This window comes from Kitasatospora sp. NPDC015121, assembly GCF_055562955.1.
Genome location: NZ_JBVHEH010000022.1, coordinates 14,923 through 125,635, shown reverse-complemented (window position 1 = coordinate 125,635; position 110,713 = coordinate 14,923). Strand labels below are relative to the sequence as shown.

The window sequence follows — 110,713 nt, the reverse complement described above, 5'->3', positions numbered from 1 at the left end:
GCGACGGCCTGCCGGCCCAGGCCGGCGACCATGCAGCGCAGCACCTCCTCCTCGCGCGGGGTGAGCGCGGCGACCAGCCGCTCGCTCTCCGAGCGGTCCCGGCGGGCGGAGGTCAGCTCCCGGATCACGCCGGTGAGCAGCGCGGGCGGCAGGTGGGTCTCGTCGCGGCGCACGCCGCGCACCACCGCCATCAGCGCGCCCAGCGAACTCTCCCGCGCCACCCAGCCGTTGGCCCCGGCCTGGAGGGCGCGGGCGGCGCGCTGCGGGTCGTCCGCGGCGGCCAGCAGGACGGCCCGGACGTCGGGGTGGGAGCGCCGGATCCGGGCGACCAGGGCGATCCCGTCGGTCAGCGGCCGGACCTCCTCGGGCCGGCCGACGGCCGACGGCCCGGCGGAGGCGGTCCCGGCGGAGGCGGTCCCGGCGGAAGCGGCGGCTGCGGCGGCGTGCGGGGGCGGGGCGCCGCGCCGGGGCGCCGGTAACGCCGCCTGGGCGCGGAGCGGCGGCGCGGCGCCCAGGTCGACGTCGACCAGCACCACGTCGTACGGGCGGTGTTCGGCCACCGCCCGTTCCAGCGCGCGTTCGGCCGCCGCCGCGCTGCCCGCCGCCCCGACGTCCACGTCGGGTTCGGCGGCCAGTGCCGTGGCGAGCGCCTCGGCGAAGATCCGGTGGCCGTCGACCACCAGGACGCGCGTACGCCCCATCGTCCTGCCCCCCTGCTCGTGGCCCGACCCCCACCGGTGCCGCTCTCAGCCTACGGGCGGGCGCCGCCGCGGCGTGGGGGTTTGGTGAAGTTCCTGTACACAGGGTCTTCGGGGCCCCCGACCAGGCCGGGGGCGGGCCGGGACCGGGCCGGAGCCCGGCCGGGGAGCCGCCAGGTCAGGCCTGGTGGGCGGGGGTCCGGGCCGCCCGGGCCGGGGCCCGGGCGGGGAGGTCCGGGCGGGGGTTCAGGCGCGGTGGGCGAGGGTGAACTCCCAGGCGTCGGCGACGATCCGGTCCAGGTCGGGGTGCTCGGGCGTCCAGCCGAGGGCCTCGCGGGCGCGGTCGGCGGCGGCGACCAGCACGGCCGGGTCGCCGGGGCGGCGCCCGGCCATCCGGACCGGGATCTCGCGGCCGGTGACGCGCTTGACCGACTCGATCACCTCGCGCACCGAGAAGCCGGTGCCGTTGCCCAGGTTGCAGACCAGGTGCTCGCCCGGCTTCGCCGCGGTCAGCGCCAGCAGGTGCGCCCGCGCCAGGTCGGCGATGTGGATGTAGTCGCGGATGCAGGTGCCGTCCGGGGTCGGGTAGTCCTCGCCGAACACCGCGATGTCGGGGCGCTGGCCGAGCGCCGCCTGGAACACCAGCGGGATCAGGTGGGTCTCCGGCTCGTGCCGCTCGCCGAAGCGCCCGTAGGCGCCCGCCACGTTGAAGTAGCGCAGGCTGACCGCGGCCAGGCCGTGCGCGGTCGCCTCCGAGGTGATCAGGTGGTCGACCGCGAGCTTGGTGGCGCCGTAGGTGTTGGTCGGCGAGGTGCGGGCGGTCTCCTTGATCGGCACCTCCTCCGGCTCCCCGTACACCGCGGCGGTGGAGGAGAACACCAGCGTCCCGACGCCCGCCTTGCGCATCGCCGTCACCAGTTCGAGCGAACCGGCCACGTTGTTGCGCCAGTACTTCTCCGGGTCCGCCACCGACTCGCCGACCTGCGAGGACGCCGCGAAGTGCAGCACCCCGTCGAAGGAGGAGTCCAGCACCCCGGCCGCGTCCTGGATCCGGCCGCGGACGAACTCGGCGCCCTCCGGCACGCCCACGGCGAACCCGGTCGACAGGTCGTCCAGCACCGTCACCGCGTGCCCCGCCTCCAGCAGGTGCGCCGCCACCACGCTCCCCACGTAGCCGGCTCCGCCCGTGACCAGGTACTTGCCCATGCCTCTTCGACCTCCGCACAACTCTCGGGTGTTCCTCGTCCGGAGCATAGGGCACCCGTCCGGAGGCCCCGTCCGGGCGGTCAGGCCAGTTGGTCGAGCAGCCCGGTCCGGGCCGCCAGCGCGGCGGCCTCCAGCCGGGAGCGCGCGCCCAGTTTGGTCAGCACCCGCTGGACGTGCGTGCGGGCGGTGGACGGCGCGATCCGCATCGCGGCGGCGATCGCCGCGGTGTCCTCGCCGTCCGCGATCCGGGCCAGCACCTGGACCTCCCGCCGGGTCAGCAGCCGCAGCAGCCGCAGCGCCTCGTCGTCCGGCTCCGCCACCGGCCACAGCAGGTGCTCGAACGCGGCCCGCAGCACGTCCACCGCGACCGCCACCTCGCCCGCCCGGACCCGGGCGATCGCCCGGTCGACCACCTCGATCCGCTCGTCGCTGCGCACGTACCCGGCCGCCCCCGCCGCGAACGCCGCCGCGACCCGCCCCGGCGCCCCCAGCGGCCCCAGCACCACCACCGCGATCTCCGGCCGCTCCCGGCGCAGCCGCCGCAGCGGCTCGAACGGGTCGTCCGGCCCGCCCGCCGTCCCCAGCAGGCACACCTCCGGCCGCCGTCCCGCCACCAGTTCCGACACCGCCGCGCACGGCGACCCGATCCCCAGCACCCGGTGCCCGCGCTGCTGCAGGGCCGACCCCAGGGCCTCGGCCATCAACCGGTGGTCGTCCGCCACCACGAGCCGCGCGCTCATCCGTCCTTCGCCTCCCGGCTCGACAGACGCACCATCAGAGCGCACAATCGCCCGGCCCGCCAGAGGACCTCCGGAACCGGAACCCGGGAAACGCGAAAGGCCCCGCCTCACGGCGGGGCCTTCGAACCGGAGCCCCCATGCGGAATCGAACCGCAGACCTTCTCCTTACCATGGAGACGCTCTACCGACTGAGCTATAGGGGCTTGTTGCTCCGGGTCCCTCTCGGTCCCCCTCGCGACGAGGAAGACATTACATGCTCCGCCGACCACATGGGAAATCGGCTTCGGCCAGGTCGGAGGGCTAAACTGCCCGAGAAGACCCGATCTGCCGTGCAATGTCGCCCAGCAGCCGCGAACTCCCGTGCAGCGAAGGCGCGTGATCCTGTGCCAGCCCCCGGCCGCGGCCGTGCTCCCGGCGACCCCTCCGCGTGGTGGGCGCTGGCCCTGCGGCCGACCCGGCCGGTGGTGCCCTGGGCGCTGATGGTGCGGGCCGCGCTGGGGATGGCGGTGCCGCTGGGGCTGGGGCTGGTCTGCGACCGGCTGGCGCTGGGGGTGTTCGCGGCGCTGGGCGCGATGCACGCGACCATGAACGACCGGGTGGAGCCGCTGCGGCTGCGGGCGCCGCGGATCGGGCTGGCCCTGCTGGCCTCGACGACCGGGATGCTGATCGGCGCGGAGCTGCAGTACCGGGGCGCCGGCGGCCTGGAGATCGGGCTCGCGCTGACCGCGGTGGGCTTCGCCGGCGGGGCGCTGTCGGCGACCGGGCCGCGCGGCTCGGCGGCCGGGATGCTGCTGCTGGTGTCGGCCTCGCTGGGCGGCGGGATGGCGCTGCCGCACCCGTGGTGGGCGGCGCCCGCGATGATGCCGTGCGGGGCGGCGCTGGTGCTGCTGCTGGGGCTGCGCTACCGCACCGACGTCCGCTCGGACCCGCGGGCCCGGGCGCTGGCCGAGGTGTACCTGGCGCTCGGCGGCCTGCTCGCCGCCCTCGGCACCCCGGACGGCGCGGCGGCCCGCCGCCTGCTCACCGGCCGGCTCAACCAGCTGCAGGACCTGCTGCCGCCGCCCCGCCCCGGCCGCCGCGAGTCGCCCCGGCTGCACTGGCTGCGCCGCTCGTACGAGGCGGCGCTGGGCGCCACCGAGGCGGCGGCCGGCCTGCTGTGGGCGTGGCGGCCGGTGCCGCCGGAGGTCGCCGAACTGCCCGTCCGGCTGGCCGCGCAGATCACCGGCGGCCCGGAGCCCGCGTACCCCGCGTGGCGGCCGGACACGCCGTCCCGGACGGCGTTCGACACCGCGCTGCGGGCCGCCGCCGACACCGTCGCGGGCCGCTGGGCGCCGCTGGACACCGCCGCCCCGCCGCCGCCGGACCCGTGGCGGCTGCGGGTGCGGCTGCTGTCCCGGGGCTCGGTGCGCTACGGGCTGCGGGTGGCGCTGTGCGTGGCGGTCGCCGAGGCGGCGGTGAACGGGCTGACGCTGAGCCGCAGTTACTGGGTGCCGATGACGGTGGCGTTCGTCCTCAAGCCGGACCTGGGCTCGGTGTTCCAGCGGGCGGTCAGCCGGGCGCTCGGGACGGTGCTGGGGATCGCGGTCACGGCGGCGCTGCTGGCGGTGACCACCGACTCCTGGGCGCTGAGCCTGGCGGTGTCGCTGTGCGTGGCGCTGCTGCCGTACTCGACGGCCGTGCACTACGGGGTGAACACCATCGTGATGACGCCGGTGGCGCTGCTGCTGGTGCAGCTCGGCGGGGAGAGCGGGGCCGCCGAGTTCTGGCCCCGGGTGCTGGACACCGCGCTGGGCAGCGGCATCGTGCTGCTCTTCGGCTACCTGCTGTGGCCCGAGCGGCCGCCGCACCGGATCGAGCCGGGCATCGTCACCGCCGCGGCCGCCGTCCGGGCGTACCTGGCGGCGGTGGCCCGAGTCGAGCCGGTCGCCGAGGTGTGGCTGCGCCGCACCGCGTACCGGGCGCTGGCCGACGCCCGGCAGCAGGTCAACCTGGGGCTGGCCGAGCCCCCGCCGGCCGGGCGGCTCGCCGAGCAGTGGGTGCCCGCCACGGCGGCGCTGGAACGCCTGTCGGGGGCGGTCGCCGCGTACGCCGCGCAGTTGCGCTACGGCGGGCGGGAGCCCGAGCCGGAGGTGATCGAGCGGGTGCTGCGCTCGCTGGACCGGCTCACCGACGCCGCCCGCGCCCACCGCCCGCCGGCCGGCCTCGCCGCCCGGCCGACCGGCCCGCACGACCCGGAGCGCAGCGCGCTGGCCCGGGCCGCGGACGAGCTGGACGTGCTGCTGGGCTGAGCGGCCGCCCTCCGGCTCAGACCTGCTCGGCCAGCTCCAGCCAGGACAGCTCCAGCTCCTCCTTGTCCTCGCGGACCTTGCGCAGCTGCGCGTCCAGCTCGGCGACCTTGGAGAAGTCGGCGGCGTGCTCGGCGAGTTGCGCGTGCAGCTTGGACTCCTGCTCGTCCAGCTTGGCGATCTGCCGCTCCAGCTTCTGCAGCTCCTTCTTCGCGGCCCGCAGGTCGCCCGCCGACAGCCCGGAGGGCTCCGGGGCGGCCGGCAACCGGGCGGCGGCGCTCGCGGCGGCGGCCTCGGCCATCGCGGTGCGCCGCTCCAGGTACTCGTCGACGCCGCCCGGGAGCATCCGCATCCGGCGGTCGCCGAGCAGCGCGTACGCGGTGTCGGTGGTGCGCTCGATGAAGAACCGGTCGTGGCTGATCACGACCATCGAGCCGGGCCAGCCGTCGAGCACGTCCTCCAGCTGGTTGAGGGTCTCGATGTCGAGGTCGTTGGTGGGCTCGTCGAGGAACAGCACGTTCGGCTCGTCCATCAGCAGCCGCAGCAGCTGCAGCCGGCGCCGCTCGCCGCCGGAGAGGTCGCCGACCGGCGTCCACTGCTTGTCCTTGCCGAAGCCGAACTGCTCGCACAGCTGCCCGGCGCTCATCTCCCGGCCCTTGCCGAGGTCGACCCGGCCGCGGACCTGCTCGACGGCCTGCAGCACCCGGGTGGCCGGGTCCAGCTCGGCGACCTCCTGGGAGAGGTACGCGAGCCGGACGGTCTTGCCGACCTTGATCACGCCGCCGGCCGGCTGCACGTCGCCCTCGGTCGCGTACGCGGCCTGCATCGCCCGCAGCAGCGAGGTCTTGCCGGCGCCGTTGACGCCGAGCAGGCCGATCCGGTCGCCCGGGCCGAGCTGCCAGGTCAGCCGCTCCAGGAGCAGCTTCTCGCCGGCCTTGACGGTCACGTCCTCCAGGTCGAAGACGGTGCGGCCGAGGCGGGCGTTGGCGAACTTCATCAGCTCGGACTTGTCGCGCGGCTCCGGCACGTCCGCGATCAGCGCGTTCGCGGCCTCGATCCGGTAGCGCGGCTTCGAGGTGCGGGCGGGGGCGCCCCGGCGCAGCCAGGCCAGCTCCTTGCGGGCCAGGTTCTGCCGCTTCTGCTCCTCGGTGGCCTCGATCCGGGAGCGCTCGGCGCGGGCGAACACGTAGTCCGAGTAGCCGCCCTCGTACTCGCGGACCTCGCCGCGCTGGACGTCCCACATCCGGGTGCAGACCTGGTCCAGGAACCAGCGGTCGTGGGTGACGCAGACCAGCGCGGAGCGGCGGTTCTGCAGGTGCTTGGCGAGCCAGGCGATGCCCTCGACGTCGAGGTGGTTGGTGGGCTCGTCCAGCACGACCAGGTCGGGCTCGCCGAGCAGCAGCTTGGCGAGCGCGATCCGGCGGCGCTCGCCGCCGGAGAGCGGCCCGATCACGGTGTCCAGGCCGTCGGCGAACCCGGGCAGGTCGAGGCCGCCGAACAGGCCCTGGACGATGTCGCGGATCCGGGCGTCGCCGAGCCACTCGTGGTCGGCCCGGTCCGCGATCACCTCGTGCCGGATGGTGGCCTTCGGGTCCAGCGAGTCGTGCTGGGTCAGCACGGCCAGCTGGAGCCCGCCGGAGTGGGTGATCCGTCCGCTGTCGGGCTCCTCCAGCTTGGCGAGCATCCGGATCAGCGTCGTCTTGCCGTCACCGTTGCGGCCCACCACACCGATCCGGTCGCCCTCGCTGACGCCGAGGCTGACCCCGTCCAGCAGGGCCCTGGTGCCGTACACCTTGGTGACGGACTCGATGGTGGCGAGGTTGACGGCCACGAAGCTGCACTCCTGAGGAAGGGGCTGGGGTCTCCAGCCTAGTGCCGCCCCCGCCCCCGTCCCGTCCCTACCGGGCCTGGTCCAGCGACGCCCGCTGCTCGGCGGTCAGTTCCAGGTCCAGCGCGGCCAGGCTCTCGTCCAGCTGCGCCACCGAGGACGCGCCGACCAGCGGGATCGCCGGCAGTTCGCCGCCGAGCAGCCAGGCCAGCACGACCTGGTTGCGGGTGGCGCCGGTCTGCCGGGCCACCGCGTCGAGCGCGGCGAGCCGGGTGGGGGTGCCGGCATGGTCGAAGGACGGGCCGAGCGGCTTGTCGGAGCGGACGTAGCCGCCGCCGAGCAGCGGGGAGTAGGCGACCAGGGTGAGCTCGGGGCTCTCCTTGAGGTAGGTGATCAGGTCGCCCTGGACGGCGGCCTGGTCGCCGTCCGCGCAGGTCAGGCCGGGCAGGTCGCCGCGGCGGCGCAGGTAGGTGTGGCCGTACTGGAGCACCTCGTAGCCGGGCAGGCCGGCCCGCGCGGCGAGGTTGCGGGCCCGCTCGACCCGCCAGGACCAGTGGTTGGAGACGCCGAGCAGCCCGACCGTCCCCTCCTCGACCAGTGCGCCGAACGCCCGCACGGTCTCCTCCAGCGGCACCGTCCGGTCCTCGACGTGCGCGTACAGCAGGTCGAGCTTCTCCACGCCCAGCCGCTTGCGGCTGGCCTCCGAGGAGGCCCGGACCACCTCGGCGGACAGGCCCTCGCCGTTCTCGATGAACCCGGTGCCGGGCGCCTTCGGCCGGGCCCCGAGCTTGGTCGCGATCACCACCTCGTCGGTGATCCCCCGGCTGGCCCGCCACCGCCCGAGCAGCTCCTCGCTGGCGCCGCCCTGGCTGTCGTCCTGCCAGTACGCGTAGTTGTTGGAGGTGTCGATGAAGGTGCCGCCCGCCTCGACGTACCGGTCCAGCACGGCGAAGGAGGTGGCCTCGTCGGTGAGCGTGCCGAACAGCATCGCCCCGAGGCTCAGCACGCTGACCTCGCGACGGGTGCGCGGATCGGTTCCGATGGTGCGCTTGCGCATCCGGGTGTCCCCTCGTCATCGCGGTCCGCCCGGTGCGGGCCGCGGTGACGAGTCTGGAACCCGGAGCGCGCTCCAGGTCAAGCAGAGGTGTGGACCACCTGGGCACCCGGGACCGGGCCGTGGGTGGCGTGGGCGGTCCGGCAGGTGCCGGAGGCGCGCAGGGCGGCGGCGACGTGGGCGGCGGAGTCGGCGTCCTTGGCGAGGAAGGCGCAGGTCGGGCCGGAGCCGGAGACCAGGGCGGCCAGGGCGCCGGCCTCGGTGCCGGCGTGCAGGGTGTCGGCGAGGGCGGGGCGCAGCGAGACGGCGGCGGCCTGCAGGTCGTTGCCGAGGGCGGCGGCCAGCGCGACGGGGTCGCCGTCGGCGAGGGCGGCGAGCAGCGCGGGGTCGGGGTCGGGGGTGGGGACGTCGGCGGTCGAGGAGCCGAGGCCGGACTCCTCGCGCAGCCGGTCGCACTCGCGGAAGACGGCCGGGGTGGAGAGTCCGCCGTCGGCGACCGCGAACACCCAGTGGAACGTCCCGGAGACCGGCAGCGGCTCCAGCAGCTCGCCCCGGCCACGGCCCAGCGCGACGCCGCCGAGCAGCGCGAACGGGACGTCGGAGCCGAGTTCGGCGGCCAGTTCCAGCAGGGTCTCCAGCGGGGTGTGCAGGCCCCACAGCGCGTCGCAGGCGAGCAGCGCGGCGGCGCCGTCCGCGCTGCCGCCGGCCATGCCGCCGGCGACCGGGATGGCCTTGTCGATGTGCAGGTGCACGCCGGGTTCGGCGAGGCCGTGGCGGGCGGCGAGCAGCCGGGCGGCGCGGGCGGCCAGGTTGCCGTCGTCGAGCGGGACGGCGGCGGCGTCGGGGCCGTCGCAGCTGAGCGTGACGCCCTCGCCGGGGGTGGCGGTGACCTGGTCGCCGAGGGCGACGGCGAAGAAGACGTTCGCCAGGTCGTGGTAGCCGTCGGGGCGGACCCCGCCGACGCCGAGCTGCACGTTGACCTTGGCGGGGACCCGGACCGTGACCATGTTCAGTGTTCCTCCGCTGCCTTCGGCTTGTGCTCGGCGATCGCGGCGAACTGCTCGACGGTGAGCATCTCGCCGCGCAGCGTGTGGTCGATCCCGGCGCCGCGCAGCGCCTCCTCGGCGGCGGCGGGCGAGCCGGCCCAGCCGGCCAGGGCGGCCCGCAGGGTCTTGCGGCGCTGGGCGAACGCGGCGTCGACGACGGCGAACACCTCGCGGCGGGTGGCGGTGGTGGCCGGCGGGTCGCGGCGGACCAGCGAGACCAGGCCGGAGTCGACGTTCGGCGCGGGCCAGAACACGTTCCGCCCGATCGCCCCGGCGCGCTTCACGTCCGCGTACCAGTTGGCCTTCACCGAGGGCACGCCGTACACCTTGCTGCCGGGCTTGGCGGCGAGCCGGTCGGCGACCTCGCTCTGCACCATCACCAGGGTGCGCTCGATGCTGGGGAAGTGCTCCAGCATGTGCAGCAGCACCGGCACCGCGACGTTGTACGGCAGGTTCGCCACCAGCGCGGTCGGCGCGGGGCCGGGCAGCTCGGTGACCTCCATCGCGTCGCTGAGCACCAGGTCGAAGGCGTCGGCCTTCGCGGGCATCCGCCCCTGCACGGTGTCCGGCAGGTGCCGCGCCAGCACCGGGTCGATCTCCACCGCCGTGACGTGCCGCGCCACCTCCAGCAGCGCCAGCGTCAACGACCCGAGCCCCGGCCCGACCTCGACGACCGCGTCCTCACCGGTCACCTCCGCCGCCCGGACGATCCGCCGCACGGTGTTCCCGTCGATGACGAAGTTCTGCCCGCGCTGCTTGGTCGGCTTCACGCCGAACGCCTCGGCCAGCGCGCGGATGTCGGCGGCGCCCAGCAGGTGGCCGTCGGAGGTGGGTTCGGTGGTGCTCACCCGCCAAGGATACGGGTCAGAGCTCGACCAGCCGCTTGAGATCGATCTCGACGGGGAACGGCAGGTCGGTGCGGAGCAGCCCCTCGTGTACCGCGTACGGGAGATAGACGGCCTGCGCTTCGTCGAGCCGGAACTCGTGCACGAGGGGGAGGTCGTTCTCTCCGCGTTCGACACGCCAGTAGGACGGAACCCCCGTCTCGGCGTAGAGACCGGGCTTGGTGAAGCGGTCGGCCGCCCGCGACCCGGGGGAGACGACCTCCACGTTCAGGGCCACCGAATCGATGGGGGTGCACTCCAGCTCGAACACGTTCAGACCGGTCTTGTCGAACACCACCACGTCGGGCAGCAGCACGTTGCGCTCGTTGAGCAGGACGCAGCGTTCGACGTTCACCGCGTAGGGCGCGGTCCTCGCCGCACGCAGTTCCGCAAAGAGCTGGTCCCGCACCTGGTCGTGCCACAGCAGAGTCTGTCCTCGGACCACGATCGCTCCGTCCACCAGTTCCCACTTGAACGGCAGATCGAGCTCATTGACCTGGTCGAACGTCCAGCCGCTGGCCGGCGGGCGCACCCAGTCGATCGGTTCGGCGGTCATCTCAGCCTCCTCGCTGCCTCCATGCTAACGAGGGGGCCCGTCGCCGGGGTGCGGTCGGTAGCCGAAGGCGCGGGCGGTGTTGGCGGCGATCGCGGTGGCGAGTTCGTCCTCGCCGAGCGCCAGGTGGTCGGCCATCGCGCGCAGGGTGACCGGGATCAGGTACGGGGCGTTGGGGCGGCCGCGGTAGGGGTGGGGGGTGAGGAAGGGGGCGTCGGTCTCGATCAGGACGCGGTCGAGGGGGGTGGCGGTGAGGGCTTCGCGCAGGGGGTGGTTGGCCTTGTAGGTGACGGGGCCGGCGAAGGAGAGGTACCAGCCGTGCTCGGCGCAGGTGCGGGCCATCGCGGCGTCGCCGGAGTAGCAGTGGAAGACGGTGCGCTCGGGGGCGCCCTCGTCGAGGAGGAGGGCGATGACGTCGTCGTGGGCGTCGCGGTCGTGGATGACCAGGGCCTTGCCGTGGCGCTTGGCGATCTCGATGTGCCGGCGGAAGGACTCCTTCTGCAGGTCGACGCCCTCGGGGCCGGTGCGGAAGTAGTCGAGGCCGGTCTCCCCGACGGCGAGGACGTGCGGGAGGGCGGCCAGGCGGTCGATCTCGGCGAGGGCCTCGTCGAGGGCGTCCTGCCCGCCGGCCGCGCGCCGCTGCCCGGACCAGCCGTCGGGGTCGCCGAGGAAGATCCGGGGGGCCTCGTTGGGGTGCAGGGCGACGGCGGCGTGCACCTGCTCGAACTGCGCGGCGAGGTCGGCGGCCCACCGCGAGCCGGGGACGTCGCAGCCGACCTGGACGACGGTGGTGACGCCGACCGAGGCGGCCCGGGCCAGGCCCTCGGCGGGGGTGCCGGCCTGCATGTCGAGGTGGGTGTGCGAGTCGGCGACCGGGACGGCCAGCGGTTCGGGCAGCGGCGGCGGGGTGCGGTCCTGCTCCTTCTTGCCGGCCATCAGAGCGCGGCCTTCTCGTCGAGGCGGGGGAAGAGGATCTCGCCCTTGGTGACGGTCACCCCGGCGGGCAGCCGGCCCCAGTCGGCGACGGTGGCGATCCGCTGCCCGTCGAGCGCGCCCAGCGCGGCCTCGGCGCCGAGCGACGCCCAGAGCTTGGCGGCGGAGTCCGGCATCAGCGGGTTGAGCAGGACGGCGGTGGCCCGCAGCGCCTCGGCGGCGGTGTACAGGACGGTGGCGAGCCGGTCCTGTCCGTCGGGGGACTTGGCGACCTTCCAGGGCTCCTGCTCGGTGAGGTAGCCGTTGACCAGCTTGACGAACTCGAAGACGGCCGCGATGCCGCCCGCGAAGTCGAGCTCCTCGCCGATCCTCCGGTCGGCCTCGGCGGCGGCCTTCACCAGCGCGTCGGCGACGGCCCGTTCGGCGGGGCCGGACGCGGTGGCGGCGGGCAGCGCGCCGTCGAAGTACTTGCCGACCATCGCGGCGACCCGGGAGGCCAGGTTGCCGAAGTCGTTGGCGAGTTCGGAGGTGTAGCGGGCGGTGAAGTCCTCCCAGGAGAAGGACCCGTCGGTGCCGAACGGGATGGCCCGCAGGAAGTAGTAGCGGTACGCGTCGACGCCGAAGTGCGAGGTCAGGTCGGTGGGCGCGATGCCGGTGAGGTTGGACTTGCTCATCTTCTCGCCGCCGACCATCAGCCAGCCGTTGGCGACGACCCGGCGCGGCAGCGGCAGCCCGGCGGCCATCAGCATGGCGGGCCAGATGACGGCGTGGAAGCGCAGGATGTCCTTGCCGACCAGGTGCACGGAGGCGGGCCACAACCGGGCGAAGCGCTCGGGGTCGCTGCCGTAGCCGGCGGCGGTGATGTAGTTCTGCAGGGCGTCGACCCACACGTACAGGACGTGCTTGTCGTCCCAGGGCAGCGGGACGCCCCAGTCGAAGGTGGAGCGGGAGATCGACAGGTCCTTGAGGTCCTGCTCGACGAAGCGCAGCACCTCGTTGCGGGCGGAGGCGGGCTGGATGAAGTCCGGGTTGGCGGCGTAGAACTCCAGCAGCTTCGGGCCGTACGCGGAGAGCCGGAAGAAGTAGTTCTCCTCCTCCAGCCACTCGACCGGGCGCTTGTGGACGGGGCAGAGCCTCTCGTCGTCCGTCGCGCCGGGCAGCAGTTCGCCGGGGAGCTTGTACTCCTCGCAGCCGACGCAGTACGGGCCGGTGTAACTGCCCTGGTAGATCTCGCCCTTGTCGTACAGGTCCTGGACGAACTCCTGCACGCGGTCGGTGTGCCGGGCCTGGGTGGTGCGGATGAAGTCGTCGTTGGCGATCCGCAGGTGCTCCCAGAGCGGCTTCCAGGCCTCCTCGACCAGCTTGTCGCACCACTCCTGCGGGGTGACGCCGTTGGCCTCGGCGGTGCGCAGGATCTTCTGGCCGTGCTCGTCGGTGCCGGTGAGGTACCAGACGTCCTCGCCGCGCTGACGGTGCCACCGGGTCAGCACGTCGCCCGCGACCGTCGTGTACGCGTGGCCCAGGTGCGGCCGGTCGTTCACGTAGTAGATCGGGGTGGTGACGTAGTACGCGTCGCTGCTGGTGTGCTCTTCCAAGGCCGCCATACCCGGAAATCCTAGTGGCCCGGCGCCACCGCCCCGGACCGCCCCGGTGGGGCGGTCCGGCGGGTGGGCGGTCGGCCGGCGCGGTCAGCCGGTGCGGCGCAGCCAGGCGCGCCAGCGGCGCCTGGCCCGCAGCCGGGCGGGCACCGGCGGGCCTTCGGGCTCGGCCGTGGGGGGCCAGCCGGGGGCCATCACGGCGGCCATGTCGGCGACCCGGCCGGCCCGCATGATCCGGACCCGTTCGCCGCCGCAGCCGGGGCAGGCCAGTTCGCGCAGCGGCGAGGGGACCCGGACCCCGTTCGCCGTGTACTCGACCACGGTGTGGCCGTCCTTGGCCGTGTGGTGCTCGATGTCGTACGCCTGCTCCCAGCCGTAGCCGCAGTTGAGGCAGGCGAAGGAGTAGGCCTCGTGGACCGTCTGCACGGGCGCGGGACGGCTGGTCGTGCCGAGTCCGCTGGGTGCTCCGCCGTTCCGGGGGCCGTCGATCGTGTCGCTCATGCGCGCCACCTCGCTTCGCTCGGAGCCCGTCGCCCGGTCCTGGCGGCCGGGTGCGGGGTGTTGCATCCCAGGGAATGCCCGGGAGGCTCGGTCCGATGCCCGGCTTGCCAAGTCTTGGCCCCGAATTGGCCCACCGCTGGGGTGCTCATTCCAACGTACGCGCGATTTCGGCCATTGCCATACAAGCTGACCGGTCAGCCCGTCGGGAGCCCCGTTCCGGGCGCGTGCTTGGCCGCCACCACCGCGTCGAACACGATCGACTTGCGCAGGCCCAGCTCGGCCGCGACCGCCGCGATCGCCTCCTTGCGGCGCTCCCCGGCCTCCTCCCGGGCGGCCACCAGCCGGGCCAGCTCGGCCGGGCCGACCTCCTCGGGCGCGGCGGGCGGGGCACCGGCCACCACCACGGTGATCTCGCCGCGGACGCCGTCGGCGGCCCAGGCGGCGAGCTCGGCCAGCGGGCCGCGCTTGACCTCCTCGTACGTCTTGGTCAGCTCCCGGCAGACCGCGGCGGGGCGGTCGGCGCCGAACGCCACGGCCATCGCGGCGAGCGTCTCGGCGATCCGGTGCGGGGCCTCGAAGAACACCATGGTGCGCGGCTCGGCGGCGACCTGGGCGAGCTGCCGGGCCCGGTCGCCGGCCTTGCGCGGCAGGAAGCCCTCGAAGGCGAAGCGGTCGACCGGCAGCGCGGAGAGCGCCAGCGCGGTCAGCACCGCGGACGGGCCGGGCACCGCGGTGACCTTGATCCCGGCCGTGACGGCCGCGTCCACCAGCCGGTAGCCGGGGTCGGAGACCGAGGGCATGCCGGCGTCGGTGACCAGCAGCACCCGGGAGCCGTCCTGCAGCGCGGCCACCAGCTCGGGCGTGCGGGCCACCTCGTTGCCCTCGAAGTACGACACCACCCGGCCGGCCGGGACCACGCCGAGCGCCTGGGTCAGCCGGCGCAGCCGCCGGGTGTCCTCGGCCGCGATGACGTCGGCCCCGGCGAGTTCGGCGCGCAGTCGGGGCGGCGCGTCCTCGACGTCGCCGATGGGGGTACCTGCCAGTACGAGAACACCAGTCACGGGCACCATCCTCCCCTACCGAGGGGCCCCTCGTGGCTGGTGGAAGGGGGGCGGGTCGCAAGCGAGGGCCGGGGACCCCTTGTGACTTCCGTCATTGCCCCTACGATGTGGCCCGTGAACGGCGACATGGAGAGTGGTATGGACCACCCCGAGCGGGGCGGCGTGACCGTGCTTGAACCGGCCGACCCGGCCGCCGTTCCGGCGCCGCGCGCGGAGCCCGAACCGGCCTCCCGGTGGGCCCGGGCGCTGTCCGGCGCGGGCTACCGGGCGCTGCGGCGCACGCCCCTGGACGAGCAGCTGGTGCCGCCGATGCCGGACGGCCCGGGCGTCACGCCCGCGACCGTCCCGCCGTCGCCGCTGCTGGTGCGGCTGGGCGTCCGGCTGCCCGACCCGGTGTGGTCCTGGCTGTGCCGGTGGGCCGGCTGGCTCGGGCCGCTCGCGGTGGCGCTCTTCGCCGGCGTGCTGCGCTTCGCGAACCTGGGCAGTCCGCACGCGCTGATCTTCGACGAGACGTACTACGCCAAGGACGCGTACGCGCTCTGGCAGCGGGGCTACGAGGCGAACTGGCCCAGCGAGGCCAACAGCCTGATCACCGCGCCCGACCCGGTGGTGTCGCCGAGCGACACCGCGGCGTTCGTGGTCCACCCGCCGGTCGGCAAGTGGATCATCGGCCTGGGCGAGCAGCTCTTCGGGATGACCCCGTTCGGCTGGCGCTTCATGGTGGCCGTGCTCGGCACCCTCTCGGTGCTGATGCTGGCCCGGATCGCCCGCCGGATGTTCCGCTCCACCCTGCTGGGCTGCGTGGCCGGCCTGCTGCTCTCGGTCGACGGCCTGCACTTCGTGCTCAGCCGCAGCGCGATCCTCGACCTGGTGGTGATGTTCTGGTTCCTGGCCGCGTTCGGGCTGCTGCTGGTCGACCGGGACAAGAGCCGCGCCAAGCTCGCCGAGCGGCTGGAGCAGGGCCTGGGCGCCGACTGGTGGCACCTCGGCTGGCGCCCGTACCGGCTGGCCTCGGCGGTCTGCCTGGGCCTGATGACCGGCACCAAGTGGAGCGGCGCCCCGGCGGTCCTCGCCCTGGTGCTGCTGGCCGGCTTCTGGGACTCCTCGGCCCGCCGGCTGGCCGGCGGCCGGGTCGGCCTGCGCGACCTGTGGGACTTCACCTGGTCCGCGGTGTCGGTCGGCCTGACCGCCGCCGTCACCTACCTGCTGACCTGGACCGGCTGGATCCTCTCCTCCGCCGAGGCCGGCAAGGGCGGCTACCTGCGCGACTGGGCCAGGCTGAACCCCAGCGACACCTGGGGCTGGATGCCGGACTGGGCCCGCAGCCTGTGGCACTACCACCACGAGATCTGGCACTTCAACGTCAACCTGCACGACCCGCACACCTACCAGTCCAACCCGTGGAGCTGGCTGCTGGTCGGCCGCCCGGTCTCGTTCTTCTACGAGTCGCCGAAGAACGGCCAGGCCGGCTGCACCACCGCCGAGTGCGCCCGCGAGGTGCTCGCGATCGGCACCCCGTTCCTGTGGTGGGCGGGCGTCGCCGGGCTGCTCTACTGCCTGTACCGCTGGCTGATGCGCCGCGACTGGCGGGCCGGGGCGATCCTGTGCGCGCTGGCCGCCGGCTACCTGCCCTGGTTCAACTACCAGGCCCGGACGATCTTCCTGTTCTACGCGGTGTGCTTCGTCCCGTTCCTGGTGCTCGCGGTGACCATGATGATCGGCGGCATGCTCGGCCGCTCCGACGCCTCGCCCGACCGCAGGCTGGCCGGGGGCACCGGCGCCGGACTGCTGGTCGTCGCGATCATGTGGAACTTCCTGTACTTCTACCCGATCTTCACCGGCCAGACGATCCCGATGGACGACTGGCGGGCCCGGATGTGGCTCGACACCTGGATCTGACCCGGCTCCGCCCGCCGATCGCCCGGGGCGGCCGCCACACCCGCTCGCGTGTACCGGAACTGTCACAAACCGCCCGGGTGTCGTGAGTGCACGGATGATGTCTGTCTATGGTGTCGTGGCCGTCGGACTCGGTCGGCCACCACACACCATGGGGGACTACACGTGAACAAGGGCGCGAAGATCGGCGTCTCCGTCGTTGCCGCCGCCGTGCTCGTCGGCGGCGGGTACGGGGCCTACGCCCTGGTCTCCGGCGGCGGCTCCGGCGGGGACGGGGCGAAGAAGCCGCGCACCGTGGTCGCCGAGCCCCCCAGCCAGGAGCTCGCCGCGTCCGGGGCCAGGGCGTTCCTGGACGCCTGGGCCAAGGGCGACCTGTTCGCGGCCGCCAAGCTCACCGACGACCCGGACAAGGCGCAGGCCGCCCTGCAGGCCTTCCAGGACAAGGTGAAGCCCAGCGCCGTCCACCTCACCGTCGGCGGCCCCACCACGGCCCCCAGCCCCACCGCCGCCAAGTCCGCGAGCGCGCCCGCCTCCGGCGCGGCCTCCGCCGCCGCGAGCGCCCCGGCGGCCCCGACCGGCGTGCTGGAGGGCTTCAAGGCCTCGGTGGAGTTCGCCGAGACCGGCGCCCCGTGGAACTACGACGGCGTCCTCGGCGTGGTCAAGATGAGCGACGGCACCGCCGCCGTGCACTGGGCCCCCAGCGTCATCCACCCCAAGCTGGACGCGAACGAGACCATCACGGTCAAGCCGCTGTACGCCGCCCCCTCCACCGTCACCGACCGCAAGGGCAGGCCGCTGGCCGGCTACCCCTCGCTCACCGGCCTGCTCAACCAGCTGCGCTCCGCGACCCCGCAGGGCGGCGACCCGGCGGACGCCGGCAGCGGCGTGGTCATCACCTCGGCGGGAGCGGCCGGCACCGGCGCCTCACCCAGCCCGAGCGGCTCCCCGGCGGCCGGCGGCGGCGCCAAGACCGCCGACGAGAAGCTGTTCACCATCAAGGAGCCCAAGGCCGTCCCCAACCTGAAGCTCACCCTGGACGCCGACCTGCAGGCCGCCGCCGAGCAGGCCGTCGGCGCGCAGGGCGGCAAGCCCGCCTCGCTGGTGGCCGTCGAGCCCAGCAGCGGCGGCATCCTGGCCTACGCGTTCTCCCCGTCGAACGGCCAGAACCGCGCCTTCTCCGGCGCGACCGCGCCCGGCTCGACGATGAAGGTGGTCACCGCCGCGGCGCTGCTCGAAGCGGGCGTCACGCCCAGCACCCCGATGCCCTGCCCCGAGACCACCATGGTGACCGGCAAGTCCATCTCCAACGACGAGCCCGGCGCGCACCCGGACTACACGCTGACCGACGCGTTCGTGAACTCCTGCAACACCTCCTTCATCGAGAAGGGCAAGGACGTCCTCAAGCCGAACAGCCTCCCGTCGGTCGCCAAGGACGTCTTCGGCCTCGGCCTGGTCTGGCAGACCGGCCTGTCCAACTTCGACACCGACATCCCGGTCGAGGGCAACATGGCGGGCGCGGCCAGCGAGTTCATCGGCCAGGGCCGGGTCCGCGCCAACCCGCTGGGCATGGCCTCGGTGGCCGCGACCGTCCAGTCCGGGGTGTTCCGCCAGCCGATCCTGGTGCCCGGCATGGAGCAGAAGAAGGCCGCCCGCGTCCTCTCCCCCCAGGTCGCCGACAGCCTCCGGTCGCTGATGGTCCAGACCGTCCGGTCCGGCACCGCCGCCGTGGTGAAGCCCGCCCTGCCGGCCGGCTCCGGCGCGAAGACCGGCACCGCCGAGGTCGACTCCAGCCCCGACGCGAACTCCTGGTTCACCGCCTACTCCGGCAACCTCGCCGTCGCCGCCGAGGTCCAGGGCGGCGGCCACGGCTCCGCGGCCGCCGGCCCGGCGGTCTCCAAGGTCCTGCACGTCGGCAACAAGTAGCCGGCGGCCGCTCCGGCGCCCGGGGGCCCTCAGGGCTTCCGGGCCAGCCGGGAGTGCTTGGCGCTGTAGCCGAAGTAGAGCACGGCCGCGCAGGCCAGCACGACCGCGAAGGCGACGAAGGTGTCGGTGTGCAGCCTGGTGATCAGGTAGACGCAGAAGGCGGCGCTGAGCACCGGGGTCACGGGGTAGAACGGGACCTTGAAGCCGCGCGGGAGGTCGGGGCGGGTGCGGCGCAGCACGACGATCCCCACCGAGACCGCGGTGAAGGCGACCAGGGTGCCCATCGAGGTCATGTCGGCGAGCAGTTTCAGCGGGAAGACCGCGGCGAGGACGGCCACCGCGGTGCCGACCACCAGGGTGTTCCAGACCGGGGTGCCGGTGCGGGCGGAGACCCGGGTGAAGGGCGGCGGGAGGAGTCCGTCGCGGCCCATCGCGTAGAGGATCCGGGTCTGGCCGTAGATCACCACCAGGGTGATCGAGAAGATCGAGACGATCGCGCCGGCCGCGAAGACCAGCGCGGGCCAGGTCTGGCCGGTGACGTTCTGCAGGATCTGGGCGAGGCCGGCCTCCTGGCCGTCGAACCGCTGCCAGGGCTGGGCGCCGATCGCGGTGACGGCGACGGCGATGTACAGCACGGTGACGACGACCAGCGAGATCAGGATGGCCAGCGGCAGGGTGCGGCGCGGCTCGCGGACCTCCTCGCCGGCGGTGGAGACCGCGTCCAGGCCGATGAACGAGAAGAAGATGGTGGAGGCGGCGGTCTGCACGCCGTCCCAGCCGTTGGGCGCGAACGGGGTGAAGTTGCCGGCGGTGAAGCCGGTCAGGCCGACGGCGACGAAGAGCAGCAGGATCGCCAGCTTGATCGCCACCATGGCGGCGTTGACCTTCGCGGACTCGCCGACGCCGCGGATCAGCAGGACGGTGACCAGCACCACCAGCACCACCGCGGGCAGGTTGAAGACGCCGCCGTCGCCGGGCGGCGCGGTGAGCGCGGCGGGCAGGTGGACGCCGAAGGCCAGGTCGGAGAACTGGTCGAGGTACTGGCCCCAGGTGACGGCGATCGCGGAGGCGGAGACGCCGTACTCCATCAGCAGGCAGACGCCGACCCCGAAGGCGACGAGCTCGCCCATGGTGGCGTACGCGTACGAGTAGGAGGACCCGGCGACCGGGATCGCGGAGGCGAGTTCGGCGTAGCAGAGCGCGGTGAGCCCGGCGGTGACCGCGGCGATCACGAAGGAGAGCACGACCGCGGGGCCGGCCTCGGGGACGGAGGTGGTGAGGACGAAGAAGATGCCGGTGCCGACGGTGGCGCCGATGCCGATCGCGGAGAGCTGCCAGAGTCCGATGGAGCGGCGCAGGTGTCCCGCTCCGGTGCCTCCTGCCTCGGCGATCAGGGTGTCCACGGGCTTGCGCCGCAGCAGGGGGGTGGTGCTCATCGGTGTCCTTCTGGTGGGGAATCAGACCGGGACAGTAGCAAATCGCCGCATTCCTTCCGCTTGCGACCGGTCTCCGGCCGGGCCCGGTCACCTGTCGAGCACGGCCTGCAGGACGGACTTCGCGATCGGCGCGGCGAGTCCGCCGCCGGTGACGTCGGTGGCCTGGCTGTCGGCGATGACGACCGCGACGGCGACGGGCGGGACGGCGGCCGAGCCGGCCGGGCGGGCCCAGGCGATGAACCAGGCGTACGGGGTGCCGGAGTTGTCGACGCCGTGCTGGGCGGTGCCGGTCTTGCCGCCGACCTCGGCGCCGGGGATCCGGGCGTTGCGGCCGGTGCCGTTCTCGACCACGTCGACCATCAGCTGCCGCAGCTGCCGGGCGACCCCGGCGCCGAAGGCCTGGCGGTAGAGGGCGGGGTGCATCAGCTGGACCTGGCTGCCGTCGGCCTTGGTGAGCCTGTCGACGAGCTGCGGGTGCATCACCTGGCCGTCGTTGGCGGCCCCGGCGGCGACCATGGCCATCACCAGCGGGGTGGCGGCGGTGTCGTACTGGCCGATCGAGGAGAGCGCCAGCTGGGACTCGTTCATGTCGGTGTCGAAGTTGGAGCGGGCGGCCCGGACGGGGGTGTCGAGCCTGGCGTCGTTGAAGCCGAAGTTCCCGGCCATCGCGGTCATCCGGTCGAGGCCGGTCCGCACGCCGAGGTAGCCCATGACGCTGTTGCAGGAGAGCGTCATCGCCTCGTCGAGCGAGAGCCCGGCCCGGTCGCAGGCGGTGGTGTCGTTGGTGAGCGGGGTGGTGGTGCCGGGCATGACGTAGGGGTGGGGGGCGTCGGTGGGGGCGTCGATGTCGGTGACCACGCCGTTGGCCAGTGCGGCGGCGGCGGTGACCACCTTGAAGGTGGAGCCGGGCGGGTAGATCTGCCGCAGTGCCCGGTTGAGCATCGGCTGGTCGGGGTCGTCCTGCAGCTTCTTCCAGGCCTCCTGGTCGGCGCCCGAGGTGCCGGCGAAGCTGCCGGGGTCGTAGCTGGGGGTGGAGGCGAGGGCCAGGATCCGGCCGGTGGCGGGTTCGATCGCGGCGACGGCGCCCTTCTGGCCGCCGAGGCCCTGCAGGGCGGCGCGCTGGGCGGCCGGGTCGATGGTGGTGACGACGTCGCCGCCGGGCTGCCGCTGCCGGGTGACGGCGTCCCAGACGGCCCAGCCGGCCAGCCGGGGGTCGGTGCCGGAGAGCAGGTCGTCGTGGACGCCCTCCAGTTGGGTGTTGCCGTAGGTCTGGGACGAGTAGCCGGTGACCGCGGCGTACAGCGCGCCGTCGGTGTAGGTGCGCTTGTAGGCGTACCGGCCGCCGGTCGCCGCGGAGCCGGTGACCGGCTGCCCGCCGACCAGCAGGTTGCCCCGGGGCTCGGCGTAGCGCTGGATGGTGGCGCGCTGGTTGGCGGCGTTGTGGTCGAGCTCCTTCTTCTGGAAGACCTGGACCCGGGTGGCCTGGAGGGCGAGGGCGACGATCAGCAGCATGCAGAAGGTGCCGGCCCGGCGGCCGGTGGTGGAGATGCCGGGCAGCCCCTGCGGTCCGCCGTTGGTGCCCTCGGGGCGGGTCGGCCTCACGCGTCCTCCTCGGGGGCGGGCCGCCGGGCGAGGTCGCTCATCCGCACCAGCAGCGCCACGATGATCCAGTTGGTGACCACGGACGAACCGCCCTGGGCGATGAACGGCAGCGTCATGCCGGTCAGCGGGATCAGGTCGAGGACGCCGCCGGCCACCACGAACACCTGGATGGCGACCAGCGCGGCCAGGCCGACGGCGAGCAGCCGCCCGAACGGGTCGCGCAGCGCGATGCCGGTCCGGAAGCCGCGGGAGACCAGCAGGGCGTACAGCAGGAGGACCGCGAACAGGCCGGTCAGGCCGAGTTCCTCGCCGACGGTGGCCAGGATGAAGTCGGACTTGGTGGCGAAGCCGATCAGCGCGGAGTGGCCCAGGCCCAGGCCGGTGCCGAGCTGGCCGCCCCAGGCGAAGGCGAACAGCGACTGGGCGATCTGGTTGGCGCCCTGCCCGGCCTCGATCGAGGCGAGCGGGTGCAGCCACTCGGTGACCCGGCCGTGCACGTGCGGGGAGAGCCAGCCGACGCCGACGGCGGCCAGCGCGGACAGCAGCAGGCCGATCACGATCCAGCCGGTGCGGGCGGTGGCGACGTACAGCATCACCACGAACAGGCCGAAGAACAGCAGCGAGGTGCCGAGGTCGGTCTCCAGCACCAGGACGCCGACGAACGCGGCCCAGATCAGCAGCACCGGGCCGAGCACCCGGCCGAGCGGCAGCCGGAACCAGAGCACCTTGCGGCCGGTCAGCGCCAGCGCGTCGCGGTGCGCGGCCAGGTAGGCGGCGAAGAAGACCGCCAGCAGGATCTTGGCGAACTCGCCGGGCTGGAAGGACAGCGGTCCCAGCGTGATCCAGATCCGCGAGCCGTACACCGGCGGGAAGAACACCGGCAGCACCAGCAGGACGAGGGCGACGAACGCGCCGACGTACGCGTAGCGCTGGAGGCGGCGGTGGTCGCGGAGCAGGAGCAGCACGGCGATGAACAGGCCGACGCCGAGGGTGGACCAGAGCAGCTGGGTGGGGGCGGCGGCGCTGCCGGGGTTGCGGTCGAGCCGGTAGATGACGACCAGGCCGATGCCGTTGAGCAGTACGGCGATCGGCAGCAGCAGCGGGTCGGCCCACCTGGCGCGCCAGCGCACCGCGGCGTGCGCGAACAGGGCGAGCACGCCGAGCGCGGCGCCGTACTGGAGGGCGTCCGGCGGGGCGGCGCCGTCGATGTTGACGCCGACCTCGACGTAGCCGAACACCGCGAGGCCCACCGCGGCCAGTACCAGCACCAGTTCGGTCCAGCGCCCGGTCCCGGCCGGGCGCGCGCGGGGCGCCCGGGCCGCCCGGGTCGCGGAGTCAGTCGCCACCACCAGCCGTCCTCGGCAGCTCGAAGGGGCACGGACGGCGGGGTGCCGGGCGGCGCGCGCCCGGCACCCCGCCGGCGGGGGTCGTGAGGTGGCGTCAGAGCGTGGACGCGGGGTAGGCCGCCTTGGCGATCTCCCGCAGGTGCTCCTCCTCGTCGTGGCTGAGCGAGGTCTGGATCAGCTCGCCGCCGAACCGGGCGACCGCCGGGATCACCTTGTCCTGGGTCGCCGAGCGGACCAGCGCGAACACCGCGGCCTTGCCGGGGTCGAGCTTCTCGCCGACCTGGCGCATGAAGTTGTCGTCGACGCCGGTGTCGGTGGAGGCGCCGACCGCCGCGCCGGTCGCGCCGCCGACCGCCGCACCGAGGAACGGCATGAAGAACAGCAGGCCGATCACCCCGCCCCAGAGCGCGCCGGAGGCCGCGCCCACGCCGGTGTTGGACACCGCCTGGTGCAGCTTGATCCTGCCGTCCTCGCGGCGCTCGACCACGACGACGTCCTCCAGGTCGACCAGCTTCTGCTTCTGCAGGCCGACCAGTTCGTCACGGACCTTCTGCGCGGTGGCGACATCCGGGTAGGCGATCGCGAACAGGTTGCTCACGGCGGGCTTCCTTCCGACAGGCGTGGGGCACGTCTCCCAGCACCCTAGCCAGGATTTGCCGTATTTAATCCCATCCGGTCCGGTGTGTCCGTTTCTCACGGCCCGCCGCGGTTCAGCCGCCCCGGCGGACCGCCGCGCCGACCGCCGCCCAGCCGCAGCCGGCCGCGAGCAGCGCCGCCACCGGCAGCGTCCACCACGGCACGTCCGGCGCGTGCTGCCGTGCGCCCAGCACCAGCGCCCGCACCACTGCGTTCGCCGGCGACCCCGGCACCAGCAGCACCGCCACCACCCCGGCCAGCCCCAGCGGCACCGCGTACGCCCCCACCACCACCGGGCGGTTGCACACCGCGCCCACCGCCGCCCCCGACAGCACGCACACCAGCGTCGCCAGCACGCCCCCCGCGACCGTCGCGCCCGATCCCCCGCTGCCCACCAGCAGCACCGCGGCCAGCCCGAGCGCCCCCAGCCCCAGCCCGGCGAGCGCGGCCGCGAGCAGCGCCGCCAGGTGCACCCGGGGCCAGCCCGCCGCCGCCACCAGGCAGGCCCGCGACTGCGCGGGCTCCGCCCCCACCGCGCCCCGCACCAGCCACCCGGTCACCGGCACCAGCAGCCCCGCCGAGAACGCCGCCGCGGACGTCGCGTCGTCCCCGCTCGACACCCCGAGGCCCATCAGCACGACGTACGCCAGCCCGGGCGCCAGCCAGCGCTGCGAGCGCACCAGCAGCTCCAGGTGGTACCGCGTCAGCACGCGCAGCGTCATCGGGGGGTTCCTTCCGTCGTTCCCGGCCCGACCGAGTGGACGTGCACCGCGGGCGTCGCGTGCAGCAGCCCGCGCAGCAGCGTGTCGGAGTGCGCCGCCGCCACCTCCAGCCGGACGGTGCCGTCGGCGAGGGGGGTGCGCGCGGGGCGGCCGGGGAGGTGCTCGGGGAGCCGCTCGGCGCGGACCACGACCGAGGTGCGGGGGCCGTCCGCGGCGGGGTCGAGCAGCGGGACGCCGTGCAGGGTGCCGTCCTCGACGAGGTGTCCGGCGGTGGTGAGGCCGGCCAGCCGGCCGGGGTCGTGGTCGACGAAGACCACCAGGCCGCCGGTGGCGGCGCGTTCGGTGACGGCGGCGTCGAGTTCGCCGCGGGCGGCCTGGTCGAGTCCGGTCCAGGCCTCGTCCAGCAGCAGCAGGTCGGCTTCGGCGAGCAGGGCCTGGGCGACCGCGACCTTCTGGCAGGTGCCCTTGGAGAGGCGGCCGATCGGGGTGCCGGCGTAGCGGGCGATGCCGAAGCGTTCCAGCCAGTGGTCGGCGCGGCGCAGGCTCTCCGCGGTGGTGAGGCCGCGGACCCGGCCGAGGTGGCGCAGGTAGTCGCGGGCGTCGAACGGCAGCGCGGGCGGGAAGCGTTCGGGCACGTAGGCGCGGCTGCCGGGGGCGTCGACGGTGCCGCGTTCGGCGCGTTCGATGCCGGCCAGCACCTTCAACAGGGTCGACTTGCCACTGCCGTTGGCGCCTTCGACCCGGACGACGCCGCCCGCGTCGAGGCGCAGGTCGACGTCGCGCAGGATCCACGGGCCGCCGCGCCCGTAGCGCTTGCCGACTCCGGCCAGACGCACCGTCACGTTCTCTCCTCGCCCGCCGTGCCCGTCCGTTCAGGGTAGGCGCCGCCCACCACCCGCGTTGGGTGATTCGAACTGACGGTCCCTAGGATCGGCGGGTGATCACCACCACCACACCACGAAGGACGGCCCGCGCGGCCGCCCTGCTCGGGGCCCTGACGATAGTCGCGGGCGCCGTGCTGGGCACCCTCCCCGCGCACGCCGACGAGCCCGGGGCCCCGCCCGCCGCGACCGAGGCGCCCAAGGTCGACCTGGTCCTGGACGGGTCGGGGTCGATGCAGACCGCCGACATCCAGGGCAAGAGCCGGATGGCGGTCGCCCAGCAGTCGATCAACGAGGTCATCGACGCGCTGCCGGACGAGACCGAGTTCGGCATCCGCACCCTGGGCGCGACCTACCCGGGCAAGGACCAGAAGGAGGGCTGCAAGGACACCCAGCAGCTCTACCCGGTCGGGAAGACGAACAAGGTGCAGGCCAAGACGGCCGTCGCCACCGTCCGTCCGACCGGCTGGACCCCGATCGGGATCGCGCTGCGCGCCGCCGCGCAGGACCTGGGCACCGGCCCGACCACCCGCCGGATCGTGCTGATCACCGACGGCGAGGACACCTGCGCCCCGCCGGACCCGTGCGACGTGGCGCGCGAACTGGCCAGCCAGGGCATCCACCTGGTGGTGGACACGCTGGGCCTGGCGCACGACGACAAGACCCGGCAGCAGCTGCTCTGCATCGCCAACGCGACCGGCGGCACCTTCACCGACGTGCGCACCCAGGAGCAGCTGACCAAGCGCGTCAAGCAGCTGGTCACCCGCGCCCAGGACACCCACGCGGTCGCCCCGGCGAAGGTCACCGGCGCCGACAGGTGCGCGGACGCGCCGGTCCTGACGCCCGGTGTGTACACCGACCGGGAGAAGTTCTCCGAGCACCGGGTCTACCGGGTGCCGGTGAAGGCGGGCGAGGAGCTGCGCGCCTCGGTCAGCGTCACCCCGGACCGGGCGGTCGCCCGGGACTACGGCGTGCTGCTGCGGGCCACCGACAGCGGCGGCCAGGAGCTGGTGCGCGGCAGCGACGCCGGTTCGGGCCGGACCGACGTGGCCTCCACCGGCCTGCGCTGGTCGGCGGCCGAGGAGGACGGGGACGACTCCGCGTCGGCCTCCCCGTCGACCGGTTCGCAGGGCGCGAAGGGCACGTCGTCCGACGGGCAGGCGGGCATCCGGACGGTCTGCCTGATCGTCAGCAACTCGTTCGCCGCGCAGGCGGGCGTGCAGGCCGATCCGGGCCTGCCGCTGGAGCTGACGGTGGACGTCGCCGCCGCCTCGCCGGCCCCGGACGGGCCCGCGATGGGCCTGGGCCGCGGCTGGATCCTGCTCGGTGTCCTGACCCTGGCCGGCCTGCTGGCCGGTCTGATCTTCGGCTGGCTGGCACGCTGGCGGATCGCCGTCTGGCGGGAGAACTGACGATGCGCACGCTCCGCACCGCCGCGGCCCCGGCCGCCGCGCTCACCGGCCTGCTCCTGCTGGCCCCGACGCCGGCCTCGGCCGCGTCCCCGTCCGCCTCCCCGTCCGCGTCGCCGTCCACCTCGGCCTCCGGTTCCGCCAAGCCGGTGGTGAACTCGGTCGGCACCAGCTTCCTGACCGCGACCACCCTGGCGGCCGGCCAGGACGCGGACGTCCCGGTCTCCACCGGTGACTACCTGTACTGGGCGTTCCCGGCCTCGGAGGGCCAGACGCCGACCGTGCAGGTCACGGTCACCCTGCCGGAGGCCTCCGACCGGCACGGCGCGCAGACCTGGTCGGTCGAGCTGTTCGACGGCCTGCGCCGCCGGCAGTCCTGCACGGCGGGGCCGCAGGACGGCACCGCCGAGCAGAGCGCGGCCTCGCTGGGCCTGAGCTGCACGCTGCGGCAGATCCGGTCCTGGGCCGAGCCGTGGTCCGGCGACCCGCTGCCCGGCACGTACTACGTCCGGCTGTCCACCTCGGACATCCCGCAGACCGACCTCGGTCTGGCCGCCACCGTCCACGTGCACGTCGCCACCGAGGGCGGCGCGGACGACGCCCAGCCCGAGGGCGGTTCGCTGAAGGACCCGCTGGTGCCGCCGGTGAACGCCGGGGCGACGGCCGCGGGCCCGGCGGCCACCCCGGCGCCGGGTGCGGGCACGGCGCACGCGGCCGCGCCGGTCGCGGAGGAGAGCCACTGGTACGCGGACCTCTTCTCCGGCTGGAACACCCGCTGGTGGTGGACGGCCGCCGGCGGCGTGCTGGCCGCGCTTGCCGGTGTGCTCGGCTACACCCTGACCCGCCACCCGCGCGGGCACCGCCACCGCCCCCCGCACCAGCCCGCCCCGGTCCCGCACCAGGCGGGGCCGGCGCAGCAGCAGTCGAACAACTGGCAGTAGCGGTCGGCGGACCGGGGCGCGCCGGGCCTGGTCGGGCCCGGCGCGCCCTTCGTCGTCCGCCCGCGCGCGCCTACCGGCCGAGGGTCTGCAGGATCCGCACCGCGGACATCCCCAGCTCGGGCGTGACGGCGGTCCTCGGGGCGAAGTGCCGGCGCAGCACGTCCTCCGTGTAACGGTCGCACTGCTGGTGCCAGTTGAGGACGGCGGCCATCCAGTCCTCCAGCTCGCGGACGTACCCGTCGAGGGCCCGGGCGGCCTCGCCTTCGAGGGCGAGGTCCTGCTTGAGCAGCGGGAGTTCACCGGCGACCACGTGCCGGAACTGGCTGAGCCGGGAGGCCATCAGGTCGGCCACGATGTCGGCGGCGACCGGGTGGTCGCAGGAGAAGAAGTTCTCCACCACCCGGACCAGGTTGTGGAACTCGCCCTCGTACTCGACCTCCTTCTGGTACGAGTGCAGGTCGTTGACCAGGCAGCCGTAGTCGGCGGCGGAGTTCTCGATCGCCCGCAGGGTGCCGCTGGCGTACACCTCGGCGGGGACGGCGTCGCCCCGGCCGAGCCGGGCCAGGCCCATCGTCAGGTCGGAGCCGAAGGTGGCGCGGCGCATCTCGATGTAGTCGACCGGGTCGGGGATCCGGTTCTGCGCGGTGTTGGCGAGCTCCCACAGCCAGCTGTCGAGCATGTCGCCGACGGCCTGGCGGAACTTCGCCCGGCCGTCCTGGTCGAACGGGGCGACGGTGCGCCGCCAGAGGTCGGCGAGGCCGGTCTCCAGGGCGTTGCGCGGGGCGAAGGGCAGCGTGCCGTCGAGCGTCATCAGGGCGTGCAGCCGCTCGCCCTGGGCCCGCGCGCCGAGCAGGTCGCGCGGGCGGCCGTAGACGGCGGGGTAGTAGTCGTCGGCGTAGGTGCCCCAGGTCAGCCAGGCGGAGGAGAGGTCGAGCTCGGCGGGGGTGCCGTCGGGGTCGATGCCGGCCGCGCAGAGCGCGAAGTCGTAGTCGCGGAGCTTGGCCTCGGTCCAGACGTCGGACGCGGGCACGCCGGGCTCGGGGTCGAGCAGGCCGGTCTCGCGGGCCCAGGTGACCACGTACGCGCGGGCGGCGTCCAGGTGCGGGTTGATCGAGAGCGGGAACGGCATCGGGAGGTCGGGCAGCAGGGCCGGGCCGGTCCTCCGGTACGGGGTGTGGACGAAGCCGCGCAGGCCGCGCAGGCCCGCGGTGAGCCGGATGTTCGCGGCGGAGGTGCCCAGGCCGGTGGGGCCGGTGGCGGGCGCGGCGGCGCCGCCGCCGTTCATGTACCGGCTGGAGCGCATGTGCCACTCGTGGCCGCCGGACTGCCAGTCCTGCATGCCCTTGACGTAGGCCAGCACCCGGGCGGCCTCCGCCGGGCCCAGCCCGTGCTCGGCGCAGAGCGGGGCGAGTTCGGTGAGCGCGGTGTTCTCGAACTGCTGGAGCCGGGAGGTGAGCAGGTCGTTGACCGCGTCGGCGGCCTGCTGGGTGGAGCAGCCGAGGAAGGTCTCCAGGACCAGGACGCCGTTGCTGAGCTCGCCCTCTTCGCCGATCTCCCGCTCGTACGAGAACAGGTCGTTGCGCAGGTGCACGCCGTCCGAGAAGGCGTCGCGCAGCACCCGCAGCGGCCGGGAGTGCGCCACCGACTCGGGAACCTCGGCGTTCGCCGCGTACTCGATCAGGCCGGCCGACCAGGGGGCGCCGCCGACCTTGCGGCGCATCTCGACGTACTCGACCGGGTTGGCGATCCGGCCCTCGTCGATGTTGGACAGCTCCCAGAGCGACTCGTTCAGCAGGTTCCGGGTGGACTCGGCGAACCGGGCCCGCCAGTGGGCCGACATGTGCGGGACGGTGCGCTGCCACAGGTCGGCCAGGCCGGCCTCGACCGGGTTGGCGGCCTCGGGGTAGCCGGCCGCGAGGTCCATCGGCATGAAGGCGGGCAGCCGGTCCAGGTAGGCCTTGCCGCCCTCGCGGTCCAGGGTGCGCTTGAAGGTCTCCAGGAAGTGGTCGTCGAAGAAGAAGACCCAGGTGTACCAGTCGGTGACCAGGTCCAGCGCCTCGGCGTCGCAGTCCGGGTGGGTGTAGGAGCAGAGCAGCGCGTAGTCGTGCGAGTCGAGGTCGTGCTCCTCCCAGACGCCCGAGCCCTCCAGCATCCCGAAGCCGCGCGCCCACTCCTTGGTGTGGACCCGCGCCCCCTCGTAGTGCGGGTTGATCCTGGCCGGATACGGCACGTAGAAGTCCGGTAGTTCGAACGGCTGAGCCACTGGGTCCCGCCCCTAGGTGTGCGTCTGGTGGTGTGGGTCGTCGGAGTTCGGCGCCCTGCCTAACGAGCCCGCGCGCCCGCGGTCACCAGTACCCCGCTGGGCCACCCGGATTCCGGAATCCACTCGTACGGGTGACGCGCGGGCGGCTCCGCCGCGCGCCGCCGTGACGGGGGTCCGGTGTCGCACCCCTCCGGCAGACTGGGGTCCCCCACCCGTGGAGCGTGCGATGGCCCTGTTCACCGAGGAGACCTGGCGGCTGCTGCGCGGCGCCGAGCTGGTCGGCGAGATCCGGATCGACGAGGCGGACTTCCCGTGGCTGGCGGGCGAGTTCGTGCCCGGGCCGGCCTGGCCTGAGCTGGCGCCGGGCTTCGCCGAGTGCCGCCGACTGGCCGGGGCGGAGGAGTGGGGCGCCTGGGAGCGGGCGTACGACCCGCTGGCGGCGGCCTGCGCGCTGCACTCCCCCGACGGCCCGGTGGCCGAGTTCCTGCTGCACGTGGAGCCGCCGAGGGCCTGGTTCCGGTTCAGCGAGGAACCGTTCGAGGACGAGTAGCGACGAGTAGCGGCGGGCCGGGGTGCGGCCGACCGCCGGGGGCGGTGCGGTCGGCCGGGGGGCGGCCCGCGGAGGCGTGCGGGCCGTCCTCGCCTACCCGGAGCGCCGGCTCACCGCAGGTAGGGGTTGGGCTGCTGCGGCTGCCGGGCCTGCTGCGGCGGCGCGGCCTGCTGTGGGGGCTGGACCTCGATCAGGCCGACCTCCTCGAACCGGGCCGTCTCCCAGCGCACCCGCCACCCGCGCCGCGCCGCGAGCGCGGCGAGCCCGTCCAGGCCGATGCCCCGGTAGTAGTGCCGCCGCAGGGTGGTCTCGGGCACCAGCGAGGCGCCGCCGAACGCGCACGGGTAGCTGCCGTCGTTCTTCGCCCGCCGGTCCGCCACCTCCTTCCGGGCCCGTTCGATCGCCCGGTCCAGGGCCTCCCCGGCCCAGGCCTCCCACTCCTCCCGGGTGCCGCGCCGTTCGAGCCGGTACCGGCGCGGGGTGAGCACGATCTTGTACGGGAGCGGCTCGGTGCTGGGGTCCTCGGACTCCAGCGGCACCAGTCGGACGGGCAGCCAGAACCACTGCAGGCAGAACTGCAGCGCCAGCGTGAAGCCCGAGCGGCGGCGCGGCCCGGTGTCGAGGCCGGGCGGGGCCGGCGGGTGCCGGGTGCTCATGCGGTTCCCTCCGCCAGCGGCTGCCGGATCCCGAGCTTCCTGTCGCCCGCGGTCTCCCAGACGACCTGCCAGCCGCGGCGGGCGGCGAGCGCGGCGACCCCCTCGGCGCCGATGCCGCGGTAGTAGCGCCTGGGGATCGTGGTGTGGCAGGCCCGGTACAGCCAGGCGGGGTTCCCGCCCCGGGCCAGCTTCTCCCGGTGCTCGTCGTACGCCCGCATCACCTTGCGGGTCGCCTCGGCGATGCCCCGGTCCATGGCCCGGTCCGCCCAGGCCTCCCACTCCTCGCGGGTGCCGTGCCGTTCGAGCCGGTAGCGGCTCGGGGTGAGGACGAACCGGCCGTACCCCGGTTCGGCCCGGCAGCCCTCGGAGCCCTGGTTCGCGAGGACGAACCCGGCGATCCGGACCGGCAGCCAGAACCACTGCAGCGCGAACTGCAGCCACAGCCCGGGGGCCGAGCGCCGGGGCAGCGGCCCGGTGTCGAGGCCGGGCGGGGCCGGCGGGTGCCAGCCGCTCACCCGAACATCTCCGTGATCCGGTCGGCGGACTCCCGGCTGAGCACCGGGGCGACGCGCTGCTCGCCGGGGCGGACCAGCTCGACGCTCTCGACCACCGTGGCGAGCGCCGTCATGTAGTCCGGGAACTCGCTCAGGGTGGGGGTGCTGACGGTCATGGTGACCAGCGTGTCGGCCTGCGGCACCGGGATGTACGCGGTGGCCCCGGCGAGTTCCAGCCTGGCCTTCCCGCCCTCGCCGTCGTCGAACTCGTTGACGGTGCCGTACGCGGCGACCACCACGGGGCCGACCGGGGCGTCGACGGCGAAGACCTCGTTGGCGGGGTCGAGGGAGAGCAGTTCCTCGATCGAGCCGGCCACCGCCTCGGCGTCCGCGGTGTCGACCTGGTCGACCTGGATGACCAGGGTGCCGGTGCTGATCCGGCCGTCGGCGAGGCCGCCGAGCAGGAAGCCGGAGTAGACGGCGCCCGCCGCGGCGGCGGTCCGCACGATGTCCCGGTACCAGGAGGCCACGGTGTCGCGCTGGAAGTCGGTGCCGCCGACCCAGACCTCCCGGGCCACCTCGGCGAGGTGCGCCTCCCGGTCCTCCTCGGGCAGTTCCAGGCCGAGCGAGTGGAAGAGCACCGGGACGTTCCAGTACAGCATCGGCTGCCGGTCCGCGGCGGTGTCCTCCGGTGCCGCCTCCGGCGTCGGGTTCTCGGTCATCACGATCCCGTCAGGTGGCCGACGATCTTGGGCGCGTTCAGGGCCAGGCCGATGCCCTTGATCGCGATCTGCGGCCCGGTCGACCACAGGGACTTGGCCGCCAGCCCGCCGCCCTCGGCGAGGATGACGCCGGGCAGGGAGCGCAGCGGCGTCTTGGTGATCAGCGGGCTGATCGCCATCTTGTGCATGAGGTTGCCCTCCTCGGTGGCGGCGACCACGCCCTGCCAGGAGGCCTTGGCGACCTTCTGGGTGTTGGAGACGACGCCCGCGCCCTTGACGATGACCGGGGCGACGCCCTCGGCGCCCTTGATCGCCGTGCTGGCCGCCTTGATGCCCTTGAAGGCGCCCGTCCCGAGCGGGACGACGCCCAGGCCGTCCAGCGCGAGGGTGGTCCAACTGACGTTCGCGCCGCCGAGTTTGGCCATGCCGTGGGCGCCGAGCGCGACCGCCGAGGCGGCGCCGGAGGCGATGCCGAGACCGGCGGCGAGCGGCGGGCACCACATGGTGGCGAGCGAGGCGATGCCGAGCACCGCGGAGACGCCGCTGGCGATGTCGCCGATCTTCATCAGGGTGTCGGCGTGGTCGGTCGCCCACTTCTTGATCGACTTGCCGATGTCCTTGAACTTGTTGCCGATCTTCTCCCAGGCGCTGATGTCGGGCGCCTTCTGGTTGGCCCGGCGCAGCGACTTCGCGGTCCGGCCCGCGTCGTCCTGGTGGTGGTAGTACAGCTCCTCGGCCTGCTTGATGATCGCGTCCAGCTCGTCCTTGATCGCCTGCAGGTCGCGGCTGGCGGCCTCCAGCGCGTCGCCGGCGGCCTGGTACTCGGCGTTCGCGGTGTCGATCCGGTTCTGCGCCTGGGCGAAGGTGGCCTGGTCGTCGAACTTCATGCCGATCAGGCCGAAGGCCGGGTTGTCGGCGGCCTTGTCGTAGCGGTCGGAGGCCTGCTCGCGGTTCTTCTTGGCGGAGTCGAGACGGGTCTTCGCGTTCTCGGCCTCCTGCTCGTAGCGCCGCGCGCTGTCCTGGTAGGAGGCGAGCTGGGTGCGCCAGTTGTTGAGCGCGGAGGAGGCCTGGCGCATCGCGTCGACGCTGTCCTCCAGGTAGCCCGGCAGTTCGCCGACCTTGCCGGCGAAGGCCTTGGAGGCGTCGCCCTCCCAGACCGAGCCGCCCCGGCCGACCGCGACCAGGGTCCGGTGGGCGCTGTCCATCGCGCCGGCGGCCTTGTTGAGCTTGGAGACCAGGCCGTCGACGTTGTCGGGGTTGCCGGGGGCCGGGTTGAAGCCCAGCGCGGGGAAGTTCCTGTCGAACCCGGCGATCATCGTGAGGGGGCTGAAGTCGTTCACGCCGGGCTCCCGCTGAACATCGCGCGCAGCGCCTCTTCGGTCTCGGCGTAGTTCTTGCAGGTCTGGTCGAGCTTGGCCTCCAGCGCCTCGACGCCCTGCGAGATCCGGGTGATGGCGTCCTGCCAGCTGTCGTCGAAGTCGTCGCAGGCGTGGTCGAGGTCCTTGGTGCCGGTCGTCTTCGGGCCGGTGTCGCGCATCGCCTGCAGCGCCTCGCGCATGTCCTGCTGACTGTCCTTCAGCTGCTGCATCAGCTTGGAGAGTTCGTCGACTTCGACGCGGAAGTAAGCCCCCATGACGCGCTGGTCCCCCTAGGTCTCCGAATAATTCAGGCCATCAGATTAGAAGCGCCCTCCCATGCGTGTACACGCGGGTACACACCATCACACTTCCTTCACTTCCACGGCACGGGTGCCCCATCTTGTGGAGCCGACGCTCCCGCCCCGACCAGCGGCGACGCCGAGGACGGACACATCCCCCGCCCGCCCGCCGCCATACCAACCCATGGGGAACCGGGCCGCCCGGCCGCCGGAGCACCCCGGTCCTTTGCCAAAACGCGGTCCGCCCGGACGACCCGCCCGCGCCCCGGACCGGCCCCCGCCCGCACCCCCGCCGGGCCGGCGTCCGAGCGGACTATGATCCCGGGAACCGCCGTCCGGACGGCGGCGGGACACGGGGACACGGGGGGTAGCGATGACCACTGGCCGCGCCTGGCACCGCAGGCCGCTGACCTGGGCCTTGGTCGTGCTGCTCGCCCTCGGCGGCGGCCTGGTCGGCGCCCGCCGGGCGTGGGGCGACTGCTGGCCGATGCACCCGCACGACGCCCGCGCCTACCGCCAGTACGACTGCGCCAACCTCGGCGGGCCGCGCAACCTCGCCACCCTGCTGCGCTACTACGGCGTCACGCTGCCGCCGGCCGCCACCGGGGTCCGCTACTACAGCGACGACAACTCGGCGACCGGCCCGGACGTCCTCTTCCTCCGCTTCACCGCCCCGTCCGCCACGGCCGCCGACTACCTCGCCGCCCTGCACGGCACCCCGGTCGCCCTCCCGCCGGACACCGCCCTGCGCGACACCGCGACCCTGCGCCGCCGCGACCACGTCGACTGGGACTTCCCGGCCGGCCTCGACCACCGGGTGCTCGGCTTCGGCCCCTCCCCCGCCGGCACCGCCGTCAGCACCCCGGACGGCGCGGACACCGCGATCGTCCGACTGACCGTCCTGAAGCCCTGAGGCCGGGCCCTCAACGCCCCGGGTGCAGCAGCGCCTCGGCGATCTCCCGGACGCGCTCCGGGGTGATGCCGGTGCGCTGCTCGACGGCCAGCGGGTGGTCGGTGGGCTCCAGCTCGATGAACGGGCGCTCCCCGACCGGCCGGGTGTGGTGCATGGTCTTCAGGTTGACCGTGGACGGCTCGTACAGCGGCAGTTCGGTGGAGAGCCAGCCGAAGTACGGTGGCTCGGACTCCCGTCCGGGCGTCCCCCACAGCTCGTCGGCCGGCGGGCTACTTCCGGCCGCCGACGGTGAACAGCAGGATCACGAACCCGGCGAAGAGGTGGGTGCCGGCGATGTAGATCAGGGCCCGGACGATCATCGCCCGGCGCTTGCTCTTCTCGTCACGGACGGCGTCGCTCACGGCTGCTCCAGCGGGGGTCGGTCGGGTCGGCGAGGGCGGCGCGGCCCGGCGTGGAACCGCCGGTTCGGCAGGACGGCGAGCAGCCGGAGCCGGAGGGCGTTCACGCGGGGTCCGGAGCCCGGTCCGGCACGGGGTCCGGCAGCGCGATCCCGTGGCGGTCGGCGATCCGCCGCAGTTCGGCCGCCCTCCCGGCGTAGGCCCGGGCGCCGTCCTCGTCCCCGGCGGCGTGCGCCTCGGCCTCGGCCCGGCGGGCTCCGGCGAGTTGGTCGCGCAGTTCCGCGTCGAAGATCCCGGACACCCTGGCCTCCTCCGGCCGTTCCCGGCCCGGCCCGATCGGGCGTGCCGGTCACCGGTCCCACAGCAGGCATCATGTATGGAGTTTACGAATTTGGCAACTCGCTGTTCCCGCATGCCGGGAGGCCGGGAGGTTCACTTCCGACGCCCCGGAGCGGCGGGGTTCAGCCCTTGGCCGGTCCGGTCGGCGCGCGCAGGCTGTCCAGCAGCTCGGCCTGGCCGGTGATCACGCCGCCCAGGATCTCCCGGGCCACCCTGAGGAGTTCGGCGACCTGCGGGCTGGTGAGGCTGTAGTGCACGGTGCTGCCCTCCCGCCGGGCGACCACCAGGTTGGCCCGGCGCAGCACGGCGAGCTGCTGGGAGAGGTGCGCGGCCTCCACGCCGATCTCCGGCAGCAGCTCGGCGACGGCGTGCTCGCGCTGGCTGAGCAGCTCCAGCACCCGGATCCGGACGGGGTGGCCGAGCGTCTTGAAGAACTCGGCCTTCACTTGGTACAGCGGCGCGCTGACCACGGGAGCCGCGCGGGGGGTGTCCGCACCCACTTCCTCACCCCTTCTCCGTCGCTTCCCGGCATGGTGCCGTCCACCACGACCTTAGCAACCGGGCGACAGCACCGAGAGTGCCCGCGCTCCCACCCACCGTCCGCCGGCCACTCGTCGACCACCCGCCGACCGCCTCGACCTGTCGGGCTGCGCAGTTGCTAACATCTGCAATCGCGAGGTGACGAGCGGCGGGGCGCGCGTCGCACCGGGCTGCCGCGCGGCCCGGGCGCCCCCGCCGCACCCGTCCCGCTCCGTCCCGCTCCCGCCTTGCGCCGCACGGCAGTTGGCCCGCTAGGGTGGGCGAAATGAGCGACAACATACCCCCTTGTCCGAAGTGTTCCAGCGCGTACACCTACGCGATGGACGCGCTGATGGTCTGCCCGGAGTGCGGCAACGAGTGGTCCCCGGCCGACACCGCCCCGACGGCCGCCGGCGAGCGGGTGGTCCGGGACTCGGTCGGCAACGTGCTGAGCGACGGCGACACCGTGACGGTCGTCAGGACGCTCAAGGTGAAGGGCAGCCCGTCCGGCATCAAGGCCGGCACCAAGGTCCGCAACATCCGGCTGGTCGACGGCGTCGACGGCCACGACATCGACTGCCGGATCGAGGGCTTCGGCGCGATGCAGCTGAAGTCCGGCGTGGTCCGGAAGGCCTGAGCGGGGGCACGGGTCGACTCCGGTCCGTCCGCGTCCTGCCCGCCGCGCCCCGCCTCCGGGCCGGGGCCGGGCGCGGCGGGCAGGATGAACCGCACCGGAACAGGACGACACCTCCCCGGCGGGCCGGGCGGGGTAGCGGGAGGCACCGCTTGGAGAGCGTGATCCACGACACCGGGGACACCGTCGACCCCGGGGCGGCCCAGGCGGCCGTCTCGACCGGGCGGCTCCCCTCGGACGAGGCCGTCCGGGCGGCGCTGTCCCGGGTGCACCGGCGCTTCCGGGACGACCGGGGCGGGAAGGTCGCCGACTACATCCCCGTGCTGGCCGAGGCCGACCCGGAGCTGTTCGGCATCGCCCTGGCCCATGTGGGCGGCGGCGTCCACGCGGTCGGCGACGCGGAGCACCTGTTCTCGATCCAGTCGGTCTCGAAGGCCTTCGTCTTCGCCCTGGTCGACCAGGAGCTCGGGCACCACACCGTCCGCCGCCGGATCGGCGTCAACAGCACCGGCCTGCCGTTCGACTCGGTGCTGGCCGTCGAGCTCAACCACGGCCGCCCGATGAACCCGATGGTCAACGCCGGAGCGCTGGCCACCGCCGCCCTCGCCCCCGGCGACTCCCCCGAGGAGCGCTGGGAGTTCGTCCGCCGCGGGCTCTCCCGCTTCGCCGGCCGCGAACTCCGGCTGGACCGGCGGGTGTACGACTCCGAGCGGGCCACCAACCAGCGCAACGAGTCGATCGCCCGCCTGCTGGACAGCTACGGCGCCCTCGCCCGCGACCCGGTCACCACCACCGACCTCTACACCCGCCAGTGCTCCCTGGCGGTCAGCGTCCGCGACCTCGCGGTGATGGGCGCCACCCTGGCCAACGGCGGCGTCAACCCGCTCACCGGCGAACGGGTGGTCGGCCCCGGGGTCTGCCGCGACACCCTCGCCGCCCTGGCCACCGCCGGCCTCTACGAACGCAGCGGCGACTGGCTCTACGAGGTCGGCATGCCCGGCAAGAGCGGCGTCTCCGGCGGCATCGTCACCGTCGCCCCGGGCAAGGGCGCCATCGCGGTCTTCTCCCCCCGCCTCGACCCGGCCGGCAACAGCGTCCGCGGCCAGCGCGTCACCCACCACCTCTCCGGCGCCCTCGGCCTGAACCTCTTCGCCTCCACCACCCACCCGGACGCCGGGAACTGATCCCGAAAAGCAGAAATCCCGCCCGGTCTCCCGGGCGGGATTTCGTTGGTGGAGCTGAGGGGATTCGAACCCCTGACCCCCTCGATGCGAACGAGGTGCGCTACCGGACTGCGCCACAGCCCCAACAAGAAAGAACTCTATCACCTCCGCGGAGGTACTCGTGACCATGGTCGTCGCGGGGCGGCCGGGCGTGCGAACGCCCCGGCGCTGGTGGGACGTTGCGACCGGGGCGGGCGGAGCGGGACGGGCGGGACGGCTACTCGTTGGCGGCGCGGGGGCGGGTGGCCCAGTCGGCCGGGGCGGGCTGGGCGGACGGGCCGGGCTCGCCGTACTGGTCGAAGAGCGGGGTGGCGGGGCGGCCGGAGTCCCAGGTGTTGGGGCCGGAGAGGTCGAGGCCCCGGGTGGTGCGGGGGGCCACGGGGGCGGTGACGTAGGTGGGCAGCGGGACGGGGACGGGCTCCCAGGAGTCCGGTCCGGCGGCGGCCCGGGCGCGGACGCCGTCGACCCACTCCTCGTGCTCGGTGGCCTCGGCCAGCACGGTGGCCCGGGTGGTGCTCGGGTCCGCGGCGACCGGCCCGGCGGCGGGCGCCGGACGGGCGGCGGGCCGCTGCTCGGCGGACGGGCGGGCGGTGGTCCGCTCGCGTTCGCGCTCGCGCAGCCGCTCGGCGGCCTGCGCGGCCTTGGTCCGGTCGAACTTCACCTCGTAGCGCTGCCGCTCCAGTCGGCGCAGGTGGCCGATGTAGAGGGTCAGCAGCACGCCGGGGACGGCGGGCACCCAGAGGAAGGCGAAGCCGGCCACGGCGGCGACCACCGCGCCCAGCGCGAAGGCCAGGAACAGCATGGTGACCATCCGCCGCCGCCGGGCGAGCAGCCGGGCCCGCCGCTCGGCGGACCGCCGGTCGTCGTGGTCCCGCTCACGCTCGCGCTCGCGCTCCCGCTCGGCCCGCTGCTCGGCGGGGACGGAGGCGGAGGCGGGGTCGGCGGGCGCCGAAGCGCTCTCCGCCCCGGCGGCCGGGGCGGGTCCGGGGTCGGCGAAGGCCCCGTCCGGTTCGTCCCCGGCGGGGTGCTGTTCGGCGGTCTGCTCGCCGAGGGCCCGGGCCGCGCGCCGCTCCATGGCCGATCGACCGGCCAGCAGGCGGATCGCCGTGCTGAAGCGTTCCGTCGGACGCGACTCGTTGAGCTCGTCCTGCCTGCGGAGCCACATCGGCACCAGATAGGCGGCCCAGGCCCCTACGATGACCGCGTAGATAAGGCCGCTACTGCTCACGTTTCCCACGGTACGGGCGCGGGCGAAGGCGCTGCAGCAATTTGGCGCGGCGTGTCGTGCGATCAAGCTGATTCTCAGACTATTTTGCCGGTATTTGTGACGGCTCGCCCCGACCCCGATGCCATATCGATATCTATATTCGAACAGATATTCAATTACCCTGCGGCGGCCGGTTCCTGAGCTCGTGCCAGCGCCGCAGCAGCCCGTCGGCGGCCTCCTCGGCGGTGAGCGCGTACACCAGGTGGTCGCGCCAGTCGCCGTCGATGTGCAGGTAGCGCGGGCGCAGGCCCTCCTCGCGGAAGCCCAGCTTCTCCACCACCCGGCGGCTGGGCCGGTTCTCGGGGCGGATGCACACCTCGACCCGGTGCAGGCCGAGGTCGCGGAAGCAGTGGTCGACGGCGAGCGCCACGGCGGTGGGCATGATGCCGCGGCCGGCCACCGCCTCGTCCACCCAGTAGCCGACGTTGGCGGAGCACATCGAGCCCCAGGTGATCCCGCCGACCGTCAACTGGCCGACCAGGCGGCCCTGGTGGACCACCACGAAGGGCAGCATCCGGCCGGCCCCGGCCTCGGCGCGCAGGTAGCGGACCATCTGGCGGTAGGTGGGGCGGGGCAGCGGGGCGCGGCCGGCCGGGGCGGGCGGGACGGTGGCCTCCCAGCGGCGCAACCAGTCCCGGTTGCGGCGGCTGACCTCCTGCCACTCGGCCTGGTCGCGGCGGCGGATCGGCCGCAGCGTGACGTCCCCCTCGGCCAGTTCGACCGGCCAGCCGGCGTTCAGCGCGCGCTCCCGGCGGGATCGGCGGGATCGCCCGGCTCGGCGGGACCGGCCGGCTCGGCGGGTCTCGGGTGGTCGCCTCCGGCCAGCTGGTCGACGGCGTGCGGCAGCAGCGGGGCGAGCACGGCCAGGCCGTCGCGGACGCCGCCGGTGGAGCCGGGCAGGTTGACGACCAGGGTGCGTCCGGCCAGGCCGGCCAGGCCGCGGGAGAGCGCCGAGGTCGGCACCTTCGCCCGGCCGTACGCCCGGATCGCCTCGGGGATGCCGGGGATCCGGCGGTCGATCACCCGGGCGGTCATCTCGGGCGTGAGGTCCTGCGGGGAGATGCCGGTGCCGCCGGTGGTCAGCACCACGTCGTACCCGGCGGCGACGGCCGCGCGCAGCGCCGCCTCGACCGGTTCGCCGTCCGGGACGAGTTGCGGGCCGTCGGTCTCGAAGCCCATCGCGCGCAGGCCGGCGACCAGCAGCGGGCCGCCCTTGTCCTCGTACACGCCGGCCGAGGCCCGGTTGGAGACGGTGACGGCGAGCGCCCTCACTTGGCGTCCTCCCCGCGGTGCCAGTCGCCGCTCTTGCCGCCGGTCTTGCTGAGCACCCGGACGTCCTCGATGGCGGCGGCCTTGTCGACGGCCTTGACCATGTCGATGACGGTGAGCGCGGCGGTGGCGACGGCGGTCAGCGCCTCCATCTCGACGCCGGTGCGGTCGGCGGTGCGGACGGTGGCGGTGATCTCGACGGCGGTGTCGGTGACGGCGAGGTCGACGGTGGTGCCGGTGAGCGCGATCGGGTGGCAGAGCGGGATCAGTTCGGGCGTCCGCTTGGCGCCCATGATCCCGGCGATCCGGGCCACGGCGAGGGCGTCGCCCTTGGGGACGCCCTCGCCGCGCAGCAGTTCCACCACCCGGGGGGCGACCCGGACGCGGCCGGCCGCCACCGCGACGCGGGTGGTGGCGGCCTTCTCGGAGACGTCGACCATCCGGGCGGCGCCGGTGTGGTCGACGTGGGTGAGGCGGTCGCCGGGGGGTGTGTCGGTCACGAGTGGGCTCCAGTGGCACGGTGCGAATCTCGCGCTACCGTACAGCCCCGCCCGGGTCAGTCCGTGAGAAGGACCACATCGACGGCGCTTCCGGCGGGCAGCGCGGTGGTGTCCTCGGGGACGGTGATCAGGCAGTCGGCCCGGGCCAGCGCCCCGACCAGGTGCGACCCCTCGCCGCCGACCGGGGAGACGGTGCCCGCCGCCGGGTCGTACCGGCCGCGCAGGAACTGCCGCCGTCCGGCCGGGGAGCGCAGCGCGGCGGTGGTCGCGGCGCGCACCACCGGGCGGTGCACGTCGGGGGCGCCGAGCATGGTGCGGATCACCGGGCGGACGAACAGCTCGAAGGAGATGTACGCGCTGACCGGGTTGCCGGGCAGTGCCAGCAGCGGCACGCCGGGGCCGGGGCCGATCCGCCCGAAGCCCTGCGGCTTGCCCGGCTGCATCCGCAGCCTGCGGAAGCTAAAACCAGCGGCTCCGCCGCGGGCGACGCCGCCGTAGTCGGCGAACACCTCCTTGACCACGTCGTACGCGCCGACCGAGACGCCGCCGCTGGTGACGATCAGGTCGGCCCGGCCGAGCTGGTCCTCCAGCACGGCGCGCAGCGTGCCGGCCTCGTCGGGGACGCCGCCGACCCGGAAGGCGACGGCGCCGGCGGCGATCGCGGCGGCGGTCAGGGTGAAGGAGTTGGAGTCGTGGATCCGGCCCGGCCCGGTGCTCTCGCCGGGCTGGACGAGTTCGCTGCCGGTGGAGAGCACGACCACCCGGGGGCGGGGGGCGACCCTGACGGTGCCGCGGCCGATCGCGGCGAGCAGGCCGAGCTGGGTGGGGCCGAGCACGGTGCCGGCCTCCAGCACGGTGTCGCCGGCGGTGACGTCGCTGCCCCGGCGGCGGATGTGCGCGCCCTCGGCGACCGGGCGGAGCACCCGGACCTCCTCGTCCGCGACGGGTGCGCCCATCGCGTCGGCGGCCCGTCCGGTGCCGGTGCCGCCGTCGGTCCACTCGACCGGGGCGACGGCCTCGGCGCCGGGCGGGACGGGGGCGCCGGTCATGATCCGGGCGGCCTGGCCGGGGCCGACCCTGGGCAGTTCGGCGGCGCCGGCCGCGATGTCGCCGACCACGGCCAGCACCGACGGGTACTGCTCGGTGGCGCGCACGGTGTCGGCGGTGCGCAGCGCGTAGCCGTCCATCGAGCTGTTGTCGAAGGGCGGCAGGTCGTCGGCGGCCCGCACGTCCTCGGCGAGCCGGCAGCCCTGGGCGTCCAGCAGCTGCAGCTCGATGGGTGGCAGCGGGGCGACCTCGGCGAGGACGTCGGCGAGGTGCTCGTCGACGGTCCACAGGCGCGGCGAGGCCGGGGAGCCGGCACCCTCGCAGCAGGGGTCGTGCTTCCCGGTCATCGCCTCACGCTCCTTCGCGGGTGGGTCAGCCCTGCATCTCGGTGGCCACGAACTGCCGCAGCCAGCCGCGGAACTCGGGGCCGAGGTCCTCGCGCTCGGCGGCCAGCCGGACGATCGCCCGCAGGTAGTCGGCGCGGTCGCCGGTGTCGTAGCGGCGGCCCTTGAACAGCACGCCGTGCACCGGGCCGCCGTCGTCCTCGCCCCGGGTGGCCAGCTCGCGCAGGGCGTCGGTCAGCTGGATCTCGCCGCCGCGGCCGGGCGGGGTCTCGCGCAGCACGTCGAAGACCGCCGGGTCGAGGACGTAGCGGCCGATGACCGCGTAGTTGGAGGGGGCGTCGGCGGTGTCGGGCTTCTCGACCAGGTCGGTCACCTGGAAGACGTCCTCGCCGACGTCGGTGGCCTTGACGGCGGCGCAGCCGTACAGGTGGATCTGGGCGGGGTCGACCTCCATCAACGCGACGACGGAGCCGCCGAGTTCCTGCTGCACCTCGATCATCCGGGACAGCAGCGGGTCGCGCGGGTCGATCAGGTCGTCGCCCAGCAGGACGGCGAACGGCTGGCCCGCGACGTGCTGTTCGGCGACCGAGACGGCGTGGCCGAGGCCCTTGGGGTCGCCCTGGCGGACGTAGTGCATGCTGGCCAGCTGGACCGACTCCTGGACCCGGCGCAGCCGTTCCTGGTCGCCCTTGCGGCTGAGCAGCTCCTCCAGCTCGTAGGCGCGGTCGAAGTGGTCTTCCAGAGCACGCTTGTTGCGACCGGTCACCATCAGTATGTCGGACAGGCCCGCGGCGGAGGCCTCCTCGACGACGTACTGGATCGCCGGCTTGTCGACGACCGGGAGCATCTCCTTGGGCGTGGCCTTGGTGGCGGGGAGGAACCGGGTGCCGAGGCCGGCAGCCGGAACGACTGCCTTGGTGACCGGCTGGCGGGCGTGCTTGTTCGTCATGCGTCGACCTTACTAAGGCGGGCGTTCCACCCGGCTGAGAGCGGGATGAATCGATTATTGGGGCCTGTCACCTGTCGGGCCCGGGCCGACGGTGGTCGCATGCGGGGTGAGGGGGGCCCCGCCGGGGCTGGGAGACACCTTACCGGGCGTCGGTGAAGCGTTCGGACCGGTCAACTCGGGCGGGAGCTGCTCGGTGGAGCGCCAGCAGTCGCCGCCGGCCGCGCGGGCGGCGGCGAGCGCGCGGTCGGCGGCCCGCAGCAGGACGGCGGCGTGCGCGCCGTCCCGGGGCAGCACGGCCAGGCCGACGGACGCGGTCAGGCCGCTGCGCTCGCCGGGGTCGGCGCTCTCGCCGGGGTGACGGTCGGTCAGCCGGTGGCGGCGCACCGACCAGCACAGCCGCTCGGCGACCTGCGCGGCGCCCTCGGGGCCGGTGTCCGGCAGCAGGGCCAGGAACTCCTCGCCGCCGTATCGTCCCAGGGTGTCGCAGCCGCGGATCTCCATCGCGAGCCGCTGGGCGAGGTCGCGCAGCATCGCGTTGGCGCGGGTCCGGCCGTGCTCGGAGACCACGGCCTCGAAGCCCGCGATCTCCACCAGCAGCACCGCCAGCGGGCGGGGGTCGATCGCGGTGGCCTCGGCGCGGCGGGCGCGTTCGATCTCGCGGTCCAGGGTGAGCTGCAGGTGGCGGTAGTTCCACACGCCGGTCAGCGGGTCGCAGGAGGCGGTGCGCACCAGCTCGTCCCGTTCCACCGTCAGTTCCGCGATCTTCGCCAGAAGTTCCGCCTCCCTGGCGCCGTGCTCGGCCCCGGCCCGGCGGCGGCGCAGCGCGAGGACACCGGCGGCGGCCGGGGCGGCCGCGCCGAGCGCGGCCAGGGCCTGGAGCAGGAGCGGGCTGGGCATGCGGCGGCCTCGGCGTGTCAGGCTCGTGACAGTGCACGGCTCGGAGCTGAAGGGAATCGAACAGTGACTGCGGATCGGTTGTCCAACGACAAGGCGGCGCTGAGGACACGGCTGCTCGCCGAACGGCGGGCGCTCGACGCCGCGGAGCGCGCCGCCGCGGCGCGGGCCCTGGCCGGGCACGCGGCCGCGCTGGTGCCGCCGGGCGGCACCGTCGCCGCGTACGTCTCGGTGGGCGCCGAGCCCGGCACCCGCCCGCTGCTGGGCGCGCTCGCCGAGGCCGGCGCCCGGGTCCTGCTGCCGGTGCTGCTGCCCGACAACGACCTGGACTGGGCGCCGTACGAGGACGACGAGCGGCTCGTCCCGGCCGGCCGCGGCCTGCTCGAACCCACCGCGCCCCGGCTCGGCCCGGACGCGGTCCTCGGCGCGGACGTCGTGCTGCTGCCCGGGCTCGCCGTCGACCGGCGGGGCACCCGGCTGGGCCGCGGCGGCGGCTCCTACGACCGGGTCCTGGCCCGGCTCGTCCGCGCGCACGCGGCGCCGCTGCTGGCGACCCTGCTGTACCCGCACGAGCTGCTGCCCGCGCTCCCCGCCGAGCCGCACGACCTCCCGGTGCACGCGGTGGTGACCCCGGCGGGCGTGACCCGGTTCTGACGCCGGACGGGGGCCGGGGGCGACGCGGTGTCGCCCCCGGCCCCCGTCCGGGGCGCGCCGGCTCAGCCGGTCAGCGTCAGCGTGTTCCGGCCGGCCTTGCCGACCGCGTCCTTGGTGTAGGCCCAGGGCAGCAGCCGGCCGGAGGCCCAGAGCGCGGTCTGGTCGTTGTAGTTGGGGTGGTAGGCGTGGCCGGAGGCGCCGCCGACGTTGATCCAGCGGGAGGCGTCGAAGTCGCTGAGGTCGACGACCATCCGCATCGAGGGGATCCAGTCGACGTCGTAGCCGGCGGCGGCGTTCCAGCCGGTGGCGTCGACGGCCGCGCTGCCGCCGGAGAGCTTGTAGGGGCCCCGGTTGAGCAGCTTGTGGACGAGGCCGGAGGCGAGCGAGGAGTCGTCGCTGCCGAGGGTGGGCTCCTTCAGGGTGAGCTGGTGCAGGCGGCCCCAGCTCCAGGTGGAGATGTCCTTGCTGAGGCGCGAGGTGAGGTCCTGGCGGGCGTCCTTGAGGGCCTCGGCGAGCAGGTTGTCGAGCCCGTGCTGCTGGTTGTGGTCGGAGTCGATGTAGTCCCACCAGGGCGACTTCGGGTCGGCGAGCTGCTGCCGGACGACCTCCGTCCAGCGGTCGCCGCCGTCCGGCTGGGCCTGCGAGGCCTTGCGGGTGCCGCACTCGGTGACGGCCTGCGCGGCGCCGTTCAGGGCGTCGTCGGGCAGGGTGTCGTCGCGCTTCTGGCGCACCAGCAGGCAGTCGCCCTCGACCCGGAGGTCGGCCGGGAACTTCTGCCCGAAGGCGAGGGTGAGCAGCGCCCGCCAGACGCCGTTGTAGTACGCGGCGGCGGCGGAGTCGGCGTCCTGGCGGTAGTTCCAGTCCTTGAGCAGGTCCTGGGCCTCGCGCACGTAGGGGTCGTCGATCCTCACCTTGAGCAGCAGCGGGACGAGCTCCCGGGCCAGCACGCTGGTGTTGTCGAGCTGCATGGACTGCATGTCGTCCAGCGAGATCTTGCCGCCGTTCTTCAGCTTGGCCTGGATCTGGTCGGCGATCTCCTTGGCGCGGGTGCCGTACTCCCAGTCGGTGGTGAGCAGCGGCTTGTAGTTCTGGTCGACGACGGCCTGGTTGGCCGTGACGACGTAGCCCTCGGGCGGGTTGTACGCGTAGGGCAGCGACTTGAACGGCAGGTAGGTGGTCCTCCAGGCGTAGGAGGAGTCCCAGCCGGGGGCGGGGTAGCGGCCGTCGCCCTTGCCGCGGACCGGGATCAGGCCGGGGGCCTGGTAGCCGATGTTGCCCTTGGTGTCGGCGTAGATCAGGTTCTGCGCGGGGACGGCGAAGTCCTGCGCGGCGGACCGGAAGGAGGCGAAGTCGGTGGCCCGGTCGAGCTTGAAGACGGCGTCCATGGTCTTGCCGGGGACGAGCGCGGTCCAGCGCAGCGCGACGCCGTAGCCGGCCGCCCGGTCGGGGGCGGCGTTGCCGGCGGGGGCGTCCCGGCCGACCTCCTGCTGCTCGGAGGACTGGTCGGAGATCAGCGGCATGCCGTCCTGGGTGGTGCGGACGGTGATGGTGCGGTCGGTGCCGCCGGCCACCTTGATGGTCTCCTTGCGGACGGTGAACTTCACGTCCCTGCCGTCGAGGAGGTAGGTGTCGGGGCCGGTGACCTTCTCCAGGTACAGGTCGGTGACGTCGGCGCCGAGGTTGGTGAAGCCCCAGGCGACGTCCTTGTTGTGGCCGATGACCACGCCGGGCATGCCGGCGAAGGTGTAGCCGGCCACGTCGTAGCCGCAGGTCGGCGAGACGGCGCGGCAGTGCAGGCCCATCTGGTACCAGATGGACGGCATGCCGGGGCCGAGGTGCGGGTCGTTGGCCAGCATCGGCTTTCCGGTGGTGGTGTTCGCGCCGGACACCACCCAGGAGTTGGAGCCGATGCCCTGCCCCTGCGGGCCGAGCAGCTGCGGCAGCGCGGCCACCCGGCCGGACAGTTCGCCGGCCAGGGCCTGGGTCGCGGCCCGGGCCTGGGCGCTGCTCGCCGGGGTGGCGGCACCGGGAGCGGGGGGGACGGTGGTGCCCTCGCCGGGGGTGTAGGTGCCGTCGGCGGAGAGCTTGCCGGTCTTCACGATGGTGCCGTTGCGGTCGTACGGGTACGGCGGGTAGAGCTGCTCGATCTGCTCGGCGGTGAAGTCCTGGGTGAGCAGCGAGCGGTCGATCTCCTCCTGCAGGTTGCCGGACAGGCTCCAGGCCATCGCCTTGAGCCAGGCCACCGAGTCGATCGGGTCCCACTTCTCGGGCTGGTAGCCGGAGTTGACCGTGCCGAGCAGCGCGTACTCCAGCGAGGCGCCGGCGCCGCCGGGGTGCTCGGCGAGCCAGGCGTTGACGCCCTCGGTGTAGGCGGTGAGGTTGCGCTTGGTGTCCTCGGACAGGACGGTGTTCCACTCCTTCTCGGCGACCTGGCGCCAGCCCATGGTGCGCAGGAAGGTGTCGTTCTCGACCGAGGAGGAGCCGAACATCTCGGAGAGCCGGCCGGAGGTGATGTGCCGGCGGACGTCCATCTCCCAGAACCGGTCCTGGGCCTGCACGTAGCCCTGGGCCCGGAACAGGTCGGCGTCGGTGTCGGCGTACAGCTGCGGGATGCCCTTGTCGTCGCGGACCACGTCCACCGGGGCGGACATGCCGGCCACCCGGACGGTGCCGCTGACCTGCGGGAAGGAGGAGCGGACGGTGTCGACCGCCCACCAGCCGCCGCCGACCAGGCCCGCGATCAGCAGCACGGCGAGCAGGATCATGATCAGACGTGCGCGCCGGAACTTCTTCGAGCGGGGCATCCGAGTCCTTGTTTGAGGGAGCGTGCGGCCGTGACAGGTCACCACATTAGGGCGAGCGCACCGGCGGCCGTGCACGGGGGACACCGGCGGCGGTTCGACGGCACCGCTGGGACCTTACCGGGCGGTGCGGGATCGGCGGACTAGCGTAAAGATCAAGTAAAATGTTAGGATGGGTAACGATCCGTCAGTCGCTCCTTCCCTGCCCGAGGTGCCCCTGCGTGACCGTTGACCACCTGAACACCCTGCTGCTCGAGTCCGCCGTGATCCTGCTGTTCGCCGTGGTGGCGGTGCGGATCTCCACCCGCTCGGGGCTGCCCTCGCTGCTGATCTACCTCGGCATCGGCGTCGCCCTCGGCCAGAACGGCATCGGCATAAGCTTCAACAACGCCGAACTCACCCAGGTGCTGGGCTACGCCGCCCTGGTGGTCATCCTCGCCGAGGGCGGGCTCAAGACCAGCTGGCAGGCGATCAAACCGGTGGTCCCCGCCGCGGCCGTGCTCGCCACCTTCGGCGTCGCGGTCTCGGTGTTCGTCACCGCCGCCGGCGCGCACTGGCTGGTCGGCCTGGAGTGGCGCACCGCGCTGCTGCTCGGCGCGATCGTCTCCTCCACCGACGCCGCCGCGGTCTTCTCGGTGCTGCGGATGGTGCCGCTGCCCAAGCGGCTGACCGGCCTGCTGGAGGCCGAGTCCGGCTTCAACGACGCGCCCGTGGTGATCCTGGTGGTCGCCTTCGCCACGGCCGGCGAGCTCGACCCCTGGTACGTGCTGGTCGGCACCATCGTCGTCGAGCTGGCGGTCGGCGCGGCGGTCGGCCTGCTGGTCGGCAGGCTCGGCGCGTACGCGGTGCGCCGGGTCGCGCTGCCCTCCTCCGGCCTGTACCCGATCGCGGTGCTGGCGCTGATCGTCCTCGCCTACGCGGGCGGCGCGCTGCTGCACGCCTCCGGCTTCCTCGCCGCCTACCTCGCCTCGGTGGTCCTCGGGAACTCCAAGCTGCCGCACGGCCCCGCGGTGCGCGGCTTCGCCGACGGGCTGGCCTGGATCGGGCAGATCGGCATGTTCGTGCTGCTCGGCCTGCTGGTCACGCCCGCCACCATGGGCTCGGCCGTCGTGCCGGGCCTGGTGGCCGGCGCGGTGCTGGTGTTCGTGGCCCGGCCGCTGTCGGTGCTGCTGACCCTGACGCCGTTCCGGGTCCCCTGGCGGGAGCAGGCGCTGCTGTCCTGGGCCGGGCTGCGCGGCGCGGTGCCGATCGTGCTCGCCACCATCCCGCTGGTGACCGGCGCGACCGACGCCCAGCACCTGTTCAACGTGGTCTTCATCCTGGTCGTGGTCTTCACCCTGCTCCAGGGCCCGACCCTGCCGCTGGTCGCCAGGTGGCTGCGGATCGGCGAGGGCGACATCGGCCAGGACCTGGGCATCGAGTCCGCCCCGCTGGAGAAGCTGCACGGCTACCTGCTGTCCGTCCAGCTCTCCCCCGGCTCCCGGATGTCCGGCGTCGAGGTCTCCGAACTACGGCTGCCCAAGGGCGCCGCCGTCACCCTGGTGGTCCGCGAGGGCGCCAGCTTCGTGCCGGACCGGATGACGGTGCTGCGCGAGGGCGACGAACTGCTGGTGGTCACCACCGACGAGGTCTCCGAGGCCGCCGAGCGCCGGCTGCGCGCCGTCGACCAGGGCGGCAAGCTCGCCGGGTGGCTGCACAACGCGGGGAGTTCACGCGCCGGCGGCCGCAAGGCGCCTTCCGAAGCCAGGAAGAAGGCGCACTGAACCGCTAAGCTGAAGGGCAGAACACCCTGATACGCCCAGATCCACCCTGATTTTCCGTACCTGCCTGATGCAGAGTCGGCGCGACCGCTCGGCGGCCGGGCCCCGCGGCACCCCGCCCGGGCCCGGTAACAACCCCGGTCGACGCGCGAGAGGACGACTCTCGGCGCCGGACCGGTCCACCGAGACCGCGGGTCCCGCGCTACCAGGCGGCAGAGAGGACCGACCGTGGCGGCCCGCCGACCGGTCGACGACCCCACCCCCCACGGCACCGGCTACGGCGCGCTGCTGCGCACCCCCCGGGCCGGCACGTTCCTGCTCCCCGCGCTGGTCGCCCGGCTGCCGTACGCCATGCTCAGCCTGGGCGTCGTGCTGCTGGTCCACCAGTCCACCGGCTCCTACGGCCTGGCCGGCGCGGTCGCCGCGGTCGCCGCCGTCGCCCAGGCGCTGGTCGGCCCGCAGACCGGCCGGCTCGCCGACCGGCACGGCCAGGCCGCCGTCCTGGTGCCCGCCGTGGTGGTGCACGCCCTCGCGGTCGCCGCGCTGATCGCGCTGGTCCGCTCCGACGCCCCCGACTGGACGCTGTTCCTGGCCGCCGCGCCGGCCGGCGCCGCCGTGCCGCAGGTCGGCGCGATGGTCCGGGCCCGCTGGGTGCACCGGCTGGAGGAGCGGCCCGCCCTGCTGAACACCGCGTTCGCCTTCGAGTCCGTCACCGACGAGTTCACCTTCGTGGTCGGCCCGATGCTGGCCACCGGCATCGCCACCCTGGCCGACCCGGCCGTCGGGCTCGCCACCGAGGCCGCCCTCACCCTGCTCGGCGGCCTGGCCTTCGCCGCCCGCCGCGACACCGCGCCCGCGCCCACCGGCCCCGCCGCCCCCGGCGACCGGCGCGCCTCCGCGCTGGCCTCCCCCGGCGTCCGGCTGCTGGCCGGCGCCTTCCTCGGCCTCGGCACCGTCTTCGGCACCCTCCAGGTCTCCATCACCGCCTTCGCCCAGGACGCCGGCGCCGAGGGGCTCAGCGGCCTGGTCTACGGCCTGTTCGCGGCCGGCTCGATGATCGCCGGCGTGCTCTACGGGCTCGTCCCGTGGCGCAGCGGCGCCGCGCGGCGGATGGTCGCCTGCTACGCCCTGCTGGTGCTCGGCTGCTCCACCCTGTGGGCGATGCCCAACCTGGCCGCGCTGGCCGCCGCCGGGCTGTTCTGCGGGCTGGCCATCGCGCCCACCCTGATCACCGGCTACACCCTGGTCGAGACCCTGGTCGCGGCCGGCGCCAAGACCGAGGCGTTCACCTGGCTCACCGGCGCGATCGGCCTCGGCCTGGCGCTCGGCTCCACCGCCGCCGGACAGCTGATCGACCGCTCCGGCGCCCCGCTCGGCTTCACCGTCGCGCTGGCCGGCTCCGGCCTCGGCCTGGTGGCGCTCGTCACGATGCGCCGCCTGCTGCTCGCCCCGGCGTCCGCGCCCCGTACCGTGGCACGGGGAGGCGCCGTCCACGAGGAGGCGGTCGGGGCGGCCCCGCGCGGCTGAGCCGCTGGACTCCACCAGCGGAATGCCGCATCATGGACCGTCGTTAGCACTCATGGCGTGAGAGTGCCAGGGGGAGTGACAGGAGGAAGCGGAAAGTGCCCACGTACCAGTACCAGTGCACCGAGTGCGGCAACGGCCTCGAGGCGGTGCAGAAGTTCAGCGACGACGCGCTGACCACGTGCCCCGACTGCCAGGGGAAGCTGCGCAAGGTCTTCTCCGCCGTGGGCGTGGTCTTCAAGGGCTCCGGCTTCTACCGCACCGACAGCCGCTCCAGCTCCAGCAGCTCGGTGAGCGGTTCGTCGTCGACGGCGTCGAGCTCCTCCACCTCGTCCTCCTCGACCTCCGGCGGCAGCGGCTCCGCCCCCGCCACGAGCTCGACGAGCTCCGCCGGCTCGGCGTCCACCGCGAGCTGACACCCCCGCGCCACCGCGCTCTCCGCGGAGCCCCCGTCCGGCCGTGCCGGGCGGGGGCTCCGTGCCGTCCGGGGCGGGGCGGCCCGGGGGGCCGGTCACGGGGGTTCCTCCGGACGGCGGGGACCGGGTGGTCACGGGAGTTCCGCCGGACGGAGCAGCGGTTCACCCGCCGGGGTGAGGCCGGTTCTCCACAGGGCGGGGTTTTCCACAGGGTGGGGAAATCCGCGGGACGGGCGGGCCGGCCGGGCGCAGGATGGCTGCCGCGGTCCCGCCCGGGGCCGTGCCGTCCGACCGGAAGGACCCCCGCCGTGACCTCCTCCGTGCTGCCCCCGCTGCCCGCCGTCCTGGTGCCGCCGCGCCGCGCGGTGCCCGATTTCCCGCCGATCCGGGCCACCGCGCGGGGCCGCCACCGCGTGCGGGGCGCGCTGCTGGGGCGCCCGGGCCCGGTGGCCGCGGGTGCGCTCGCGCTGGCCGCCGCGCTGCTCTGGGGCGCCCCGCCGCCCGCGCCGCCGCCGGGGGCCGGGCCCGCCCCGGGGGCGGCCGGCTGCCCGCTGGCGTCAACCTGACGCCGCCGGATTCACCCGTGACCTTCGCGGGCGTCCGCCGTTCGACGCGGCATGAAAGGCTTCAAGGAATTCCTGCTCCGCGGCAACGTGGTGGACCTGGCCGTCGCCGTCGTCATCGGCGCGGCCTTCACCAACGTCGTCAACGCGTTCGTCAAGGGCGTGATCAACCCGCTGGTCGGTCTGTTCGGCACCAAGGACCTGGCCGCCTACAGCTCCTGCCTCAAGGGCCCGTGCGAGGTGGACGCCGCCGGCAACGTCACCACGGGCATCTTCATCCTGTGGGGCTCGGTGCTCAGCGCCGCGCTCAGCTTCCTGATCACCGCCGCCGTCGTGTACTTCCTGCTGATCCTGCCGATGAACCACTTCATGCGGAAGCGCAAGTCGGTGGAGGAGGAGGCCCTGGAGGCCGAGGCGAAGGAGGTCGAACTGCTCACCGAGATCCGCGACGCGCTGGTCCGCCGCGGCTGACCGCCGCCCGGTCCGTCCCGCGCGCTCCTACTTCTGGCCGTGGTGCGGGGGCCGCTGGCTGCGGTACCAGTCCAGCCCCCGCTCCCCCGCCGGCTCGCCCCAGCCGCGGTCGGTGTCGTCGGAGGTCTGCTGCTCGAACGGGTCCTTGAAGACCAGTCGGGGCACGGGCCGCCGCTCGGCGGGGGCAGCGTCGGGCGTGGCGTCGGAGGAGGTCATGCCCCCCACTGTAGGGCCGCCGGGCGGACCGGCGGGGGCGCGGCCGTCCGCACCCCCGGCGCCGCTCCGGCCCGGCCGCGCGGTCACGCGGCCTCGAAGCCGGCGTGGTCGGCGATCTTCTTCAGCTCCGCGAGGGCGTGCTTCTCGATCTGGCGGATCCGCTCGCGGGTGAGGCCGTGCTGCTTGCCGACCTCGGTGAGGGTGCGCTCCCGGCCGTCCTCCATGCCGTAGCGGCTGCGGATGATGGAGGCGGTGCGGTCGTCGAGGCGGCCGATCAGGCCGTCCAGCTCCTCGCGGCGCAGCATCACCATGACCGCGTCCTCCGGGGAGACCGCGCCGGTGTCCTCCACCAGGTCGCCGAACTGGGTCTCGCCCTCGTCGTCGACCGACATGTTGAGGCTGACCGGGTCGCGGGCCCAGTCCAGCACGTCCTTGACCCGCTGCTCGGTGGTGTCGAGCTCGGCGGCGATCTCCGCCGGGTCGGGCTCGCGGCCGAGCTCCTTGGCCTTCTCGCGCTGGACCTTGCGGATCCGGCCGAGCTCCTCGACCAGGTGCACGGGCAGCCGGATGGTGCGGGACTGGTCGGCGATCGAGCGGGTGATCGCCTGCCGGATCCACCACGTCGCGTAGGTGGAGAACTTGAAGCCCTTGGAGTAGTCGAACTTCTCCACGGCGCGGACCAGGCCGGCGTTGCCCTCCTGGATCAGGTCGAGCAGCGGGAGGCCGCTGCGCGGGTAGCGGCGGGCGACGGCGACGACCAGGCGCAGGTTGGAGCGGATGAAGACGTCCTTGGCGCGCTCGGCGTCCTCGGCTATCGCCCGCAGCTCCTCGGTGCCGACGCCGTCGAGGGCCTCGTCCTCGTCGAGCAGGTGCTGGGCGAAGACCCCGGCCTCGATGCGCAGGGACAGCTCGACCTCCTCGGCGGCGTCGAGCAGGGGCGTCCTGGCGATCTCGTCGAGGTACATGCCGACCAGGTCACGATCGGCTTCGAAGTTGGTCGGACGGGCGGTGCGGGTCCGATCGGCCCTGTCGCGAACGACGGCACGGGTGGCCATGCTTGCTCCCTCACTGACGCTGCCGGGCGCGCTCCGATCCGCCGCTCGGCACAACCGTGTGGGCCGTTCGTGGCTCACACGTAACGATCCAACGCACAGAAATCGGACAACATTCCCAAGTAGCTCAGTTTTCCGTTGGTGATGCAGTATCCTGGCGGTTTTCATCGGCCGGTACACGCAGCGTGACGCCGGGTGCACGCCGGGCGTCCACCGCCCGCCTCCACGGACGGCCGCCCGTCGGCACCGGATCGGTACCGGACCTTCGCCGCATATCCGCACAACCGATGCGCAATCGCTATCGCACCAAAGTCGGTTCGCCGCCCGGCGCTGGGAAGGTGTCTGTCATGCACCAGTCCAACGACCCCGGGGCCGGGAGCGCCGGCCGCGCCGCGGCCCGTCCCCGGGTACAACGCGCGAGGGCGCTCCGTTGTGCCTGGCCCGCCCTGGCGGGGGCGTCGGGCTTCGCGGTGCTGCTGGTGCTGGTGCGGACCGGCTGGACGCCGCTGGCCCGGCTGGACCGCGGCTGGGTGGAGGCGCTGCACCGCTGCGCGCTGCGGCACCCGGTGGGGACGGCGGCCACCCAGACGCTGGCCGACCTGGGCGCGCCCTGGGTGATGCGGACCCTGCTCGGCGCGGTCGCGCTCCGGCTGTGGGTGCTGGGCGCCCGGACGCTGGCCCTCTGGGCGGCCGGCGCCACCGCGCTGGCCTGGGCCGTGGCCGCCGCCGGCCGGGCGCTGGCCGGCCGGGCCCGGCCGCATTTCGCCGACCCGGTGGCGCTCGGCTCCGGGACGTCCTTCCCGTCCGGGCACGCGCTGGCCTCCGCGGTGACCTGCGGCGCGCTGCTGCTGCTGGTGTGGCCGCGGGTCGAGCGGCCGCTGCGGGCGGTGGCCGGCGCCGCCTCGGCGCTGGCCGTCGCGGCGGTCGGCTGGACCGTGGTCGCCCTGGGCGTGCACTGGCCGAGCGACGTGCTGGCGGGCTGGGCGGCGGCGGTCGCGGTGCTGGCCGGGACGGCGCTGGCGGTGGAGCTGTGCCGGCCGGGCCGGCTCGGCCGGGACGCCCGGCTGCTGCGCCGGCGGACCGGCCCCCGGGTGCAGCGGGTGCTGGCCCCGCCGCTGCCGCCGGTGGAACCCGCCGGGGAGCGCGATCCGGGCCGCTCCTGACGGACCGTGAGCAACGTCACACCGCGTTGCCCGCATCCTCCGCGCGGGGGAACGCCGCAGTCGGCATTCCGCGTGTTTCCGGGCGCAAACGGCGTTCTCCGGGCGCTGCGGCGGGGCCCCCGGGAGCGCCGCGACCGGCCCGGACGGCCGGACGGGCGGCACCCGGCTCCCCATCGGGTGCCGAAGTGGGGCAGACTTCTGCGGCTGGTGCACCGCTACCGGCAGGCGGAGCGCGGGCCAGGACCGCAGCTCCCGCACTCACCCACGCAGCGCCGGACGGGCACCGATCGACGGGGGGTCCGATGACCATGCACACCGCGGACGGCTCCGGCGACCCGTACCGACCGCAGGGCGGACCGCACCACCCCCCGCCCGGCGACCCGTACCAGGCGCAGCCGCAGCCGCAGTCACACCCGCAGCACCCGCAGCAGCACCCGCAGTCGCAGTCGCAGGACCAGCCGACCATGCAGCTCGGCCGGATCCCCGCGACCGCGCTCGACCAGCCCTGGCCGCCGTACCCGCCGCAGGCCGCCCCGCCGGTCCCGGCGCAGGGGCCCGGGCTGCCGGTGCCGCCGCCGCGGGCGGGTGGGGAACGGGCGGCCGAGCCGCCCGCCGCCGGGAAGCCGGCCTCCACCGGGCGCAACGGCCTGATCATGGCGCTCGGTTCACTGGCCTCCCGGGCGCTCGGCTTCGTGCGCAGCGCGGTGATCGTGGCGGCGCTGACCAACGGCCCGGTCGGCGAGGCGTTCAACGTGGCGAACTCGCTGCCGAACATCGTCTACATGATGCTGATCGGCGGCGCGCTGGCCTCGGTGTTCGTGCCCGAGCTGGTGCACGCGATGCAGACCCACCAGGACGGCGGCACGGCCTACACCGACCGGCTGCTGACCCTGTGCGGCGTGATCCTGGTGGTGCTGACGGTCGGCGCGTTCCTGTTCGCCCCGCAGATCGTCGACCTGTACTCGGAGTTCGAGGGCGCCCAGCGCGAGCTGGCGATCGACTTCGCCCGGTACTGCCTGCCGCAGATCTTCTTCTACGGCGTGTTCACCCTGCTCGGGCAGGTGCTGAACTCCCGCGACCGGTTCGGCGCCATGATGTGGACGCCGGTGCTGAACAACGTCGTCGCGATCGGCGTGTTCGGCGCCTACCTGGTGATCGGCCGGCACGCCTACCAGGTCGGCGACGTGACCGACGGGGACACCCTGCTGCTCGGCCTCGGCTCGACCCTGGGCATCGTGGTGCAGGCCGCCGCCCTGTTCCCCTCGCTGCGCTCCTCCGGCTTCCGCTTCCGGCCCCGCTTCGACTGGCGCGGCGCCGGCCTGACCCGGCCGCTGCGCTCGGCGGGCTGGGCGCTGCTGCTGGTGGTCGCCACCCAGCTGTCCTTCGCGGTGATCACCAGCCTGGGCACCGGCGCGGGCCGGCAAGCGCACGACGCGGGGATCGCCGGCGGCCACGGCTACTCCGCCTACGCCAACGCCTACCAGCTGTTCGTCGTCCCGCAGGGCGTCATCACCATCTCGCTGGTGACGGCGCTGCTGCCGGGCATGTCGCGGGCCGCGACGGCGGGCGACTACCGGAAGATCGGCGAGGACCTGTCGGGGATGCTGCGCTCCTCGGCCGCGATGATCGTCACCGCCTCGGTGCTGTTCCTGGCCCTGGCCCCGCAGATCGCGATGGCCGCGTACGGCTACGGCTCCGGCCCCACCGTGCACGCCGACGCGATGGTCGTCGCCTCGCTGCTGATGGCCTTCTCGATCGGCCTGCCCGCGTTCTGCGCGCAGTACGCGCTGGCCCGCGGCTTCTACGCGATGAGCGACGCCCGCACCCCGTTCTGGCTGACCCTGGTCACCACCGGCACCAACGCGCTGATGTGCTGGGTCGCGTACGAGACGCTGCCGCTGCGCTACAAGGTCGTCGGCATGGCCTTCGCGCACACCACGGCCGCCGTGGTCTCGGTCGCGGTGACCGGCGCCGCGCTCGGCCGCCGGCTCGCCAAGGGCGCGCCCGCCGCGCCCGCGCCGGTGCCGGCGCCCCGCCCGGACAGCACCATGGTGCTGCGCACCGACGCCTTCGCCCCGGGCGCGGGCGCCACCGTCGACCTGGGCGTGCGCCGGCCCGGCCGCCGGGGCAGCGGGCTGGAGGGCGGCCGGCTGGTCGTCCTGCACGTCGGCCTGGTGCTGGCCTGCGCCCCGGGCGCGCTGGCCGCGCACTGGCTGGCCGGCCGCTTCGGCGAGGGCCTGTTCGGCAGCCTGGCCGGCCTGGCCGCCGGTTCGCTCGCCGTGCTGCTCTCGCTCTTCCTGCTCGCCCGCCCGCTGGGCGTCGGCGCCTCGGTGGCCCCGTTCGCCCGCAAGCTGCGCATCCCGTACCCGACCCCGGCGCCGACCAGCGGCAAGCACCGCCGCTGACGGCGGTGCCCGTCTAGGCCGGGGCGTCCTCGGCGGCTTCGAGCCAGCCGAGGGCGGCGACCTGGATGCCGGCCTGGAAGCGGCTGCGGGCGTCCATCCGGATCATCAGGTCGGCCATCATCCGGCGGACGGTGCGCAGGGAGACGCCGAGGCGCTGGCCGGCGCGCTCGTCGGTGAGGCCTTCGGCGAGGAGGCGGAGGAGTTCGCGTTCCTGGCCGGTGAGGCCGCGGGGGTCGCGCTGGGGGCTCTCGCCGAGCGGGCGGGCGTGTTCCCAGACCTGCTCGAAGAGGGCGCGCAGGGCGGCGACCACGCCGGGGCTCTGCAGGAGGGCGGCGCCCTTGCGGGGGTCGTCGGGGTCGATCGGGACGATGGCGGTGGCGTTGTCGACGACGATCATGCGCAGCGGGAGGGTGGGGGTGGTGCGGACGGCGCCGCCGAGGCCGTGCAGCCAGCGGGCGTACTGGACGGTGGCGGGGTCGTTGCGGACGCTGTCCTGGTAGACGGTGCGCATCCGGACGCCGCGTTCCAGGGTCTCCTGGTCGAGGGCGCGGCTGGCCTCCATGACGGGGGCGGGCTGCGGGCCGCCGGGGGCGAAGGCGAGGACTTCGGCGGTGGCGTCGGAGGCGAGCTGGATCAGCCGGTCGCGGACCTGGTCGAGGCTGGAGAGCAGTTCGATGCCGCGGTGGTCGCCGGCGCCGGGGGCGTGGATGCTGGCGTACTCGGCGATCAGGCCGGCCATCGCGGCGCGGCTGCGTTCGGCCTCGCGCTGGCGGCGGGCCTCCTCGGCCTCGTGGTGGGCGAGCAGGGTGGCGAGGCCGCGTTCGGGGTTGACGGCGCGCCAGCGGGTGCCGCAGCTGGTGGGGCGGGTGAGGGCGAGGTCGGCGAGCCGGTCGAGGGCGTCGCCGACCTCGGCCTCGGTGGAGTCGAGGTGGCCGGCCAGGCCGCCGGTGTCGAGGTCGGGGTGGAGCAGCATGGCCCGGTAGACCGCCTCGCCGAACGCGTCCAGCCCGATCGGGCCGCCGGCGGTCAACGGCCGGACTTCCGCGCGCTCCGCCCGGTGTCCGTTCGCGTGGTTCTGCCCATGTCGCTGCCTCCCGCGCGCGCCGGGTCTCGGCGCGGCCCCCGGATTCTCGCTGGTGTCCCGCTGCCTCCGGCTGACGGGGCGTCACTGTGCGCCCACCGACGGCGAGAAGAAGCGGCTTGCGGAGATTCTGTCGCACTGGTGGGCGAGGAGTGAAGAGTGCCGGGCAACTGTCATATTCGTGCCAGGCGGGGATGTGACACCCGCCGGGCGCCCCGGATCGGGGCGGGGTTTGTCACGCTGGGGAGATGTACGCGATCCGTCTGGAGCTGGTTGCGCCGCCCGCCGGGGGCGGGTGCGCGGAGTCCGCCGGGGCCGGCCCGGTGCGGGCCGCGCTGCTCCGGCTGCCGTTGGACGGGGCCCGGGTGTGCCACGTCCGGGTGCGGGAGCGGGCGGACGGGCTGGCGGCGGTGTGCTTCCTGACCGCGCCCTCGCTGCTGGCGGCGGAGCGCGCGCTGCGGGCGGGCGGGGCGGCCCTGGTGGGGCCGGACGGGCCGCTGGGCGGCTGGTCGGTGGCGCTGTGCGAGGCGGACCCGTGGATCGCGCTGGGCCGCTGGCAGGACCGCGCCCACCGCTGACGGTCGGGGCGGCGAGCTGTCCTCAGAGTGTCACGGCACTCTGGTGCCAGCTCCGGCTACTGACACGGAGGTGCCATCGGGAGCACTCTCGTTGTTGTCGGCAGGACGACGGAGCGGGAACCGCGGGAGCAGCCCCCGGCGGGGGACGCGGACCGCACCGGACGCCTGGCGACGGCTCTTCACCACGCTCCCCGGTGGCAGCCCGGGGATCAGCCGAACGCGAGAGGATCGGGCACTCCCATGTCGCTGAACATCCGTTTTGTCGCGATTGCCGTACTTGGTGCACTCACCGTGGGCGGGGTCGCCACCGCCGCCGAACTGGCCGGGCCGGCCCGCCCGGCGACCGTGGTGACGGCCGACGCGGTGGTCGCGGACGGCCCGCAGCAGCCCACCGACGCGGGTGCGCAGTCGTCCGTGGTCGGCCCCGGCGTGACCGACCCGACCCCGGTGCCGTCGGGCAGCCCGACCCCGACCGCCACCCCGTCCGGCCCGCAGCTGTCGGGCACCTGGGGCTGGGGCTGATCGAGCCGGAACGGACCGGGGAGGCGCACGGATGACGACCGCACTGGAACGCCCGCTGGGGCAGCGGGTCACGACGGACCGGTTCCCGCTCGCGGGGACGGGGGCGGGGACGGTGGCGGCGGTGGCGGTGGCGGCGACCAGGATCCTGCTGGTCGACGGGCAGCACCTGTTCCGCTCGGGCCTGGGGGCCCTGCTGGACCGGGAGGAGGACCTCGCGGTGGTCGCCGAGGCGGCCGGCGCCGAGGAGGCCTCGGTGGCGGCCGCCCGGGTGCGGCCCGCGCTGGCGGTGCTGGGCCTGGAGCCCGAGCAGGCGGACGGCGCGGCGCTGGCCCGCCAGGTGCAGCAGGCGGCGCCCGGCGCGGCGGTGCTGCTGCTGGTGCCGGCCCTGCCGCGGACGGCGGAGTCGCGGCGGGCGCTGGTGGAGGGCGCGGCCGGGGTGCTGGTGAAGGACGTGCAGGCGCCGGCGCTGATCGCGGCGGTGCGCGAACTGGCCCGCGGCGGCCGGGTGTACGACCCCCGGCTGGTGCTGGACGTGGTGCGGGCCGGGCAGGCCGGTCCGCTGAGCCGCCGGGAGCTGGCGGTGCTGGGCGAGATCGCCGAGGGCAGCACGGTGCGGGAGGCGGCCGCGGCGCTGTCGCTCTCGCCGGGGACGGTGCGCAACTACGTCTCGGCGGCGATCGCCAAGACCCGGGCGCGCAACCGCTGCGACGCGATCCGGATCGCCCGCGAGTGCGGCTGGCTGTGACCGCGAGGACGTCCCGGAGGAACGCAGGCTCGCCGACGACCCGTCAGATTCCCGCTGATGGGTCGCAGGCGTGCCCGCTCGCGTGCGCTCAGAAGTTCTCGCCGAAGCCCTCCCCGCCGCGGGCGGCGGCCACCACGTCGGCGAAGCCGTGCGCGGTGCGCGGCACGCCGTCGGGCCGGCTGCCGATCAGGAACTCGCCGACCGAGGACTCGGCGGTCCAGTCCAGGCCGAGCGCGCGGGCGGCGGCGTCGGTGTCGCCGGAGCCGAGGCCGCAGGGGGCCAGGCCCATCGCGGTGGCCACCAGGTAGAGCGTCTGGTAGAGCACGCCGACGTGCTTGAGGGTGAGGGCGTACGCGATCTGGCTGTACTTCCAGGAGAGCCGGCCGAACCGGCTGGTGACGGTGAGCAGCACCTGCGGGTCGACGGTGCAGGCGGTGGCGCGCCAGGCGGCGGTCACCAGTTCGCTGAACGCGGCCTCCTCGCCGGGGTGTTGGAACGGGCGGGGGCGCAGCCGGTGGGCGGCGGCGTCGTAGCGGTAGACGCCGGGCTCCAGGCCGACGCACTTGACCACCGAGAGGTAGACCTCCAGTTCGCCGGTGGCGCCGCCGGCCGGGTAGGGGCGTTCGACGCCGTCGTAGCCGTGCGGGTCGGCGGGGTCGCCGGGGATGACGCGGCGGACCCGGGCCACCCGGTAGAGCAGTTCGGCGAGTTGGTCGACCGTCACCGGGGTGTCGGCGTAGCTGCGCACCGAGCGGCGGCCTTCGAGGACCTCGCTGAGCGCCGGGTCGCGGGCGACCACGGTGTCCCAGTCCGGGACGGGCAGGTCGATGCCCTCGCCCTCCTCGCGGGCGCCGGGGGTGGAGACGGCGGGCAGCTGCGGGACGTCCTGGTGGGCGAAGACGCCGCCGGTGGGGTAGTCGTGCCGGCCGGGGCGGCTGCGGGAGTGGAACAGCAGGTCGTGGAAGTCCCAGAGCGGGGCCTCGGCGCCCTGTCCGGCGTCCAGGAAGCCGCCGCCGGCCAGCAGTCCGGCCAGGGCCTCGCCCTCGGCGGGGCTCAGGCCGGCGAGCAGCGCGGCCTCGGCGGCGGTGCGGGAGGTGCTGAGCGCCGCGACGAAGGCGCCGGCGGCGGCCTGGTGCAGGGCGAGGCGGAACGGCGCCATGGGCGATTCGAGGACGCAGCTCTCGCCGTCGACGCCCTGGCCGTCGGGCAGGCGGCGCAGGTAGGCGAACCGGGAGAGCACCAACCGGCCGGTGGGGCGGGCGAATCCGGGCAGTGCGGCGGAGCGGGCGATCGGGACGGCGGTGGCCAGCGGGGTGCCGAGCGGGCCGGCCACGGTGGTGGTGACCAGGTACGGGAAGCGTTCGAGCAGCTTGAGCAGCCGGACGTGGTCGAGCGCCAGCAGGTCGAGGTCGGCGTCGGTGCGGGTGAGGTCGAGCAGCGCGGCGACGGTGCGCTCGCCGAGCGCGTGGACGCGCTGGCGGCCCCACGGGTGGGCGAGTTCGACGTCGGCGCCCTGGGCGGTGACCTCGACCTCGGGTCGCAGCCGGAGCAGGCGGCGCAGCGGGTGGTGGCCCCCGGTGGCGGGGGCGGGTGGCAGGGTGTCGATGACGGTCATGGTGTACCTCCCCGGAGGGGCGGGACGGCCGGGCCCGGCCGTCCCGCGTGTGCGGTCAGATGAAGATCGGGATCGGGTTGAGCTCGCTCTCCGGGGTCGGGGTGTCCAGCCAGCCGAGCCGGACCGGGACGTCGTAGAGCCGGCCGGGCGCGAACCTGGCCCAGAAGTGCCGCATGCCGGGGACGATCACCCGGGCGACGGGCAGCCCCACGTCGGGGCGGGTCTGGTCGGCGACCAGGAACTCCATGCCGCGGTCCTCGACGATCCTCTGGACGAGGGCCAGGTCGTCGGCGAGGTCGGCGCCCGCGAGCGGGAGCCAGCTGGCGGGGGTGGAGCGCGGGGCGTTCGGGTCGGGCAGCAGGTAGGGCTGGTTGGCGACGGTGGCGGTGGTCCACCAGGCCTTCTGCTCGGGGTCGGCGCCCGCGTAGGTGACCCGGCCGTGCTCGTCGCCGGCCACCGGGCCGAGGAACTGGTTCATCTCGGTGAGGGCGCGGGTGAGCGCGATGTGCGGGTCGAGGTGGGCGCCGAACGCGATCAGCACGTCCTCGTTGGTGCCGTCGCCCGCGTCGGTCCGGCGGGAGAACGCGCCGACCACCGGGATGCCGAAGTCGGCGGTCAGGTCGAGCGCCCAGATCTCCCGGCGCAGGCCGCGGTAGACCTCGCGGAGCTGGTCGACGTACGGGTCGCCGAAGGCGTCGAGGTCGACGGCGGGGCGCTGGACGCGGTTGTACCACCAGAGCGCGACGGCGTCCCGTTCGACGAGTTCCAGGAAGCCCTGGAGGACGGCGTCCTCGAAGGAGGTGCCGGCCGCGCAGCCGTTGGAGTCGCCGGCGGCGTAGAACCGGCCGCTGTGCCGGTAGCCGTAGTACATCGCCTGGGTGGGCAGCCAGCGGTGCCGCTGCTCGGTGAGCGACCAGGCCGGGGACCACTCGATCGGGTCGTCGGCGCGGAACGGCACCGGGACGATGTTGAACATCGACTGCTTGACGTTCCAGCGGTCGCGCTCGGCGTACTGCCTGGCGGAGTAGAGCAGGGTGCGCTCGGGGTGGATCGCGGCGTCGCCGAGTTCGGCGTAGGTGGCGGTGCGGCGGGCCTCGTCGCCCTGGAAGACGCCGGAGAAGCGCTCCATCGCCTCGCCGAGCGCGGAGGCCCGGGCCTGCACGTCGGTGCGGCCCTTGCCGCAGCTGACCGAGCGCAGGCCGGTGCGCAGCTGCTTGAGGTCGCCGCTCTGCCGGGACAGGTTCTGCCCGGAGACGTAGACCCGCAGGCCGGTGGGGGTGCGGGCGGCGGGGACCAGGGTGGTGACCACGCCGGTGATCGGGCTGAGCTGGGGGCGGTACTTCTCCAGCATGTCCTCGGGCGAGGCGGAGCGGTGGCCGCCGTCGGCGGTGAACGCCTTGGGGCGGGACTCGAAGGCGACGGGCGCCAGTTGGCGCCTGGACACCATCGCGTCGTCGCCGCAGGACGGGCACTGCGGGCGGCGCACCAGGACGTGCTTCTCGCTCTCCAGCAGCACGGTGTCCAGGGTGGTGACGGCGGGCCGCTCCGGGCGGGCGCCGGCCAGCCACTTGGCGGTCTCCAGGGCGGCGAGCTGGGTGCCCAGGGCCAGGGTGGCGGGCAGGTGGGCGCCGGCGGTGGAGATCGGCTCGTCCTGGCCGAGGCGGTGCTGGAGGTAGCTGAGCGACTGCCGGTTGGCGGAGAGCCGGTGGGCCAGGCACTCCCAGCAGCCGGACCCCTCGGTGCCGCCGGCGTCCGGTTCGAACACCGGGCCGACCCAGACGATCGAGCCGACCGGGCGGGCCAGCAGCCAGGGGCGGCCGTCGGCGAGCGCCCGCCGGTTGCGTTCGGCCAGGCCGGGGTGGAGGTAGTCCTCGGTGAGCGCGACGGTGAAGGCGGCGTCCTGGTCGACGGTGACGCCCGCGGCGGCGAGCGCGGCCAGGAACGGCGCGGGGTCGAGCTCGCCGTGCACCTCGATCCGGACGGTGGCGCCGCGCAGCGCGGTCATCGCGGCGTCGCCGTCCTGCCCGGCCATCTCGAAGAAGGCCGCGCCGGGGCGGTCGGTGGCGGGGTCGGCGGCGGTGACCCAGCCGCCGGCCCGGAGCTTGTCGACGCCCGCGCCGACCTTGTCGGCGGGGACGACGCCGTCGAGGGCGGCGCCGATCTGCTCGGCGGTGCGGGTGCCGTCCAGCAGCGGGGCGAGGGCCTGGGCGAGCGTGCCGTCGACCACCGAGACACCGCGCTCGGAGACCAGGTAGACGGCCTCGCCGTCGACCACGTACGGGGTGAAGTGGCGCTTGAAGCCGATGAGTTCGGACATGGCGGGTACTCCTCGAAGCGGCGCGCGGTCAGCGCAGGGTGGCGAGCGGGGCGGCGGAGGCGTCGTGCAGGCGCAGCAGCAGCAGGCCGACGGCGACGGTGCCGTCCAGCGCGCCGAGGTTGACGGCGTCGTGCGCGGCCCGGTCCGGGAACCAGGTGCCGTGCAGGCGGTGGCGGGTGAGCAGTTCGCGGACCATCAGGGCGGCGGCCTCGCGGCCGTCGTAGAACGGGCCGTCGAGCAGCGCCTCGGCCTCTTCCGGCAGGGTGTGCACCAGGCCGGCCTCGGCGGCGGTGAGCGCCTCGGTGGCGGCGGAGAGCAGGGCGCGGCCGGTGAGGGCGGCGAGGGCGGGGCCGGTGACGGGCGGGGCGAGCGCGCCGAGGTCGTCCTGGTCGACGGCGTCGGCGCCGAGCGAGACGGCGGTGTCCAGGCAGGCGAGCCGGCCGGACCGGGTGCCGGTGTCGAAGCGGTGGGCGTGCAGCCGGGCCCGGACGGACTCGGGGTCGGCGAGCAGCGCGGGGGCTTCGGCGAGGGTGCGGGCGAGCGCGGCGGCGATCGAGTCGGTGCCGCCGGGGACGAGCTCCTGGAAGTCGAACGGGGTGTGCTCGTCGGCGAGTTGGTCGAGCGCGCCGGCGGCCAGGACGCGGATCGCCTGGTCGGTGTCGGCGTGGCCGCCGCCGGCGGCGCGGCGCAGTCGCAGCAGGTTGAGCAGCAGGCCGGCGGTGCCGAGCGGGACGTCGCCGTGCGGGGTCCGCATCGGGCGGCCGGGGCGGCTGGAGGCGGATTCGGCGACCGACATCGCGCCGGGCACCAGGGCCTGCGCGGCGGTCAGGAAGTCGGCCTCGCCGAGCAGCAGGCCGCCGCGGGCCAGGCCGTGGATGATCGCGCCGGGGCCGAAGAAGCCGCCGGGGACGGGCGCGCCGGAGGCCAGCCGGGAGTCGCCGGCGAAGGCGAAGGCCTTGGGTTCGGCCGGGTCGATCAGCGCGGCGGCCTCGGCGAGCAGGGCGTGCGCGGCGCGGTGGAAGCGCGGTTCGCCGGTGGCGGACCAGAGTTCGGCGAGGTAGAGGGCGATGCCGAGGGTGCCGGAGGTCAGGTCGGGGCCGAGCACCTCGACCTGGCGCAGGCCGGTGCCGGGGTACCAGCCCTGGGCGACCCAGCCGGTGCCGCGCCGGGCGGCCAGGATCCGGTCGCCGATCGCGACGGCCTCGGCCAGCAGCTCGCCGGGGGCGGCCGGTTCGGCGGCGGCCGGCGGCCGGGCCGGCCCGGCGCTCTCCTCGGTGCCGGCCCGGGCGGCGTCCACGCAGCCGGAGAGCACCGCGACGTGGGTGTCCAGGTCGAAGCCGTCGAGTTCGGCGACCCGCTGCTGCAGGCGCTGCCAGCCGGTGGAGCGGAAGTGGCCGGGGATCTCGCGGCCGTCGGCGGTGAACACCGAGGAGGAGGTGGTCAGCGAGCGGAAGAACGGGATGTCCAGGGTGCGGAAGGAGTCGAGCTCGGCGAGCACCACCTCCAGCAGGTCGCCGCGGTCCGGGTCGCCGGAGCGGGCGGTGACGGCGCCGCGCAGGGCGCCCGCGATGACGGTCTCCCGGGTCGCGCCGTCGTCCAGCGCGAGCGGGCTGGTGGAGGCCCGCAGGATCTTGTAGCCGTCCCAGGTGTGGCGCCAGATGTAGCGCACCCAGACGCCCCGGAACCCGCTCAGCGGCCCTTCGGGGTCGGCGAGTTCGGCGCGGATCCGGTACAGCGCGTCGTGCATCTCGCGGTAGCCGTCGACCACCTCGTCGGTGTACTGCCACGGGTCGGCGGGCTGTCCGTCGTGCACCGGCCGGTAGGCGGTGATGGGCAGCGCGGGCACGCCGGGGACGACCTCCAGGCTGCCGACCCGGGACAGGCAGCCGATGTCGAGGGCGTCGGTGCGGCCGGCCGGGGTCCAGGCCTGGAAGGCCATCGCGGTGCGCACCACGGTGGTCTCCAGCTCGTCCAGCAGGGCGTGCTGGGCGTCCTTGAGCACCGGCGGGTTCTGGACCCGCGGGTAGAGCAGGCACTCCAGGTCGATCAGGACGGGGTGCTCACCGTCCGCGAGCAGGTTGTCGGCCCACATGTCGCGGCCCTCCAGCAGCTGGACCAGCCGGATGGTCATGCCGAGGCGGCGGTAGAACCGGGCGAAGCCGGCCCGGTCGGCGCAGGGACGGGACGGGACGAGCTCCTCCCAGCCGTAGTCGCCGGAGCAGTCGGTGCTGAGCGAGGCGGCGTGGCCGTCGTCGCCCCGGTCGGAGCGGATCAGCACGGTGCGCAGCGGCAGGTCGAGCGAGAGTTCGCGGTTGAGGCGCTCGACCAGGCCGAGGAAGGCGGTGGCGTGCCGCATGTCCTTGGGCTTGTAGACGACGCCCGAGCCGTTCTCGAAGCGCAGCAGGGCGACCGAGCGGCCCTGGGCGTGCCGGTCGCCGGCGTCGCCGTGCACGGAGTCCAGCGCGCCCGGGTCGGTGCCGCCCCACATCTCGGCGACCAGGCCGGCCCGGTCGGCGGAGAGGCGGGCGAACATCTCGGTGTACATCTCCTGCCACTGCCGGCAGACCGTGCCGATCAGGTAGGCCAGCGCGGGCAGCCGCTCCAGCCGGGCCAGCCAGCCCGAGACGGAGGCGTCCGGACCGCCCTCGGCGTCCCAGCTGGTGGCGCGGGAGCGGCCGGTGGCGAGCTGGAACTCCTGGCAGAGCGTCAGGTTGGCGACCTCGACGAGCCGGCCGGTCAGGGTGCCCACCACGTCGGCGCGGCCCCGCGCGGTGACCGGGACGCCCAGCACCGAGCCCTCGCCGGCCGGCAGCAGGGCGTCGGCGGCGGCCCGGAAGCCGGCCGCGACCGCGCCGGGCCCGGTGGCGGGCGCCGCGCTCTGGGCGCGCAGGAACACGGCCAGCGGGTACGCCCAGCCCGGCAGCTTCGCCGGGTCGGTGAGGCGGACCCGGCGCAGGCCCTCGCCGAGCGGGCGGCCGGTCTCGGCGAGGTGGTCGAGCAGCACCCCGGCGGAGCGCTGGTCGCCGGCGGCGCGGCGCAGCCAGGTCTCGACGGCGGCGGTGCGGCTGCGCCGGTCCTCGGTCGGGTCGGGGGTGAACAGGGCCCGGCCGTCGTCGCGGGCGGCGGCGCGTTCCTCGAAGCTCGCCGCGGCGGCGATCACGGCGTGCAGCCGCTCGTCGGCGCCGGGCAGGCCGGGCAGCAGGGCGGTCGTCGGGGCCTGGTGGCCCGGGGTTCCGGCGGTGCGGAGCCAGGTCTGAACGTCGAGCGACATCTCACATCTCCTGGAAGCGGGCGAGGCGGGTGAACAGCGGGTCGGTGCCGAGAAGTTCGCGGTAGGTGCCCTCGGCGGACACCCGGCCCCCGTCCAGCACGTAGATGCGGTCGGCGGTGCGGATGGTGCTCAGTCGGTGGGCGATCACCAGGCGGGTGCGGTCGAGGCCGGCGACGGCGTCGGCGACCCGCTGCTGGGTGGCGTTGTCGAGGGCGGAGGTGGCCTCGTCGAGCAGCAGCACGGCCGGGTCGCGGACCAGGGCGCGGGCCAGCAGCAGGCGCTGCACCTGGCCGCCGGAGAAGCCCTGGGCGTCCTCGCCGACCCGGGTGCCCAGGCCCATCGGCAGGGCGCGCAGCTCGTCGGCGATGCCCGCGAGTTCGGCGGCGCGCCAGATCCGTTCCTCGCTGGTGTCGGGGTCGGCGCCGGCCAGGTTCTCCAGCAGCGAGCCGCGCAGCATCCGGCCGTGCTGGAGCACCGAGCCGAGCTGGCGGCGCACCAGCCGGGCGTCCAGCGCGGCGAGTTCGCGGCCGTCGTAGCGGACCGCGCCGGACTCGGGCCGCTCGAAGCCGAGCAGCAGCCGGACCAGGGTGGACTTGCCGGCGCCGGACGGGCCGACCACGGCGACGAACTCGCCGGGTTCGGCGCGCAGCGACACCCCGTCGAGGGTGGGCAGCGCGCTGCCCGGGTAGCGGAAGACCACGTTCTCCAGGGCGAGGCGCCCCTCCAGGCGGCCGGGGTCGGCGAGCTGTCCGGCCCGTTCGGCGGCGTTCACGGCGGGCTCGGCGAGGATCGGCCGCAGCCGCTCCAGCACCGGGGCGACCGCGTACGCGCCGACCGCGGCGTGGGTGACCTGGCCGAGCGCCAGGGCGACCTGGCCGGCCGCCACGCCGGCCGCCATCAGGTGTCCGGCCTCGGCGGCCGGGCCGAAGGTGGCCCCGGCCAGCAGGACGGCCAGCAGCAGGGGCTGGAGCGCGGTGGTGAGGGCCCCGGAGAGCGCCTCGCTGCGCATCGCGGCGGCGTCGGCGCGCTTCTGCCCGGCGAACGGGACGGCCCAGCGGGCGAACGCCTGGATCTCCCGGCCGGCGGTCTGGATCTTGTCGATGCCCAGCAGCAGGCCGTACAGCACGCCCTGCAGCTGCCCGTGCGCCTCGTACACCCGTGATTCGTGCTCCTGGCGGCGACGGCCGAGCAGCAGCAGCGCGACCGTCACCGCCAGCACGGCGAGCAGCAGCAGCCCGCCGAGCCGCCAGTCCACCAGCAGCAGGACCGTCAGCCCGGTGACGGCGAACACCGCGCCGAGCACGGCGCCCACCAGCACCTCCGAGAGGGCTTGGCGGGCCTGCGCCACCGCGTTCGCCCGGTGCACCAGGTCACCCGTGGTGTAGTCGCGGAAGAACCGCGCGTCCTGGGCCAGCAGCCGGTCCCAGACGGCGGGTTCGAGCGCGTGCTGCACCCGGCCGGTGAGCCGGACGGCGGCGGTGTTGCGGACCAGCGTGAGCAGCCAGGACGCCACCACCGCGGAGCCCAGCAGCACGGCCAGCCAGCGCACCGGGTGCCGTTCGGCCAGCAGCAGGCCGGGCAGCAGCACTCCGGTGGACAGCGGGACGAGCAGGCCGAGCAGCGCCGACACCAGACCGGCCAGGCTCAGCACCGCCAGGTCCCGGCGGGCACCGGGCACGGCGAGGGCGAAGCGCAGCAGGTCGGCCGGGGTCGGGCACCCCGGCGGCAGCGGCGGGTACAGCAGCAGCGCCTGGCGGCTCAACTCGGAACGGGTGGCAGCCCGTTCGGAGTCCGGGTCGTGGCGGCGGTGCCGCCCGGCCCGGGGTATCAGGGCGATCGGCCGGCCGTCCTCGGCGGCGAACGCCACCATCGGTCCGGCCGTGCCGGTCTCGTCCCCGTCGGCGAGGGTGACCGGGCGCCAGCGGACCCCGGCGCGGCGCAGCAGCGCGGTGACCGGGTCGGCGGCGTCCCGCACGGCGGCGGGGACCTCCTGGGGCACCGGCACCCCCAGGGCCCGCAGCACCTCCCGCGCCTGGTCCGCGCGGTGGCGCGGCGCTGTCGGCGTGGCTCCGCCGCGGCGCGGGGAGGTGTGCGGACGGGGGGTGGTGCCGAACTCCGCCAACGCGTCCGCGAGTGCGGTCCGGTTGGCGGCCGCGGTGGCGTCGGCCCGGGTCGCCGGGCCGCGCTCGTGGTCCGCCGCGGCTGTCCTGGTGCCGCCCCGGGGGGCGGCGTCGGTGGTGGTGGTCATGCCTGCTCCTCCGTCCGGGCGGGCTGGTCCCGGGTGGCCCCGGTGGTCTCGGTGGTCCCGGCCTGTCCGGCTTCGCGCAGCAGCGCGCGGTAGGGGCCGTCCTGTTCGGCGAGTTCGGCGGGCGGTCCCTGCTGGACGATCCGGCCCTCGCGGATCACCACGACCCGGTCGGCGGCCTGGATGGTGCTCAGCCGGTGGGCCAGCACCAGGCAGCTGACGCCCCGGCGGCGCAGGTGCCCGTTGACGGCGGCCTCGGTGTGGGCGTCCAGCGCGCTGGTCGCCTCGTCGAGCACGACCAGGGCCGGGTCGAGGGCCAACGCCCGTGCGATCTCCAGGCGTTGGCGTTCGCCGCCGGACCAGTTGCGGGCGTCCTCGTCGATCCGGGCGTCCAGTCCGCCTCGGCGGCGGACCAGTTCGGCGGCTTCGGCGTCGGCCAGCGCCCGGTGCAGGGCGTCCTCGTCGGCGGACGGGTCCCAGAGCGTCAGGTTCTCCCGGACGGTGCCCTCGAAGAGCCGCAACTGCTGTTCGACGTAGGCGACCTGGCCGGTGACGACGGCGCGGTGCCAGTCGTCGCGGGGCTTGCCGTCGAGCAGCACCTCGCCCTTCCAGGGCCGCAGCACGCCGGCCGCGAGCCGGGCCAGCGTCGACTTGCCGCTGCCGCTGCCGCCGACCACCGCGACCCACTCGCCGGGGGCGATCCGCAGCGAGATCCCGGCCAGCGCGGGCGGGCGGTTCGGGTCGTAGCCGAACTCCAGGTCGCGCAGCTCCAGTTCGCCGCGCAGCCGGACGGGTTCGGCGGGGGCGTCGAGGACCGGCGCGAGGTACGGGTCGACCTCGCTGGTCTCGATGTCCTCCAGCAGCGCGTTCTGCGCCCGGGCGACGGTGAACTCGGACCCGGTGCCGACCAGTTGGGAGACCGGCAGGAGGAACCCGTTGAGCAGCAGCAGGAAGGCCAGCAGGGTGCCGAAGGAGAGCGAGCCGGCCAGCAGCAGCGCCGTTCCGGCGACCACCGCGGCCGCGGCGGCGGCCGAGTTGAGCGCGCCGGGCAGCGAGAGCGGCACCAGCACGCTGCGGGCGACCTGCTGCCCGGTGTGCGCGGCGCGGGCCTGCCAGCCGGCCCAGGAGCGGAACAGCGCGTCCTCGGCGCCCTCCGCCTTGACCGTCTCGATCGCCGACACCCCGGCGAACGCGACGCCGTCGCGCTTGTGGCCCTCGGCGTGCAGCCGGTGGATGGTGCCGCCGCGCCGCCGGTCGGCCGAGCGCAGCGCCAGCGCGTCCAGCACGGCGACGGCGACCGGGATCGCGGCGAGCTTCGGCGCCAGCCAGAGCAGCGCGGTCAGGTGCACGGCGGCGGCCGCCAGCGAGGAGAGCGCGCCCGCCACCCGGTAGGACAGCAGGTTGGCCAGGCCGTCGTTGAGCTGCACCCGGGTCACCAGGCCGCCGAGCTGGCGGCGGTGGAAGAACGCGCCGGGCAGCCGCAGCATCCGCCACAGGAAGGCCGCCGAGGAGCGGGCGGCCATCGCCTCCAGCACCCGGTTGACCAGCGCGGAGCGCAGCCAGTTCCCGGCCAGCACCAGGCCGGCCACCGAGAACCCGGCCAGCGTCAGCGGCACCGCCCACTGGCTCGCGCCGCCGTTCACCACGGTCGACAGGTAGGTGCGCAGCAGGAACGCGGACGCCACCCCGGGGAGCGTCATCAGCATGCCGACCAGCACCGCGACCAGCATCGGCCAGGCGTACGGCCGCATCCGGGCGCCCAGCGAGCGCAGCAGCGGGAAGCGGCGGCCGCCGCGCTCGAAGTCGGGGCCGGGCTCGAAGCCGACGGCGATGCCCGCGAAGGAGTCCCAGAACTCCGCCGGGGTCGCCGAGTAGGAGCCCAGCGAGGGGTCGTTGACGTGCACCCGGCCGCGCTTGACGCCCTCGAAGACGGCGAAGTGCGGGCCGGTGACCAGCACCATCGACGGGACGGGCACCGCGTCCAGGCCCTCCAGCCGCTCGCCCTCCCGGCGCACCACCCGGCGGCCGCGGGCCAGCAGCCCGTACCGGCCGGCGGCCCGGGCGACGGCGGCGGCGCTGACGCCGTCGCGGCTGACCCCGCAGGCCCGGGACGCCTCGTTCAGCGTCACCCGCCGCCCGAACGCGCCGAGCACCACGGCCAGGCAGGCCGCCCCGCAGTCCTGCTCCTCCATCTGCGGCACCACGGGCGTGCGCAGGTAGGTCCGCGCCTTGGCGGCATTCCCGGGGGCCTTGCCGGGCGCCTCCGCCCCGGGCGGGCCGCCGTTGGCGGCCCGCGGTTCGGTCGCGGGCGGTTCGACGGTGGCGCTCTGCACCGGCTTCATCGCTTGGCCTCCTGCCCGAGCACGGCCTGGTACGGGTGCCGGCTGCCAAGGTCGACCCGGACGTCCAGCGCCAGCGGGCCGTTCAGCGCGACGCCCTGCGGGAGCCGGGCGTACGCCACCCAGACCGGCGCGCCGCCGGCGGGCAGGCCGGGGACGGCGACCGGCAGGGTGCCGTCGAGCGAGTCGGCGCGGACGGGCAGCGGCTCGACCCGGTCGACGACGGCGCGGACCGCGCCCCCGCCGGGCACCGGCACCAGCACGGGCAGGCCGGGGGCGAGCTTCGCGGCGTCCGCCGGGTCGCCGGCCAGCAGCCGGACGGTGACCGGGGCGTCGGCCGGGTCGATCGCCAGCACGGGCGTGCCGGGCGAGAGCGGCGCGCCGGGCGCGGCCAGCAGCGCGCTGACGGTGCCGGCGCCCGGCGCGGTGAGCTCGCCGTCGCCGACCAGCGCGAGCACCTGTCCGGCGGTGACCCGGTCGCCCGGCCGGACCTCGAACGCGACCAGGCTGCCCGCGCGTTCGGCGGCCACCCGGACGGGGGCGTCCCCGTGCGCGGCGACCGCGGCCACCGTCATGGTGTGCGGGAGGCGGCCCCACACCGCCCAGCCCGCACCCGCGCCGACGGCCAGCAGCAGCGCGGCGCCGGCCAGCCGGAGCCGGGGGCCGATCAGCCGCACGGGCTGGTCCAGGCCGGGCTCCAGCACGGCCGCGGCCCGCGCGGCGGCGACCGCCGCCGTCCGCGAACGCTCCGCCCGCTGCTCCTCCGGTTCCGTCGCGGTGCTCATGCCGCCACCTCCATCAGTTCGGTGCGCGGCGGGCAGGCCACCGGCAGTTCGCGCACCCCGCCGAAGGCGAACTGCTCGTTGCCGCGGGCGGTGGCGTCGGTCAGGGTGGTGCTCAGCTCCCGTACCGCGTCGGCCTCGGCGAGGCCGCGCAGGACGGCGGAGCCGGCGATCAGCGAGAGCGGCGCGCCCAGGCAGTGGTGCGGGCCGTGGCCGAAGGCGAGGTGCTGGCGCTCGGGGCGGTCGGGGTCGAAGCGGTCGGGGTCGGCGAAGCGGCGCGGGTCCCGGTTGGCGGCGGCGTACAGCAGCATGGCGACGCTGCCGGCCGGGACGACGGTGTCGCCGAGGACGACCTCCCTGGTCAGCGCGCGGGCGCTGGCCCGGACGGGGCTGCCGAGGCGCTGCGCCTCGTCGAACACGGCGGCGGCCAGCGCGGGTTCGGCGCGCAGCCGGGCGGCCAGGCCGGGGGTGCGGATCAACTCCCAGGCGGCGACCGCGAGTCCGGAGGTGAGCGTCTCCAGCCCGTTGGCGAGCAGCATCACCACGAAGGCGAGCAGTTCCTCGGTGTCGAGCCGGCCCTCGCCGCGCGCGGTGGTCAGCCGGCTGATCAGGTCGTCGCCGGGGGCGGCGGCCCGGGCGGCGCACAGCTCCTCGACGTAGGCGTGGAACTCGGCGAACTCGGCGTCGAGCGCGGCCGCTCCGGGGCCGTCGCCGAACGGGTCGAGCATCGCGCGGGCGACCAGGCCCGCCCAGCCGGTGATCCGGCCCTGCTCGGAGTCGGGGACGTCGAGGATCGCGCAGGAGACGGCGACCGGCAGCGGGACGGCCAGGTCGGCGACGAGTTCGAAGGACCCGGACTCGACCAGCGGGGCGAGCAGCCGGGCGGCGGTGGTCTCGATCCGCTCGCGCATCTGCTCCAGCCGGCGGTGGCTGAACGCGGCGGTGGCGAGCCGCTTGAGCCGGGTGTGGTCGGCGCCGTCGCGCATCGGCAGCATCCGGTTGACCACCTTGAGCAGCGCGGTGTTGCCCGCCCTGGGCAGGCCGACGGTGGTCGGGTCGACGTGGGTGCCGGGGTTCATCAGGACGGTGAGGACCTCCTGGTACCCGGAGACGACGTACAGCGGGCCGAGGTCCAGCACGGGCGCCTCGGTCAGCAGCCGGCGGTAGAGCGCGGGTGGGTCCTGCTGAGCGGCGGGCTGCTGGATGAACCGCGTCAGCTCGTGCCGGAGGCTGTCCATGCCCGGCTCTCCTTCGGTCTGGCTTCGGACGTGGGCTTCGGAGGTGGCTGCGGGAGCCGGACGGGGTGCGGGGGTGGGCCGCCGGTGGGCGGACCACCCCCGCACGGATCCCGAATTACTCGGCCGAGACCTCGGCGACGGAGTTCGACACCGAGCTGAAGCTCGACACCGGGCAGGCGGCGGAGAGCAGGGAGGAGACGGAGACGCCGCCGTTGACGGTGTCCAGCTCCTCGACCTCGATGTCGAACTGCTCGTCCTTGTTGATCTCGTTCTGCGCCATGGGAATCTCCCTCGGTTTCGCGGCGCCGGCCCGCTTCTCGGGTCGGTCGCCTCGGTCTTCCCTTTTCCCGCTCCGGGCTTTCCCGGTTTCGCTTTCCCCGGTTCCGCTCTCGGCGATGTCTCAACTATGACCGGGTCCCGAAAATCCGTGCAGTAGGAGATGTCAGATTTCGCGGGGCGTAAATGTCACCACCCGAGATGACATTTTGCACATGTTCTGACCTGCGGCGATACGGTACTTGCCGGGCACGCCCCGCACCCGTCACGCTGCCTGCATGACACCTCTTTCCGAGAATTCCCCGGCCGTGGAGGTAGTGGATCTGCGGCGCAGTTACGGCGACTACGAGGCGGTGCGCGGCATCTCCTTCTCCCTCGCCCGCGGCGAGCTGTTCGCCCTGCTCGGCACCAACGGCGCGGGCAAGACCACCACCCTGGAGGTGCTGGAGGGCTACCACCCGCCGACCTCCGGGCGGGTCCGGGTGTTCGGCCTGGACCCGTTCACGGCGGGCCCGCAGGTCCGCCGGCGCACCGGGACGATGCTCCAGGAGGGCGGCTTCTTCAAGGAGCTGACCGTCCGGGAGACCGTCGACTGCTGGCGCGCCTTCACCAGCGGGGCCCGGCCGACCGCCGAGGTGCTGGCGAAGGTCGCCCTGGAGCCGAAGGCCGGCACCCGGGTCTCCCAGCTCTCCGGCGGCGAGCGCCGCCGCCTCGACCTGGCGCTGGCCGTGCTGAACGACCCGGAGCTGCTGTTCCTGGACGAGCCGACCACCGGCATGGACCCGGAGGCCCGGCGCGCCACCTGGCGGCTGGTGAAGGAGCTGCGGGCGGCCGGCACCACGGTGGTGCTGACCACCCACTACCTGGAGGAGGCCCAGCAGTTGGCCGACCGGGTGGCCATCATGGACCGGGGCCTGATCGCCGCCACCGGCACCGTCGCCGAGGTGCTGTCCGGCCGGGGCGACCTGATCACCCTCCCGCTGCCGCCCGGCCTCGGCCTCGCCGACCTGCCCGAACTGCTGGGCGCCGCACCGTCGTCGGCCGACGGCCTGGCCACCTACCGGGTGCCCCGCTCGGCGCCCGCGCTGGCCGCGCTGCACGGCTGGGCGGCGGCCCGCGGCGTCGAGCTGGACGGCCTGGAGGTCCGCGCCAGCTCGCTGGAGGACGTCTTCCTCGACCTCGCCTCCTCGTCCGCCACTCCCCTGGAGACGTCACGATGACCTGGTACGCGTACGCCAAGGGGCAGTTCGCCCTGTCCTGGAAGGTGTTCTGGCGCAACCGGCGCTCCACCTTCATCGGGTTCCTGCTGCCGGTGCTGCTCAACCTGGTGATCGCCGCGCCGCTGCGCGACAAGGAGATCGGCGGGGTGAACGCCGCCGGGTACGTCGCGGTCGGGCTGCTCGGACTGGCCCTGGTCACCTCGTTCGTGAACCTGCTGGGCAGCGTGGTGTCGCGCCGCGAGGAGCTGGTTCTCAAGCGGCTGCGCGGCACCGAGTGCCCGCCCAGCGCGATCTTCGCCGGGCAGTTGGGCGCGGGCGGGGTGGTGGTGCTGATCCAGGCGCTGGTGCTGGGCGGCGTCGCGGTGGGCTGGTTCGGGGCGCCGCTGCCGGCCGACCCGCTGCTGCTGCTGCTCGTCCTGGTCGGCGGCTACCTGCTGTTCTCGGTGCTGGCGGTGGCGCTGTCCGGGGTGACGCCGTCGACCGAGTCGGCGCCGCTGGTGGCGACGCCGGTCCTGGTGCTGTGCATGTTCGGCGCGGGCGTCTTCACCCCGGTCGCGGGCCTGCCCGACTGGCTGCGGCAGCCGGCCGGCGCCCTGCCGCTGTCCCCGGTGATCCGGGGGCTGCGGACCGCCTGGTTCGGCCGCGAGTTCGGCGCCGAGACCTGGACGGGCGGGCCGCTGCCCGAACTCGACCTGCTGCACGGCTGGGCCGCGGCCGGACCGTCGCTGCTCCTGGTCGCCGCCTGGCTGGCCGCCGCCGCGGTGCTCTCCCGCCGCCTGCTGCGCTGGGAGCCGCGCCGGGGCTGACGCCCCGTCGGCCGCCGCCCCCTCCCCCTCGACCGGCCCGCCCGTCCGTACGAAGTGCCCGCGCCCCGGGGACTTCCGGCCGTGGCGGGCCGTCGGCGTCCCGGCCGATCCTGGACGGTGCGGGTCGTCTCCTGTCGTCGGCGGGTGCCCGTACGCACCCCACCGGGAGGACCGCGATGTCCCAAAGTCGGCCGCAGCTCAGCCTGTTGACGCTCGACAGCACCCCCGAGTCGGTCGCCGGGGCCCGCCGCCACACCACACAGGTGCTGGAGTGCTGGCGCGCCCGGGTCGAACTCTCCGAGGCCGCCCGCCTGGTGGTCTCCGAACTGGCCACCAACGCGGTCCGGGCCCGCCCCGGCCGCAACGGGTTCACCCTCGCGCTGACCCTGGACGGGAACGCCCTCCTGGTCCAGGTAGGCGACCAGGACCCCCACCCGCCCCGCCCCCGCGCCGCAGGCCCCGACGCCACCGGCGGCCGCGGCCTGCACCTGGTCGACGAACTCTCCACCCGCTGGGGCTACTACCGCACCCGACCGCGCGGCAAGGTCGTCTGGGCCGAGCTCCTCGCCGAGACGGGGGCCGGAGCCGGAGCCGGGGCCGGGGCCGAAGCCGGGGCCGGGGCCGGGGCCCGGACCGTCCTGGTCGACGTCCGTCTGCCGCGGCTCCCGGCCGCTCCCCCGGCCACTCCCCCGGCCGCTCCCCCGCCCGCCGGACACCGGTGACGCCCGCGTGCCGCCGGCGACCGGTGCGCCGTCGTCGACGCCCGACGCCCGGCGCCCGGCACCGGGCTCAGTGCGCGTGGACCGAGCCCCAGGCGAAGTTCTGGCCGAGGCCGATGCCCGAACCGCCCGTGTAGACCTGCCTGGCGGCGTAGTACGTCGCCTGCACGTCCGCCTTCGTGTTGTACTCCGTCTTGGTGAGCCCGGACCCCCAGGTGCTCCAGATGACCCAGGGGCTGCTGGTCAGCGCGTTCGTGCCGTCGGCCTTGACGGGGACGTGGTACGCCTCGGCGAGCATGCGCGGCTTCGCGTAGTCGACGAGGCCGGTGTGGTGGGCGTGCGTGAAGTCGGAGTAGCCCGTGTAGTAGTCGTCGACGCCGACGACGTCCACCCGGGCGGCGCCGGGGTAGTAGTCCCACGGCACGGTGCCGCCCGGCTGCTTCCAGGCGTTCGGGGCCCAGACGAAGATCAGGTTGTGCAGCCCCTTCGTCTTCACCAGGAAGTCGTACGTGATCGTCCACAGCTTCTTGTACGAGGCCGGGCTCTTCCCGCCCCACCAGAAGTGGGCGCCGTTCATCTCGTGGTACGGCCGCAGCAGCACCGGCACGTCCCACGCGGCGAAGTACGAGAGGGAGGCCGCCAGGAACTCCAGGTCGGAGAGGAGGGCGCGGTACTCGGGGGTGTCGTTCTCCCAGTCGAGGAGCCGGTCGAACCAGGCCTGGTCGGTGGTGATCGTCGCCACCGGGTAGGACACGTCGTTCTGCGGGCGCTGCCCCGCGACCTGGTGGAGCACCCGGCTCCAGGACTTCACCGCCGAGCCGGGGTACGGCTGGTGGAAGCTCACGCCGACGATCCCGGCGGCCGCGCCGCCGTTGTCGAGGGTCGCGCCGGTGCCGTCGAGCCCGGTCATCACACCGCCCGGGTTGTACGTGCCGTCCGCCGGTCGCGGCAGCCCCTTCCAGACGCCGAAGGCGAGGTCGACCGCGTCGTCCACGTACTGCCACGAGCGCACCCCGGTCGGCAGCCCGAGCTCACGGTCGTAGCCGCGGTCCCCGTACCGCCCCCAGCCGGTGGCGCCGTACCCGGGCCCGAGGTCGATCTCGACGAACCCGGAGAGCTTCCCGGTGATGTCCCGGGCCTTCTTGTAGTAGTACCCGGAGAACGTGGTGCCGCCGGTGTCCCCGTACGAGGCGTTGTACAGCTCCTGGTGCGTCTCGATGTGCTGCCCGATGATGGTCATCGGGTTGTTCCCGCTCCGCCCGCGGTTCTCCAGCGCCACCAGCAGGTCGTAGACGGCCCGCGCGTTCGCCGACGCCAGCGGATCACGGTCGGTCAGCCTCGGCGCGATCGACGGCGCCGCCGCCGCCCGAGCCGCCGGAGCGGCCAGCAGCCCGGCGGTGGCTGCCGCCCCGAGAGCGGAAACGAACGTACGCCTGCGCATGGACGGGACCTCCGGTCGCGGAACGGGGCGAACGCCAGTGCGAGTTGACGCACCGACGGACGAGCGGGCCCATGCTAACGGGGGCGCCAGTCGGGCCGATTCCGAAGGCTGCCGGCCCCGTTCGAGCCGTCCTCACCCTTCGTCCGACCAGTTCGGCGTGCAGGTGGGGAGGGCTCGATGCCGCGACATCGATTCCTCGACATCGATGTCGCGGCATTGATGTCGCGGCATTGATGTCGGCGCATTGATGACCTCTCATCGATGTTGCAACATCAATGTGCCGACATCAATGTGCCGACATCGATGTGCCGACATCGATGTGCCGACATCGATGTCCTGTCACCAGGCGACCGGATAGCGCACCGGGTGCCCTCCGAGCCGGTGCGGCAGCAGCCCGAACAGGACCAGGACTGCGGTGGCCAGCGCCAACAGTGGCAGGAACGCCTGAGGGTGCGGGGACTGCAGCACCACGATCACCGAGGTCGCCGCCGCCGGCGAGTGCGGCACGTGGGCGATCAGCATCGCCACCAGCGCCAGCCCGCCCGCGACCGCCGCCGCCCACGGCCCCGGCCCGGCCACCGCCAGCACCAGGAATCCCACCAGCGCCGACAGCAGCTGCCCGCCGACCAGGTTCCGCGGCTGCGAGATCGGCAGTCCGGGAGCCCCGTGCACCAGCGCCGCGCTCGCCGCCAGTGGCGGGATCAGCACCGGCTGGTGCAGTGCCACCCCGACACCGACCAGCACCAGCAGTGCCCCCATGGCAAAGCTTCCGGCCCGCATCGCCTGCCACGCCCGACTTCCCAGAGTGGCGGCGTTCGAGGTGACGGACATGCGGAGGCTCCCTGATCAGGCGAAGTGCGGATCCCAGGATCCTAAACAGACTGTTGACGCTTCAAGAACTCCTTTGCCTCAGTGGTAAGAAATCCTCGCACCGTCCGACCGGCACGCCGGCGCCACTCCCCCGGGAGGCAGCGGGCGACCGGGTCCGCTCAGCGCCACGACCGATCCGGCGAGGCTGCTGCAGACGGAGAGGGCCCCGGGGCGGCCCGGGGCGGACTGCATCCCGCCCCGGCCCGCCTACCGGTTCCGTGCCGTCCGGGCGGCCACCAGGGGCGGCAGGCAGGCGCCGAGGGGCGTCTCCTCCCGGGGCGGGTGGATCCGGGTCCGGGCGCGCTGCGCGGTGGTCGTGCTCCTGGCCGTACTCCTGGCTGTGCTCCCGGTCGGCGCGGGGCCGGGCCCAGGCCCGGGCGGCAGGGTCGTCCGGGTCGGGCGGATGCCGCTCCTGGCCAGCTGGGCGCCGGTCCTCGTGACCTGCCAGCCGCCGCCGACCGCGAGGGCCCGGCGCGCCTGGCCGAGGCAGGGGCCGCAGGTGCCGGGGTGCGGGACCGGGTTGCGGCACTCGGCGCACTCGGCGGGGCCGGTGCGCGGCCCGGACGGCCCGGACGGCCCGGCCGTCACCGCCCCGACGGGATCGGGGAGCGGGCTCGGCTCGGGCGGCAGCTTGCGTTCCAGCCGGGAGCGCAGCACGGCCGCCGCCGAGTGGATCGGTGTCGGCAGGCCGGGCAGCAGGGCCCGGGCCAGGTCCTCCGCCGTGCTGCCGCGCCGCCGCCACTCGGCGACCAGCGGGGCCAGTTCCAGCGCCTCCGCCTCACCGATCCGCAGCCGGGGCTCCGGCCGGACGACCCGGAGCAGCAGGACGGCCGCCTCCCGGACCGCCTCGTCCACCTCCTCGAACGGTTCGGGCACCGACTCCACCGCCGTCACCGCCTCGGCCGCCACCGCCGTCACCGCCTCGGCCGCCTCCGGCTCGGCGGTCGGCTCGACGGTCGGGAGGGAGGGTTTTCCCCCCTGGGTTTCCCATAGGACGTCACGTCGACCGGGTCCCGGTGCACCGGCACCCGGAAAGGCGGGATCCGGCGCGACCTGCGGCGGAGCGTCGTACCGGAGGGGTTCCGGGGCGGTGGGCTGCGGGGTGTCGAAGAGGTGGGACTGGCTGACGAACCGTCCGTTGGGGAGCTGGAACGCGATGACCCAGTAGAAGCCGCCGGCCCTCAACTCGCGGAGCATCCGGGCGATTCCGGCCCGCCCGTCGGGGCCTTCGGCGGCGAGCTGGCGGCCGTCCTTGTCGCAGCCGTCGGGGCTGGTGAGGAGCTGGACCGCGAGGCCGTACGCGCCCTTGGAGAGGCCGGAGCGCTCGGGGCGGAGCAGGGGGAAGGGGTCGAAGGCGCGCGTGCGCGCGCTACGATGAAGGTGCATGGGGAGTGCTTTTCCTTGTGCCAGGCCCCGGGGTGTTGGTAGCGCCGCCGGGGTCAATCTTTTGCGTTCCGAGCACGGAACGTAACACACTTCTCACGCTCCGGGACAAGCGGTCGGAAGCGGTCGTCACCGCATCAAAATCCCTCCCACAAGGGCCACTTGACGGCACGTCGGCGACACGGCGACACGGCGTACCGATCGGACGTCACCACTCCCGCACCAGCTTCACGACTCCCACCGCGGCGGCGGTGAGCGGCACCGCCAGCAGGGTGCCGAGCAGGCCGCCCAGGGAGGCGCCCGCCGAGATGGTGAGCAGGACGACCGCCGGGTGCAGCATCACCGTTCGGCTCTGGACGGCGGGTTGGAGGATCGCCCCCTCCAGGGCCTGCACGCCCAGCACGATGCCGAACGCCCAGAGCGCCTCGCCCGGGCCACCGTCCGCGAACGCCACCACCACCGCCGTCAGGCCGGACAGGAACGCGCCCGCGTACGGCACGTACGCGCCGACGAACACCAGCGCGCCCAGGCCCAGCGCGTGCGGCACGCCCAGCACGGTCAGGCCCAGCGCGATGAAACCGGCGTCGATGGCCGCGATGATCGTCGTCCCGCGCATGAAGCCGGACATCGCGCCGTAGCCGGTCCGCGCCACCCCCAGCACCCTCTCCTCCTGCCCGGCCGGCGCGACCCTGCGCAGCGCCGCCACCAACTGCGGCCGGTCGCGCAGCAGGAAGAACGCCAGCGCCAGCGTCAGCACCCCGCAGGCCAGCACCTGCGCGGCCAGGCCCACTCCGCCCAGCACCCCGGAGACCACGCCCGCGCCCAGGCTCCGCCCCAGCTGCCGCAGACCGCTCGCCGCACCGCGCACCGCCTGCGCGAACGGATCCGTCCCGGACGCCCGCTCCGCCGCCGCCTGCAGCGAGGCGGCCAGGCCGGCCGCCGCGTCCGAGATCAGCTTCACCACCACCCACAGCGCGCCGCCCACCACGACCACCAGCAGCAGGCAGCCCGCCGCCGCCGCCAGCGCTCGCGGCAGCCCGCGCACCACCAGCCGCCGGCTCACCGGCTCCACCAGCGCGGTGATCAGCACCGCGATCAGCAACGGCACCACCGCCGCCCGCAGCAGCACGCACAGCGCGACCACCAGCGCCACCACCGCCGCCGCCACCAGCACCGCCGCACCCCAGCGCGACGCCGACCGCCACCCCGGAGCGCCGGACGCACCCGCGACAGGTTCCCGCCCGACGCCCATCGAGGACCACCCTTCCGCCGCCACCGCCCGCTCTGCGGCGAATCCTCCCCCTTCACCCCCACCCCCAGACGGCCCCGCACCCCCGCCCACCCCGTTTCACCCACCCGGCGCACCCCCACTGGCGCCCGGCCGCCCCACCCCCTTCGGAACGCCCCCGGAAAGCCCCCGAGAAGCACGACGGACACAAGTCGCCGGGCGCTCGGTGGCTGGTGACGATCGGTGGAGGTCCCCGCCCGGGGAGTGGCGCGGTGGCGCGGGGATCGGGGGTCGGGGCCTTGAGGCGTGCGGGCCTCGCGGTGGTCAGACCTGGTTCAGGCCGCCGTCCACGTAGAGGTTCGTGCCGGTGACGAAGCTGCTCTGGCCGCCGGCGAGGAAGAGGACCGCGGCGGCCACCTCCTCGGGGCGGGCGAGCCTGCCCATCGGCACCTGGTCCGCGAGCATCCGCCGGAACTCCGCCGCCTGTTCCGGGTCGTCCTGGAGGCCGGAGAGCCCGGGGGTCTCGGTCGGACCGGGGGCGACGGCGTTGACGCGGATGCCGCGCCCCTTGAGCTCGTTGGCCCAGGTGCGGGCGAACGAGCGCGTCGCCGCCTTGCCGGCCGCGTAGACGCCGAAGGCCGGTGCGCCGGTGTCGGCGTTCGTGGAGCCGTTCAGGATGACGGAGGCGCCGTCGTTGAGGAGCGGGAGGGCCTTCTGCACGGTGAACAGCGTGCCGCGGACGTTGACGGCGAAGTGGTGGTCGAAGTGCTCCTCGGTGACGTCCGCCAGCGGCGCGAACGCGGCGACGGCGGCGTTCGCGAACAGCACGTCCAGCCCTCGGCCCCGGGCGCGGACCGCCTCGTAGAGCCGGTCCAGGTCGTCCAGGTCCGCGACGTCGCCCGCCACCCCGGTGGCCGAGGCGGGACCGATCGCCGCGACCGCCGCGTCGAGTTCCGCCTCGCGGCGGCCGGTGATGAACACGTGCGCGCCTTCGGCCGCCATCAGCCGAGCGCTCGCCAGGCCGATTCCGGTGCTGCCGCCGGTGACGAGCGCGGTCTTGCCTTCCAGTGTTCCCATGGGTCGGGGTCCTCTCGGAGTGTGGTGCGTGCGGTGGTCGCGAAGTGCGGGTGACAGGGGTGTGGTCCGGGGCGGCGGCGGGACGCGGCCGGGGGTTCAGGCCACGATCGGGTGCGCCCGGGCGAGGTTGGCCGCGAGTTCCGCGCGGGTCTGGTGCAGGTGCGCGTGCCATGCGGGTTGGCCGGGGCCGCTGCGCCAGGACTCGCGCAGGGGGCTGTTGTCCACGGTGTCGAAGCCGAGTCGGTCGTAGAACCGGGTCACCAGGGCGACGGCCTGGGGGTGGTCGCTCGACACGGACAGCGCGTGACGTCCGGGTGTGCCCGCCGGGCTGCCCGAGGCCAGGAGCCGCGGAGCCTGGATGTGGGTGAAGGCCTTCGCCACCATCGAGGCGGGCAACTGCTCCTGGCGCAGCTCGTGCACGGTCCTCTCACCCGAGTCCACCGCGGGGAAGCGGCCGTCGCGCCACGGCATGTAGTTGTTGGTGTCGAGCACGATCTTTCCCGCGAGCTGGGCCGCGGGCATGTCGTTCACCGGCTTGAGCGGCACCGCCACGATGGCGAAGTCGCCTGCCGCGGCGGCGTCGGCGGGGGTCGCCGCGCGCGCGGCGGGGCCGAGGTCCGCGACCAGCCCGGCGAGGGTGTGCGGCCCCCGGGAGTTCGCGAGGACGACGCGGTAGCCGGCGCGGATCGCGGCCCGGGCGAGCGTGCCGCCGACCTCGCCCGCGCCGATGATTCCAATGGTGGGCATGCCTGACCGACCTCCGGACATGAGGGTTCACCTGGGAAAAGTTCCGCAGCGATCACTGCGGAAGTCGGACCCTACCCCTTCTGTATCGATCACTGCAAAACTATTCCGCAGTGATCGATGCAGAAGAGGTAGGGTGGTCGCGTGGAGACCGAACACAAGGCGCCGATCGGCCGGCCCCGAGCCTTCGACACCGAGGCGGCGCTGGAGCGCGCCATGCTCTTCTTCTGGGAGCACGGGTACGAGGGCGCCGGCCTGGCCGGCCTCACCAAGGCCATGGGCATCTCCACGACCAGCATGTACGCGGCCTTCGGCAACAAGGAGGAGCTGTTCCGCAAGGCCCTGGAGCGCTACACCGAGGGCCCGAGCGCCTACCTGGCCCGTGCCCTGGAGGAGCCGACGGCACGCGGCGTGGCGACCGCCCTCCTCTCCGGCACCGTGCGCACCACGACCTTCCCGGCCCGCCCCCACGGCTGTCTGGGCGTCCAGGGCGCCCTGGCCACCGGCACCTCGGCCGACAGTGTCCGCGACCTGCTCGCCGCGTGGCGCCAGGACGGCTGCAACCGCCTGCGGGAACGCTTCGAGCGAGCCGTAGACGAGGGCGACCTGCCGGCGGCCACCGACGCCGGGCTGCTCGGCCGCTACGTCAGCACCCTCGCCTTCGGCATCGCCGTCCAGGCCGCGAGCGGCATCGGCCGCGACGAACTCCAGCACATGGTCGACGCCGCGCTCGCCGTCTGGCCCCCGCTGGCGGCCGCCTCCGACGCTGCGATGTGACGTCGCGACGGGGCGCCCGACGCGATCGTCACCGCAGAAGCCCCCACTGCCGCCGCTGAGGCCGGGCGCCCGCCGGCCCTGGACCGGAGGATGCTTGCCCTCGATCCGTCCCTGCCCACCCCACCCGTCCCGGGCCTGCGCCTACGTCGTGGAGACGCCCACCCCGGGACGCGAAGCCGGGGCACGGATGGTCGAGACGTTCGACGGGCCGGATGCGGCCGGGCACCGCGCACCGACCCGGTGAGGCGATCCCCGGCCCGCGTCCCGTGAACGAGGCCAGGCACTCACCGGCGGACGCCCTTGTGACGGATCGCCCGGCTTCGGCGCCCGCGCCGCCCGCCGTCCCGCCCCGCCTACGCCCGCGCCTCCACCCGTTCCCCCGCAGGCTCAGCCGCGTGCTCCGCCGCCGGCTCGCGCAGCAGCAGCGAGACCACCGCCCCGCCGACCACGCCCAGCGCACCGGCCACGAGGAAGGTCGTGCCCAGCGCGCCGCCGACGGCCGCGTGGATCGCCGCGTCGAGGGTCGCCCGCGAGCCGGCCGGGGCAGCCGCCAGGACCGCGGCGGACCCGCCACTGGTCACAGCGTGCGCGATCTCCGCGCCTCCCGGAAGGAGGGCGTCGACCCGGGCGCTGAAGATGCTGCCCAGCACGCCGATGCCCGCCGCGAACCCGAGCTGGCGTCCCGTGTTCACCGCGCCGGCGGCCATCCCGCCGCGTTCGCGCGGGACCGCGGCCATCGCCGCGGCGACGACCGTCGGGATCACGACACCGGACCCGATCCCGATCACGGCCAGCCCGGGCAGGACCGCGGCCCATCCGGAGCCGCCGTCGAGGCCGAGCATGAGCAGGTCGCCGACGCCGATGACCGCAAGGCCGCCGCCGACCGTCCAGCGGGGCGACGCGCCGTGCAGCACGCGACCCAGGCCGCTGGCCACGAGGAAGGCGACCCCGCTCAGTGGCAGCGTCACCAGACCGGCCGAGATCGCGCCGAGGCCGAGCACGGTCTGCAGCCAGATCGACACGTAGATCAGGCCGGCGAAGGCGGAGATCGAGAGCAGCGCCGCGGCGGTCAACGCGAGCACGAACGAGCGGCGGCGCAGTATGGCCAGGTCCAGCATGGGTTCGGCCACGCGCCGCTCGATGGCCACGAACGCACCCAGCGCGGCGACGCAGACGGCCAGCGTCCCGAGCGTCTGCCCGGAGCCCCAGCCCTCCTCGGCGGCCCGCACCAGGGCGAAGGTCAGCGCGGCCGCGGCCAGGGTGAAGGCGCCGCCGCCGGCCCAGTCGATCCGCGGGCGCTGCGGGAGGCGCGACTCGCCGAGCGTGCGCCGGGCCATGACGATCGTCGCCAGACCGATCGGGATGTTGACGAAGAAGATCCAGCGCCAGGAGAGGCCCTGGGCGAGCAGGCCGCCCACGATCGGGCCGGCAGCGACCGCGGCACCCGAGGTCGCGCCCCAGATGCCGAAGGCAGTGCCGAGGTCACGGCCGCAGTAGGCCGTGTTGAGCAGGGCGATGGTCGTCGCGAGCATCGCCGCGGCGCCCGCGCCCTGCACGAACCGCGCGGCGACCAGCACTCCGACGGACGGCGCGATGCCGCAGACCAGCGACGCGGCGACGAACACCGCGAGGCCGACCGCGTAGGTGCGGCGGCGGCCGGCGGCGTCGGCGATCGACCCGACGAGGAGCAGGAGCGCGGCGAGCGCGAGCGCGTAGGCGTCGACCACCCACTGGAGGCCGGTGAACGAGGCCTCCAGCGCGGTCGACATGTCGGGCAGCGCGACGTTCACGATCGAGACGTCCAGGAGCAGCATGAACGTGCCCAGGCAGATCGCGAGCAGTGGTGCCCAGCGTCCGCGCCCGGTCGCGACGGTGGTGGGAGAAGCGGAAGAGGTCATGCACCGACGGTCACGCACGCCCCGGATCACGACCAGTGAATCGGCGTTCCCCGTGGAATTCCGCCACAATCGTGGCCGTGGAGACGAGAACCACCATCATCGACCCGCTGGACCGCCGGATCATGAGCGCGCTCCAGTTCGACGGGCGCGCCTCGTTCCGGCGCATCGCCCGGGCGCTCGGCTCCTCGGAGCAGACGGTCGCCCGCCGCTACCGGCGTCTGCGCGAGGCCGGCGTCCTGCGCGTCGTCGTCCTCCCCGATCCGCGCGCGTCGCGCGAGAGCCTGTTCGTCCGCATTCGCACGGCCCCGGGCGCGGCAGAGCCGATCGGCGCCGCGCTCGCCCGCAGGCCCGACGTCTCGTGGGTCACGCTCGCCGCGGCCGGGACCGAGGTGACGTGCGCGCTGCGGGCCGACGACCCGCGCGACCGCGACGAGCTCGTCCTGAGGAACCTCCCGCGCCTGAGCCAGGTCACCGACGTCTCGACGGCCTCGTTGCTGCACGTCTTCGCCGGAACCGGCCTGCACGAGTGGCAGGGCTTCGACGCGCGCCTGGACGCCCGGGAGATCGCCGCGCTCGGCACCCGCTCGCGCCGCGGCGTCCCCGTGCGCCGCACCGCCGACGAGCCCGGTCTCACCCCCGACGACGACGCGCTCCTCGCGCCGCTCGCCGCCGACGGCCGCATCTCCTACGCGGCGCTGGCCGCCGCCACCGGGCGCAACGGGAGCGCGGTCGCCCGGCGGGTCGAGGCGCTCCTGGAGCGCGGGTTGCTCTTCGTCGACGTCGAAGTCGCCTACGCCCTGATCGGGTTCCGCGCGGCCGCGACCCTCTGGCTCACCGTTGCCCCGGCCGACATCCACCGGGTCGGCGGCGAGATCGCCCTGCACCCGGAGGTCGGCTTCGTCGGCGCCGTGTCCGGTCCGGCCAGCCTCGTCGTCGCCGTCACCTGCCGCGACACCGCCGACCTGTACCGCTACATCACCGAGCGCCTGGCCCCGATCGCCGCGATCCGACAGCACGAGGTCACCATCACCGTGCGCCACCTCAAGCAGGCGGGCACCGTCATGGACGGCGACCGCCTGCCGCGTCTCTGGACGGTTGACGTGTGATCAGCGGCCGTGGGCCGCGCGTGCCCGTCCAGGTGGTCAGGTGGTCCGGCGCGCGGGGTCGGCCCGGTCGCTCCCGATCGCCCGGCCCCGCAGGACCGCGCCCGTCGCCCGCAACGCGCCGAACCCGGCTCCGTCGTCGGCCGGGTCGGGCGGGTGGTCACAGGACGAGGACGAGCTTGCCGCCGGGGCGGCGGGATCGGCTGAGCTCGGCCGCTTCCCGGATCCGGTCGAGGGTGTAGGTGCGGGCGACCGGCACGACCAGGACGCCTTCGCCGGCGAGCCTGGCGAACTCGTCCATCCGGTCGTAGCGGATCTCGGTAGTGGTCCGGACACCCAGTTCGGCCGCGGCGGCGAAGTCCGAGAGGGTGAGGACGCGGTCGGGATCCCCGGTCAGCCCGATCAGCGTGGGCAGCGAGCCGCCGGCCGGACCGGGCAGGTCGGGGCGGTCGATCCGGCCCCCGGTCGGCGTGGCGTCCAGGGCGCGGTCCACCGGGCCCTGGGCCAGTTCGCTGACGCGCCCGGCCATGCCCTCGCCGTAGGCGGTCACCCGGGCGCCGATCCTTCCCAGGGCGGCGGCGCGAGTCGGCCCGGCCGTGGCGATCACCCGAATGCCCCGGTGCAGCGCGAAGCGCACCGCCGCCTCGCCCACGGTGGTGCCCGCGCCGTGGACGAGCAGCAGCTCACCCGGCTGTACGTCGAGGTCGTCGAGCGCGCGCCACGCCGTTTCGGCCGCCATCGGCAGCGCGGCGGCCTGCTCGGCGCTCACGCCCTCGGGGATGCGGGCCCAGACCGGCATCAGCGCGTACTCGGCGGCGCCGGCCGTCGGGCCGTCGAAGGCGGCCGGGCCGAACACGCGGTCGCCGACCCGGACGCCGGTGACACCCTCGCCGAGCGCGTCGACGGTGCCCGCGACCTCGAACCCGAGCCCGCGGGGCAGCGGGGGCAGACGGTCGGCGAGGAGACCGTCGACGACGTGCCAGTCGGCCGGTGTCAGGCCGCACGCCCGCACGGCGATCCGGATCTGTCCGGGCCCCGGCTGCGGCGGTGGGACGTCGCGGAGCACGATCACGTCCGGAGGACCGAACCGGTCGAATTGCAGAGCCTTCACGATGATCTCCAACATGATGACAGCATCTGTTGTCATCGACCCTACCAGGATGTGACGACAGCCTCTGCCGTCATATCCTGGTGGGCATGCCACGATGGGATTCCGACGCGCAGGGCCGACTCGAGCGCGCGGCGCTCGAACTCTTCGAGGCCCAGGGGTTCGAGCGCACCTCGGTCGCCCAGATCGCGGGCGCCGCCGGCCTGAAGGAGCGCTCCTTCTACCGCTACTTCCCCGACAAGCGGGAAGTCCTCTTCGCCGGAGACGGGCTGGAGGCCCACCTCGTGGCGCAGGTCGAGGCGGCCGACCCGGACCTCGCCCCGATCGAGGTGCTGCTGACCGCACTGGGCGCCGCGGAGGAGGTCGTCGGTCCGCGTGAGTTCCTGCTGCGCCGTGGAAGAGTGATCGCCGCCAACCCGGCACTGGCCGAGCGCGATCTGATCAAGCTCGCCGACATCGCCGACGCGCTGGCGTCGGCGCTGGAGCGCCGCGGCGTCGAGCCCGGAAGGGCGCGCTTCATCATCGACGTGGTGCTGGCGATCCACCGGCGCGCCCTGCCCCGCTGGCTGGCCGAGCCGGACACCACCCTCGCCCAGCTCATGGCCCAGGCCGCCGCCGAGCTGCGCGAGGTGGTCGCACCGTCGGCTCCCACGACCCGCTGAACCGGCCGGACCGCTCAGGCCGCGTGGGCGCGTGTCGGGCGGGTGAGGCGTCCGGCGACACCGCCCCGGCAGAAGCCGCTCTCGTCGACGGGGGCGAGCGGCAGGTCGGCGCGCCGCCGCTCGACCGGGTCGGGGTTGGCGAGGAAGCCGCGACCGAAGGCGACGAGACCGGCGCCCGGCCGCTGGACCGCGACCGGCAGGGAACGCGGCTCACCGAGGCCGGCGGCGCCTTCCCGCCCCGCGCCGGGGCTCTGCCGCGCTCCGCGCCGCGGGCGAGAGGCGCGGCCCGGCCCGCCCGGGTCGTGGTCGGCGCTACACCACCGGACTCGTCGCCACCCCGGCCCTGCTCGGCTTCCGCCGCCGCCACCCCGACGCCGACGCGCGGACCCCGCTCCTGGAGTGGAACGAGCCGCGCCGGGCCCTGCTCGACCACCGCGTCGACACCGTGGTGACCCGACTGCCGCTGCGCACGGACGGCCTGGACGTGACCGTCCTGTGCGACGAGCCCCGGATGCTGCCGGGATCCGTGCAGCACCGGCCGGCGGGCAGGGAAGCCGTGACGATCGACGACATCGCCGACGAGCCCGTCCCGCGTTTCGCCGACGCCGAGTGGAGCGCCTCCTGGCGCCTCGATCCGCGCCCCCGCGGGGACCCCGCGCCGGACGGCCCGTTCGTCGACACCGTCGAGGACAAGCTGGAGTTCGTCGCCGCCGGACAGACCGTGGCCGTCGTCCCGGCCACCCGGGCGGGCGGCCGCGGCCGCCTGGTCGCCGCTGTCACCAAGTCCGTCCGCGACTGCCTCCGCGCGCAGCCCGGTGGGGTTCGGTGAGGGCGCGGGCGGGCGGACGATCAGGGCATTCCGAACGTCACGTCCTCCCCCGGGCGCCGGCGGGGTGGGGCCGGTGGCCGACGGGGCGAGTCAGAGCCGATCGCCAGGCTGCCGATCCGGTGGGTGACTCGATCGCCGCCTTCAGGCCGCGGTTCGGGCGGGTCGGGCTCCGGCGCACCCCTCCCGGGCGGCTCCTTCCGGATCCGCCCGGGCAGTCGCCCGGGCGGACGGTGACGATCGCCCGGCCCCTTGGGTGCCGCACCCTGGCAACAGGTTCTCCCAGCGCGCGACGCCGAGTCGGCAGTCAGCGGCCGGCAGTCGGCGGCCGGAGCTTCAGTGCCTCCCGGGCGGCGTCCGCCTGCTCGCCGCGTCCTGGCGCGCGATCGGCCGCGAACCGGGCCTCAGGCGGCCTCGGCCGTCCGCGCCTTGGCCCTGCGCACCTCCCGCAACGCGGCGGACCAGGCGGTCAGCTGATCGAGCATGCCGGCCACGGCGGTGTCGAGGCCCTCCTGGGGGACGAAGGCGCCGGTGCGGAACGAGGGGTGCGTGGAGACGGTGGGCTGGGTGCGCACGGTGGCCACCTGGAGTTCGGCGAGGACGAGCCGAAGCGCCTCGGCGGCCCGGGCTCCGGCGGCCCAGCCGCCGTAGCTGATGATCCCGGCGGCCTTGTCGTTCCACTCCCGGTAGACGTAGTCCAAGGCGTTCTTCAGGGCTCCGGGATAGGAGTGGTTGTACTCGGGGACGAGGAACACGTAGCCGTCGAAGCCGTCGACGAGTGCGCCCCAGGCACGGGTGTGGTCGTGCCGGTACTGCTGGAGGTTCGGGTTGCCTGGCTCGTCCAGGTTGCCGAGGTCGTGGTCGGCGAGGTCGAGGAGTTCGTAGTCGGCGCCGCCGTGGGCGCGGGCGGCCTCCAGCGCCCAGGCGGCGATCTGGTCGCCGCGGCGTCCGGGGCGGGTGCTTCCGAGGATGAGCGCGATGCGGAGCGGCATGGTCTTCCCTCCAGGAGAGTTGTCACGTCAACTCTAGGCGGGCACGAGTTGACGTGACAACTCTCCTGGTCGCGGTAGTCTCGGCGGCATGACGGAGACTCGATCGCTGGAACCCGAGGAGTGGGAGCTCTGGGACGCCTGGATGCGCGCGCAGCGCCTGCTCGCCAGGGAACTGGAGCGTGGCCTGCAGCGTGACTGCGACATCTCGAAACCCGAGTTCAGCGTGCTGGTGACACTGTGGCGGGCCGCCGGCAGCGAGATGCGGGTCGGCGAGCTCTCCGAGTCACTCGACTGGGACAAGAGCCGCGTCTCGCACCAGCTGACGCGGATGGAGAAACGCGGCTTCGTCAAGCGCACCCAGTACGGGGCCGACGGTCGCCGCGCGGGGGTCGGACTGACCGCCCAGGGGCGCCGCGCCGCCCAGAGTGCCATCCTCGTGCACGGCGGCAACATCCGCCGCCACTTCCTCGACTCGCTGACCCCCGAGCAGGAATCGGTCATCCGGGCCTGGAGCGAGCAGACGGTCGACCGCATGGAGCCGGGCTCCGCCGAGTGAACGGCACGGTCCCGTCCGCCGGCAGTCGGCCGTCGGCGCGATCTGCCGACCGCGTTCGCGGGAGTCAACGGAGGCAGGTCCGCCGCCACTCGGCCAGCGGCACGTTCTGGGCGGCGTCGGCCCCCAGGACGACCTGCCCGCAGGAGCCCCGCCACCCGGGCCTGAACGAGTCCCGCAGCACGGCTTCGAGCCGGTGCACGAGGTCCCGGAAGCAGCGCCCGGCCGGCTCGTCCTCGGCCGCCACGCGCGTCCGCCCTCGAACGGTTCCACCCTGGCACGTGTACCGAATGCGTACCGGGACACCACAGGCCCCCCGCCCCCGAGGGGGTGGAGGGCCTGCGGCCTGCGGTCACACTCGTGCCCCAGACAGGAATCGAACCTGCGACACCGGCTTTAGGAGATCTTCCAGGGCAGGGACCTGACCTGTGTCGATGCATGCCGCACCGGCCTTGACCTGCGTAGATTCCTTTCACTGCTTCGCGCCGACCCGCAACCCTTCTCACTCCCGTGTGCACTGAATCCGCACAGCGGATCCGAGCGGCTCGGGCGGCGGCGGCTGCCGCCGACGGTGACCTCGTGGTCAACGCGCGCACTGACACCTACCTCCGTCAGGTCGGTCCGGAGGGTACGCGCCTCGACGCCACGTTGGAGCGGCTTGCGATCTATCGCGCCGCCGGTGCCGACAGCCTGTTCGTCCCCGGTGTCGTCGACGAGCCGACGATCGAGGCGCTGGCCGACGCCGTGGACGGCCCGTTGAACATCATGGCGGGCCCGGGTGCCCCCTCGGTCCGGCGTCTGGGCGAGTTGGGCGTCGCCCGGGTCAGCGTCGGTCCCTTGCTCACCCAGATCGCGTTGGAGAGCACGCGGAGGGCGGCGGTCGCGCTGCTCGGCGTCGGCGGCTACGGCGACACCGCCGACACGATCGACTTCGGTACGATCAATGGAGCGTTCACGCGCTGAGGGCGCGTCGCCGTGCCCGTGATACTCGATTCACGCGCGAGCGCGCCAGGTGTGCCGGCTCCGGCCACCTGACGCGCTCGTCCGGTTCATTCCGTACGGCCGCTCACCGCCTCGTCAGGGCACGGCGTCCTCCTGCGGGGCGGCATCTTCCCGCGGCGCGGGATCCTCTCGCGGCGCGGCGTCCGCCCGCGGCGCCATCGAGACCAGGGCGAGGACCGCCGAGACCAAGCCCAGCAGGCCGCAGACCCACCACACCCCGCGATGCAACGCCTCCCAGACCGCGACGCCGAAGACCGGGCCCAGTGCCAGTCCGAGCCCGAACGACGCCTGATGCGCGGCGATGTAGCGGGCCTTCACCGTGTCCGGGAAGGTCGCCGGGTACGAGAACATCATCGGTCCGCTGAACATCGCCCCGAACGCGACCAGGAGCGTGGCGATGAAAAGAACGGTCACGTTCAGTGTGGCCAGCGCGTACCCGATCAGCCCGATGCCGAAGACCGCCTGACCGAACGCGCTGACCCGGTGGGCCGGACGGTTCTGGGTGTACGAGGTCACCTTCAGTTCGAACAGGATGAGCGTCAGCGACGAGACCACCAGAACGGCGCTGTAGACCGCGGTGGGATATCCGTCGGCGGTGATCTGCAGCGGCAGGGCGACGTAGTACTGGCCGTAGATCACGGCGCCGAGCAGCATCGAGAGCAGGAAGAGCAGGAACCGGCCGTCCCGCAGAAGAGCGAGATAGGCACTCCGGGTGGGGACGTTCGTCCGCTCCTGAGCCCTGGTCGACGTGCCGGCCGGGAAGAAGATCGAAGCCAGGCCGGCGTACGCCAGGGCCGTCAGGCCGTCCACCCAGAACAACAGGTCCCAGTCGACCAGCACCAGCGCGGCCGCGATCAGCGGGCCGAGTGCCGAGCCGGCGCTGATCGCCGTGCGCTGCATGGCGAAGGCCATCACCCGGTTCTCGGCCGGCATCAGCTCCGCCAGCAGCACGGACGACGCCGGACGATAGGCCTGGGTGGCGAGACCGGCCAGTCCGACGACGACCAGCAGCACTCCGTAGAGCGCCGGCGTGGCCAGCCAGGGGACTATCGAGATCAGAACCGCCGAGACGGTCATGGCACCGATGATCGTGTTCCGCGGACCCGCTCGGTGCGTCACCTCCCCACCGGTCAGGGTGCCCAACACGGCTCCCGCGCTGTAGACGGTGAGCGCGATGCCGGCTTGACCGACCGAGAAACGGTTCACGGTCAGATAGAGCAGCAGAAAGCTCTGCGCGAAGGCACCGGCCTGGTTGACCAATATGCCCCCGAGCAGGTACCTGACCGGGACCGGGGTAGCTCGGAAACTCGCGAGAACGCTCGGCGAATCCGGACGTTTATCAGAGTTTTTTGTGATGCTCGCCATGGGCACGATCCCAGCAGGGACGTTAATTGACCGCCAGGACGCCGATGCCGGAACAATCAATTCCGTGGCCGGGGCGCCTCATCCGCAGTCGTACCAGAAGCCGCTGAGGGCAGGCTCGTGGGGGACCGGTCCGGATCGCGGGACCGAGCGCAGCACGGGTCGCCGCGGCACCTCCAGCGCGCGCACACTGCGGCGCTCGACGTCGAGCATCTCCCGGAGGAACGCCCCGACCAGCCGCAGTGAGTAGTAACGTCCGGTCGTCGCGGACCGCCAGAGCAGGCCCGCGTCGACGCTCGACTCCAGCCTGGTTTCGGCCGTTGCCTGCGGTATGTCCAGAACCGAGGCGGCGGTGGCCGCCGTGGTTCCGTCGGACAGGTGGTGGGTCAGGAAGAGCAGAGCCGAGCGGGTACCCTCCGGCAACCGTCGGTAGGCGGCGGCGAGCCGGTCGCGGAGCTTGACATCGCCGACAGCGATCAACTCCAACGCCAGGTCGGGGCGGCTCAGCTGGTCGGCGACCGAGCGGATGGTTTGCTCAGGCCGCGCCGCGAGCCGGCGGCCGAGCAGGTTGAGCGCCAGCGGGGAGTTGCCGCAGGCGTCGGCGACGGCGGATACGGCATCGCACTCGGCCCGCGTCCGCGCCGCCCCGGCGATCCGGCTGAGAAGGGTGACCGACGCCTCGTTGCTGAGGGCACAGAGCTCAATGCGATGCGTGTCGTCGAGTCCGAGCAGCCGGGCCCGGCTGGTGACGAGGGTCAGGCTCTGTCCCGACGCGCCGATCAGCGGGCGGATCTGCTCCTCGTCCTTGACCCCGTCGAGCAGTACGAGCAGTCGGCGTTCCGCAAGCATCGAGCGATAGAGATTGACCTGCTGGATCGGGTCCGCGGGGAGTAACTCCGGCGGCAGGCCCAGCGCGTGGAGAAAGCCGGTCGCGACGTGGTGGGCGCCCGCCCCGGGATCCGTACAGTTCAGGTTCGCGAAGAGCTGGCCGTCCGGGTAGTCGTTCGATGCCATGGCGGCCAGGCGCAGCGCGAGTGCGGTCTTGCCCATACCGACCGGACCGGTGATCAGCAGCGGACGTCGGTGGTCGGCGTCGAGCCGCATATGGCTTATCGCTTCGGCCGTGATCGACTCCCGGCCGACGAACGTGGTGAGACCCCGGGGGATCTGCTTCGGCCGCGGCAGGCGCGTCACGGCGGGAACGGACCTCCGCCCGCGCTTGCCAGTCGCGCTGGAATACTGCCCGGCCGATGCGGCGTCCACCTTGTAGACGCCCAGATGCCGGGCGAGCCAGCGCCAACGGTGTTCCCACTCCTGCTGATCGCCACCGCATGCCGCGACGAACGCCAGTGTCACCGGCAGTGTCGGAAGACGATGGCCGCTCGCGGCGCTGGAGAGGACCGACGGGGCGAAGAGCGCGACCTTGGCAAGATCCCGGTAGCTCGGCTTTCCGGAGCTTTCTCGTAGAGCTCGCAGATCATTGGCGAACTCCGCCAGTGGCCCGGCGTCGGGGTCGATCAGACGTTCAGGCCTGGCCACGACTCTCCTCATATCACATCGCAGTGCGGCGCACGGGGACGGTCTGGAGTGTGCAGGCATTCGCGTCGAATCTCCGGCCAGCATACTTTCGTACGGGTTTGCGACGCGCATAGGCCCACAGCCGTGGAGCCACTTTGAACGGCTTTCAGGCGTCTCCACCATAGTGGATCTCCCACTAAGAAGACATCTCATTTGGGTTTGTAAGCTGCTCGCGTGACGATCGTGGAGCGCTTGGTGCCGGACGAGCTGTGGGAGCTGTTCCAGTTGGTGGTGCCGCCGGCGCCGAGTCGGCCGCAGGGTGGTGGTCGGCGCCGCTACGGGGACCGCGAGGTGCTGGCGGCGATCGTCTTCGTCGCCACGTCGGGGTGCACGTGGGCCCAACTTCCGCCCTGCTTCGGCCCGTCCGGGCCCACCGCGCACCGGCGCTTCACCGAGTGGAGCAAGGCCAGGGTCTGGGCCGAGCTCCATCGGGTCGTCCTGGACGAGCTCGGCGCGCAAGGCGAGTCGGACTGGTCGCGGTGCGCGGTCGACTCGGTGAACACGCGGGCCCTGAAAAAGGGGAGCTGACAGGTCCGAATCCTGTCGATCGGGGCACGTACGGGTCGAAGATCCACCTGCTCACCGAACGTACCGGCCTGCCCCTGTCACTCGCCGCCTCCGGCGCCAACGTCCATGGCAGCCAGGCCCTGATCCCGCTCGTCGAGGCGATCCCACCGATCCGCTCACGCCGCGGACCCAGGCACCGCAGGCCAGGCAAACTGCACGCCGACAAAGCCTACGACCACCGCTTCATCCGCTCCTACCTGCGACGACGACAGATCCCGGCCCGCATCGCCCGCCGGGGCATCGACTCCTCCCGGCGCCTCGGCCGCCACCGCTGGGTGATCGAGCGCACCGTGGCCCGGTTCGGCGCCTTCCGCCGACTGCACCGCCGCTACGAACGCAAGGCCGACCACTTCGCCGCCTTCGTCAGCATCGCCGCCGCCCTCATCTGCACCCGCCGAATCCCCAAATGAGATGGCTTCTGAATGCGTACCGGGACGCCGCAGGCCCCCCGCCCCCGAGGGGGTGGAGGGCCTGCGGCCTGCGGTCACACTCGTGCCCCAGACAGGAATCGAACCTGCGACACCGGCTTTAGGAGGATTGGCGTAGGGCACACGGGCCGAACTGGGCTTCCCCACGCAAGGCCCCAGCCAACTTTCGCCCACCTAGACCCATGACTACCCGCCACATACCGCTGGATCTGGCACAGCTATGGCACGCAAGGCGTGACCTTCAGAGGTCCAGTTCAGAGCTGCTCGATCAGCTCGCCCCTTCAGCCAGCCGCACTCTCGGCAGCTACTGTGCTCGTGGCCGCCTGCCTACTCTTTCCGCCAGCCAGCTCGTAGAAGAACCCGACCACCCCTAGGACGACCAGGGGGATGGCAAGCAACCAAAACCAAAAATACGCGCCGCCATTCAGCGCCGCCCAGGTTCCTAGCCAGATGCCACCAAGGCCAAATACGGCTCCAAGCGCCATAGAGGCAGTGTCGCGCTTGAGCGTGTCCTCGTGGACACAAACCTCTCTATAGCGCAGGGCAGTTGCATGAAGTTGATCTTCAATCACAGACTTCGCCTCTGCGCCATTTGGCATGCTCTCCGCCACTTCCATCTCGGACCGCAAGCGCGCCAGCACCACGCTGGATCTGCGCTGACGGTTCGATCGCACGGTAAAAAATCCCGTGAGGAGCGCGAGCGCGATGGGCGAGACGGCGGAAATAACCTGCGTGACGGAGTCGAGCTGCACCGAACCCCCTGGCTGGTCGTGAGCTTGGGTGTTGAGTTATATCCGATGCCAAAGCCACTTGTAAGAACTACAGCAAAAATTGGGGTCGGCCACTTCCTGATGCTGCCTCAGGACACTTTGAAGGCAAGCGGGGTGATCCCCTCCTCGATCGGGCAGCTTCGCCGCACCCGGGTTCTCCAGGGGCCGCCAAGGCTCACGTCCGTGACGCTTGCGCTTGGCCTTGGCGGCCCCTGGAGGTTCCGGGTACGCCCTTGGGTGTCCGGTCGAGGAGGGGACCGTCCCGCGCCCCACACCGTTCACCACGACGAAGGTGCACCTTCGATCCCGCCGGCTTCCCCTCCGAGGAGGGCCGGGGTTTGGGGCAGAGCCCCATGGGCTTCACCGCGGACTCGCTACAGCCGCGCGCCCGGCGGGAGCCGGGCCGGAGCGGGGCGGAGACAGGAGCGTCGGCCCGGCGGTGAGCCGGGGCGCGCGCGGCGAGCGGTAGCGAGCCGCCTTGAACCCGTAGAGAAGGTTTTTACTCACTCACACCCGGGCGTCAGATCGCTCGGCGAGATCGCGAAGCTCCGGCGTTGCCGAACGGCCAGCGAGCAGCAGCAGTTCACGAATCGTGGCCCGTGCCGTCACGTGGGTGTGGATCAGGTTCGGAGACAGCTCCTCCGCCTGAAGCAGGGAGCCTAGGGCTTCACCGAGTTGCCGGCGCTGCGTGTAGGCCCGGCCAAGGTCGAGAAGGAGCCGTGCCTGTCGCTCGGCGGAGAGCCCCGACGCGTCGATCCGGGTGCCGACGTCGAGCGCTTCGCCCGCATCGCCGAGATCGACGGCGATCGAGACGGTTTGGATCTCGACGTTGGTGGGCCCGAACTCCAAGTTGAAGTCGTTGCGGTCCTCGCCCAGCCTGCGGGCGACCTTCCTCGCACGGTCCAGCTCTTGGCGTGCCTGTGAACGGTCTCCGGAGCGCGCGCTGGCCAGCGCCAGCACCAAGTGCAGGGATCCAGTGACCGACAGGACCTCGGGGGTCCGGTTGCCCGCCTGGAGATGCTGTTCCAACGCGTGGAGAGCGGTCGTGGCCGAGTGGTCCGCCTGGTCGTAGTGCTTCAAGCGCACGAATGCATGCGCGAGCCGGAAGACGCCGGCGAACACTTCCAAGGGCTGCCCGGACTCCTCAGCCGCACGAATCGAGCGGTCGGCGGCGATCCACGCGGCGTCTCCCTCGTCCTGCCGCACGAAGGCTGCGGACAAGGCCTGATAGGTCCGGCTGAGCTGGCCCCACAGCTGAGGACGCTGATCAGTGGGTGCCGTCCGGGCGGCGCGCTCGATCCTCGGCAGCAGGGAGCCAAGAGCGTCACTCAGCTCAGCGAACTGATTGTTGTGGGTCAGCTCCCACACCCGGTCGACTGCGGCTTGCAGCTCCGCGACGGTCACGGGCGCCTCGGTGGGGTCTGCTGTCAGCAGCACCTCGGGTACGGGGTGACCGGAGATCAAGAGCCGGGCTTCGTCCAGGTCGTTCGACTCCTCCGTAGGCGTCACCGCCACAACCGCGTCAGGCGCCGGCGCGTCCGGGCGGAGGTCTTGGAGCGACACGCCCAGGCCGTCGGCGAGCATGCGGAGCACGTCGAGCCGGTTCACCGGCTGAATGCCGCGCTCGACCTGCGAGAGCCAACTCGCCGTCCTACCGATCTCAGCAGCGAGGTGCTTCTGCGTCATCCCGCTCGCCTCGCGCAGCTTGGCCACCCGCGCACCGAAGGCGCGCCGCTCCTCGGGCGTCACGCCGCCACCGGCCCCTTCCCTGCCGTGGCGGACAGGAACGTCACGTCTACGCCGGACAGGTACTGCTCGCGCTGAGCGAGGAAGTGCTTGGTGTGGGGCTGCTGCTCGTGCTGGTCGAAGGCGTCCCGGTCCGCGTACAGCTCGTAGAACACCCGGACGTTCGGCTCGTCCGGGACTACGTGGACGACGTAGGCGAGCGTCCCGGGCTCCTGGGCCTTGATGCCGGCGAGCGTCTGCTCGACCAGATCGTCGAAGGCCGCTGCGGCTTCGTCGTCCCGAAGCTCGAAGCGGACCACCAGACCGAATCCGTTGATCATTTTCCCTCCTCCACCTGTGGGTGCCCCCACAACTCAGGACCGAAGTTGTGGCGACCGCCACAAGACTCGCAGAAGTGCTGCTTCACAGCTACTCACAGAACTTCTTGACTCACAGAAAAACTGCGCCTACCTTCATAGAGAAGCTGCTACTCGGCGCACGGGCGCCGGAGCTGACTCAAGGAGTAGGCCCATGGCCACTTTCAAGATCGACCTCTCGACCGCGTTCGTGTTCGTGGTCATCCCCCCGGCGCTCAAGCTGGTGAGCAAGCAGACCGGTGAGGTGGCGATCGACCGGGAGACCGGTGCGAAGCTCCTGACGGTGGGGCTGACGATCGCCGACGACGGCGAGGCGAACCTCTACAACGTGACCGTGCCGGAGACCGGCGTCTCCGAGGGCCTGGCGGTCGGCATGCCGGTGGCGGTGACCGGGCTCAAGGCGCGCGACTGGGAGAACGAGTTCAACGGCCAGAAGCGGCACGGGATCTCGTTCCGCGCGATGGCGATCACGTCCCTCGTCCCGGCTCCCGCGAAGGTCTGAGCGCCGTGTCCGAGCTGCTGACGCTCGCTGAGGTGGGTGGCCCGCTGGCCGCTGTCGCCGGCGGTGCGGCGTACGCGCGGGTCAAGGCTCCGTCCCTCTACTGGTCGGCGATCGGTCTTCCGGTCACGGCGGTCCGGTTCTCCGCCACCTACGGCAGCACGATGGACGCCTGCGGCCTGACCGTCGAGCCGTCCCGGCTGCGGGTGCTGATCATCCGGGCGACCACCCGGCGGGAGATCCGCCCCGTTCCGCCGAAGATCCGACGGGTTCGGCCGACGTCGACGGGTCTGCGGGTCCGCCTGCGGTTGGCTCCCGGGCAGGAACCGGCGGACGTGGCGGCTTCGGCGGAGCGACTGCGGCACGCCTGGGGTGTGCACGCCGTGCACGTCTCGGTGGTGAAGCCCGGTGTGATCGAGCTGCGGATGACCGGCTTCGACGTGCTCCGCAAGGTGCGGATGCCGCGTCGGCTGCCGGCCGGTGAGTTGCTGGTCCCGGTGGCCCTGCGGGAGGACGGCACGGCCTTCGTCCGGAACTACCGGGCGGTGCCGCACTGCCTGACCCTGGGTGCGACGCTCACCGGCAAGTCCGTGTACCAGCGGAACCTGATCACCGGGCTCGCCCGGCTGGACGTGGCGCTCGTCGGGATCGACTGCAAGTTCGGTGTGGAGCTGGCACCGTTCGCGCCCCGGCTGTCGGCCCTGGCAACGGACTCCGGTCAGGCAAGTGCCCTGCTGGACAAGCTCGTGGGCGAGATGGAAGCGCGGTACGACCTGATCCGCAGTCACCAGGGCATCCCCGGCTCGGTGCCGGACGACGAGATCACGTCGGACATCTGGGGCCTGCCTGTCGGGATCCGGCCCGTCCCGCTGGTGCTCGTCGTGGACGAGATCGCCGAGCTGTTCCTCGTCGCCACCCGCAAGGACGAGGAGCAACGTGATCGCATGGTCACCCAGTTGATCCGGATCGCCCAACTGGGACGCGCCGCAGGGATGTTCGTGGAAGCCTGCGGTCAGCGCTTCGGCTCCGAGCTGGGCAAGGGAGCCACCATGCTGCGCGCTCAGCTCACCGGCCGCGTGGTGCACCGGGTGAACGACGTGGAGACCGCCCGGATGGGCCTCGGGGACATCTCGCCCGAGGCGGTGCTCGCCGCCACGCAGATCGTCCCGGAAATGCCCGGTGTCGCGGTGGCCGGCGACTCCTCCGGCGGCTGGTCCCGCATCCGCACCCCGTACATGTCCCTCGCGGAAGCTGCCGGGATCTGCCGGGAGACCGCACGTCTCGCGCCCGAACTGCCCTCGCTGGACGAATTCCGCCCCTACGTCCCGCCGGTGAGCACCCCGGATGACGGCCCTTCGCTGATCAAGCCCCGTCCCGTCACCGGCTGACCTTCTCCGATCCGGTCGGCGCGACCGCAACCGCGCCACGTCCCTACCCCGCCATGCCCAACTCACGGAAGGAGGACCGACCTATGCCGCTGCCCCGCGCGGACGCCGTACTCGTCCAAGCCGCCATCGCCGGCGCCCTGTCCTTCGCCCACCTCCATGACCTCGCTCAGGCCGCCGGACAGCACGGCTGGAAGGCGTGGGCCTACCCCGTCTCGGTGGACCTGCTCCTGGTCGCCGCCTGGCACCGCATGCGCGTCCTGCGGGCCGCCGGCACCCCGGCCCCGGCTGCCTGGACCTGGTTCGCGATCGCCCTGGCCGCCTCGCTCGGCGCCAACGTCGCCACCGCCGGACTGCTCGACCTCGACCACGTCCCGGCCTGGCTCCGCATCCTGGTCGCCGGCTGGCCCGCCCTCGCCTTCTTCGGCGGCACGCTGCTCGCCCACAGCGTCGCCAACACCGCTCGCTCGACCGCAGATCAGCCTGAGGCTGAGGTCGAACTGCCGCTCTACGAAGCCGAGATCACCCCGCCACTCGCCCCGGCGACCGTCCCGGAGCCGGAGCCGATCGAAGCACCCGAAGAAGTGCCCGCCCTCCCTGCCGCTCAACCGTCGGCACCCCCAGCCGTGGCCGTTCCCGCTGCCTTGGTGGAGCACGCCCGCAAGATCGCCGACGACCACCGCTCCCGCACCGGCACGCCGATCGACCCGAACACCCTCCGCGTCCGGCTGGGCGTCCCGCCGCACTTCGCCGACGCCATCACCGCTCAACTCACCTGACCAAGAAGGGAGTCACCCATGGCCCGCCCGATCCGCCTGCGCAACGTGATGCGCATCGGCCCCGTCCAGGTCGGCACCTACTACGACGGCCGTGGCCGCGAGAAGCACACCGCCGCCTGCACCGCCCCGCGCTGCGGCTTCTCCGCCGACTACGACAGCCGCGCCGCCGCCGAGATCGCCGCCCGCACCCACCGCTGCACCATCCGCTGACAGGAGAACCGCCATGAACGTCACCCTGCCCCTGGTCGTCGTCCTCGGCGCCGGCGTGTGGACCGCCGTCAAGTTCCTCGGCATCCGCCTGTGGGTCGCCGCCCTGATCGCCCTCTTCGGCTTCTACCTCTCCGGGACCTTCCTCGCCCCCGTGATCGACGAGACCACCCGCTCCGGCGTCAACGCCGTCACCCAGAAGTGAAGGGGCGACCTGTCGTGTCCTCTCTCGCCTTCGCGCCCGGCCCGCTGGTCCTGACCCCGGACGCCTCCGGCCTGGTCGCCGAGATCGAGGCGTACCTCGCCACCTTTCCCGCTCCGGCCCGAGTCCTCGTCCCGTACGTCTGCCCGCTCGGCTCGACCGTGCAGCGGTGGAACGCGGGTTTCCCGCAGCCGCGGCTTTCCCTGCTGGACCGGCTCGCCCACCGCCCGGCCCGCCCGGTCGCCGTCACCGTCGCGGACCACCTGCGGCTGACCTCCCGCTACCTCGCCGAAGTCGGCTGGGTCCAGGGCGCCCTGTGGGACTCCGCCGGCCGCGTCTGCCTCCTCGGCGCCCAAGCCGCAGTCCTCGCCCACGGCTACGGCACCCCGTACACGGTCAGCCGTGCCCGCAACCAGGTCATGGAAGTGCTGCGCCTCGTCGGCCTGAACGCCGTTTCCCCGGACGTCTTCAACGACGCCCCCGGCACCCGCCAGGCCGACGTTCACCACCTGCTCGACCGGGCCTCCGCCCGCGCCCTCTCCCTCGGCATCTGACCGGTTTCCGGGGCGGTTGCAAGCCTCCAAGCCATCCCGCCGCCCCGGAGACCTCGACCCGCTCCGGAAGGACCGCCATGGACCTCGCCCCGCTCCTCGCCGCCGGCGTCCCCCTGCTCGGCTGGACCACCCACAGCACCGTCCTCGCCCGCCGCCTGGCCACCGCCCGCCGCGACCCGCTCACCGGGCTCCTGACCCGCGACGGCTTCACCACCCGCGCCGAACGGCTCATCCGCCGCCACCCCGAGCGCACCACCGTCCTGCTGATCGACCTGGACGACTTCAAGGCCGTCAACGACACCCACGGCCACGCCGCCGGGGACGCCGTGCTCGCCGCTACGGCCAAGCGCCTGGCCACCTGGTGCGGCACCGACGGCATCGCCGCCCGCCTCGGCGGAGACGAGTTCGCCGCCATCGTCCTCGACGCCGAACACCGCGTCCCCGACCTGAACGACCAGCTCCACCACCCCGTCCCGTACGGCACCCAGCTGCTGAGCGTGAGCGCCTCCGTCGGCACCTCGCACCCGGCCACGCTGCTGCTCACCGAAGCGCTCTCGGCGGCCGACCGCCAGATGTACGCCGCCAAGCCCGGCACCCGCACCGCGCGCCGCCGCTGACACAAGACCGGTCCCCGGCACGGCAGCAAGCCTCCAAGCATCCCGCCGCGCCGGGGACCTCAACCCTCCCCGAACCGAAGTCCGCGAAGGAGAACACCATGATGCCCCAGCACACCCGTCCGGCACGTCCGATCTGCCCGAACTGCGACGGCTTCGCCAGTGCCGCCATCGCCACCGGCCTGCGCCTGACCGACGGCTCCCGCGACACCGTCCCGGTCACTTGCCCGGCCTGCCACGGCACCGGCACCACCACGGCCCCCGCCCGGCGCGCCCTCACCACCGCCCGGCGCTGACCGCCATGGGCGCCCACTTCGACTGGTCCGACAAACGGCACTGGTCCCCGCGCGCCGAACCCTGCGGCATCTGCGACAAGCCGACCAACCTCCGCTCCGACCGTGGCAAGCCCGCCCACAAGGTCTGCGCGGAGACCTGGACCGACCAGCACGCGAAGCCCACCGACAAGTCCTGATCGCACGGCCCGGAGCCAACTCTCCCGGCTCCGGGCCTCGCTGCACCGGAGGTGTTCCACATGGCCGCCACTGCCCCACCGCCGATCGCCGACCTGACCGCCTTAGCCTCCCTCGGCACCATGCCCGCCCTCATGCGGCAGCTCGCCGGGCTCGGTGGCTGCGGACGGCCCATCCGCCTCGAAGGCCACCGCACCGAGGTCCACACCGGCACCGGCGAGATCCTGCACCACCTCGACTCGACCGCCCTCGCCGCCGGCCACCTGCTCGTGCGCTGCAACAACCGCCGTACCACCCGCTGCCCGGCCTGCGCGGAGACCTACCGGCGCGACACCTACCACCTGATCACCGCCGGGCTCACGGGCGGTAAGGGCACTCCCGCCATGGTGACCGCACACCCCCGCGTCTTCGCCACCTTCACCGCCCCGGGCTTCGGCGCCGTCCACAACCGGCCCTCCGCCGGCCGGTGCCGCTGTGGCATTCAGCACCCGGACGGCGCGGCCGAGTTGGGTACTCCGATCAACCCGGACACCTACGACTACCGGTCCGCCGTCCTCTGGAACGCGCACGCGGGGAAGATCTGGGCCCGCTTCTCGATCTACCTGCGCCGCGAAGTCGCCAAGCGCGCCAGCCTCTCCCAGCGGGAGTTCCGCGAGCACGCCCGGGTCTCCTTCGCCAAGGTCGCCGAGTACCAGAAGCGCGGCGCCGTCCACTTCCACGCGGTGATCCGGCTGGACGGTCCCGAGGGCGGCAGCACCCCGCCCCCGGCCTGGGCCACCCCCGATCTCCTGGCCGACGCGATCCGGGCCGCCGCCGGGGCCACCGAGATCCCCGGGCCCGTCCTCGACGGCACGGCCCACACCTTCGCCTTCGGCAGGCAGCTCGACATCCGCACGATCCGGACCAATGACTTCGCGGCCGGCTCCGCGCTCACCGAACGCGCCGTCGCCGCCTACATCGCCAAGTACGCGACCAAGGGCGCCGAGAGCGCCACCGGCACCCTGGACCGGCCCGTGAAGCTCCTCGCCGAACTCGCGGGCCTGGACATCTCCGAGCACGCCCGCAGGCTGATCCGCACCTGCTGGACGCTCGGTGCCCGCCCCGAGCTGGAAGACCTCCGCCTCCGGGCCTGGGCGCACATGCTCGGCTTCCGGGGCCACTTCTCCACCAAGACCCGCCGCTACTCGACCACCCTCGGCGCCCTCCGTGACGCCCGCGCCGCCTGGCGCCGTGCCGAAGCCCTCGGCACCGAACTGCCCGCGCTCGCGGGAACCGCGGCTTCGGACGACGAACCGACCACCCTCGTCCTCGCCGACTGGGCCTTCGCCGGCGTCGGGCTCGCTCCCACCGAACGCTGGCTCGTCGACGCGCTCACCCCCGCCCCCGGAACGGAAGGAGAACCCACCCGTGGCTGAACAGCTCCTCACGGTCGAGAAGGTCGCCCGGCTGCTCGGGACCTGGGAGACCAGCGGCGAGCGGTTCCCCCGCCGCCTCATCGCCGAACGCCGCATCGCCTTCGTCAAGATCGGCCGCCACGTCCGGATCCCCGAGTCCGCCGTCGCCGCCTACATCGCGGCCCGCACCGTCCAGCCGATCACCGCCCGCCGCGCCGGCCAGAGGAGCGCCGCCTGATGGCCAACAGCAAGAACAACCGGCGCCGCTTCGGCTCGGTCCGCCGCCTGCCCTCCGGCCGCTGGCAGATCCGCTACCCGGACCCGGTCACCGGGCAGCTCCGCCCCGGCGAGAAGACCTACGACACCAAGACCGACGCCGAAATCGCATTGTCCGTGCTCGAAGCGGCCATCGTGGAAGACCGCTGGACCGACCCGGACGCCGGGAAGGTGAACTTCGGCGAGTACGGCGCCCGGTGGCTCAAGGAACGCAAGCTGGAGGAGACCACGCGCGAGCGGTACGAAACGGTGTTCCGGCTGCACATCGTGCCCGTCCTCGGGCCGAGGCTCCTCGTGCAGATCACTCCGGCGCGGGTGCGCTCCTGGCGAACCGGGCTCCTGGAGTCGGGGGTCGGCGAACCGAGCGTGGTCAAGGCGTACCAGATGCTGCGAGCCATCATGAACACCGCCGTGGACGACGAGCTGATCAAGCGCAACCCGTGCCGGATCAAGGGCGCCGACACCTACGACGTGCCCGAGCGTCCGGTCCTGTCCGTCCCCGAGGTGTTCGCCGTGGCCGACGCCATCGCACCCCGGTGGCGCGCCCTGGTCCTGGTGACCGCCTTCACCACGCTGCGGTTCGGCGAGTTGGCCGCCCTCCGCCGGCGGGACGTCGACCTGGACGCCCGGCTCCTCCTGGTCCGCCGGAACCAGGCCGAGCTGTACAGCGGGAAGCTCTACGACAAGGCGCCCAAGAGCCGCGCCGGGTTCCGCCCGGTCGCCTTCCCCGCCTCGATCGTGGGCGCCCTCCAGCACCACCTGGAGCACTTCGCGGGCCAGGGGCCGAACGGCCACCTGTTCATCGGGCCGCGCGGGGGCCGGCTGCGCCGGAGCAACTTCCGGGACGACTGGACCGCCGCGAAGGCGAAGGCCAAGGTCTCGGCGGACGTGCACTTCCATGACCTGCGCCACACCGGGAACACCCTCGCGTCGCAGAGCGGTGCCAGCACGAAGGAGCTCATGACCCGGATGGGTCACAGCACGGCGCGGGCCGCGCTGATCTACCAGCACATGACCAGCGACCGCGACCGGGCCATCGCCGACAGGATGGGCGAGATGGTCCGGCAGGAGCTGGAGAAGCAGGACCCGCCGGAGCGATCTGGCACGGACGTGGCACAGGACGACTGACCACCCGGAACGATGAAGGCCCCGGCCGGAGGATGGAACCTCTCCGACCGGGGCCTTCCCCGTTGGTCACACTCGTGCCCCAGACAGGAATCGAACCTGCGACACCGGCTTTAGGAGAGCCGTGCTCTATCCCCTGAGCTACTGAGGCGAGCCACCGGTGTGACCGCCCCATAGCCTAGCGGATCGCCTGCGCGCGGCGGCCCGCCCTTTTTCCGGGGGCACGGGCCGGGGCCGGAGGCGCGGGCGGGGCCCGGCGGGAGGTGCGGGAGAATCGGGCCGTCCTGCTCCGACCGGCCCGCTCCCGCAGCCGACGACCTGAGGCACCCCGTACGGTGACCTACCGTGGAGATCGCGCGCACCCGCGCGTGCCGCTCCGGCCAGCCGATACCTGAAAGGCACCCCTTGTGAGCTCCTCCCCGGAGACCCCGTTCGCCGGTCTCGGCAAGATCCTGGTGATCATCCCGACCTACAACGAGGCCGAGAACGTCGAACGGATCGTGTCCCGAGTCCGCGCCGCCGTCCCCGAGGCGCACGTGCTGGTCGCGGACGACAACAGCCCGGACGGCACCGGCAAGCTCGCCGACGCCGTCGCGGACGCCGACGACCACGTCAAGGTGCTGCACCGCAAGGGCAAGGAGGGCCTCGGCGCGGCGTACCTGGCCGGGTTCCGCTGGGGCATCGACGGCGGCTACGACGTGCTGGTCGAGATGGACGCGGACGGCTCGCACCAGCCGGAGGAGCTGCCCCGGCTGCTGACCGCACTGCGCAGCTCGGACCTGGTGCTGGGCTCCCGCTGGGTGCCCGGCGGCGCGGTGGTGAACTGGCCGAAGTCGCGGCTGCTGCTCTCCAAGGGCGGCTCCACCTACTCCCGGCTGATGCTGGACGTGCCGATCCGGGACGTCACCGGCGGCTACCGGGCCTTCCGCAAGGAGACCCTGCTGGGCCTCGGCATGGACCAGGTGGCCTCCCAGGGCTACTGCTTCCAGGTCGACCTGGCCTGGCGCGCGGTGAAGGCCGGCTTCAAGGTCGCCGAGGTGCCGATCACCTTCGTCGAGCGCGAGCACGGCGCGTCCAAGATGAGCCGCAACATCGTGGTCGAGGCGCTCTGGCGGGTCACCGCCTGGGGCCTGGACGAGCGGCTCGGCAGGCTCACCCGGAAGAAGTAGGCGGCCGCCCGCACGCCCCGCCGGCCGGTGACGATGGAAGCCCGGCCGGCGGAGCGTGCGGAGGTTGCGGCGTGACGGAGTCGACAGAACCCCTGCGGCGGGCCGAGCAGGACCCCTCCCCCGGCCCGGGCCGCTGGGACTCGGCGAGGGCCCGGGCGGCCCGGTTCGCCGAGTCCGCGAAGGGCGCTCCCGAGCGGATCCCGCTGGTCGGCCGGGCGGTCAGCAACCTGATCCGGGTCAACCTGCTCGACAACGCGACCCGGCTGGCCGCCCAGGCCTTCCTGTCCGCGCTGCCCGCCCTGTTCGTGATCGCGGTGTTCGCCCCCGCGACGCTCAAGCACAGCGTCACCGGCTCGCTGCGCGACCAGCTCGGCCTGGAGGGCACCGCCCAGCAGCAGGTCCAGCAGCTGATGAGCACCCAGGCGGACGGCGCCGCGCAGAGCTTCGGCGTGCTCGGCGCGCTGGTCACCCTGGCCTCCGCGACCGCGCTCAGCCGCGCCCTCCAGCGGGTCTGCGAACGTGCCTGGGAGATGCCGAAGAACAGCGCCCGGCTGGCCCTGTGGCGGTGGGTGGTGTGGCTGCTCGGCTGGCTGGTGTTCCTGGTCGTCCAGGTGCCGCTGCGCAAGGGCTTCGGCGCCGGCCCGTGGCTGGGGATCCCGCTGCTCTTCCTGGCCTCCACCGGCGTGTGGTGGTGGACGCAGCACCTGCTGCTCGGCGGCCGGATCCGCTGGTACCCGCTGCTGCCCGGCGCGGTGCTGTGCGGCGTCGGCGAGGTCTGCCTGGGCGTCGCCTCCCAGGTGTACCTGCCGCACGCGATGTCCGCCTCGGTCGACAAGTTCGGCCCGTACGGGGTGGTGTTCACCGCGCTGTCCTGGCTGATCGTGCTGTTCAGCGCCGTCACCCTGGCGCTGGTGCTGGGCCGGGTGCTCGCCGAGGAGCCGGCCCTGAGCCGCTACCTCGGCTCCCGCACCGACCGCGGCCGCTGGTAGGCGGCCGGGAACGGCGGAGCGGCCCGGACTCCCCGTCCGGGCCGCTCCGCCGCGTCCCGCCCCGCTCCGCCGCGTCCCGCCCCGCTCCGCCGCGTCCTGCTCCGCTCAGTCGCGTCCCGCCCCGCTCAGCCGAGGCGCAGCAGCCGGGCCGAGATCGACGCCGGCGCGAGGTCCTTCTGCAGGATGACCGGAACCTCGACCCGGCCGTCGCCCTCGCCCGCCGAGAGGGTGCCGACCCGGGTGCCCGCCGCCAGGGTGTGGGCGATCTTCCCGACCGGGGCCAGGGTGACCTTCGCGGTGACGCCGTTCCAGCCCGCGACGGTCAGGTCCTTGGCGGCGACCAGCGGCACCCTGCCGCCCACGCCGTCGTCCACGTGGCCGACCACGTCGCCCTGCTTGGCCAGGGTCTGCCCGGCCAGCGCGGCCTGCGCGGCCACGTTGATCCGCTGGCTCGGCGGCTGGGCGGCGCGCACCAGGCTCATCTCCTCCTTGGTCTGCGGCTGGCCCAGCGTCACGCCGAGGATCATCCGCTGCACGCCGCCGACCTCCTTGACCGCCGCCCACATCAGGCAGGACTGCGCGGGCGTCGACGAGCCGGTCTTCACGCCGATGTTGCCGTTCTTCCCGAGCAGCGCGTTGGTGTTGAAGACCCGCTGCCCGTTGAACTTGGTGTCCGGCTCGGCGACGACCTGCTTGAAGATCTCCATCTGCATGACCTTCTCGGCCAGCTTCAGCTGGTCCTTGGCGGTCGACTTGGTGTTGTTGTCGTAGCCCGCCGGGTCCGCGTAGCTGGTGTTGGCCATGCCGAGCTGCGCGGCGGTGGCGTTCATCTTCCTGACGAACTCCTCCTCGCTGCCGGAGTCCCAACGGGCCAGCAGCCGCGCCACGTTGTTGGCCGAGGGCAGCATCAGCATCTCCAGCGCCTCGTACTCGGTGAGCTGCTGGCCCTCCTTCAGGGTCACCGTCGACTCGTCCGAGTTGCCGGACTCCTGGGCGGCCTGCCGGTCGACCGTGAGCGTGGGGCCGCTCTCGCCCTTCTTCAGGGGGTGCGCCTGCAGGATCAGGTACGCGTTCATCACCTTGGTGACGGACGCGATCGGCACCGGCGTCTCCTCCCCCGACGCGCCCAGGCTGCCCACGCCCACCACCTCGGCGGCGGCCTGGCCCTTGGTCGGCCACGGGATGTTCGGCTGCTCGCCGCCGAAGGTGAACGAGTCCGTCAGCGAGAGCTTCGCCTCGGGCGCCGGCAGCGGGCGCAGCAACTGCGCCGCGACCAGCACGCCCAGCACCACGGCCAGGAACACCCCCCAGATGGTGATCCGCTTCAGCGCCCGCCGCAACGGCGTCATCGGACGGGCGCTCAGCGCCTTCAGCACCTCCAGCGCCTCGATGGTGCTCTCCGGCCCGGGCGCGGCCGGAACGGGCGCCGGGGCCTCCGGCGCGGGTGCGGGCGCCGGAACGGGGACGGGAGCCGGGGTCGGCAGCGGCTTGGCCCGCGCCTCGGGCTTCGGGGCCGGTACGGGTTCGGTCCTCGCCTCGGGCTCGGCCTCGGACTTAGCGGCGGGCTTCGCGGCGGGGGCGGGGAGCGGCTTGGTCTTCGCCTCGGGACCGGCCTCCGGCTCGGTGGCCTCCTTGGGCAGCCGCAGCATCACGGTCTGCTCGGGGCGGTCCTTCTCGACCCGCAACGTCATCGTCGGCTCGGACTTCGCGACGGGCGCGGCCTCGGCCTCGGCCTTGTCCTCCGCAGCCTCGTCCTCTGCCTCCGCCTCCCCCTCCGGGGACTCGGGCAGCCGCAGCATCATCGTCGCCTGCGGACCCGCCGGAGCACTCTCCGGCTCCTCGTCCGCAGCCTCGTCCTCCGCCGCTTCCTCCGCCTCCGCCTCCGCCTCCGGGGACTCGGGCAGCCGCAGCATCATCGTCGCCTGCGGACCCGCCGGAGCACTCTCCGGCTCCTCGTCCGCAGCCTCGTCCTCCGCCGCTTCC

At 73.9% G+C, this 110,713-nt stretch carries 106 protein-coding genes, 3 tRNA genes and 1 pseudogene (1 of these 110 cut by a window edge); 44 read left to right on the top strand and 66 right to left on the bottom strand.

All coding sequences use genetic code 11. The features are described 5' to 3' along the window. The 4 genes from ACZ3J7_RS29355 to ACZ3J7_RS29340 all read right to left on the bottom strand — a co-directional run. Positions 1 to 701: the 5' portion of a LuxR C-terminal-related transcriptional regulator gene (locus tag ACZ3J7_RS29355; RefSeq protein ID WP_465626236.1), read on the bottom strand. The gene continues 187 nt to the left of window position 1, outside the view; 701 of the gene's 888 nt are visible here — the first part of the coding sequence; it begins with the start codon at positions 699 to 701; its stop codon lies beyond the left edge, outside the window. A gap of 243 nt (positions 702 to 944) precedes the next feature. Then, positions 945 to 1,904 (bottom strand): UDP-glucose 4-epimerase GalE, encoded by a 960-nt coding sequence (gene galE, locus ACZ3J7_RS29350; RefSeq protein ID WP_465626234.1) that lies wholly within the window; start codon positions 1,902 to 1,904, stop codon positions 945 to 947. Positions 1,905 to 1,984: 80 nt separating this feature from the next. Continuing rightward, complete coding sequence (locus ACZ3J7_RS29345) at positions 1,985 to 2,644, bottom strand: LuxR C-terminal-related transcriptional regulator (protein ID WP_465626232.1); 660 nt, start codon at positions 2,642 to 2,644, stop codon at positions 1,985 to 1,987. 130 nt (positions 2,645 to 2,774) lie between these two features. Beyond that, a tRNA-Thr gene (locus ACZ3J7_RS29340) sits at positions 2,775 to 2,847 on the bottom strand. Positions 2,848 to 3,027: 180 nt separating this feature from the next. Here ACZ3J7_RS29340 and ACZ3J7_RS29335 point away from each other — a divergent pair. Further along, positions 3,028 to 4,932: an FUSC family protein gene (locus tag ACZ3J7_RS29335; RefSeq protein WP_465626230.1), complete on the top strand. Its 1,905-nt coding sequence runs from the start codon at positions 3,028 to 3,030 to the stop codon at positions 4,930 to 4,932. A gap of 16 nt (positions 4,933 to 4,948) precedes the next feature. Here ACZ3J7_RS29335 and ACZ3J7_RS29330 read toward each other — a convergent pair whose 3' ends face one another. From ACZ3J7_RS29330 to rsmI, 9 genes are all read right to left on the bottom strand, one after another. After that, positions 4,949 to 6,760 (bottom strand): ABC-F family ATP-binding cassette domain-containing protein, encoded by a 1,812-nt coding sequence (locus tag ACZ3J7_RS29330; protein ID WP_465626228.1) that lies wholly within the window; start codon positions 6,758 to 6,760, stop codon positions 4,949 to 4,951. A gap of 67 nt (positions 6,761 to 6,827) precedes the next feature. Beyond that, positions 6,828 to 7,814, bottom strand: coding sequence for an aldo/keto reductase (locus tag ACZ3J7_RS29325; RefSeq protein WP_465626226.1), 987 nt, complete (start codon positions 7,812 to 7,814; stop codon positions 6,828 to 6,830). A gap of 77 nt (positions 7,815 to 7,891) precedes the next feature. Then, positions 7,892 to 8,818, bottom strand: coding sequence for a 4-(cytidine 5'-diphospho)-2-C-methyl-D-erythritol kinase (locus ACZ3J7_RS29320; protein WP_465626224.1), 927 nt, complete (start codon positions 8,816 to 8,818; stop codon positions 7,892 to 7,894). A gap of 2 nt (positions 8,819 to 8,820) precedes the next feature. Beyond that, positions 8,821 to 9,705 carry a 16S rRNA (adenine(1518)-N(6)/adenine(1519)-N(6))-dimethyltransferase RsmA gene (gene rsmA, locus ACZ3J7_RS29315; protein ID WP_465626222.1) on the bottom strand — a complete coding sequence of 295 codons (885 nt, stop codon included), beginning with the start codon at positions 9,703 to 9,705 and terminating at the stop codon, positions 8,821 to 8,823. 16 nt (positions 9,706 to 9,721) lie between these two features. After that, positions 9,722 to 10,297: a Uma2 family endonuclease gene (locus tag ACZ3J7_RS29310; RefSeq protein ID WP_465626220.1), complete on the bottom strand. Its 576-nt coding sequence runs from the start codon at positions 10,295 to 10,297 to the stop codon at positions 9,722 to 9,724. 24 nt (positions 10,298 to 10,321) lie between these two features. Beyond that, positions 10,322 to 11,230: a TatD family hydrolase gene (locus tag ACZ3J7_RS29305; RefSeq protein ID WP_465626218.1), complete on the bottom strand. Its 909-nt coding sequence runs from the start codon at positions 11,228 to 11,230 to the stop codon at positions 10,322 to 10,324. Then, complete coding sequence (gene metG, locus ACZ3J7_RS29300; protein WP_465626216.1) at positions 11,230 to 12,831, bottom strand: methionine--tRNA ligase; 1,602 nt, start codon at positions 12,829 to 12,831, stop codon at positions 11,230 to 11,232. Before metG ends, ACZ3J7_RS29305 begins: the two co-directional genes overlap by 1 nt. Positions 12,832 to 12,915: 84 nt before the next feature. Beyond that, entirely contained in the window at positions 12,916 to 13,326 is a 411-nt protein-coding gene (locus ACZ3J7_RS29295; RefSeq protein WP_465626214.1) for a hypothetical protein, read from the bottom strand. Positions 13,327 to 13,520: 194 nt separating this feature from the next. Next, positions 13,521 to 14,387, bottom strand: a complete 867-nt coding sequence (gene rsmI / locus ACZ3J7_RS29290; RefSeq protein ID WP_465626212.1) for a 16S rRNA (cytidine(1402)-2'-O)-methyltransferase — start codon at positions 14,385 to 14,387, stop codon at positions 13,521 to 13,523. Between the two features lie 138 nt (positions 14,388 to 14,525). Here rsmI and ACZ3J7_RS29285 point away from each other — a divergent pair, with 138 nt between their 5' ends. Both ACZ3J7_RS29285 and ACZ3J7_RS29280 read left to right on the top strand, forming a co-directional pair. Next, a complete protein-coding gene (locus tag ACZ3J7_RS29285) occupies positions 14,526 to 16,286 on the top strand; it encodes a dolichyl-phosphate-mannose--protein mannosyltransferase (protein WP_465626273.1) in 1,761 nt (586 codons plus the stop codon). Between the two features lie 162 nt (positions 16,287 to 16,448). Then, positions 16,449 to 18,206 carry a penicillin-binding transpeptidase domain-containing protein gene (locus tag ACZ3J7_RS29280; protein WP_465626210.1) on the top strand — a complete coding sequence of 586 codons (1,758 nt, stop codon included), beginning with the start codon at positions 16,449 to 16,451 and terminating at the stop codon, positions 18,204 to 18,206. A 29-nt stretch (positions 18,207 to 18,235) separates the two neighbouring features. Here ACZ3J7_RS29280 and ACZ3J7_RS29275 read toward each other — a convergent pair whose 3' ends face one another. The 6 genes from ACZ3J7_RS29275 to ACZ3J7_RS29250 form a co-directional block, all read right to left on the bottom strand. Further along, positions 18,236 to 19,642: an APC family permease gene (locus tag ACZ3J7_RS29275; protein WP_465626208.1), complete on the bottom strand. Its 1,407-nt coding sequence runs from the start codon at positions 19,640 to 19,642 to the stop codon at positions 18,236 to 18,238. Positions 19,643 to 19,729: 87 nt separating this feature from the next. Beyond that, the gene (locus ACZ3J7_RS29270) at positions 19,730 to 21,154 is read right to left on the bottom strand and encodes a penicillin-binding transpeptidase domain-containing protein (protein ID WP_465626271.1); all 1,425 of its coding nucleotides are present in this window, start codon (positions 21,152 to 21,154) and stop codon (positions 19,730 to 19,732) included. Between the two features lie 86 nt (positions 21,155 to 21,240). Further along, entirely contained in the window at positions 21,241 to 22,590 is a 1,350-nt protein-coding gene (locus ACZ3J7_RS29265) for an FtsW/RodA/SpoVE family cell cycle protein (protein WP_465626206.1), read from the bottom strand. 94 nt (positions 22,591 to 22,684) lie between these two features. Continuing rightward, on the bottom strand, positions 22,685 to 23,188 hold the full coding sequence (locus ACZ3J7_RS29260; RefSeq protein WP_465626204.1) for a DUF1269 domain-containing protein: 504 nt from the start codon (positions 23,186 to 23,188) through the stop codon (positions 22,685 to 22,687). A 112-nt stretch (positions 23,189 to 23,300) separates the two neighbouring features. Next, positions 23,301 to 23,948 carry an ABC transporter gene (locus ACZ3J7_RS29255; protein ID WP_465626202.1) on the bottom strand — a complete coding sequence of 216 codons (648 nt, stop codon included), beginning with the start codon at positions 23,946 to 23,948 and terminating at the stop codon, positions 23,301 to 23,303. Further along, the gene (locus tag ACZ3J7_RS29250; protein WP_465626269.1) at positions 23,945 to 24,784 is read right to left on the bottom strand and encodes an ABC transporter ATP-binding protein; all 840 of its coding nucleotides are present in this window, start codon (positions 24,782 to 24,784) and stop codon (positions 23,945 to 23,947) included. Before ACZ3J7_RS29250 ends, ACZ3J7_RS29255 begins: the two co-directional genes overlap by 4 nt. A gap of 101 nt (positions 24,785 to 24,885) precedes the next feature. On the opposite strand from ACZ3J7_RS29250, the gene ACZ3J7_RS29245 reads away from it, so the two are divergent. Both ACZ3J7_RS29245 and ACZ3J7_RS29240 read left to right on the top strand, forming a co-directional pair. Further along, positions 24,886 to 26,241, top strand: coding sequence for a VWA domain-containing protein (locus tag ACZ3J7_RS29245; protein ID WP_465626200.1), 1,356 nt, complete (start codon positions 24,886 to 24,888; stop codon positions 26,239 to 26,241). Positions 26,242 to 26,243: 2 nt separating this feature from the next. After that, on the top strand, positions 26,244 to 27,179 hold the full coding sequence (locus ACZ3J7_RS29240) for a peptidase (protein ID WP_465626198.1): 936 nt from the start codon (positions 26,244 to 26,246) through the stop codon (positions 27,177 to 27,179). Positions 27,180 to 27,249: 70 nt separating this feature from the next. Here the strand turns inward: ACZ3J7_RS29240 and ACZ3J7_RS29235 are convergent, their stop codons facing one another. After that, positions 27,250 to 29,442 (bottom strand): terpene synthase family protein, encoded by a 2,193-nt coding sequence (locus tag ACZ3J7_RS29235; RefSeq protein WP_465626196.1) that lies wholly within the window; start codon positions 29,440 to 29,442, stop codon positions 27,250 to 27,252. 226 nt (positions 29,443 to 29,668) lie between these two features. Here ACZ3J7_RS29235 and ACZ3J7_RS29230 point away from each other — a divergent pair, with 226 nt between their 5' ends. After that, positions 29,669 to 29,992, top strand: coding sequence for a hypothetical protein (locus ACZ3J7_RS29230; protein WP_465626194.1), 324 nt, complete (start codon positions 29,669 to 29,671; stop codon positions 29,990 to 29,992). Positions 29,993 to 30,102: 110 nt separating this feature from the next. Here the strand turns inward: ACZ3J7_RS29230 and ACZ3J7_RS29225 are convergent, their stop codons facing one another. The 5 genes from ACZ3J7_RS29225 to ACZ3J7_RS29205 are packed head-to-tail and all read right to left on the bottom strand — an operon-like array spanning position 30,103 to position 33,497. Further along, positions 30,103 to 30,648: a hypothetical protein gene (locus tag ACZ3J7_RS29225; RefSeq protein ID WP_465626192.1), complete on the bottom strand. Its 546-nt coding sequence runs from the start codon at positions 30,646 to 30,648 to the stop codon at positions 30,103 to 30,105. Next, on the bottom strand, positions 30,645 to 31,163 hold the full coding sequence (locus tag ACZ3J7_RS29220) for a hypothetical protein (protein WP_465626190.1): 519 nt from the start codon (positions 31,161 to 31,163) through the stop codon (positions 30,645 to 30,647). Before ACZ3J7_RS29220 ends, ACZ3J7_RS29225 begins: the two co-directional genes overlap by 4 nt. Beyond that, positions 31,160 to 31,864: a hypothetical protein gene (locus ACZ3J7_RS29215; RefSeq protein WP_465626188.1), complete on the bottom strand. Its 705-nt coding sequence runs from the start codon at positions 31,862 to 31,864 to the stop codon at positions 31,160 to 31,162. The genes ACZ3J7_RS29220 and ACZ3J7_RS29215 overlap by 4 nt, the downstream gene beginning before the upstream one ends. Next, positions 31,864 to 33,204, bottom strand: a complete 1,341-nt coding sequence (locus tag ACZ3J7_RS29210) for a putative T7SS-secreted protein (RefSeq protein ID WP_465626186.1) — start codon at positions 33,202 to 33,204, stop codon at positions 31,864 to 31,866. The genes ACZ3J7_RS29215 and ACZ3J7_RS29210 overlap by 1 nt, the downstream gene beginning before the upstream one ends. Continuing rightward, the gene (locus ACZ3J7_RS29205) at positions 33,201 to 33,497 is read right to left on the bottom strand and encodes a hypothetical protein (protein WP_465626184.1); all 297 of its coding nucleotides are present in this window, start codon (positions 33,495 to 33,497) and stop codon (positions 33,201 to 33,203) included. Before ACZ3J7_RS29205 ends, ACZ3J7_RS29210 begins: the two co-directional genes overlap by 4 nt. Positions 33,498 to 33,894: 397 nt before the next feature. Between ACZ3J7_RS29205 and ACZ3J7_RS29200 the strand changes: the two genes are divergently transcribed. Continuing rightward, the gene (locus ACZ3J7_RS29200; RefSeq protein ID WP_465626182.1) at positions 33,895 to 34,434 is read left to right on the top strand and encodes a hypothetical protein; all 540 of its coding nucleotides are present in this window, start codon (positions 33,895 to 33,897) and stop codon (positions 34,432 to 34,434) included. Positions 34,435 to 34,444: 10 nt separating this feature from the next. On the opposite strand, the pseudogene ACZ3J7_RS29195 reads toward ACZ3J7_RS29200, so the two are convergent. The 4 genes and pseudogenes from ACZ3J7_RS29195 to ACZ3J7_RS29180 all read right to left on the bottom strand — a co-directional run. Continuing rightward, positions 34,445 to 34,696: pseudogene (locus ACZ3J7_RS29195) on the bottom strand (DUF2199 domain-containing protein); the annotation flags it as partial. Between the two features lie 7 nt (positions 34,697 to 34,703). Further along, positions 34,704 to 34,835: a DUF6126 family protein gene (locus tag ACZ3J7_RS29190; RefSeq protein ID WP_465626180.1), complete on the bottom strand. Its 132-nt coding sequence runs from the start codon at positions 34,833 to 34,835 to the stop codon at positions 34,704 to 34,706. Positions 34,836 to 34,935: 100 nt separating this feature from the next. Further along, a complete protein-coding gene (locus ACZ3J7_RS29185; protein ID WP_465626178.1) occupies positions 34,936 to 35,133 on the bottom strand; it encodes a hypothetical protein in 198 nt (65 codons plus the stop codon). Between the two features lie 160 nt (positions 35,134 to 35,293). Beyond that, complete coding sequence (locus ACZ3J7_RS29180; RefSeq protein ID WP_465626176.1) at positions 35,294 to 35,671, bottom strand: ArsR/SmtB family transcription factor; 378 nt, start codon at positions 35,669 to 35,671, stop codon at positions 35,294 to 35,296. A gap of 305 nt (positions 35,672 to 35,976) precedes the next feature. Here ACZ3J7_RS29180 and ACZ3J7_RS29175 point away from each other — a divergent pair, with 305 nt between their 5' ends. Beyond that, positions 35,977 to 36,327, top strand: coding sequence for a zinc ribbon domain-containing protein YjdM (locus ACZ3J7_RS29175; RefSeq protein WP_465626174.1), 351 nt, complete (start codon positions 35,977 to 35,979; stop codon positions 36,325 to 36,327). A gap of 158 nt (positions 36,328 to 36,485) precedes the next feature. Next, positions 36,486 to 37,508 (top strand): glutaminase A, encoded by a 1,023-nt coding sequence (glsA, locus tag ACZ3J7_RS29170; RefSeq protein WP_465626267.1) that lies wholly within the window; start codon positions 36,486 to 36,488, stop codon positions 37,506 to 37,508. A 46-nt stretch (positions 37,509 to 37,554) separates the two neighbouring features. Here glsA and ACZ3J7_RS29165 read toward each other — a convergent pair. From ACZ3J7_RS29165 to ACZ3J7_RS29130, 8 genes are all read right to left on the bottom strand, one after another. Further along, positions 37,555 to 37,631 (bottom strand) — tRNA-Ala (locus ACZ3J7_RS29165). A gap of 133 nt (positions 37,632 to 37,764) precedes the next feature. Then, on the bottom strand, positions 37,765 to 38,775 hold the full coding sequence (gene sepX, locus ACZ3J7_RS29160) for a divisome protein SepX/GlpR (protein WP_465626172.1): 1,011 nt from the start codon (positions 38,773 to 38,775) through the stop codon (positions 37,765 to 37,767). Between the two features lie 151 nt (positions 38,776 to 38,926). After that, positions 38,927 to 39,553, bottom strand: coding sequence for a GNAT family N-acetyltransferase (locus tag ACZ3J7_RS29155; protein WP_465626265.1), 627 nt, complete (start codon positions 39,551 to 39,553; stop codon positions 38,927 to 38,929). Further along, complete coding sequence (locus ACZ3J7_RS29150; protein WP_465626170.1) at positions 39,550 to 40,086, bottom strand: MogA/MoaB family molybdenum cofactor biosynthesis protein; 537 nt, start codon at positions 40,084 to 40,086, stop codon at positions 39,550 to 39,552. Before ACZ3J7_RS29150 ends, ACZ3J7_RS29155 begins: the two co-directional genes overlap by 4 nt. Further along, positions 40,083 to 40,523, bottom strand: coding sequence for a cyclic pyranopterin monophosphate synthase MoaC (moaC, locus tag ACZ3J7_RS29145; protein WP_380234627.1), 441 nt, complete (start codon positions 40,521 to 40,523; stop codon positions 40,083 to 40,085). Before moaC ends, ACZ3J7_RS29150 begins: the two co-directional genes overlap by 4 nt. A 116-nt stretch (positions 40,524 to 40,639) precedes the next feature. Next, positions 40,640 to 41,977: a molybdotransferase-like divisome protein Glp gene (gene glp, locus ACZ3J7_RS29140; protein ID WP_465626169.1), complete on the bottom strand. Its 1,338-nt coding sequence runs from the start codon at positions 41,975 to 41,977 to the stop codon at positions 40,640 to 40,642. A gap of 25 nt (positions 41,978 to 42,002) precedes the next feature. After that, positions 42,003 to 42,923 (bottom strand): UTP--glucose-1-phosphate uridylyltransferase GalU, encoded by a 921-nt coding sequence (gene galU, locus ACZ3J7_RS29135; protein WP_465626167.1) that lies wholly within the window; start codon positions 42,921 to 42,923, stop codon positions 42,003 to 42,005. Positions 42,924 to 42,977: 54 nt separating this feature from the next. Further along, entirely contained in the window at positions 42,978 to 43,820 is an 843-nt protein-coding gene (locus tag ACZ3J7_RS29130; protein WP_465626165.1) for a GGDEF domain-containing protein, read from the bottom strand. A gap of 63 nt (positions 43,821 to 43,883) precedes the next feature. Here ACZ3J7_RS29130 and ACZ3J7_RS29125 point away from each other — a divergent pair, with 63 nt between their 5' ends. Next, positions 43,884 to 44,471 (top strand): 5-formyltetrahydrofolate cyclo-ligase, encoded by a 588-nt coding sequence (locus ACZ3J7_RS29125; RefSeq protein WP_465626163.1) that lies wholly within the window; start codon positions 43,884 to 43,886, stop codon positions 44,469 to 44,471. 62 nt (positions 44,472 to 44,533) lie between these two features. On the opposite strand, the gene ACZ3J7_RS29120 is transcribed toward ACZ3J7_RS29125, so the two are convergent. Beyond that, positions 44,534 to 47,275, bottom strand: a complete 2,742-nt coding sequence (locus tag ACZ3J7_RS29120; RefSeq protein WP_465626161.1) for a penicillin acylase family protein — start codon at positions 47,273 to 47,275, stop codon at positions 44,534 to 44,536. A gap of 218 nt (positions 47,276 to 47,493) precedes the next feature. On the opposite strand from ACZ3J7_RS29120, the gene ACZ3J7_RS29115 reads away from it, so the two are divergent. From ACZ3J7_RS29115 to mscL, 5 genes are all read left to right on the top strand, one after another. Further along, on the top strand, positions 47,494 to 49,035 hold the full coding sequence (locus tag ACZ3J7_RS29115; RefSeq protein WP_465626159.1) for a potassium/proton antiporter: 1,542 nt from the start codon (positions 47,494 to 47,496) through the stop codon (positions 49,033 to 49,035). A gap of 225 nt (positions 49,036 to 49,260) precedes the next feature. Continuing rightward, positions 49,261 to 50,559: an MFS transporter gene (locus tag ACZ3J7_RS29110; protein ID WP_465626157.1), complete on the top strand. Its 1,299-nt coding sequence runs from the start codon at positions 49,261 to 49,263 to the stop codon at positions 50,557 to 50,559. Between the two features lie 95 nt (positions 50,560 to 50,654). Further along, entirely contained in the window at positions 50,655 to 50,972 is a 318-nt protein-coding gene (locus ACZ3J7_RS29105) for an FmdB family zinc ribbon protein (RefSeq protein ID WP_465626155.1), read from the top strand. Between the two features lie 308 nt (positions 50,973 to 51,280). Beyond that, a complete protein-coding gene (locus ACZ3J7_RS29100; protein ID WP_465626154.1) occupies positions 51,281 to 51,538 on the top strand; it encodes a hypothetical protein in 258 nt (85 codons plus the stop codon). Between the two features lie 51 nt (positions 51,539 to 51,589). Beyond that, positions 51,590 to 52,006 (top strand): large conductance mechanosensitive channel protein MscL, encoded by a 417-nt coding sequence (gene mscL / locus ACZ3J7_RS29095; RefSeq protein WP_465626152.1) that lies wholly within the window; start codon positions 51,590 to 51,592, stop codon positions 52,004 to 52,006. A gap of 27 nt (positions 52,007 to 52,033) precedes the next feature. On the opposite strand, the gene ACZ3J7_RS29090 is transcribed toward mscL, so the two are convergent. Both ACZ3J7_RS29090 and ACZ3J7_RS29085 read right to left on the bottom strand, forming a co-directional pair. Further along, a complete protein-coding gene (locus ACZ3J7_RS29090; RefSeq protein ID WP_465626150.1) occupies positions 52,034 to 52,222 on the bottom strand; it encodes a hypothetical protein in 189 nt (62 codons plus the stop codon). Between the two features lie 83 nt (positions 52,223 to 52,305). Then, complete coding sequence (locus tag ACZ3J7_RS29085) at positions 52,306 to 53,277, bottom strand: sigma-70 family RNA polymerase sigma factor (RefSeq protein WP_465626148.1); 972 nt, start codon at positions 53,275 to 53,277, stop codon at positions 52,306 to 52,308. A gap of 344 nt (positions 53,278 to 53,621) precedes the next feature. Here ACZ3J7_RS29085 and ACZ3J7_RS29080 point away from each other — a divergent pair, with 344 nt between their 5' ends. Together ACZ3J7_RS29080 and murJ are read left to right on the top strand one after the other, a co-directional pair. After that, positions 53,622 to 54,437 carry a phosphatase PAP2 family protein gene (locus ACZ3J7_RS29080; RefSeq protein WP_465626146.1) on the top strand — a complete coding sequence of 272 codons (816 nt, stop codon included), beginning with the start codon at positions 53,622 to 53,624 and terminating at the stop codon, positions 54,435 to 54,437. A 302-nt stretch (positions 54,438 to 54,739) separates the two neighbouring features. Next, positions 54,740 to 56,842: a murein biosynthesis integral membrane protein MurJ gene (murJ, locus tag ACZ3J7_RS29075; protein ID WP_465626144.1), complete on the top strand. Its 2,103-nt coding sequence runs from the start codon at positions 54,740 to 54,742 to the stop codon at positions 56,840 to 56,842. 13 nt (positions 56,843 to 56,855) lie between these two features. On the opposite strand, the gene ACZ3J7_RS29070 is transcribed toward murJ, so the two are convergent. Next, positions 56,856 to 57,872, bottom strand: a complete 1,017-nt coding sequence (locus tag ACZ3J7_RS29070) for a LuxR C-terminal-related transcriptional regulator (protein WP_465626142.1) — start codon at positions 57,870 to 57,872, stop codon at positions 56,856 to 56,858. Between the two features lie 299 nt (positions 57,873 to 58,171). Here ACZ3J7_RS29070 and ACZ3J7_RS29065 point away from each other — a divergent pair, with 299 nt between their 5' ends. From ACZ3J7_RS29065 to ACZ3J7_RS29055, 3 genes are all read left to right on the top strand, one after another. Next, complete coding sequence (locus tag ACZ3J7_RS29065) at positions 58,172 to 58,501, top strand: hypothetical protein (protein WP_465626140.1); 330 nt, start codon at positions 58,172 to 58,174, stop codon at positions 58,499 to 58,501. A gap of 240 nt (positions 58,502 to 58,741) precedes the next feature. After that, the gene (locus tag ACZ3J7_RS29060) at positions 58,742 to 59,023 is read left to right on the top strand and encodes a hypothetical protein (RefSeq protein ID WP_465626138.1); all 282 of its coding nucleotides are present in this window, start codon (positions 58,742 to 58,744) and stop codon (positions 59,021 to 59,023) included. 31 nt (positions 59,024 to 59,054) lie between these two features. Continuing rightward, positions 59,055 to 59,768 carry a LuxR C-terminal-related transcriptional regulator gene (locus ACZ3J7_RS29055; protein ID WP_465626136.1) on the top strand — a complete coding sequence of 238 codons (714 nt, stop codon included), beginning with the start codon at positions 59,055 to 59,057 and terminating at the stop codon, positions 59,766 to 59,768. A gap of 88 nt (positions 59,769 to 59,856) precedes the next feature. Here ACZ3J7_RS29055 and ACZ3J7_RS29050 read toward each other — a convergent pair whose 3' ends face one another. From ACZ3J7_RS29050 to ACZ3J7_RS29015, 8 genes are all read right to left on the bottom strand, one after another. Further along, complete coding sequence (locus ACZ3J7_RS29050) at positions 59,857 to 61,383, bottom strand: SagB family peptide dehydrogenase (protein ID WP_465626134.1); 1,527 nt, start codon at positions 61,381 to 61,383, stop codon at positions 59,857 to 59,859. A 55-nt stretch (positions 61,384 to 61,438) separates the two neighbouring features. Further along, a complete protein-coding gene (locus ACZ3J7_RS29045; protein ID WP_465626132.1) occupies positions 61,439 to 63,700 on the bottom strand; it encodes a TOMM precursor leader peptide-binding protein in 2,262 nt (753 codons plus the stop codon). Between the two features lie 28 nt (positions 63,701 to 63,728). Continuing rightward, entirely contained in the window at positions 63,729 to 66,971 is a 3,243-nt protein-coding gene (lanM, locus tag ACZ3J7_RS29040) for a type 2 lanthipeptide synthetase LanM (protein WP_465626130.1), read from the bottom strand. 1 nt (position 66,972) lies between these two features. Further along, the gene (locus tag ACZ3J7_RS29035) at positions 66,973 to 69,219 is read right to left on the bottom strand and encodes an ATP-binding cassette domain-containing protein (RefSeq protein ID WP_465626128.1); all 2,247 of its coding nucleotides are present in this window, start codon (positions 69,217 to 69,219) and stop codon (positions 66,973 to 66,975) included. After that, positions 69,216 to 71,558 (bottom strand): ATP-binding cassette domain-containing protein, encoded by a 2,343-nt coding sequence (locus tag ACZ3J7_RS29030; protein WP_465626126.1) that lies wholly within the window; start codon positions 71,556 to 71,558, stop codon positions 69,216 to 69,218. The genes ACZ3J7_RS29035 and ACZ3J7_RS29030 overlap by 4 nt, the downstream gene beginning before the upstream one ends. Continuing rightward, positions 71,555 to 72,340 (bottom strand): acyl-CoA carboxylase biotin carboxyl carrier protein subunit, encoded by a 786-nt coding sequence (locus ACZ3J7_RS29025; RefSeq protein ID WP_465626124.1) that lies wholly within the window; start codon positions 72,338 to 72,340, stop codon positions 71,555 to 71,557. Before ACZ3J7_RS29025 ends, ACZ3J7_RS29030 begins: the two co-directional genes overlap by 4 nt. Next, positions 72,337 to 73,575: a cytochrome P450 gene (locus tag ACZ3J7_RS29020; protein ID WP_465626122.1), complete on the bottom strand. Its 1,239-nt coding sequence runs from the start codon at positions 73,573 to 73,575 to the stop codon at positions 72,337 to 72,339. The genes ACZ3J7_RS29025 and ACZ3J7_RS29020 overlap by 4 nt, the downstream gene beginning before the upstream one ends. 115 nt (positions 73,576 to 73,690) lie before the next feature. Further along, positions 73,691 to 73,855 carry a hypothetical protein gene (locus tag ACZ3J7_RS29015; RefSeq protein WP_157845508.1) on the bottom strand — a complete coding sequence of 55 codons (165 nt, stop codon included), beginning with the start codon at positions 73,853 to 73,855 and terminating at the stop codon, positions 73,691 to 73,693. Positions 73,856 to 74,129: 274 nt separating this feature from the next. Here ACZ3J7_RS29015 and ACZ3J7_RS29010 point away from each other — a divergent pair, with 274 nt between their 5' ends. The 3 genes from ACZ3J7_RS29010 (at position 74,130) to ACZ3J7_RS29000 (ending at position 76,599) form a co-directional block, all read left to right on the top strand. Beyond that, entirely contained in the window at positions 74,130 to 75,071 is a 942-nt protein-coding gene (locus ACZ3J7_RS29010; RefSeq protein WP_465626120.1) for an ABC transporter ATP-binding protein, read from the top strand. Further along, positions 75,068 to 75,877, top strand: coding sequence for an ABC transporter permease (locus ACZ3J7_RS29005; RefSeq protein ID WP_465626118.1), 810 nt, complete (start codon positions 75,068 to 75,070; stop codon positions 75,875 to 75,877). The genes ACZ3J7_RS29010 and ACZ3J7_RS29005 overlap by 4 nt, the downstream gene beginning before the upstream one ends. A 176-nt stretch (positions 75,878 to 76,053) precedes the next feature. Continuing rightward, positions 76,054 to 76,599 (top strand): ATP-binding protein, encoded by a 546-nt coding sequence (locus ACZ3J7_RS29000; protein WP_465626116.1) that lies wholly within the window; start codon positions 76,054 to 76,056, stop codon positions 76,597 to 76,599. A gap of 67 nt (positions 76,600 to 76,666) precedes the next feature. On the opposite strand, the gene ACZ3J7_RS28995 is transcribed toward ACZ3J7_RS29000, so the two are convergent. The 6 genes from ACZ3J7_RS28995 to ACZ3J7_RS28970 all read right to left on the bottom strand — a co-directional run bounded on the left by ACZ3J7_RS28995 (position 76,667) and on the right by ACZ3J7_RS28970 (position 83,342). After that, positions 76,667 to 78,037 (bottom strand): glycoside hydrolase family 26 protein, encoded by a 1,371-nt coding sequence (locus ACZ3J7_RS28995; RefSeq protein ID WP_465626114.1) that lies wholly within the window; start codon positions 78,035 to 78,037, stop codon positions 76,667 to 76,669. Positions 78,038 to 78,376: 339 nt separating this feature from the next. Continuing rightward, a complete protein-coding gene (locus ACZ3J7_RS28990) occupies positions 78,377 to 78,868 on the bottom strand; it encodes an HPP family protein (protein ID WP_465626112.1) in 492 nt (163 codons plus the stop codon). A 246-nt stretch (positions 78,869 to 79,114) separates the two neighbouring features. Beyond that, positions 79,115 to 80,293 (bottom strand): hypothetical protein, encoded by a 1,179-nt coding sequence (locus tag ACZ3J7_RS28985; protein ID WP_465626110.1) that lies wholly within the window; start codon positions 80,291 to 80,293, stop codon positions 79,115 to 79,117. Positions 80,294 to 80,498: 205 nt separating this feature from the next. Beyond that, complete coding sequence (locus ACZ3J7_RS28980) at positions 80,499 to 81,542, bottom strand: AI-2E family transporter (RefSeq protein ID WP_465626108.1); 1,044 nt, start codon at positions 81,540 to 81,542, stop codon at positions 80,499 to 80,501. A 300-nt stretch (positions 81,543 to 81,842) separates the two neighbouring features. Continuing rightward, on the bottom strand, positions 81,843 to 82,595 hold the full coding sequence (locus tag ACZ3J7_RS28975) for an SDR family NAD(P)-dependent oxidoreductase (RefSeq protein ID WP_465626106.1): 753 nt from the start codon (positions 82,593 to 82,595) through the stop codon (positions 81,843 to 81,845). Positions 82,596 to 82,691: 96 nt separating this feature from the next. Beyond that, positions 82,692 to 83,342, bottom strand: a complete 651-nt coding sequence (locus ACZ3J7_RS28970; protein ID WP_465626104.1) for an NADPH-dependent F420 reductase — start codon at positions 83,340 to 83,342, stop codon at positions 82,692 to 82,694. A 141-nt stretch (positions 83,343 to 83,483) separates the two neighbouring features. Here ACZ3J7_RS28970 and ACZ3J7_RS28965 point away from each other — a divergent pair, with 141 nt between their 5' ends. Next, entirely contained in the window at positions 83,484 to 84,116 is a 633-nt protein-coding gene (locus ACZ3J7_RS28965; protein ID WP_465626102.1) for a TetR/AcrR family transcriptional regulator, read from the top strand. 353 nt (positions 84,117 to 84,469) lie between these two features. Here the strand turns inward: ACZ3J7_RS28965 and ACZ3J7_RS28960 are convergent, their stop codons facing one another. Next, on the bottom strand, positions 84,470 to 86,014 hold the full coding sequence (locus ACZ3J7_RS28960; RefSeq protein WP_465626100.1) for an MFS transporter: 1,545 nt from the start codon (positions 86,012 to 86,014) through the stop codon (positions 84,470 to 84,472). Positions 86,015 to 86,091: 77 nt separating this feature from the next. Here ACZ3J7_RS28960 and ACZ3J7_RS28955 point away from each other — a divergent pair, with 77 nt between their 5' ends. Then, complete coding sequence (locus ACZ3J7_RS28955; RefSeq protein WP_465626098.1) at positions 86,092 to 87,120, top strand: Lrp/AsnC family transcriptional regulator; 1,029 nt, start codon at positions 86,092 to 86,094, stop codon at positions 87,118 to 87,120. A 157-nt stretch (positions 87,121 to 87,277) separates the two neighbouring features. Here the strand turns inward: ACZ3J7_RS28955 and ACZ3J7_RS28950 are convergent, their stop codons facing one another. Then, positions 87,278 to 88,228 (bottom strand): NADP-dependent oxidoreductase, encoded by a 951-nt coding sequence (locus ACZ3J7_RS28950; protein ID WP_465626262.1) that lies wholly within the window; start codon positions 88,226 to 88,228, stop codon positions 87,278 to 87,280. An 86-nt stretch (positions 88,229 to 88,314) separates the two neighbouring features. Here ACZ3J7_RS28950 and ACZ3J7_RS28945 point away from each other — a divergent pair, with 86 nt between their 5' ends. Both ACZ3J7_RS28945 and ACZ3J7_RS28940 read left to right on the top strand, forming a co-directional pair. Then, positions 88,315 to 88,887 (top strand): TetR/AcrR family transcriptional regulator, encoded by a 573-nt coding sequence (locus tag ACZ3J7_RS28945; RefSeq protein WP_465626097.1) that lies wholly within the window; start codon positions 88,315 to 88,317, stop codon positions 88,885 to 88,887. Between the two features lie 343 nt (positions 88,888 to 89,230). Next, on the top strand, positions 89,231 to 89,716 hold the full coding sequence (locus ACZ3J7_RS28940; protein WP_465626260.1) for a substrate-binding domain-containing protein: 486 nt from the start codon (positions 89,231 to 89,233) through the stop codon (positions 89,714 to 89,716). A gap of 401 nt (positions 89,717 to 90,117) precedes the next feature. On the opposite strand, the gene ACZ3J7_RS28935 is transcribed toward ACZ3J7_RS28940, so the two are convergent. After that, complete coding sequence (locus tag ACZ3J7_RS28935) at positions 90,118 to 90,705, bottom strand: NADPH-dependent FMN reductase (RefSeq protein ID WP_465626095.1); 588 nt, start codon at positions 90,703 to 90,705, stop codon at positions 90,118 to 90,120. Between the two features lie 88 nt (positions 90,706 to 90,793). Between ACZ3J7_RS28935 and ACZ3J7_RS28930 the strand changes: the two genes are divergently transcribed. Further along, positions 90,794 to 91,261, top strand: a complete 468-nt coding sequence (locus tag ACZ3J7_RS28930) for a MarR family winged helix-turn-helix transcriptional regulator (RefSeq protein WP_465626093.1) — start codon at positions 90,794 to 90,796, stop codon at positions 91,259 to 91,261. A 64-nt stretch (positions 91,262 to 91,325) separates the two neighbouring features. On the opposite strand, the gene ACZ3J7_RS28925 is transcribed toward ACZ3J7_RS28930, so the two are convergent. Beyond that, entirely contained in the window at positions 91,326 to 91,505 is a 180-nt protein-coding gene (locus ACZ3J7_RS28925; RefSeq protein ID WP_465626091.1) for a hypothetical protein, read from the bottom strand. 263 nt (positions 91,506 to 91,768) lie between these two features. Between ACZ3J7_RS28925 and ACZ3J7_RS28920 the strand changes: the two genes are divergently transcribed. Next, a complete protein-coding gene (locus tag ACZ3J7_RS28920; protein ID WP_465626089.1) occupies positions 91,769 to 92,221 on the top strand; it encodes an isocitrate lyase/phosphoenolpyruvate mutase family protein in 453 nt (150 codons plus the stop codon). 114 nt (positions 92,222 to 92,335) lie between these two features. Here the strand turns inward: ACZ3J7_RS28920 and ACZ3J7_RS28915 are convergent, their stop codons facing one another. Then, positions 92,336 to 93,625: an MFS transporter gene (locus ACZ3J7_RS28915; protein WP_465626087.1), complete on the bottom strand. Its 1,290-nt coding sequence runs from the start codon at positions 93,623 to 93,625 to the stop codon at positions 92,336 to 92,338. Between the two features lie 78 nt (positions 93,626 to 93,703). Then, positions 93,704 to 95,161: an NB-ARC domain-containing protein gene (locus ACZ3J7_RS28910; RefSeq protein WP_465626085.1), complete on the bottom strand. Its 1,458-nt coding sequence runs from the start codon at positions 95,159 to 95,161 to the stop codon at positions 93,704 to 93,706. A 219-nt stretch (positions 95,162 to 95,380) separates the two neighbouring features. Here ACZ3J7_RS28910 and ACZ3J7_RS28905 point away from each other — a divergent pair. Continuing rightward, positions 95,381 to 96,177, top strand: a protein-coding gene (locus tag ACZ3J7_RS28905; RefSeq protein WP_465626258.1) for an IS5 family transposase whose coding sequence is annotated in 2 segments (ribosomal slippage) — positions 95,381 to 95,717 and positions 95,717 to 96,177 — 798 coding nt in all. Because the reading frame shifts where the segments join, the coding sequence is not laid out codon by codon here. Positions 96,178 to 96,476: 299 nt separating this feature from the next. On the opposite strand, the gene ACZ3J7_RS28900 is transcribed toward ACZ3J7_RS28905, so the two are convergent. The 3 genes from ACZ3J7_RS28900 to ACZ3J7_RS28890 form a co-directional block, all read right to left on the bottom strand. Continuing rightward, entirely contained in the window at positions 96,477 to 96,947 is a 471-nt protein-coding gene (locus tag ACZ3J7_RS28900) for a hypothetical protein (protein ID WP_465626083.1), read from the bottom strand. A 525-nt stretch (positions 96,948 to 97,472) separates the two neighbouring features. Continuing rightward, positions 97,473 to 98,714, bottom strand: a complete 1,242-nt coding sequence (locus ACZ3J7_RS28895) for a helix-turn-helix domain-containing protein (RefSeq protein WP_465626081.1) — start codon at positions 98,712 to 98,714, stop codon at positions 97,473 to 97,475. Next, positions 98,711 to 99,031, bottom strand: coding sequence for a putative quinol monooxygenase (locus tag ACZ3J7_RS28890; RefSeq protein WP_465626079.1), 321 nt, complete (start codon positions 99,029 to 99,031; stop codon positions 98,711 to 98,713). The genes ACZ3J7_RS28895 and ACZ3J7_RS28890 overlap by 4 nt, the downstream gene beginning before the upstream one ends. 190 nt (positions 99,032 to 99,221) lie before the next feature. Between ACZ3J7_RS28890 and ACZ3J7_RS28885 the strand changes: the two genes are divergently transcribed. The 12 genes from ACZ3J7_RS28885 (at position 99,222) to ACZ3J7_RS28830 (ending at position 106,575) form a co-directional block, all read left to right on the top strand. Beyond that, the gene (locus ACZ3J7_RS28885; protein ID WP_465626077.1) at positions 99,222 to 99,569 is read left to right on the top strand and encodes an SCO3933 family regulatory protein; all 348 of its coding nucleotides are present in this window, start codon (positions 99,222 to 99,224) and stop codon (positions 99,567 to 99,569) included. Positions 99,570 to 99,574: 5 nt separating this feature from the next. Beyond that, on the top strand, positions 99,575 to 100,954 hold the full coding sequence (locus tag ACZ3J7_RS28880; protein WP_465626075.1) for an FtsK/SpoIIIE domain-containing protein: 1,380 nt from the start codon (positions 99,575 to 99,577) through the stop codon (positions 100,952 to 100,954). A gap of 83 nt (positions 100,955 to 101,037) precedes the next feature. Next, on the top strand, positions 101,038 to 101,730 hold the full coding sequence (locus tag ACZ3J7_RS28875; protein ID WP_465626073.1) for a DUF2637 domain-containing protein: 693 nt from the start codon (positions 101,038 to 101,040) through the stop codon (positions 101,728 to 101,730). Positions 101,731 to 101,748: 18 nt separating this feature from the next. Beyond that, positions 101,749 to 101,940 (top strand): mobile element transfer protein, encoded by a 192-nt coding sequence (locus tag ACZ3J7_RS28870; protein WP_359783936.1) that lies wholly within the window; start codon positions 101,749 to 101,751, stop codon positions 101,938 to 101,940. Between the two features lie 13 nt (positions 101,941 to 101,953). Continuing rightward, positions 101,954 to 102,142, top strand: a complete 189-nt coding sequence (locus ACZ3J7_RS28865; RefSeq protein WP_465626071.1) for a hypothetical protein — start codon at positions 101,954 to 101,956, stop codon at positions 102,140 to 102,142. 14 nt (positions 102,143 to 102,156) lie between these two features. Continuing rightward, positions 102,157 to 102,693, top strand: coding sequence for a DUF6197 family protein (locus ACZ3J7_RS28860; RefSeq protein ID WP_465626069.1), 537 nt, complete (start codon positions 102,157 to 102,159; stop codon positions 102,691 to 102,693). Between the two features lie 77 nt (positions 102,694 to 102,770). After that, on the top strand, positions 102,771 to 103,310 hold the full coding sequence (locus ACZ3J7_RS28855) for a GGDEF domain-containing protein (protein ID WP_465626067.1): 540 nt from the start codon (positions 102,771 to 102,773) through the stop codon (positions 103,308 to 103,310). A gap of 98 nt (positions 103,311 to 103,408) precedes the next feature. Further along, on the top strand, positions 103,409 to 103,603 hold the full coding sequence (locus ACZ3J7_RS28850; RefSeq protein WP_465626065.1) for a hypothetical protein: 195 nt from the start codon (positions 103,409 to 103,411) through the stop codon (positions 103,601 to 103,603). Between the two features lie 5 nt (positions 103,604 to 103,608). Beyond that, positions 103,609 to 103,779 (top strand): hypothetical protein, encoded by a 171-nt coding sequence (locus ACZ3J7_RS28845; RefSeq protein ID WP_359783941.1) that lies wholly within the window; start codon positions 103,609 to 103,611, stop codon positions 103,777 to 103,779. A gap of 60 nt (positions 103,780 to 103,839) precedes the next feature. Continuing rightward, positions 103,840 to 105,192 carry a replication initiator gene (locus ACZ3J7_RS28840; protein ID WP_465626063.1) on the top strand — a complete coding sequence of 451 codons (1,353 nt, stop codon included), beginning with the start codon at positions 103,840 to 103,842 and terminating at the stop codon, positions 105,190 to 105,192. Further along, the gene (locus ACZ3J7_RS28835) at positions 105,185 to 105,409 is read left to right on the top strand and encodes an excisionase family DNA-binding protein (protein WP_465626061.1); all 225 of its coding nucleotides are present in this window, start codon (positions 105,185 to 105,187) and stop codon (positions 105,407 to 105,409) included. Before ACZ3J7_RS28840 ends, ACZ3J7_RS28835 begins: the two co-directional genes overlap by 8 nt. Then, the gene (locus ACZ3J7_RS28830; RefSeq protein ID WP_465626059.1) at positions 105,409 to 106,575 is read left to right on the top strand and encodes a tyrosine-type recombinase/integrase; all 1,167 of its coding nucleotides are present in this window, start codon (positions 105,409 to 105,411) and stop codon (positions 106,573 to 106,575) included. The genes ACZ3J7_RS28835 and ACZ3J7_RS28830 overlap by 1 nt, the downstream gene beginning before the upstream one ends. A gap of 75 nt (positions 106,576 to 106,650) precedes the next feature. Here the strand turns inward: ACZ3J7_RS28830 and ACZ3J7_RS28825 are convergent. Then, positions 106,651 to 106,723 (bottom strand) — tRNA-Arg (locus tag ACZ3J7_RS28825). Between the two features lie 256 nt (positions 106,724 to 106,979). On the opposite strand from ACZ3J7_RS28825, the gene ACZ3J7_RS28820 reads away from it, so the two are divergent. Further along, a complete protein-coding gene (locus ACZ3J7_RS28820; protein ID WP_465626057.1) occupies positions 106,980 to 107,741 on the top strand; it encodes a polyprenol monophosphomannose synthase in 762 nt (253 codons plus the stop codon). A gap of 71 nt (positions 107,742 to 107,812) precedes the next feature. Beyond that, positions 107,813 to 108,730 (top strand): YhjD/YihY/BrkB family envelope integrity protein, encoded by a 918-nt coding sequence (locus ACZ3J7_RS28815; protein WP_465626055.1) that lies wholly within the window; start codon positions 107,813 to 107,815, stop codon positions 108,728 to 108,730. Between the two features lie 125 nt (positions 108,731 to 108,855). On the opposite strand, the gene ACZ3J7_RS28810 is transcribed toward ACZ3J7_RS28815, so the two are convergent. Continuing rightward, the coding region (locus ACZ3J7_RS28810) for a serine hydrolase (protein WP_465626053.1) at positions 108,856 to 110,713 on the bottom strand (1,858 nt) is incomplete at its 5' end.

Bases quoted from the DNA above. Each gene is read 5' to 3' on its own strand.
- ACZ3J7_RS29270 (WP_465626271.1), bottom strand. From the start codon at position 21,154: ATGCTGCTGATCGTCGCCCTCGCCCTCCAGGCCACCCGGGTCCAGGTC.
- ACZ3J7_RS29130 (WP_465626165.1), bottom strand. From the start codon at position 43,820: ATGCCCAGCCCGCTCCTGCTCCAGGCCCTGGCCGCGCTCGGCGCGGCC.
- ACZ3J7_RS29000 (WP_465626116.1), top strand. From the start codon at position 76,054: ATGTCCCAAAGTCGGCCGCAGCTCAGCCTGTTGACGCTCGACAGCACC.
- ACZ3J7_RS28935 (WP_465626095.1), bottom strand. From the start codon at position 90,705: ATGCCGCTCCGCATCGCGCTCATCCTCGGAAGCACCCGCCCCGGACGC.
- ACZ3J7_RS28960 (WP_465626100.1), bottom strand. From the start codon at position 86,014: ATGACCTCTTCCGCTTCTCCCACCACCGTCGCGACCGGGCGCGGACGC.
- ACZ3J7_RS28890 (WP_465626079.1), bottom strand. From the start codon at position 99,031: ATGATCAACGGATTCGGTCTGGTGGTCCGCTTCGAGCTTCGGGACGAC.
- ACZ3J7_RS29005 (WP_465626118.1), top strand. From the start codon at position 75,068: ATGACCTGGTACGCGTACGCCAAGGGGCAGTTCGCCCTGTCCTGGAAG.
- ACZ3J7_RS29345 (WP_465626232.1), bottom strand. From the start codon at position 2,644: ATGAGCGCGCGGCTCGTGGTGGCGGACGACCACCGGTTGATGGCCGAG.
- ACZ3J7_RS28830 (WP_465626059.1), top strand. From the start codon at position 105,409: ATGGCCAACAGCAAGAACAACCGGCGCCGCTTCGGCTCGGTCCGCCGC.
- ACZ3J7_RS28870 (WP_359783936.1), top strand. From the start codon at position 101,749: ATGGCCCGCCCGATCCGCCTGCGCAACGTGATGCGCATCGGCCCCGTC.
- ACZ3J7_RS29305 (WP_465626218.1), bottom strand. From the start codon at position 11,230: ATGGCCGGCAAGAAGGAGCAGGACCGCACCCCGCCGCCGCTGCCCGAA.
- ACZ3J7_RS29320 (WP_465626224.1), bottom strand. From the start codon at position 8,818: ATGGTCACGGTCCGGGTCCCCGCCAAGGTCAACGTGCAGCTCGGCGTC.
- ACZ3J7_RS28980 (WP_465626108.1), bottom strand. From the start codon at position 81,542: ATGGGCGTCGGGCGGGAACCTGTCGCGGGTGCGTCCGGCGCTCCGGGG.
- metG (WP_465626216.1), bottom strand. From the start codon at position 12,831: ATGGCGGCCTTGGAAGAGCACACCAGCAGCGACGCGTACTACGTCACC.
- ACZ3J7_RS29325 (WP_465626226.1), bottom strand. From the start codon at position 7,814: ATGCGCAAGCGCACCATCGGAACCGATCCGCGCACCCGTCGCGAGGTC.
- ACZ3J7_RS29060 (WP_465626138.1), top strand. From the start codon at position 58,742: ATGTCGCTGAACATCCGTTTTGTCGCGATTGCCGTACTTGGTGCACTC.
- ACZ3J7_RS29215 (WP_465626188.1), bottom strand. From the start codon at position 31,864: ATGACCGAGAACCCGACGCCGGAGGCGGCACCGGAGGACACCGCCGCG.
- ACZ3J7_RS28845 (WP_359783941.1), top strand. From the start codon at position 103,609: ATGGGCGCCCACTTCGACTGGTCCGACAAACGGCACTGGTCCCCGCGC.
- ACZ3J7_RS29085 (WP_465626148.1), bottom strand. From the start codon at position 53,277: ATGGCCACCCGTGCCGTCGTTCGCGACAGGGCCGATCGGACCCGCACC.
- ACZ3J7_RS28865 (WP_465626071.1), top strand. From the start codon at position 101,954: ATGAACGTCACCCTGCCCCTGGTCGTCGTCCTCGGCGCCGGCGTGTGG.
- ACZ3J7_RS28885 (WP_465626077.1), top strand. From the start codon at position 99,222: ATGGCCACTTTCAAGATCGACCTCTCGACCGCGTTCGTGTTCGTGGTC.
- ACZ3J7_RS29065 (WP_465626140.1), top strand. From the start codon at position 58,172: ATGTACGCGATCCGTCTGGAGCTGGTTGCGCCGCCCGCCGGGGGCGGG.
- ACZ3J7_RS29200 (WP_465626182.1), top strand. From the start codon at position 33,895: ATGACCACTGGCCGCGCCTGGCACCGCAGGCCGCTGACCTGGGCCTTG.
- ACZ3J7_RS29020 (WP_465626122.1), bottom strand. From the start codon at position 73,575: ATGGACAGCCTCCGGCACGAGCTGACGCGGTTCATCCAGCAGCCCGCC.
- ACZ3J7_RS29055 (WP_465626136.1), top strand. From the start codon at position 59,055: ATGACGACCGCACTGGAACGCCCGCTGGGGCAGCGGGTCACGACGGAC.
- ACZ3J7_RS28985 (WP_465626110.1), bottom strand. From the start codon at position 80,293: ATGCACCTTCATCGTAGCGCGCGCACGCGCGCCTTCGACCCCTTCCCC.
- ACZ3J7_RS29090 (WP_465626150.1), bottom strand. From the start codon at position 52,222: ATGACCTCCTCCGACGCCACGCCCGACGCTGCCCCCGCCGAGCGGCGG.
- galU (WP_465626167.1), bottom strand. From the start codon at position 42,923: ATGACGAACAAGCACGCCCGCCAGCCGGTCACCAAGGCAGTCGTTCCG.
- ACZ3J7_RS28975 (WP_465626106.1), bottom strand. From the start codon at position 82,595: ATGGGAACACTGGAAGGCAAGACCGCGCTCGTCACCGGCGGCAGCACC.
- moaC (WP_380234627.1), bottom strand. From the start codon at position 40,523: ATGGTCGACGTCTCCGAGAAGGCCGCCACCACCCGCGTCGCGGTGGCG.
- ACZ3J7_RS28995 (WP_465626114.1), bottom strand. From the start codon at position 78,037: ATGCGCAGGCGTACGTTCGTTTCCGCTCTCGGGGCGGCAGCCACCGCC.
- ACZ3J7_RS29025 (WP_465626124.1), bottom strand. From the start codon at position 72,340: ATGAGCACCGCGACGGAACCGGAGGAGCAGCGGGCGGAGCGTTCGCGG.
- ACZ3J7_RS28970 (WP_465626104.1), bottom strand. From the start codon at position 83,342: ATGCCCACCATTGGAATCATCGGCGCGGGCGAGGTCGGCGGCACGCTC.
- ACZ3J7_RS29050 (WP_465626134.1), bottom strand. From the start codon at position 61,383: ATGACCGTCATCGACACCCTGCCACCCGCCCCCGCCACCGGGGGCCAC.
- ACZ3J7_RS29255 (WP_465626202.1), bottom strand. From the start codon at position 23,948: ATGACGCTGCGCGTGCTGACGCGGTACCACCTGGAGCTGCTGGTGCGC.
- ACZ3J7_RS28855 (WP_465626067.1), top strand. From the start codon at position 102,771: ATGGACCTCGCCCCGCTCCTCGCCGCCGGCGTCCCCCTGCTCGGCTGG.
- galE (WP_465626234.1), bottom strand. From the start codon at position 1,904: ATGGGCAAGTACCTGGTCACGGGCGGAGCCGGCTACGTGGGGAGCGTG.
- ACZ3J7_RS29275 (WP_465626208.1), bottom strand. From the start codon at position 19,642: ATGAGCACCACCCCCCTGCTGCGGCGCAAGCCCGTGGACACCCTGATC.
- ACZ3J7_RS28840 (WP_465626063.1), top strand. From the start codon at position 103,840: ATGGCCGCCACTGCCCCACCGCCGATCGCCGACCTGACCGCCTTAGCC.
- ACZ3J7_RS29120 (WP_465626161.1), bottom strand. From the start codon at position 47,275: ATGCCCCGCTCGAAGAAGTTCCGGCGCGCACGTCTGATCATGATCCTG.
- glp (WP_465626169.1), bottom strand. From the start codon at position 41,977: ATGACCGGGAAGCACGACCCCTGCTGCGAGGGTGCCGGCTCCCCGGCC.
- ACZ3J7_RS28945 (WP_465626097.1), top strand. From the start codon at position 88,315: ATGCCACGATGGGATTCCGACGCGCAGGGCCGACTCGAGCGCGCGGCG.
- ACZ3J7_RS29240 (WP_465626198.1), top strand. From the start codon at position 26,244: ATGCGCACGCTCCGCACCGCCGCGGCCCCGGCCGCCGCGCTCACCGGC.
- ACZ3J7_RS29285 (WP_465626273.1), top strand. From the start codon at position 14,526: ATGGACCACCCCGAGCGGGGCGGCGTGACCGTGCTTGAACCGGCCGAC.
- lanM (WP_465626130.1), bottom strand. From the start codon at position 66,971: ATGTCGCTCGACGTTCAGACCTGGCTCCGCACCGCCGGAACCCCGGGC.
- ACZ3J7_RS29225 (WP_465626192.1), bottom strand. From the start codon at position 30,648: ATGAGCACCCGGCACCCGCCGGCCCCGCCCGGCCTCGACACCGGGCCG.
- ACZ3J7_RS28875 (WP_465626073.1), top strand. From the start codon at position 101,038: ATGCCGCTGCCCCGCGCGGACGCCGTACTCGTCCAAGCCGCCATCGCC.
- ACZ3J7_RS28850 (WP_465626065.1), top strand. From the start codon at position 103,409: ATGATGCCCCAGCACACCCGTCCGGCACGTCCGATCTGCCCGAACTGC.
- ACZ3J7_RS29045 (WP_465626132.1), bottom strand. From the start codon at position 63,700: ATGTCCGAACTCATCGGCTTCAAGCGCCACTTCACCCCGTACGTGGTC.
- ACZ3J7_RS29175 (WP_465626174.1), top strand. From the start codon at position 35,977: ATGAGCGACAACATACCCCCTTGTCCGAAGTGTTCCAGCGCGTACACC.
- ACZ3J7_RS29015 (WP_157845508.1), bottom strand. From the start codon at position 73,855: ATGGCGCAGAACGAGATCAACAAGGACGAGCAGTTCGACATCGAGGTC.
- ACZ3J7_RS29030 (WP_465626126.1), bottom strand. From the start codon at position 71,558: ATGAAGCCGGTGCAGAGCGCCACCGTCGAACCGCCCGCGACCGAACCG.
- ACZ3J7_RS29080 (WP_465626146.1), top strand. From the start codon at position 53,622: ATGCACCAGTCCAACGACCCCGGGGCCGGGAGCGCCGGCCGCGCCGCG.
- ACZ3J7_RS29230 (WP_465626194.1), top strand. From the start codon at position 29,669: ATGGCCCTGTTCACCGAGGAGACCTGGCGGCTGCTGCGCGGCGCCGAG.
- ACZ3J7_RS29205 (WP_465626184.1), bottom strand. From the start codon at position 33,497: ATGGGGGCTTACTTCCGCGTCGAAGTCGACGAACTCTCCAAGCTGATG.
- ACZ3J7_RS28915 (WP_465626087.1), bottom strand. From the start codon at position 93,625: ATGGCGAGCATCACAAAAAACTCTGATAAACGTCCGGATTCGCCGAGC.
- murJ (WP_465626144.1), top strand. From the start codon at position 54,740: ATGACCATGCACACCGCGGACGGCTCCGGCGACCCGTACCGACCGCAG.
- ACZ3J7_RS29310 (WP_465626220.1), bottom strand. From the start codon at position 10,297: ATGACCGCCGAACCGATCGACTGGGTGCGCCCGCCGGCCAGCGGCTGG.
- ACZ3J7_RS29010 (WP_465626120.1), top strand. From the start codon at position 74,130: ATGACACCTCTTTCCGAGAATTCCCCGGCCGTGGAGGTAGTGGATCTG.
- ACZ3J7_RS28990 (WP_465626112.1), bottom strand. From the start codon at position 78,868: ATGTCCGTCACCTCGAACGCCGCCACTCTGGGAAGTCGGGCGTGGCAG.
- ACZ3J7_RS29295 (WP_465626214.1), bottom strand. From the start codon at position 13,326: ATGAGCGACACGATCGACGGCCCCCGGAACGGCGGAGCACCCAGCGGA.
- ACZ3J7_RS29035 (WP_465626128.1), bottom strand. From the start codon at position 69,219: ATGACCACCACCACCGACGCCGCCCCCCGGGGCGGCACCAGGACAGCC.
- ACZ3J7_RS28930 (WP_465626093.1), top strand. From the start codon at position 90,794: ATGACGGAGACTCGATCGCTGGAACCCGAGGAGTGGGAGCTCTGGGAC.
- mscL (WP_465626152.1), top strand. From the start codon at position 51,590: ATGAAAGGCTTCAAGGAATTCCTGCTCCGCGGCAACGTGGTGGACCTG.